We start from the raw sequence: 115343 nt of genomic DNA, 5'->3' as shown, positions 1-115343 counted from the left end.
CAACGACGATAGCTTTAAGACAAAATTTAGTAATGAATGACCAATTACATTCATTGAATCAGCAATACTTGATAGGAAACTTATGAAAAAAATAGCTTTTATTGGCGCAGGTAACATGAACGGTGCAATTATTTCGGGCTTAGTAAATGGTGGTTTTAACCCTGAACATATTATCGTATCGAATCCTTCAGCAGAAAAGCGCTTGGCTTTGCAAGCCGCACACGGTATTAAACAAACACAATGCAATATTGAAGCAGCAACTTTTGCAGACGTGATTGTTCTGGGCGTAAAGCCCTACCTTATAGAAGAAGTTTGCCAGCTTTTAAGTCAGCAAATTGAGATTGGCAAAAAGTGCTTTATTTCAGTTGCTGCCGGTTGCACTATGGCACAAATAGAACAAGCCTTGGCTAAGCCTTGCACCGTCATTAGAACCATGCCAAATACCCCTTCACAACTGGGGTTTGGCGTATCTGGAATATATGCAAATGAGCATATCACTGAAGAAGAAAAGGTATTTACGACATCATTAATGGAATCTGTCGGCATTGTTAAGTGGTTAACTTCAGAAGAACAAATTGACCATATCATTGCTGTTTCGGGCTCTGCCCCTGCCTACTTTTTCTTGTTTATGGAAGCAATGCAAAAGCAAGCTATGGCCTACGGTTTTAGTGAACAAGACAGCCGAGAGCTTGTGCAACAAACTGCGCTAGGCGCTGCTAAAATGGTTATTGAAAACGAACAGTCTATCGGCAAGCTTCGTGAAAACGTAACCTCAAAAGGCGGTACAACCCAAGTAGCGTTGAACGCTTTAGTTGAAGGTGGTTTGGAAAGTCTTGTTTCAAATGCCATGAATTGTGCCGTTGCGCGCGCTAAAGAAATGGCGAAAAGTAGTTAATCGTATTACGATCAACATATTTGCAGTGCTATACATTCAAAACAAGTAAAGCACTGATTAAATTAATTTTATTTTTTGGAGTTTTAGATGGAAGCAATTAATTATTTGCTTAAATTTGCCTTTGACACATTCATTATGATTTTAGTGTTGCGGGTTTGGCTACAACTTGTTCGTGCTGACTTTTACAACCCACTAAGCCAATTTATTGTAAAAGTAAGTAACCCTTTAGTTATTCCATTACGTCGTGTAATACCAAGTATTGGTGGTGTTGATTTAGCAACAGTAATTTTAGCTTATATTGTTGCGACCTTAACTTTTATTATTATTCCGTTACTTAACGGCGGCCCTATTGATATTGTTTCAGCATTATATTTAGGCTTAATTTACCTTATTAAGCAAACTGGCGTTTTACTGTTTATTATTATGCTTGTAATGGCATTAATGAGCTGGGTAGTGCAAGGCTACAATCCAACTCAAATGGTATTCAATCAGCTTACTGCGCCAATATTAACGCCAATTAGACGCATAATCCCGAGTATTGGCGGGCTTGATTTATCGGTACTTATCGCCTTTTTATTATTGAATGTAGTAAACATTTTATTGGCTGGTTGGGTGCCATATTGGGCCGTGTTATAAGCGTTAACTCATTTTGATTAACAGCATTATATATACTAAATAATAACCACTATAGAAAATATAAGGTTCACAATATGAATAACGTTTTCAATAAACTCAAATGGCTATGTGCACTAGCATTGATGCTTACCGCCACAGTTAATGCTGAAAATATGAAAAAATTGAATGATCTTAATGTGCATTATATTGCCATTGGCTCAACATTTTTAACGCCTGAAATTGCTAAAGCTTATGGTATTGAACGTAGTCGCTATAAAGGCTTGGTCAATATTGCGGTGCTTGACAATACCCAAGACGGCAACCCCGCAAAAACGGTAAACATAAATGGTAAAGCCCGAAACGATGTAGGACAAATTAAATCGTTAGACTTTATGGAAGTTAAAGAAGGCGACGCGGTTTATTATTTAGCACAAGTGGGTTACAGCAATGAAGAAACCATTTATTTTGATATTAATATCACCGATAAAGGTAAACAGCATAATTTAACCTTCTCACAAAAATTTTATGTTGATTAGCTTTGCTAATTAAAGGTTAAAAAGCATTAAAATTCCCAATGGCACTTTAGATAGTAAAGTGCCATTTTTTATGCTTATTCTCCCCTCAATATCATTCCTGATAAAAGCGTAAACTACACGCTTACCCTAAACTATTTTAAAATATTACCTGACTGATTTTAGTCTGAGTCTGCGATAGAGTTTACTACCCAAGGTATTAACCAATAAACCTAGCATAACAATAACAATGCCGAATATTTGCTGCGCTGACATTTGTTCATTCAGTAAAAGCGAGGCTGACATTATACCCACAATAGGCACACCTAAAGTTAACGGCGCCACTTGCCCTGCTGGGTAATTGGTTAATAAATAGCTCCATAAACTGTAACCTATCATCGACGCGGCAACAGCTAAGTAAAATAATACGAAAACACTTAAGCCATTTAAGTTTTGTAAACTATTGACTATGGCTACTTCGCCTTCTACCCAATAACTCGTAACAAAGAAAGGCACCATGGCTATCCAAGACGACCAAACAACTAAGCCAATATTTGCTCGATAACCTCGTTGATTTATTAGACGGTTAACCACATTACCTAAGCCCCAAGCTATGGCTGCGGCAATGGTTAAACTAAAACCAAGTAATGTCATACTATGGGCTTGGCCTGAGCTACCAATAATATACAAGCCACCACCAGCGATGAGCATGGCCAAGATTTGACTGTTTTTAATTTGTTCTTTTAGCATGAATAATGAAAATAATAAGGTAAACACCGCTTGCGACTGCAAAACTAATGAAGCCAACCCTGCCGGCATACCAAAAGCTAACGCTGAAAATAATAATGAAAACTGGCCAAAACACAAAGTTAGCGCATAAAGTGTCATCCATCGCCAGGGTATATTAGGCTTAGCAATAAACAAAGATCCCAGTAGTGCAACTAATAAGAATCGTAAGCCTCCCATTAATAGTGGCGGCATCGACTCTACACCCCAAGCGATAACGACAAAGTTAAAGCCCCAGATAAAAATAATAATTAAACCTATAAAGGTATCTTTTAACGACATACTGCCTCTGAGTTTTATTTAATTCGTGCTTAAGTGCTCCCTCTTTGTTGTAGATTAAGGTATTATGCGCGCCATTGTTATGATTAATTAATTCTAAGGTATTCGTGATGACCACCATTGTATTAGCGACCGGCAACCAAGGTAAAGTAAACGAGCTTGTCAGTTTGTTAGCGGCTCAAAATATTGAAATTAAACCCCAGAGCGAATTCAATGTTGGTGAAGTTGCTGAAACCGGCACCACCTTTGTAGAAAACGCGATAATTAAAGCACGCCATGCTGCAAAAGTTACCGGTTTACCTGCGATAGCCGATGACTCGGGTTTAGAAGTTGACGCTTTAAATGGTGCTCCTGGCGTTTATTCAGCCCGTTATGCCGGCGAAAACGCTAGTGATGATGATAATACCAACAAACTTTTAACTGCCTTAGAAAATGTAGCCGATGAACAACGCAGCGCTCGTTTTCATTGTGTGCTGGTTTACATGCGTCATGAAAATGATCCTACACCGCTTATTTGTCATGGTGTTTGGCAAGGCAGTATTGCCCGAGAAAAAATAGGCGAGCAAGGCTTTGGATACGACCCAGTGTTTTGGCAAGCTGATCATAAAATGACATCAGCGCAATTACCGCGAGATTTAAAAAACCAACTGAGTCACCGTGGCCAAGCCCTTAAAAAACTCGTCCCACAACTTTTAGAAGCCCTACGTTAAATGTTAATTGCACCACCACTTTCGTTATATATTCACATACCTTGGTGTGTTGAAAAGTGCCCTTATTGCGACTTTAATTCTCATGCTTTAAAGCACGCTATTCCTGAGCAAGACTATATTGCGCAGTTATTACTTGATCTTGACAGCGATATTGAACGCTTTAGCTTACATAACAGACCTTTGCATTCAATTTTTATTGGTGGTGGTACACCAAGCTTATTTTCAGCGCCGGCAATTGAACAGCTATTAACCGCAGTATTACAACGCTTTGAACATAAAGCCGATATTGAGATAACTTTAGAAGCTAACCCTGGCACTGTTGAAGCTGAAAAATTTATTGGCTTTTTTAATGGCGGTGTTTCAAGATTATCTATTGGCGTACAAAGCTTTGCCTCAGATAAATTAATAAAGCTTGGTAGAATACATGATAGCGAGCAAGCCAAAGTTGCAGCTAACCTAGCTAACGAGTGTGGCGTAAAAAGCTTCAATCTTGATTTAATGCATGGCTTACCCGACCAAACCGTAGCTCATGCCCTTGATGATTTAAAAACGGCGATTCGCTTAAATCCTAGCCATATCTCATGGTATCAGTTAACGATAGAGCCTAATACTGCATTCCACTCACGACCGCCTAAATTACCCCAAGATGAAGTGCTGTGGAGTATTCAAGACCAAGGCATTGCTTTGTTAAATGCTGCGGGTTATCAACAATATGAAATTTCTGCTTATAGTAAGCCTGAATTTCAATGCCAGCATAACCTTAACTATTGGCAGTTTGGCGACTACTTGGGTATTGGTTGTGGTGCGCACGGTAAAATTACCGATGTAACCAAAAAAACCATTTACCGCACGGTAAAAATAAAGCACCCCAAAGGCTATTTAGATACCAGTAGAAAAGCACTTGATCAGCTTAATACTGTTTCAGCACAAGAATTACCTTTTGAATACATGATGAACCGATTACGCTTATTTTCAGGTTTCTCATTGGATGAGTACCAAGCCTATACAGGGTTAAATATTGAGACAATTTTACCTACACTTTTAGAAGCTAAAGCTAAAAACTTAATGGAATTTGACGGTAAGCTGTGGTCGGTTAGCAAACTTGGCCACCGTTACCTTAACGACTTATTAGAAATGTTTTTATAACCTGCGATGACAAAAAATTTAACCATTAATCTCAACCCAAAAGATATAAGTCACGATAGTGACCTGTCTGACTCAAATCTTACTGAGTCAAAACTTACTGACTCAAAACTTACCGAGCAGTGCCTTTCTAAAAGTAGTATTGCTCAGGATAGTTTTTCTGCAGCAGACATTAAGTTTATGCGCCGCGCCATTGAGCTAGCTAACATTGCTGACAGCCATAATGAAATACCCGTTGGCGCTGTTATTGTTTGTAATGGTGAAATTGTCGGGGAAGGTTTTAACCAATCGATTATGAATAACGACCCTTCTGCCCATGCGGAAATGGTCGCCATTCGTGATGCCGGTAAAAAGTTACAAAATTATCGTCTGCTCGATTGCACGCTATACGTAACTTTAGAGCCCTGCCCTATGTGTGCAGGCTTATTAGTGCATAGCCGGATAAATCGCTTAGTATTTGCCAGTAAAGATTTAAAAACAGGTGCGGCAGGTAGTGCGTTTTCATTATTGAATCATGAAAAACATAATCATCAAGTGGTGGTGAACTCTGGCCTTTTAGCAAAAGAGTGTAGCAACATGCTTTCTGCTTTTTTTAAACGCAGAAGAGCAGAAAAAAAAGCAGAAAAGCTAGCGCGGAAAAAGTAACAATATAATTGAATATACCCGCTTCATTATTAATATATTAAATTAACAAAAAACTACAGACTTGCTAGCCAAGACTTTGCTGATTCAATATCATAAAATTCACGACGATTTTTACTTTCAAACATTGCAGGCTGTTCATTTTTTGCCATTTCTGCATAAATAGCGTGATGATAAACAGCAGCCCAAGCTATACAATTTTGTTTATTCACCCATGAAAGATACTCATTAGATATTTTATGCGCCGCAGGTGTGCTACCTTCATAGTCTATGCCATTGAACAATACAGCAAAGGCTTTGCCTTTCAAGCTGTCGACCTTGGCTTTTATTTGCAAACAAACTGACTTTGTTGCAAGTTCATTAAATGAGCCAATTAACGTAATGCTTAATAAATTATCTTTAAGGATAACTGAATAAACTCCATGTTCAACCATTTTTAAAAACACCTTACAAAATAAGGACTTAATTAAGTTTTGCCAAATATTTTTTAGATATAAAAGTCGTACTAATAAGTATTTATGACCTATTAATATATTTATAAATAATTTATTTTTCGACGCTTGCTCGAGAATATCAAGTTTTGATACTGATTTTTGTATTATAACTATTTAAGTAATTACTAAGCTGTTGTAAAAATGTAACTCAAGATTGGGGAACTAGAAAAACAAAAAGTGTAAAAAGTGTAAAAAGTGTAAAAAGTGTAAAAAGTGTAAAAAGTGTAAAAAGTGTAAAAAGTGTAAAAAGTAATGAGCTTAAACTTCAGTAGCTATTTCAACTATCTTGTAAAGTTTTTATAGTATCGACAGCGCTAGCACTATGAAAATGATCGGATGCAAATTGGGTATGACGTCGATTTGCTAACCTTATTTTGTGACGTTTTAAGGTTCTTTTTCTTTGATTACTAATAAAGCATCTCTTAAATTTCATATTAACCTCTTGCCTTGCATATAAACACCAAAACAGTAAAACCTCACTACATTAATTTTTTACGCTATTAATTAGCCGGAATGTAGCAAGTTCAGTTTTATTTTAATTAGTATCTCTTATGTTTATGACACTTTAATGAAATAAACTCAAACGCTATCATATCCCCTTTTAGTTTGCTTGTTCGTTCAAGGTAGCTAACTCTGTTTTCTGGGCAATTTGTTTCGCTTGATCATCCATCCAAGTTAAGGTGTCGTAATAACGGCGAATATTTTCAACATAATTAACCGGTTCATCACCTCGAGCGTAACCATAGCGCGTTTTTTTATAATATTTTTTCTGTTTAAGTAGTGGCAAACGCTCTTTTACTTCCACCCAACGGTCGGGATCGCCACCTTGTTGTTTAGTAATATTTCGCGCATCATTTAAATGCCCTAGCCCTATATTGTAGGAAGCTAAAGCAAACCATAATCTATCTGGAGAAGGCACTCTATCTGGCATTCGAGCTATCATTTGTTTGAAATATTTAGCGCCACCTCGGATACTTTGTTCAGCATCAAGTCGACTTTTAATACCCATTTGCTTTGCCGTTGGTAGCGTTAGCATCATCATGCCACGAACACCAGTGTAAGAACGAGCGTGAGGTTCCCAATGTGATTCTTGATAACTTATTGCCGCGAGTAAACGCCAATCAACGTCTTGACCATATTTTTCAAACAAAGGTTGATACTTAGGTAGCTTCTGCTCTATTGCTTTAATAAACATACGGGTATCAACATAATTAAATTCTTCTATGTGCCCGTAATGTTTATCATTTAATGCTAATAACACACCGTTATGATGCACTTGACCAAAGAACTCAATTAAGCTGGCAAAAATAGTGTCGTCATTATTTTTATTAATCATCCAGGCTAAAGATTCTTCTTTTAATATCGTAAAACCGATACTAATTTCAGGATAATATCTACGGCTAATTGCCAAGGTGTTGGTATCTGCGATGGTGTAGTCAATCTCATCTGAAAGTACACGCAGCAGAAGCTCTTCGCTATCAAGCTCACTGGTAGTCGACCAAACAAGCTCAGGATTAGAGATCTTTAATTGCGCTAAGCTCTCTACATGGCTAGATTGTTCAAGTACCTGTAACTTCCCCGTTAAATCGGCAAGCTTACGCGGTCTGATATTACCCTGTTTAAAAACTAGCTTTTGGCTTACGCTGTCATAACTTGGCGAAAAGTGATAGTTTTTCAAGCGACTTTCAGTAACCGCGAGTCCGGCAGCAAGAATATCGACGCTGCCATTATCGAGTTGTTGAAACAATTCATTTAAGTTGTAGCTCGGCATCATTTTTAATTCGACACCTAAAAACTGTGCATATTTTTGTGCTAGTTCATATTCAAAGCCAGCAGGCCCTTCAGCATCAAGATAATAGCTCGTATTGCCATAAAGCGTACCAACCGTTATGTAACCTCTATCAATAATTCTCTGTAAGTTTGCAGACGTCTCTTGGTTTTCACATGCGCTTAGCAAAACAATAAAGGGTAATAAAAACAAGGCTAATTGCTTTTTTACACTCACTTTATTGGCGAATAATTTTATTTGTTTTTTTATCATAATTGCTATTGTCACGTGAATTGAGATATTTAAAAAGCTATTTTTAATTTGGCGTGTATTCTGACCTCAAAAACTTGGCTTGAAAAGAGACAAATCGTTTCTATAATGAGCCTATTTAAACTATAATACGCGCGTTTTTTATCCTTAATTAATCTAACCCGGTGAAATAGACTATGTCGATGTTGATGAAAACCTTTCGTGGTGCACCAGCACTATCTGAATTTAGAGTAAACAAACTACTGAATCAGTGCTCAGAGCTGCAACTGCCCATTACGGATATCTATGCTGAGTTTACTCACTTCGCTCATATTTCCGAAGCTTTAAGTGATGATGAGTCTACTGTTTTAGCGCAATTACTTAAGTATGGACCAACCATTGAAGAACACGAACCTGTTGGCCAATTCCTCCTTGTAACACCTCGACCTGGCACTATTTCACCTTGGTCATCAAAGTCTACCGATATTGCAAACAACTGTGGTTTATCTAAAGTTATTCGTCTTGAACGCGGTTTATCTTATTATATTAGCACTGAAAACGCTGCGACTTTAACATCTGCCCAACAAACATCATTAAATAACTTGATTCATGACCGCATGATGGAAACTGTATTTACTGATACCACTGAAGCCACGGCATTATTTGCTAGTGCTGAACCCGGTGAACTAACCAGTATCGACATTGAAAATGGTGGAAAAAATGCGTTAGTTGCTGCCAATATTGATTTAGGCCTTGCCCTAGCTGACGACGAAGTTAATTACTTATTTGAAAACTTCACCAAGTTAGGCCGAAATCCTCACGACATTGAACTTTACATGTTTGCTCAAGCCAACTCTGAGCATTGTCGTCATAAAATATTTAACGCTGACTGGACTATCGATGGCGTTAAACAACCAAAATCATTATTTAAAATGATCCGTAACACGCATGAAGTGAACCCTGATTTTGTCTTAAGTGCCTACAAAGATAATGCTGCGGTTATGGTGGGTAATAAAGGCGGTCGTTTCTTCCCAAATTCAGAAACGAATGTTTACGGTTATCACCATGAAGACATTCAAATATTAATGAAGGTTGAAACCCATAACCACCCTACGGCTATTTCTCCTTATCCTGGTGCTGCAACAGGCTCTGGTGGTGAAATTCGTGATGAAGGCGCTACCGGCATTGGTTCAAAACCTAAAGCAGGCTTAGTCGGTTTTTCGGTTTCTAACTTACGTATTCCGGGTTTCGAACAACCATGGGAAACTGATTTTGGTAAACCCAACCGTATAGTTTCTGCTTTAGATATTATGACTGAAGGCCCATTGGGCGGTGCAGCATTTAACAATGAGTTTGGTCGCCCAGCTATTTTAGGCTATTTCCGTACTTACGAAGAACAAGTTAACTCGTTTAACGGCAGCGAAGTACGCGGATACCACAAACCTATTATGTTGGCTGGTGGTTTAGGTAACATTCGTGACGAACATGTGCAAAAGCGTGAGATTGTTGTTGGTGCTAATTTAATTGCCTTAGGTGGTCCAGCAATGAACATCGGCCTTGGTGGCGGCGCAGCTTCTTCAATGGCTTCAGGACAATCTGCTGAAAACTTAGATTTTGCTTCTGTACAACGTGAAAATCCAGAAATGGAACGTCGATGCCAAGAAGTTATCGACAAATGTTGGCAGCTAGGCGAAGAAAACCCTATCGCCTTTATTCATGATGTTGGCGCAGGTGGTTTATCAAACGCCTTCCCTGAGCTTGTTTCTGATGGCGGCCGTGGTGGTGTTTTTGAACTACGTAAAGTACCCAATGACGAGCGCAGCATGGCACCACATGAAATTTGGTGTAACGAATCACAAGAGCGTTATGTTATCGCGGTATCAGACAAGAACTTAGCCCGATTTGAACAAATATGCCAACGCGAACGTGCACCGTTTGCTGTCGTTGGTCGTGCCACAGAAGAAGAACATTTAACGGTTACTGATGAACACTTTGCCGGTAACGATAAACTCGCTACCCCCATTGATTTACCGCTTGATGTTTTATTAGGTAAAACCCCTAAAATATTTAAAGATGTTGAGTCAAAAATTGCCACTGGTGATAACTTTAGCGTTGCAGATATTACTCTAGCTGATGCCGCTGAACGTATATTATCTTTACCCACTGTGGCAGAGAAAACCTTCTTAATTACCATAGGTGATCGCTCAGTAACCGGTATGGTTAATCGCGACCAAATGGTTGGTCCTTGGCAAGTGCCAGTAGCTGATTGTGGCGTTACCGCTTCTGCGCTTGACTCTTATCATGGCGAAGCTATGTCGTTAGGCGAGCGTACACCAGTTGCTTTATTAAACTTTGGCGCATCAGCTCGTTTAGCCGTAGCAGAGTCGTTAACGAATATTGCCGGTACTGATATTGCGGGTGCTGACGGTGATAGATTAAACCGTATTAAACTTTCAGCTAACTGGATGTCGCCAGCAGGTCACCCAGGTGAAGATGCAGGCTTATATGAAGCCGTTAAAGCCATTGGTGAAGAGCTGTGTCCTGCGCTGGGGCTAACTATTCCTGTGGGTAAAGACTCAATGTCGATGAAAACCCAATGGGATGAAAATGGTGCGCAGAAATCTGTAACATCACCCATGTCGCTTATAATTACTGCCTTTGGTGCTGTTGAAGATATACGTAAAACCGTTACTCCTGAGCTAAGAATAGATCAAGGTGATACACGTTTAGTTGCTATTGACTTATCAAAAGGTAAAAACCGTTTAGGTGGTTCATGTTTAGCACAAGTTTATAAACAACTTGGTAAAGAAACCCCTGACGTTGATTGTCCTGAAACCTTGAAAAACTTCTTCAATGCTATGCAAACCTTAGTGCGTGATGAAAAGCTTATTGCCTATCATGACATTTCAGACGGCGGTTTATTTACCACGGTTGTAGAAATGGCGTTTGCTGGCCACACCGGTGTTGATATTGATTTAAGCAAACTTACTTCAGCGTCTGGTAACGATGTAGATGTTCTATTTAGTGAAGAGCTTGGTGCTGTAATACAAATTCGTGAAAGCGATGTTGATGCTATTCACGCAGTTTTTGCTAAGTTTGGTATTGAAGAATGTTGTACTGACATTGGCCGTATCAATAATGAAGACACTATCCGCTTTAGCCGCGATGGCGAAGTGGTATTAGAAAATTCACGTACTTACTACCGCACTACTTGGGCTAAAACTACCCATAAAATGCAATCGTTACGTGATAACCCTGAATGTGCACAGCAAGAACACGATGTTAAGTTTGATACTGAAGATCCTGGTCTAAACGCAGACTTAAGCTTTGATATTAACGAAGACATCGTAGCTGACTTAATGGCTAAAGATGCGCAAAATTCAACTAATCCACGCATTGCTATTTTACGCGAACAAGGTGTTAACTCGCATGTTGAAATGGCAGCAGCTTTTGATCGTGCTGGTTTTGTTGCTATCGATGTACATATGTCAGACATTTTATCGGGTCGTACAGACTTAGCCGACTTTAATGGCTTAGTGGCTTGTGGCGGTTTCTCATACGGTGATGTTTTAGGTGCTGGTGAAGGTTGGGCAAAATCAATATTGTTCAACAAAAATGCTAAAGCTATGTTCAAAACATTCTTTGAACGTGAAGATACTTTCTCACTAGGTGTTTGTAATGGCTGTCAAATGCTGTCAAACCTAAAAGAAATTATTCCGGGTTCAGAAGCTTGGCCACGCTTTGTTCAAAACAAATCAGAACGATTTGAAGCACGCTTTAGCTTGGTGGAAATACAAGAAACACCGTCTATCTTCTTTGAAGGTATGGCTGGTTCTCGTATGCCAATTGCAGTGTCTCACGGTGAAGGTCGTGCAGAGTTTAGCTCTGATGATGCTATTGATAACGCAAATGAGTCTGGTACTGTTGCCATACGTTATGTTGATAACTATGGACATATTACTGAAACCTACCCAGCGAACCCGAACGGTTCACCTGATGGTATTACCGCGCTTACTACTACAGATGGTCGTGTCACTATTATGATGCCACACCCTGAACGTGTATTTCGCACCGTTGCTAACTCATGGCACCCTGACGAATGGCAAGAAGATTCACCTTGGGTTCGTATGTTCCGCAACGCCCGTAAATTTATTGGCTAAGCAATGGTTGCTTGCCTTTAAATGTTAATGATGAAAAAAGCGCCTTTTGGCGCTTTTTTCTTATGTTACTTCTACTTATGCTACTTCTACTTATGCTACACACCTTTATTTTAATCATTGATATCTCACGCTTGCTATCACGACGACTACAAGCATAAAAACAAGCTAGACATTAAGACTTTTTAGTATGCTAATTTTGGATATAAAAGCGCCCAAGCATTATCAATTTATATATTATAATGTGCAGCTACCTTACTAACAGTGATCAGCATGCATATTGTGAAAGCTTCTATACAATCCGAAAGTTTATTAATATTGTTTATTTTGTGGCTAAGAATTGTATTAAGTTATTGCGTAGTTGGTGCTGTGCTAGTGACATTGAGTGCGGCTTATTTTCAAGAGATACATATTGCTCTTGTTATTTCAATTATGTTTTCCTCATTTATTATAGGAGTTTTTTCTGCTGAAAAAGCTCGTCGTAGAACAGGTTTAAAGCAATACAAAATACAGCTAAATCAACAAGCGCATTTACATTACTAATACCTCGAATAAAATCGGATTAACGGCTTTCTTACTTCTCCTACATCGAACAACAACACCATTAAATTATGGGCGCTCTATCACAATTCTAAAGTTTATAATGGCCTAAGTCTTCACCCTTAATTCCTCCGATAGGCTTGCTTTTTTAATCACTTTATCGATATTCTATAGAAAAATAAGAATAGGAATATCCATGCAAGATCATGACTCATCGCCGCTAAGCGATTATATCGAATACCCAAGCGAAGAAATGTTACAGCGCTCAGCTGACTTTTACGAAAATATTAAACGCCGCCATAGTATCCGTAGCTTTAGTGACCGCCCTGTCGCTAAAGAAATTATAGAAAACTGTATTAAAGCAGCAGGTACTGCGCCGAACGGGGCCAATCATCAACCTTGGCATTTTGTTGCTATTAGTGATCAAAATGTTAAACAACAGATACGCCAGCAAGCAGAAATTCATGAAAGTAACTTTTATCAAGGGCGAGCTAGTGATGAGTGGCTTGATGCATTGAAACCACTAGGTACAGATGCTAATAAACCATATTTAGAGCATGCACCTTGGCTGATTGCTATTTTTAGTGAGAAAAAAGGCGGTATTGCCATTGAAGATAAAAATACCAATTATTATGTTCATGAGTCGGTTGGAATTGCTACAGGTTTTTTAATTAATGCTTTGCATTCTAGTGGGCTAGTTACGTTAACGCATACGCCGAAACCGATGTCATTTTTAAGCAAAATTTGTAATCGCGATGACAACAGTCGCCCTTATATGCTTATAATTGCTGGCTACCCAAGTGAAGATGCCACAGTGCCACACCATGCAACAACCAAGAAAGCTTTGGCTGATATTGCCACTTTTCTTTAATTAGTTATAATAATTAATATGTAAAGCGCCAGCCATTATTTAGCGCTTTACATTACAAAGTCTAATGCGATATCAGTACAGCCTTTCGCACAAAATAGCCCTGTTGTTTTCTTGTCTTCTGGCAAGCTGACGCGAATAGGCGTACCACATTGCGTACATGCTATTTCTCGCCCTGCTAGCACTTTTTTAATTAAAGCTTTTTGATCGTTAAATGATTTAGCACTTAGACTTTTTAATCGCTTAAATTGCTGTTCATCCATTATATAGCCTTATTTACTCGAATCGACACAGTACCAGCCGTCGTACTTACCTGAAAATGGTGTCGCGCTAGTCATAAGTAGCTCTTGATAAGCGGCAATATTTTCATAACTGGCTGACATATAAGGGTAAGCCGTTATTTCCCAAGGAAACTTGTCATCGCCTTGGTAAGGACAAAAAGATAACTTCTGATTATTTTCTAATAGTAGTTGACCAAATTTTAACGCTTGTTCTTCACTCGGAAAAATTATAGAAAATTCAAACTCTCTTTCTACGTTTAAATCATCACCACCGGTTAACATATCCCATAAGGCATTACCGACATTATCAAGAGGAAATAACGTTTCATTACGTTGCATAGTTTGTTCTCGCCTTAATCTTTTGTTGTTTCATTTTATGTATTCTAGGTCGGTATTTTATCTTTCTCTGTCGTTAAAAACCAATTCCATTTGCGCTAAATTAAATTAATATCGATTTTTAAGTGAATATATTCAGCAGATGATGCTTTTTGTCATGCCCATTCAGTCTATAAACTTGCTAAACTAGCGTGTCATTATTTATCGAGTAGCTTAGATTTGAAAAAGTTTGAATGTCATATCAATATTGATAGCGAAATTAATATCATTGAAGCACTACAAATTCAATGTGATTTAACAGTGAGTGAAATTAAAAAGTCGATCGATAAAGGTGCTTTATGGCATAGCCGTGGTAAAAGTACTCAGCGCTGTCGTCGCGTGAAAAAAAAGCTGCAACTCAATGATAAATTGCACTTTTATTATGATGAAAATGTTTTATCAAAACGACCAACACCGGCAACTCTCATTGCTGATTTAACTCACTACAGTGTTTGGTATAAGCCTTATGGTATGTTATCTCAAGGCTCTAAATGGAGTGACCATTGCACCATAACTCGCTGGGCACAAAAGAACTTACAACCCGAGCGTGCGGTATTTTCTGTTCATCGCTTAGATCGCGCTGCCACGGGGTTAATTTTAGTCGCACACACGAAAAAAGCCGCTCAAGCATTAAGTTTGCTGTTTGAACAACATCAAATTGAAAAAACATATCATATTATTGTGCGTGGCGATCACCAACAACGCCCACAACCTGAAACAGTCGATACGCAGGTTGACGGTAAATCAGCTCGAAGTCATTTTCTTTGTCTTGAATATAATCAGCAAAGAGATTGGTCATTACTGAAAGTAAATATTGAGTCGGGTCGCAAACATCAAATTCGTATCCATGCTGCAAGTATTGGCCAAGGTGTTGTTGGTGACAGATTACATGGTAAAGCTTCAGAGCTAAATGCCCTTGATGACAGAAACCAAGACATTGATCTCCAACTGTGCGCCGTAGAGTTAACATTTATCTGTCCAATACAACAAGTTAAGCTAAATTTTTCAGTACCTGAAGCGTTACGACCGCAATTAGAGCGATAATTTAGTACTTGGCAAGAATGTTTTAGAAACAAAAACGCCGCTCTGATTAAGGTAGCGGCGCTAAAAAATTTTATTGTTTTTTAATTATTAACAGCAATACGTAAAATCGTTATCTGCCATTAGCATCAGTTTATCACCAACTAATTCATCACTTGCTATTTCTGTCAGTAGCGCTAAACCTTGTTCACGTTGAATCTTAGTTAGTGCTTTATATGGCATTCTAAAAATTGGCGCTACCGCGCCAGTCATCATTAATGCGGTGTTAATTGCAATAGGATTAGGTTCACTAAACAGCCATTGCATTAGTGGTTCCATGCGTTGCTGCAAACTATCATTAGGTGTATCCATTAACTGTCTCATTAAACTCGGTACGATATTCGATGTAACAGAAATAACACCATGCGAGCCATGCTTATGACGCCCTGCTGCACTTTCATCATCGTTACCTGACCAACAAGCTATGCCTCGCTCTTCATAATAAGCAATGCGTTCATTACCGGTACACTCTTTAACGCCAATAAAGTTTTTGTGCTTTGATAACGGTTCAATTATATCAGGCGTTAAATCTTGTCCTGTACGGCCAGGCACGTTATAAATAAATGCAGGCCCAATATCGAGTAACTTGCCAAAATGTGCAGCTACGCCCGCACTTGAACTACGGCCATAATAAGGATTAATTTGTAATGTTGCATCCATACCTGCAGCGAAACCATATTGGGTGGCTTTAATTGCTTCGCGTGTATTATTGCTACCGGTATTGCCAATAATAAGTAAATCTTTACCATGCTTGTGAACACTATGCGCAATAAGAATTAAATGTTCTTCCCAAGTTAATAAGTGCCCTTCACCTGTTGTTCCGCCAACTATAATGCCATCAACACCTGCTTTAACCTGTTCAGCGACTAATTGGTCATAGGTATTAAAATCTATATCGCCTTTAGCATTAAATGGCGTTTTAATTGCCGTCATTAAACTGGCTGCTTTAAATTGCTTCATCGGAACTCTCAAAATGATTAATGGAAACTGAAATGTAAGAAGGCGCTTATGTCACTCGTACTTTAACTGAGCGCAATATTATCAATAACTCGGCGCAGGATAAACACTTCATTACTTATGATATGTTGATATTCGAAAATTTGACTGTTTAAATTTAAAACTCGATATGCATGATAATTATCATCATGCTCTAAATCTGCAGCATAATGTGCTTCATTAATAAATTCACTTTTACTTATGGTGAAGTGAATATCTCCAACCAACCCCCAGTCACCTGACTCGACCGACTGCTCTGAAACGTTGCCATGGTCATCATGTTGAATAAACGTAAATTCATAACGACCATCCGATGAAATTTCGGCAAATTCTGTAAATAAATGGCCGTCATCATCTCGATCACTGCGATACCATTTACCAATCAGAAGTGCTCGATTATACAACTGTGAATTATTGCTCATTTTATCAACGTCTTATTAATTTAACTAAGGAAGAAAACTTTAATTGGCTAGAGCTTCAATTATACCGTATTTACGCTTTAGTTCAGCTATTTGTTTACTATGGGTATTTAAAAACTCATTAAATTCTTGCAGGATTTCAGGGTGTAGGATAGTAGAAAAGTGAAAAGCATATCGTTCATGTTTAGCCTGCAAGTTCAAAACAATTTCATCTTTCTCCCTTCCCATCCCCTTAAGCACATGATCTATTACATTTTTCTCAATATTTATGGCATCTAAGTTACCATGTAAAAGATGCTTAACTAAGCTAAAAGTAGACTTCGATTCCACGATTTCAATCGAGTTATTTCGCACACGCTCAACCCAAAGCGTAGGATAAAAGCCATACATTGTACCTAAACGCTTTATCGCTTGTTCTGGTAAATTTCTATTTTTTTTCAGTACATAGCTACCCGAGGTTAAATGTAAAATAGGCTTGCTATAGCTTATATTTAACTTTTTACTTTCTGCTGATCGCCAACGCACATTGTCTGGAAACTTAAAATCTATACTTTCTTCAGCAAACCACTTGTCGAACCGTTTCACGGGTAATGAAACGAATTGAAACTTGTAACCATGCTGCTGAAAAAAAGTACTGAGTAACTCTTTCGAAAAACTTTTTTGATTAGATTGCTTTGCAGAAAAATCATAAAATGGGTAATAACTAACATCTTCAACACCTATTATGTATTCTTTTGCGTGTAACTTATCACTCACGCAAACAGAAAGCATAACCAAGTAAATTGATAGCGTAAATATCGACCACCCGTTAAAAGATTTTGTCACTTGTATACCTAACTTGTGAGTTTTAATGAATCTAATAATCATAATGCATATTGTTGTCGGTGTAAAAAACAGACAAGTTAATAAATAAAAATTACTGCGCAATTCAGCTATTTTTTCGTTAACATAAAGCATGAGTATAATTGAATTTTGGAGCAGTATGGCTAAGCAAGTGAATTTATTGTTAACGGGTGACGAATTAATGAATGGTGATGTTATCGACACTAACTCACTCATGTTTGCTGAACAGCTTAACGATATTGGCTTAACAATTAGAAAAAAAGTGACTATTGCTGATGACTTAGCGCTTTTACAAGCAGAAATCACTAAACTAAGTCAATCTGGCGACATTCTTATTATTAACGGCGGCCTTGGCCCAACGGTAGACGACCTCACTTCACAAGCTTTAGCACTAGCATGTAACGTTGAGCTTGAATTAAATTCAAAGGCACACCTCCATTTAAAAAACTGGGCACAGCGAAGACAAACCACGCTGAACAAGCCAAACTTAAAACAAGCTTATCTACCTTTGGGATGCGATATTATTGCCAATGAAACAGGTAGTGCTGTAGGGTTTAGCATGGTTTTAAATCAATGCCTTATTTTATGTACTCCTGGCGTACCAAGCGAATTAACTCATATGTTAAAAGATGAGATAATCCCTACTTTAAAAACATTATTTCCTGATTCGACTACGTTTAATATGTCTCGTATGCAGACTTTTGGATTAGGTGAATCTACGTTACAAGCTCTTATAAATGACAAAATGCCCAATTGGCCAAAAGAAATAGCTATTGGCTTTAGAGCAGCAATGCCACTTTTAGAAGTTAAATTAAGTGTTCAAGGTACACAAGAGCAAACAATTCTAGCTGAGTGGCAAAGTAAACTGAGCTTGTTGATGGGTGATCATGTTTTAGGTTTAGGAAAAAATAACAACACCACTATCGCAGAATATGTCGTACCTCTGCTAGCTCAAACAAAACAAAAAATCACGGTGGCTGAGTCTTGCACAGGTGGGTTAATTGCCAGTCAAATTACCGCAATACCAGGTTCCTCTGCCGTGTTTGAAGCGGGTTTTATTACTTACTCAAATAGCATGAAAACAAAGCTGCTTAATGTGCCTAACCAAACGTTAGTAAATTATGGCGCAGTAAGTAAACAAACGGTGTTAGCTATGGCTGAAGGCGCATTAGAACAATCAAGTGCTGATTTCGTTATTGCTGTTTCTGGTATAGCAGGGCCTGATGGCGGAACAGCAGAAAAGCCCGTAGGTTCAGTTTGGATAGCTTGGGGTGGGAAGCACACTTTACAGGCAAAGTATTACTGCATTCCTGTAGCTAGAAAGTACTTTCAACAACTGGTTGCTGCTAGAAGCTTAGATTTAATTCGAAGACTTTTAATCAACAGTGAAGAAAGCCCAAACTATAACCGAGTAAATTAAACAAATACCTGAAACGGATAAAGATAAAGTTTTTATATTGCTTAGTAATTCAATTGTTTATATATTTAGTAATAAGGATACATGGGTAGTTCAAGTTTATTATTAACAATAAATGGTCATCGTCAATTAGATAAATTTAAAGTGTGCTTAAGCCGTTAAAGAGTGCGTAGAAACCGATTTAACATAAAGGAGAATACTTTGAACGAAAAGAACTTTATCACTAGTGGTAGAAATACCATTATTCACAAAAATAGAAAGTTTGATTTACTTGTTGTTAATGGAAATCACCCTGTGGTGATAGTAGGTCATGCGAGTATCGAACTATATAATGGCGTAATGCCCGTTAAGCGCTCTGAAGCAAAAAAAGCTTACCAAGAGCTAGTAGATGTTAGTATGGCTGAAGTCTTCGGCGAAGAAAAAACGTTAATATTTGTTCAAGCCTTAGATAACAAAGAATATAAACTAGATTATTCAAAAGTAGGCACAATAAATTTTATAAAAGTTCATCAGCAAAATTACATATAGAAACGATGACACTATGCAGTAATGGAGTTTTAGGCGTGTGACAAAGGCGAGATTAGTAAGTAACAATAAAGATAATATAGACCTAGTGCTGTCTCCAATCAAAACAGAATCAGTACTAACGGTGGCTGATATTCAAGAATTAATTGAAAATTCCTCCTACCGTAATTTATATGTTGTTAATGGTAATGTTAAGAATGCCATTGCTGAACTTAAAAGTGTTTTAAAGCCCTTAAAAGAAGGTCATACAGGCCGAGAAATAAAGTATCAAATACTTGAGCGACGCGACGCAACGTTTGCAATTGAAGTTGCCGGCGATTTAATGTCAGCCACTGCAGAAATTACCACGGCGTTCGGTGGTAAACACTTTAGTGCAAAAGAGATTTTAAACTTAGCTCAGGCGAGTAATGTCTGTAAAGGTTTTAGTAAAGAACAGCTAGTTAAACTTGCTGAGCGAGCAACTAAAGAGCAGTCAGGCTCTGTTGTTAAAGGTGAAATAGCACATGGTAAACTTCCTATTGATGGCAAAAACGCCTATATAAAACACTTAGTTGAAAGCGCACAAGATCGAATATTACAACCAAAAGAACGTGATGACGGCAGCGTAGATATGCGTGACTTAGGTGATATAATTTGTGTAAAAGTTGGAGACCCTCTCGCGAAAAAAATTCCATACACTGAAGGCATTTTAGGATATACCGTTACCGGTGAAATACTACATCCCTCACCAGGTGCTGACATTGAAATGTGTGTTGGGGAAGGTACGGTTTTAAGCGAGAAAAATAGCAGCATATTAATTTCCACCCTAATTGGGCTTCCTCGTATTATTGAAAATGGTATGGAAGTTGACAGTGTTTATCGCCTTAAAAGTGTCGATATTAGTACCGGCCATGTGAAGTTTGAAGGCAGTGTTATAATCGACGGTAATGTCGGTGAAGGCATGAAGGTGACAGCAACCGGGGATATATCAATCGGCGGTTTTGTTGAATCTGCTACGCTAGATGCTGGAAGAGATATTACGATTGGCAATGGTATTATTGGTAAAAAACAAGATATTGAAGTGCTCGATGTGTCAAAAGCAAGAATGAGCGTTAATATCAAAGCAGGTGGTAAAGTTTACGCAAAATACAGCCAATACGCTGATATCGCTTGTGACTCATTAAGAGTTGAAAAACAAGTAATGCACAATATCATCAGAGTTGATAAAAGTTTATGGGTTGGAAACAAAGATCGAGCCAACGGTAAGCTTATTGCTGGTTATACTAGTGCAGGAGAGTTTGTAAGTGCCGGTATTATTGGTGCCACAGCAGGTAGTTTCACCATTATTACTTTCTCAGATAAAATGAATGATTATTTGCAAAGAATCAAACAAATTGATCACGCCATTAAAACTGAAACTGACCAATCTAACGAGTTAAGAGTTGCCGCCACTAAATTAAAAAGCTTACCAAAAGAGAAAGCGAAGCCAGAGTTGTTAACAAAAGTAGCAGCTAACTATAAGTACCATATAGAGAAGATAACAGAGCTAGTTTTTGAAAAAGAATCACTTGATGAGATATTACAAGAGTACATGAATAACGTATTTGTTGAAGCTAACGAAAGAGTTTATCATGGTGTTCAAGTAACGATTGGAGAGTTTCAAGAAAAAAGCCTTCGTGAATATGGTCCAAGTCGTTTTAAATACAAAGAAAGAAAAGTTCATATCAGTCCATTAGTTTCAATATAAACCTTACCTAAAACCCCGACAAAAATGGAGTGTTGTAATGGCATTTATTGCTCGCAGCCTTTTAATAGTTTGCTTATGTATTAGCACAGCAAGCGCACAACAATGTGATATTAATTTTAACTATGGTGTAATAATTGACCCAGCACATCTGCGCATAGTTAACCAAGGACAAACTTATGTGCAAATAAACGGCCCGCACCAATTATTTGTTAAAGGTCGTGAAATTCAGCTCACCAGTGAGCAAAAAGTGCAATTAAGTGAATATACACAAGGAATAAGATCACAAGTCCCTGCAATTGTATCAATAGCGATTGAAGGCGTTGAATTAGGATTAAAAGCGGTTAACAAAGTCATTAGCAGCCTAACCGGCGAAAACAGCGCTTCGCATCAACAGTTCCAAGAAAAATTTGATGAAATGAAATGGCGACTGCGCTCTCGCTTTAACCACAGTGACGAAAGCTACTATATTGCACCACAAGATTTCGATGATTTTGATGAGATTTTTGCCGGTGAATTCGAAAGTGAAATAGAAGCCATTGTGACTGATTCTGTTGGCACAATTTTAATCGCCGTTGGTGAAGCCATGACCCATAAAGAAGAACAAAGTACAGAACAACGCGTTGAAACCTTTGACCAGCGTATAGAAACCATGGGAAATGACATAAAGTTAGATATTAGCAAACAAGCTAACGCTTTAGAAAATAAGGCCGAAATAATTTGTTCAACGTTAATGAAGTTAGATGAGATAGAAAATAAACTTCAATTAGAAATACCTGCTTTGGCTGAGTTCAACTTAATTGAAACCAACTAGTTGTAGTTCAAGTCGAGACTTATTCAAATTATACTCGCTCGGGTTATCTATTGATTATCGAAACGCTACTTCAAGCTGAGTGTTTTATTTCTCAAGCAACAAAATAAAAAACCTGCAAATGCAGGTTTTTTTTATCAGTTGAACAATCAGCAGTTAAGCAATTATTCTCAAGCAAGCTAAATTACATGTTAGGGTAATTCGGCCCACCAGTACCTTCTGGTGTTACCCAAGTAATATTCTGACTCGGGTCTTTAATATCACAGGTTTTACAGTGCACACAGTTTTGTGAATTAATCACAAATTTATCACCTTCTGGTGTGCTTTCAACCTCATAAACCCCTGCCGGACAATAACGTTGTGCTGGTTCATTAAATTTCACTAAGTTCACATCAATCGGAATACTACTATCAGCTAACTTTAAATGACAAGGCTGCTCTTCTTCATGATTAGTATTTGATAAAAATACCGAGGTTAATTTATCAAAACTTAATTTATTATCAGGCTTAGGATAGTTAATTACTGGTGCATCAGCTGCTAGCTTCAGTTGCTCGTGATCTAAGCTGTCATCTTTAAAGTTAAAGGGTAATTTACCACCAAAGAAATTTTGATCTACCGTATTATAAGCGCCGCCCCAAAAGGTACCAAACTTATGCATAGCAGGGCCAAAGTTGCGAGTATTGTAAAGTTCTTCGTATAACCAAGAATTTTGATACTTATCTGTAAAACCAGTAAGGTCTTTACCACCTTCATCGCCCGATGCTAACGCTTCAAAAATAGTCTCTGCCGCTAACATACCTGATTTCATCGCGGTATGATTACCCTTAATTTTGGCGAAGTTAATTGTACCTGCATCACACCCCACTAAAACGCCACCTGGCATTGTCATCTTAGGTAATGAGTTAAAACCACCTTTGGCCATTGCCCTAGCACCATAAGATACGCGCTTACCACCTTCAAGGTATTGAGCAACTTTTGGATGATGCTTGTAACGCTGAAACTCATCGAACGGACTTAAATGCGGGTTGCTATAGTTAAGGTCAACAATTAAGCCAACAAATACTTGGTTGTTCTCTGCGTGATATAAATATCCGCCACCATTAGTGTCTTTATCAAGCGGCCAACCAGCAGAATGCACGACTAAACCTTCTTGATGTTTTTCAGGGTCAATATCCCAAATTTCTTTAAAGCCTAAACCATAATGTTGTGGTGATTTATTAGCGTCTAAAGCAAACTTAGCAATTAATTCTTTACCTAAATGCCCACGACAACCTTCGGCAAAAACAGTATATTTTGCTTTTAGTTCCATACCTGGCATAAACGAATCTTTAGGCTTACCATCTTTATCTAGCCCCATATCCCCCGTGATAACACCACCAACACTGCCGTCTTCATTATAAATTACGTCTTGCGCTGGAAAGCCTGGGAATATTTCAACACCTAGCTGTTCTGCTTGCTCTGCTAACCATCGACAAACATTACCCATACTAACAATGTAATTACCTTCGTTGTGCATAGTTTTAGGCACACTAAAGTTAGGTAATTTAACCGAGCTATCTTCGCCATTGAATAAATAAATATCATCGCCCGTAACGGCAGTATTTAAAGGGGCACCTTTTTCTTTCCAATCGGGAAACAGCTCAGTTAAAGCGCGCGGTTCAAAAACAGCACCTGAAAGAATATGAGCACCAACTTCTGAGCCCTTCTCAACTACGCACACCATAAGCTCTTGTTCTTTTTCTTGTGCTAACTTCATTAGTTGACAAGCAGTTGAAAGGCCTGCAGGACCGGCACCAACAATTACAACGTCAAATTCCATTGATTCGCGTTCCATAATTTCTCCCCTCATTCAATTTTGTTTGAAATATTCAAACACATGTTTGATTTTCAAACACCTGTTTGATAATATCAAACATTATAGATATTTTCGTGTTAAATACTATCCTGTATTACATTATTTACTGATAATATTTATTTAAAGTGCAATTTGAGTAACGATATCAACAGAAGACGTTGACGTAAACGTTATCTACAAGTAGTCTTTCAACCCATAATTACAGCGTTAAGTTGAATTAACTTTAGTTTAACCAACATTACATGCAACATGCATAATCAGAGGCAACGATGAAAGTATTAGTACCCATCAAACGCGTTATTGACTATAACGTAAAAGTACGTGTGAAAGCAGACAATTCCAATGTCGATCTTGCTAATGTAAAAATGGCAATCAACCCTTTCTGTGAAATTGCAGTTGAAGAAGCCGTTCGATTAAAAGAAGCGGGCACAGTAACTGAAGTTATTGCAGTATCAATTGGCAACAAATCATGCCAAGAACAGTTAAGAACTGCTCTTGCATTAGGTGCTGACCGTGCTATTCAAATTGATACAGAAGAAAACTTAGACTCAATTAACGTTGCTAAACTTTTACAAAAAGTAGTTGAAGAAGAGCAACCGCAATTGGTTATTCTTGGTAAACAAGCAATTGATAGCGACAACAATCAAACGGGTCAAATGTTAGCGGCGCTAACAGGTATGCCACAAGGTACCTTTGCTTCAGCTGTTAAAATAGATGGCGACAAAGTAAATGTAACGCGTGAAGTTGATAGTGGTTTACAAACTATCGCCTTAACACTGCCTGCTATCGTAACAACAGACCTGCGCTTAAACGAGCCTCGTTATGCTTCATTACCTAATATTATGAAAGCAAAGCGTAAACCATTAAATGTAAAATCAGCCGCTGATTTCGGTATTGATTTAACTGCACGTACTAATTTAATTAAGGTAACACCTCCTGCAGAGCGCAAAGCAGGTATTGTTGTTGAAAGCATTGATGAGTTAGTAGAAAAATTAAAGAATGAAGCGAAGGTGATCTCATGAGCATTTTAGTATACGCAGAACACGATAATAGCGAATTAAAAGCCGATACACTAAAAACAGTTGCTGCTGCCCAAGCTATTGGTGGTGACATTCATATGTTAGTTGCAGGTAGTAACTGTCAAGCAGTTGCAGAAGCTGCAAGTAAAGTAAATGGTGTATCTAAAGTATTAGTTGCTGACAATGCTGCATACGAACACCAACTAGCTGAAAATGTTTCTCTTTTAGTGACTGAGCTTGCCGCTGATTACGACCACGTAATTGCAACAGCACTTACTACGGGCAAAAACTTTATGCCACGTGTTGCAGCATTATTAGATGTTACGCAAATTTCAGACATTATAGCCGTAGAAAGTAGCGACACTTTTGTTCGTCCAATTTATGCGGGTAATGCAATTGCCACTGTACAAAGCTTAGATAGCAAGAAAGTCATTACAGTACGTTCAACAGGTTTCGACGCTGTTGCTACAGACGGTAGTGCTGAAATTGTAGCACTAGATAAAGCTACCGATGCGGGTAATTCAAGCCACGTAAACGATGAACTTTCTGTTTCAGAAAGACCTGACTTAGGCGCAGCAAGCATCGTTATTTCTGGTGGTCGTGGTATGCAAAATGGCGAAAACTTCAAGTTACTTGAAGGTATAGCTGACAAGTTAGGCGCTGCTATTGGTGCTTCTCGTGCCGCAGTTGATGCGGGTTTTGTTCCAAACGATATGCAAGTTGGCCAAACAGGTAAAATTGTTGCCCCTGACTTATACATAGCTGTGGGTATTTCTGGTGCTATTCAACATTTAGCAGGTATGAAAGACTCTAAAGTTATTGTGGCTATTAACAAAGATCCTGAAGCACCAATCTTCCAAGTAGCAGATTACGGCTTAGTAGCTGACTTATTTGACGCATTGCCTGAGTTAGAAGGCAAACTTTAAGTTAATTAGTCATACTAAACATAGCTAGCTCAACTAGCAGCTGTTTTACACAATTATGTAATTGAAACAAAACAGGTATATAATAAAGCCACTCTAGTAGTGGTTTTATTTTATCTAAAATATAGAAATAACTATGACAAAAACATTTAATAGCCTTAGCGACTTAGCCAGTGCATTTGGTAAAAGTAGCAAAGATACAACTCAGCAAGAAACACCTCACGATGAAAATCTAGTCTATTCAACCGCAGAAGGAAGAATAAGCCAGAGTAAAAATGTGGCCGTAACCCCTTCTGATGGTTTTGCCAAAGTACGCAGAGAAACGAAAGGCAGAAAAGGTAAAGGTGTTGTTACCATCAGCGGTTTAGGACTTGATAATAAGGCCCTAAAGTCACTTGCTACAAAGCTTAAAAAAACTTGCGGCACCGGTGGTAGCGTTGTTGGTGAAGTTATAGAAGTTCAAGGCGATAAACGCGAAGAGATAAAAGCAGTGCTAGAAAAAAATGGTTTTAAAGTAAAGTTTATTGGCGGCTAAAACGCAATTTAGAATACAATTATAAGTGATATTATGAATCCAAACGAATTATCTTTACTGGTTGTTGAACCTTCCGATTTACAGCGAAAAATCATCATTAAAGAGCTTAAACAGCAAGGTATTACACAAGTTGCTGAAGCTAAAAATATTACAGAGGCATTTGATAGCGCTAAACTACATCCTCGCGATTTAATTACAAGTGCTATGTATTTTGATGATGGTGATGCAATTGAACTGCTACACAAGGTTCGTAACACCCCCGCAATAGCCGATACACCTTTTATGCTAGTCACTAGTGAGCATCGTCGTGAACACTTAGAAGAGTTTAAACAATCTGGGGTTATTGCCTTATTACCCAAGCCATTTACTTCTAATCACCTCGCAACAGCGCTTAGTACAACGATTGATTTATTATCAACCGATGAATTAGAGCTAGAATATTTTGATGTTCACCAAATACGTGTTTTACTCGTTGACGACAGCCGTTTAGCTAGAAACCATATTAAACGTGTATTGAATAATTTAGGGCTGTTAAAAATAACCGAAGCGATTGATGGTAGCGAGGCAATAAATCTATTAAAAGAAAACATGTATGATCTGGTGGTTACCGACTACAACATGCCTGAAGTCAATGGAAAGGAATTAACTCGATATATTCGCAGTGAAAGTGGCCAATCGCACATTCCAATTTTAATGGTGACTAGTGAAAGTAATGATACTCACCTTGCCAATATTCTCACTGAAGGTGTTACTGCTATGTGCGACAAACCTTTCGAACCTGAAAACGTGAAGAAAATCCTTTATAAGATATTAGAAGACTAACAATACAACTCTTTTATACGCTGCTAATATCTTATAAAAATGTTTATTATCGCCAGTAAATAGCCACTGAAAACGCTGTACCAGTGGTTCTATCTTTATAAAAAGCAAATTTAATCACGCTCAATAACCCATATCTAAAACCAATTACTGGTTATCTGCTCAACCCTCAACTACACTTTTAGTAAGTGTAATTGAGGGTTAATATTATAAATTAATAATCTATTACACTTATAATTAACTGGGGCAGAAGTTATAAGTTATGGTTATATTACCCAACAATGTTATTACCCCCTCGACCATAAAGTTGCGTAACAACGTGCTTAAAGGGTTAACGATTGCCATTACTTTTTCATCGTTGGTCGTTAGTATTATCAACTTCGTACATGGCAATATATTTATATGTTTACTTGATTTTCTGTTATTCCTATTTTGTGTCTATACATTGCTTGAACATAAAAAAGGTAACGTAAAAAACTGGCAAAAAATCACGATTACTTCGCTTTATATATTTGCCATTTCTGTTGTAAGCGTTGCGGGTGGTTTACTGTCAGGCATACCCTTTTGGTTATTAACTTTTCCAGTTTTATTGTATTTACTATTTGGGCGTAAACACGGTGCAATTGGTAGCGGGCTATTGCTGCTTATCGAAACCGTCATTCTTTATATCAATACTTCGATTAGTGAACAATATTCTGTTTTTGCTATTTTAGTTAACTTAGTGCTTGCCTACATTGTGATTTGGACTGTCTCACACGTATATGAAGTAAACCGAGAAAAAAGCGAACAAGCCCTAATAAAACTGGCCATGCGTGATCCGTTAACTAAAACTTATAACCGTCTTGCTTTAACCGATTACTTTGCGTCTTTATATGCTAAGCAACCATTAACACTGGCTTTGCTTGATGTTGATAACTTTAAAAAAATTAATGACCTCTTTGGCCACGATACTGGCGATATTGTATTAATACAAATAGCTAAAGCCTTGAAACGTGTGACGGGTGAAAATAACATTTTCAGAATTGGCGGTGAAGAGTTTGTCGTATTATTTGTGGGCGAGCAACAGCATAACGCATGTACAGTAATTGAATTGTTACGCGATGCCGTTGAGACAGAGTCATTCACCGGATTGCAGAAAAATATTCGTGTAACCATCAGTATTGGCGTCGCTGAATCAAACACAATACCTAATCTAACTAAGCTACTTAAAGAGGCTGACAGGCGTTTATATCAAGCAAAATCGGCGGGTAAGAATTGTATAATGACTAACGACAACTAAATATTATCATGGTGACTTCTTTCTTAACTTCATCGCTATTTTGTTATGTGACACTTCTAGCCTTTCGGCCAATTTCCTTGTCGATGGGTAAACAGGCCAAAACTGAGCCAATAATTCATCTTCAAAAATAGCTTGAGCTGTTTGCCAATTTTTCACCGACAACCAGTTTCTTTGTGTCTCCTGAGAATGACGACTGACTTCTTCATGATTATCACCGAAGTCCGCTAAAACTTTTGTAACGTCTATTAGCGATATATTGTGGCCATTATTTAGCGCAACGAGTCTAAACAGAACGTTTTGAAGCTGTCGTATATTTCCAGGCCACGAATATTCAATCAGTCGTAAAAGTGCACTTTCATCTAACACAGGTTCGGGTTGATTCACTTGCTTTGCCGCATTTGCCAAAAAATGAAAACAAAGTAATGAAATATCTTGTCTTCGCTCGCGCAATGCTGGCAGTGCCAAACTCAAGACATTTAATCGATAATATAAATCTTCACGAAAAATTCGATTTTTGATCATTTGATCAAACGGTTGATGGCTTGCTGAAATAATTCGTACATTAGCAGTAAATTCTTTTGTGCCACCTAAACGCCGATAACTATAGTCTTGCAAAAAGCGTAATAATTTTGCCTGTAAATAGCCCGACATTTCAGCTATTTCATCTAAAAATACCGTACCGCCATGCGCTAACTCGAACAAACCAGGCTTGCCACTACGTTGTGCGCCAGTAAAAGCGCCTGCAGCATAACCAAAAAGCTCACTTTCTAAAAGTTGTTCTGGTAATGAAGCACAATTTATCGCCAGAAAAGCTTTGTCTCGTCTACCGCTAGCTTCATGTATGGCGCGTGCAAATAACTCTTTTCCTGTGCCAGTTTCACCCGTTAATAAAATAGGTAGATCTAAACGTGAAAATTTATTGAGTTTATCTTTTAAAATTAAAATTTCTTCACTGTCACCAATAATATTATCAGTATGATGCCCTTCTCCTTGTTGAAGCAACGACAATTGTCGGCCAATAGAAGCAATTGCTTTTAAATGAACAACAACTCCGTTGAATACCCCCTCAACTATCACTGGGATTGTCTCTGCGATGTATTGCTTGCCACTAAAATATACATCCAGAGAATTAGGCTTGCTGGTTAGAATTGATGATTTTTCGACCCCAAATAATGTTGTAATACTTTTTCCTATCACATTAAGTGGTTTATCATTTTTGTCTGCATCTTCAGAATAAATAGCTAAATTACATGAAATTACTACACCATTAGCGCTGATATCAAAAATAGGATCGGGTATTTTGCTCAACATTGCATTTAAATGATGCTCTCTAGACTCTATAGGCAGAAAATCAATTCGCTTGCAGCTCAACACTCCGTCTACAGTAGATAATGCTTTAAACACATTGAGCATGTGTTGTTCATTAATATCTATGTGTAAAAATATTGTTCGAGGAATTACCTCCATAGCGATGACATTGAATTGCCTTTTTGCTACTACACTCAATATTTCTTGGCTGATACCAAGCCTGTCGGTTGAATCTATCTTTATACGCACATAACCACCAATGTAATAAAAAAAATACACATGTAACAAATTTAGTACAACACCTCTCACCTCTAAAATCAAGAGAGACAGCTTTAGATATATAAACAATTGAATTTCAGGTTGATAAACAAACACCCACTGTAATATAAAAATTACAGTCATTTATTCTAAAAACAATAAACTGTTGATATTATTAAATAAAAATTATTGGCTGAAAATTTGCTTATCGTGTTTATCTAAATAATTTCGCATTCGATTAAAAGAGAAAATTATGAGCAACAGTAAAAATATCGAAACTCAGGCTATCCACGCAGGTCGCATTAACGATGAGCAGTTTGGTTCATTGGCTACTCCCCTTTATCAAACCTCTACTTTCATTTTCGATAATGCACAACAAGGTGCAAATAGGTTTGCTGGAGAAGAAGACGGCTTTATATACTCTCGACTTGGTAACCCTACGACAAGGCAACTTGAGCAAAGGGTAGCTGCTATGGAGAATATGGAAGACGCTGCTGCAACAGCCACAGGAATGGGCGCAGTTTCAGGTGCACTTTTAGCCAACTTATCAGCTGGTGATCATTTAATCTCTTCGAAAGCTGTTTATGGCTGTTCGTTTGCATTAATGAGCCACCAACTAACACGTTGGGGCATCGAAGTTAGTTTTGTTGATATGGCAAACCCTGATGAAATTGAAGCAGCAATAAAACCCAATACTAAGGTCATGTTTTTAGAAACACCTGTTAACCCTAACCTTGCAGTTTACGACTTGGCCGTTATCGCGAAAATAGCTCAACAACATAATATTATTAGTATTGTTGATAATACATTTTTAACGCCTGTGCTACAGCAACCTCAACAGTACGGTATAGATATAGTTGTTCACAGTGCCACAAAGTACTTGAATGGTCATGGTGACGTTGTTGCCGGCATTATCTGTGGTAGCAATGAAATGATCATGAACATTAAAATGACGGTGTTAAAAGACATTGGCGCAACAATGAGCCCACATGATGCTTGGTTAATTATGCGTGGCCTTAAAACACTCCCTATTCGTATGGAACGTCACTGTAATAATGCCCAAAAGATTGCAGAGTATTTAGAAAACCACGAGAAAGTCTTAAAAGTTTATTATCCGGGTTTAAAGAGTCACCCTGGCTATAAATTTTTAGGCTCGCAAATGAAAGCGGCTGGTGGGGTTATTGCCTTTGAAATCAACAGTGATTTAACCGGTGGTAGTGAGTTCATTAACCGCATGCAACTATTCTCTATTGCGGTAAGTTTAGGTGATGCCGAATCATTAATTCAGCACCCTGCTTCCATGACACACTCCCCTTATACTCCAGAAGAAAGAGCTAATGCTGGCATTAGTGATAGCTTGATCAGAATTTCGGTAGGACTTGAAAATGCAGAAGATATAATTGCTGACTTAAGCCAATCACTAGCACTGATAAAGTAACATTATTTAGCCTTGTTTGACTGATTCAAACAAGGCTATTAATTACTGACAAAAAAGTACAGTCAGTTTTTATGTATCGGTAGCTAATATTGCCGACAGTTTAGGTAATATTCGCTGCTTAATTTCAGCTAAAGCTTTATCAGTATAAGGAGTTAGCGCTTGCTGACCCCAAACTGGCTTAGGCCAACAGGCATCAGTTGTAAAACGTACTATATGATGTAAATGCAACTGGGGTACAACATTGCCTAGCGCTGCAACATTCATTTTCTCGCCATTAAATTCTTGCATAAGCACTTCACTAAGCATGCTTGATTCATTTAATAACTGTTGTTGCTGTTGCCAATCTAGCTGATAAATATCTTGAACATCATCCACTTTTGGCACCAAAATAAACCAAGGAAAAGCACTGTCGTTACAAAGTAATAAACGCGACAGTGGAAAATCAGTAATCACGAAACAGTCATTCGCTAATTGTGGGTGTAATTGGAATTGCTCACTCATATTGCTACCTTAGTTATCAAGTTTGGTGTTAAGTGCTGAATCTTAAGTTTTATTATTAATGCTAATAAAAAATTAACGCTTATTGCGACGCCCTCTACCACGTGCTATTTTTTTAGCTTCTCTAGCCGCAACCTTATCTTCTTCAACTTTGTCAAAATGAATAACCTCAGCAATTATCATCTCAGGGGTTTCAAATGAAATCGCGCCTAAGGTTTTGTCGCGTATTTCATTAATCAGTATTTCAGAAGCTTTATGAAAATCAATATAACCGCCACTTTTAACACAACCACGTCGTTTTCCTATGGCTTCAATCAACTCTACTTCCTGCTCAGGAAGTTCGTCAATCTTATAGCGCTCTCTTAATCGTTCAGGGTAAGCAGTAAGTAAGTACTCTGCGGCAAAACAGGCAATTTCTTCGTGATCAAATGCGGTGTCTTTAACTGCACTGGTAATTGCTAAACGGTAACCACTATTTTCGTTTACTATTTTAGGCCACAACATACCCGGTGTGTCATAAAGATATAAACCGTCTTCTAACCTAATTCTTTGCTGACCTTTAGTCACGGCAGGTTCATTACCCACTTTTGCTTTTGCTTTACCCACTAGCGTATTCAATAAGGTAGATTTACCTACATTAGGGATCCCCATAATAACGGCATTTATTTGCTTACCCGCTTCATCTTTACTTGCAGCTAACTTGCGAATGAGTGCCGGCAGTGTTTTAGCTACACCGGGAGATTCAGTAGTTAAGGCAATAGCTTTTACGTTGTGTTGAGACTCAAGGTAATTGAGCCACAGCGCTGTAACTTTAGGATCAGCTAAATCTGATTTATTTAAGATTTTAATTAATGGCTTGTCACCACGAATTTCGGTGATCATAGGGTTTTCGCTACTAAAAGGTAGGCGCGCATCACAAACTTCAATCACCACATCAATTTGCGGTAAAATTTCTTTTATCTCTCTTTGGGCTTTATGCATGTGCCCTGGGAACCAGTTAATCGCCATAATAAATATTTCGTAGATCTTTTAGAAAATAAAACTGATTTTATCACTGATATTCATTAAAAGCTGTTGAAAGTCACGATTGTTTTTAACCTATTCGGCTTTGAGCTAGATTTTAATTAACTTAGAGGTAAACAAAACGAGTTAACTACTGGTTTAATAGGCAGTCTCTTGTACTATTCTTGCTGTCTGTGGTTCGCCTCTAGCGCGTAATGCTATTCGTTCCCTCTACTTAACCTGAACTCTGGATAAGCAGCACTTGCTCAATGCTCCCTTTTAAGCCATTTTCTGCGTTAAAACGTCGATAAATAGCGCGCTATTCATCAACGTTTTGCCTTGAAAATGGCATAAAATGAAGCATTGATGATATCTATTCGTGATGTTCACCTGGCTATAGCATTTACTTTATTACCTAAGCTTTTGGTTCACTTGAGTTTCAAGCACTCATTATCCAGAGTTCAGGTTACTTAGTAAATCAAATGATAAGAGCTACGCTTTGTTGCTGGCATTGTGCAACTTAAACCTTCTTATACCAATTAATAAGATTATTTTCGCGATTTTGCAAATGCTATAACTACCAATACCGCAGACATAAAAAAAGCGCTCAATGAGCGCTTCTTGTTAAAGGTAAACTAAGTATTTTTTGATACGGCTTAGTTTATACTACGCCGTTTTTTTTGGTTTAGGCTTTGCTTTGGGCTTTGCTTTCGCCTTTACAACCTTTTTCTTAGCCAGCTCTTCAATCCATTTGCCATCAATATACTTAGCATTCCAACCTGTCGCTTTACCTTCAACTTCGGTCATAACATATTGCGACTTAGTTTTACGGCTATAACGAACAACGGCTAAGTTGCCTTCAGGGTCTTGTGCTGGTGCATCGGCAAGATAATAAAACTTCTCTGATATTCTATCTCTAAAACGCGCTAACTCAACCACTTTAGGAGCACGTGTTTCACGTGAACGAGGGAAAGTATTAGCCGCAAGGAAAATACCCGCAGCACCATCGCGCAGCACAAAGTGTGCATCAGACTTTTCACATTCTAGCTCTGGTAATTGCACCGGATCTTCTTTCGGTGGCGCAGCTTCACCATTAGCGAGTAACTTACGTGTGTTTTTACATTCACTGTTTGTACAATCAAAGTATTTACCGAATCGGCCTGATTTAAGTTCCATTTCAGATTCACAACGATCACATTCTAAAATAGGTCCGTCGTAACCTTTCAGCTTAAATTCACCCTTTTCTACTTCAATACCATCACAAACTGGGTTGTTACCACAAACATGTAATTTACGTGTTTCGTCGATTAAGTAGCTATCCATTGCTGTGCCACATTTTTTACAACGATGCATCGCACGCAATGCTTCTGTTTCTTGGTCTTCAGCTAAAACACTTACCGCTTCTTCACCAGGTGTTAAGTTCATGGTTGTGGTGCAACGTTCTTTCGGTGGTAAGGCATAACCAGAACAACCTAAAAACACACCCGTTTGAGCAGTACGAATACCCATTTTACGGCCACATGTTGGGCAATCGATATCGGTTAAAACCGGTTCGTTATTGCGCATGCCACCTTCTTCAGTCGGCATGTCGGCTTGACCGAGTTGTTTGGTGAAATTTTTATAGAAGCCGTTAAGTACATCTTTCCAGTCTGTTTTACCGTCAGCTACTTCATCAAGCTCTTGCTCCATGTTGGCAGTAAAGTCGTAGCTCATCAGGTTTTTAAAGCTTTCTGATAAACTATCGGTAACAATTTCACCCATTTTTTCAGCGTAAAAACGTTTTGACTCTAAACGTACGTAGCCACGATCTTGAATGGTTGAAATAATAGATGCATAAGTAGAAGGACGACCAATTGAACGCTTCTCTAACTCTTTAACCAATGAAGCTTCACCAAAACGTGCTGGTGGCTTAGTAAAGTGTTGAGTAGGATTAAGTTGTTCAAGTGTTAACGTTTCACCTACTGATAAATCTGGTAAATGTTTATCATCACCTTTTGATAATTGTGGATGAACACGAGTCCAACCATCAAATTGCATAACACGGCCTTTCGCTTTTAAATCAAAACCAGAAGCACCAACCGTAATAGTACTTACCGTGTAGCGAGCAGCGGTCATTTGACACGCTACAAACTGGCGCCAAATAAGGTCATATAATTTTTTCGCATCAGCTTCAATACCTTCCATAAAGGCAGATTCAACTTTAACATTAGATGGACGAATCGCTTCATGCGCCTCTTGAGCATTACCTTTACTGTTATATACTTTTGCCTTTTCTGGCAAGTAGTTATCGCCAAAGTTATCGCTAATATAACCACGACACATTTCAACCGCATCTTTACTCAAATTGGTTGAATCGGTACGCATATAAGTTATGTGGCCCGCTTCATACAAACGTTGAGCAAGTCCCATGGTGCGTTTAACACCAAAACCTAATTTAGTACTTGCCGCTTGTTGTAAAGTTGAAGTAATAAATGGAGCCGACGGTGTACTTTTTGAAGGTTTATCGTCGCGTTTATTAACCGTAAAGGCAGCTGCCTTTAATATTGCTAAGGCTTTATTTGTGTCGGCTTCGTTCGTTGGTTTAAATGCTTTACCATTTTCATGGGTTACATCTAACGGAAAATCTAAACCTGCAGTTGTTTTGGTATCCGCTGTAACTTCCCAAAACTCTTTAGGATCAAAAGCTTTAATTTCACGTTCTTTTTCAACAACAAGCTTTACCGCAACAGACTGAACTCGGCCAGCAGATAAGCCACGAGCTACTTTTTTCCAAAGCAATGGACTTACCATAAAGCCCACAACACGGTCGAGAAAACGTCTTGCTTGTTGAGCATTAACGCCTGGCATACTTAATTCGCCAGGGGTAGAAAACGCTTGTTGGATGGCATTTTCAGTTATTTCATTAAACACAACACGTTTATATTTATCGTCGTCGCCGCCAATAATTTCTTTTAAATGCCAGGCAATCGCTTCTCCCTCGCGATCCAAATCGGTTGCGAGATAAACCGTGTCTGCAGCACTAGCAAGTTTAATTAATTCTGCAACGACTTTTTCTTTACCTGCGAGTATTTGATAATTTGCTTCCCAATCATTCTCAGGATCAATACCCATTCGATTAACCAGTGCTTGTTTATCACGTTTAGCTTTATATTTTGCTTTCGCGGCAGGTGCCATTTTTCGCACTTCAGCAGGAGATTTAGCCGCAACTTTTTTACCGGTACTGCTATGCGGTAGATCACGTACGTGCCCTACACTCGATTTAACAATAAAATCTTTACCAAGGTATTTGTTAATTGTTTTCGCTTTGGCTGGCGATTCCACAATTACCAGAGATTTTGCCATAATATTTTATATTCCTACTAAGCTGACTGTGTCAGTTGCGTCAAAGTTATTTGCACCGAGTGACTTAATATTGCGCGAGCAAAATATTAAGACAATTTGCAATCATGAATAAAACTAAGACGAAAAATTAAATTTGAGACTGAAATTACTATTAGATATATCTGTAAATTAGTAAACTGACAAGCAAAAAATTTTTATATATATGCCTTTTTACAACTTTTAGCTATAATGATGCGAATTTTTCGGCGCCATCATAATAGACTTTTTAGCAAAATTTAAGGGCTGAAGGAAAATAACTTCAGTTTTTCACCTGTTATAACAATTTTTTACAATCACCCAGGTAGATTGCGTTCATTTAAGTGAATTTCAATACCTATTAACTAGGAAGAGAATATACATGACGACTTCATGGTCAACCTTTAAAAATAAAATCAGCCAGTGTTTATGCCCACCAGGTAACGGAGTTTTTACCGTTAACACAGCAAAAGAACGCAAGGAGCGTTTACATAACGCCTTATTTGGCCAATCAGACAATATTGAAGCGCTATGGCAGCAAAGTGTAGAAAAGCTGCCAGAATCGACTAATGCGGTGATTCTAGGCATTGCTTCAGATTGTGGTGGAGGTATTTTGCGTGGCGCTAACTGGGGCCCTTTATTTGTTCGCTCAACACTATTAGAACAATACCCGAATTTAAATGCCTTTGATTTAGGTGATGTGCGTGTTATTCCACATTTACTTCATGATAAATACCTAAATGAAGCAACGATAGCGAACTGTCGAAAAGCGCTTTATCAAGATGAAAACAGCGCATTTCCAGTAAGCCCATTAACGATAACTGAAGATGTATTACATGACTTTTACGCTGAGTTCCCGAAAAAAGGAATTTTTGGTATTGGTGGTGATCATTCAGTAAGTTACCCGTTAACTAAAGCGTATTTACAGGCGAAAAAGAAACAAGGTATTCGTGCGGCGATTATACACTTTGACGCTCATACTGATTTGTTAGTGGAACGTTTAGGTATCGACTTATGTTTTGGTTCGTGGTGTACCCACATTTTAGATGACTTAACCGATCACCGTGACTTAATTCAAGTGGGTATTCGCTCAAGTGGCAAACCTAAAACACATTGGGAAAGCACTTTCGGCGTGAAACAGCATTGGGCTCATGAAGTCAAAGAGCAAGGTGTTGAGGCTATCATTGCAAAAATCATCAAACAATTAAAAGATGATAAAGTAGACGAAGTTTATGTCAGCTTTGATATTGACGCACTAGATGAAACCTATGCTTCAGCAACAGGCACACCAGAGCCTGATGGTTTATCGCCAAACGAGTCAATGCAAATATTACGTGCCGTAGCAGCACAATGCCCTATTACGGGTGCTGATATGATGGAAATAGCGCCATTTACTGATAGCACTGGCTTAGGTGAAGAAAGCAGAGATAGAACGCTTGCAGCAGGCGCTGAGATTTCAGCCTTCCTAATTGAAGAAATGAATAAATAGGCAAAATAGTTTATAAAACTGCATAAGAAAAAGCCGCTAATTTAGCGGCTTTTTTGTTTTCAGGCAGTTCAATTCGTTATTGAATCACAATACTAACTGGGCTCAATGTTGTTGTTAACCCTAACGGACTCTCAACTGATATTTCCAATATACCACTCTTAGGTTCAGCTTCGCCTTTTATAGCCACACCAAAACTACTACCACCATTGCTTCCATCACTTGGCCAAGTAAAACTACTTGTTCCAACTACAGAGCCAACACTTGCAGTGAAAGATACAATAGTACCGGCAGGCATAGGTTGGTTATGAAAATCAGCAATAATCATACTAACAGTACCTGTGCTTTCACCAGCGATATATAAGGTTGTATCCGTAGAGTCAAAGTCCGCCGACGTATCTGATATCGCGTCATTTGTAGCCGTTAATGTTATATAAGGTGAGTTACCCGACATAATAATAAAGGTTGAACCACGAACATTTGTTGATACTTTTTGGCTTTTCTTGGTAGGGTCTGTTTCATCATCAGGATCAGCACAATATTGATTCGCTGTTTCAGTACCTGGGTTTGTTACATCGTTAAAGCCACATAGAATACCGTTATAAGCTGCATCCTCAGTATCAAAAACGCCATTATTATTAAAGTCAGTAAACTCTTCTAGTTCACCGCCTAATTCACCACTAGTTTCAGCCGGGTTAAATACACCATCTTCATTATGATCTACAAAAGCTTCTTTTAGATCATAAGGTAAGTCACTTACGTTTAAACCTTGAAATAATGTGTATTCACTTTCATCAAATCGACCATTACCATTTTTATCAGGAAATGATTCTTCGCCAATCGCTGTCGCTAATATAGAGGCACGACCACCATACTCTTGACCTAAGTAGTTTTTGTTATTTGCTAACGGCAAGCGCGCACAAAATATGCTGGTATCAGCATCATCAGCTAAGGTACAAAAACTCTGCGTTAATACTTTACCTGCAGGTCTCGGGCTTTGACTGCGCCACATAACACTACAAATGCCGTTGTCGGTTGTACATGATGCTTCAATTGAACCGCCTTCTGTAGTAAAGCTAACTGCTGTTCCATCTGGTACTGGGTTATTAAAGGCATCAGCCATACGAACCGTAACAGGCACTTCAATACCATCTGTGTTCCATGCTTCTGGGTTTGCTTCGCCACGTGCAATGCTGAAACTGTCTTGATCAGGTAAACCAGTTGAAACTACAAGTAAACTCGACTGAGTAAAAACAACCTCTCCACTTAAGGTTTCTGTTGAAGCAGTTACGCGCACACTTGTTGGCACTGAGCCTGAATTAACAACTGTTTGAACTGTTCCTTGCGCGTTAGTAGTAGCTTGCACTTGACTTAACGTAATGCCACCAACATCTGTATTTAGCGCAAAATTTACAATACGGTTATTATAAGCATTACCGTCCGTATCTTTAACTTTAAAAATAACCGTTGAGCTCTCAGAGCCGCTCACGATACCTGCACCAACAATGCCAATATTATCAGGCGTAGCTGAGACAAATTCAATACTACCAATATCTGCTGCTAATACATTAATTGTCGCATTGGCTGATAAATTGATACCGCCTGCATTGGCAGTAACATTAATTGGATCGTCACCTGTACAACCTGTAGCTAAATAAGTACTGGTTGCAACACCGTTTGCCGTGGTAATAGGGCTACTTAATGTCGCAAGCGATTGCGTAGCACATGCAGAAGAAAAATTAACTTCTACCGGTTCAGTAAACAAGTTACCTTGGTCATCAATAATAGATACTGATATTACACTTGTACCACCAGCAGAGACTTGCGCTAAGCTAACCTCAGCAACACCTTCTACAAATGGTGTTCCACTACCCATGGTGACAGATGAAGAACCAACCACAAATAAAACTTGACCTGTTTCACCACTCACTATCGAAGCGACAATGGTGCCAGCGCCTAAATTGTCTCCAGCAAAAACGTCTACAGTTGCTTCCCCGTCACTATTGGTAAGCGCAGAAGCAATTGGGATTTCACCCACTGTGGTAGTAAAACTTACGATAACTGGCGCACTAATACCATTGATTGTGGCGATAGCTTTAGCGGGTTTTGAAGAAGTTACTGTATTAGTTGCATTACCATCAGCATCAACTAAAGCCACAGTAATATTAATATCGCCTACAACATTTATATCATCACCTTGGGTAGTAAAGCCCAAAGGTGTTGTAGAGCTTTCGCCCGACGATATCGAGGCCGATATTTCACTCGCACCTCTGACACTACCAGCAGTTAACGTAATTGTAGCAATGCCACTATCGTTAGTTAACGCGGTACCTGATGTAGGCGAAAATGAACCTAATCCAGTTTCAAAAGTTACCGAACGTCCAACGACAGGCGTTGTTCCTTGCATAACTGTTGCAGTAACAGTAGCTGGTTCAGCGCCGGTAACTGTTGTATCTGAAATAGCTAAGGAAATTGTTATAGCGTCTGGTGTACTACCATCGCTGCCATCGGTAGTTTCATCGAATCCACCACTACTGCCGCCACAACCCACTAAGGTTGCAAACAGTAAAATTAAACTAAAGCGTTGAAGTAGCGCCATAAAAAGCATCTCCTGGTAATTTTTTTATCAACTTATTCCATCTTAACCGAATTTTTATAAAAAGGTCACTGAATAACTAAAAAAACATAATATATTCATTGGTAATGATTTTTTAGCAAGTAAAACAGTTGTATTTCACCCATAAAATTAAAGTTCAAGATACTTACTTTAACGCTATTTTATTTTAATTAATTCGCGGTATATCTTTATCAAAATAAGGTGAGCATAGACTGATAAGATGATTAAGGCAGTTTTCATTTTTAGCTCAATTAAAATAAAGCGATTTAAGCATCAATAAAATTTAAGAAATAACCTAACTTAGTTAATATTTAGTCAATTAAATAGTTAAGTAAGCCTAAATACGAATTATCGGTTAAATTCAACTACTGAGAGGCTTTTATCATTTGATTTATGTCCTTAGCAACAACATAATAAGGAATCGTTCAATAAAATTAAAATAATATGACTGAAAAAAAGCAAGCAAGTTTAACCACTAGAATTGTTACCGGTATGGTTGCAGGTATTCTCCTTGGTTCGTTTTTCCAATGGTTAATGCCTGATGGTTCAGATCTAGTTATCCCTTTATATCTCTTTGATTTTTCAATACGTGGCTTTTTTGTAGATGGTGTTTTTGAGGTCATCGGTCAAATATTTATTGCCAGCTTACAAATGTTGGTGGTGCCATTAGTTTTTGTTTCTTTAATTTGTGGCACCTGCTCCCTTAAAGATACCACTAAGCTTGGTAGAATTGGTGGTAAAGCCATTGGCATGTATTTGTTAACCACTGCCATCGCTATTAGCTTCGCCATGAGTTTAGCGCTACTGGTTAGCCCTGGAGAAGGTGTAAATATGGTTGCCGGTTCAACGTTTACTAGCCGAGAAGCTCCTTCGCTAGCACAAGTATTAATTCAAATGTTCCCAAGTAATCCATTCGCTGCTTTTGCACAAGGCAATATGTTACAGGTGATTATTTTTGCTTTATTGTTTGGTATTGCTATTGCCTTATCAGGTAAAGCCGGAGATCGCATTGCTGCTTTATTTGAAGACATGAGCGTTGTTGTTATGCGCCTAGTTACGATATTAATGAACATTGCACCTTATGGCGTGTTTTGTTTATTGGCTGGTTTGTTTACCGATGTATCTTTGAGCACTTTTGGCAACTTAATCGAGTACTTTTTAGTCGTAGTTTTTGCATTGTTATTGCACGCATTTATTACTTACCCTGTTTTACTTAAATTACTAACCGGTTTAAATCCATTAATTTTCTTGAAGAAAATGCGTGATACCGCCATCTTTGCTTTTTCTACTTCAAGCAGTAATGCCACTTTACCTATCACACTAGAAACAACCACCAAGAAAATGGGGGTTAAAAACTCAATAGCATCATTTACAGTTCCTTTAGGCGCTACTATTAACATGGATGGCACCGCAATTATGCAAGGTGTGGCTACAGTATTTATAGCCCAGGTATTTAGTCAAGATTTAACCCTGACTGATTACTTAATGGTGATACTAACCGCAACGCTCGCTTCAATTGGTACCGCTGGTGTACCTGGTGTTGGGTTAATTATGTTGGCCATGGTACTTGAGCAAGTAGGACTACCTGTTGAGGGTATTGCTCTAATTATAGGTGTAGATCGCTTACTCGATATGACACGAACAGCAGTTAATGTTACAGGTGATAGTATGGTAACTGTGGTTGTTGGTAAGTCTGAAGACCAATTTGACGAAGCGGTATTTAACGACCCTGATGCAGGTAAAAATATTGAAGAAATAGATTTTCATGATTTAGATAAAGCAAGTAATGATAAATAATATCGAGTTAAATTCAGCTTGGACATTATGTAGGACAGCACCAAGTTGAAAAACACCCACGAAAAAGGCGCTAATTAGCGCCTTTTTATTATTCCAGATAACTTACCTTACTTTAAAAAACAAATAACTTGTAGTGTATTTACCCGGTAATAAGCGGTTCAAAACCCTTCACTAAATCGTCAATAGCTTTCATTTGAGCTAGGTAAGGTTCAAGCTTATCTAATGGTAATGCACACGGGCCATCACATTTCGCGGTTAATGGGTCTGGGTGTGATTCAATAAATAAACCGGCAATGCCAATTGCCATACCACTACGTGCTAATTGTGCAGCTTGAGCACGTCGCCCATCGGCTGAATCTTCTCTGCCACCTGGTTGTTGTAAAGCATGTGTGGCATCGAAAATAACCGGTGCATAGTTCTTCATTTCATCCATGGCTAACATATCAACAACTAAGTTATTGTAACCAAAACAGCTACCGCGCTCACAAAGAATAATATCTTCATTGCCCGATTCAGCAAACTTTTTAATGATATGACGCATTTCGTGAGCGGCAAGAAACTGAGGTTTTTTGACATTAATAATCGCCCCCGTTTTTGCCATCGCCACGACTAAATCTGTTTGACGCGCTAAAAATGCAGGTAACTGAATAATGTCAGCCACTTCAGCAACAGGTGCAGCCTGATATGTTTCATGCACATCAGTAATAATAGGTACATTAAAGGTTGATTTTATTTCTTCGAAAATCTTTAAGCCTTCATCTAAACCTGGACCTCTGTATGAGTTAACCGATGAACGGTTAGCCTTATCAAACGAAGCCTTGAAAACGTAAGGTATATTAAGCTTTTGGGTTACTTCAACATAACGTTCGGCAATGGTCATCGCTAAATCACGTGACTCAAGCACATTCATGCCACCAAAAAGTACAAAAGGTTTATCGTTTGCGATTTCAATATCGCCAAGTGAAATTAATTGTTTTGTCATAATATTTCCAAAATATGTGATGCCAAGTTGATTAATTAGCGGTTCATTCTCAAAGAGAAAGAGTAGAACACTTAATTAATCAAATTGGTCTTAAAGTTAATCGCTATTAGCTACCAACAATTCTTAACAATTGGCCACATAACCATGCCATATATGTACCTAAAGCATAGCCCAGAACTGCGAGTAAAACGCCTACCGGTGCAAGTGAAGGATGAAAAGCCGATGCAATAACCGGTGCCGATGCTGCACCACCAATATTAGCCTTACTACCAACGGCTAAATAAAATACCGGTGCTTTAATAAACTTACCAACCGCAAACAATAAGATCACATGCACTGCCATCCAAATTAAGCCTATAACCATATATTTAGGCGCTTCAACAATTTGAGTGATGTCCATATGCAAGCCGATAGTGGCTACCAATACATAAAGAAAGCTGCTGCCAACTTTTGATGCCCCAACAGCTTCTAAATTTCTTACCTTAGTAAACGAAAGCGTTAAGCCAATAGTTGTTACTAAAACAATGATCCAAAATAATTTACTGTGTAAGCTAAATTTCTTTAGTTCTGGATAGTTATTTTGAAAAAATGGTACTAAATAATCAGCAGCAAAATGGGCTAAACCAGCGGCACCAAAACCAACAGCAAGAATAAGCATATAGTCTTTCAGCTCAGGTTGTTTGGAGTTTTCGCGCGTTTCTGCTTCAACCTTTTCGATCAATCGGTCAATACTAGAAGTGTCTGCGCCATTTTTAGCATCAATACGTTTATGGTTTGCCGCCATATAAAGTAAAGCTGCCATCCAAATGTTAGCAACCACAATATCAACAGTCACCATGATGGTAAATATATTACCGTCAGCGCCATAAATTTCTTTCATGGCAAGCATATTAGCGCCGCCGCCAATCCAACTACCTGCTAAAGCGGCCATTCCACGCCAAACAGCGTCAGGGCCCGTTACGCCAATTAACTCAGGCCATACAGCAGAAACTATCAATAAGGCTAATGGCCCACCAATAATAACGCCGACAGTACCCGTTAAAAACATAATAACGGCTTTGCTACCTAAACCTGCTATCGCTTTAATGTCGATACTAAGCGTTAACAACACTAAACATGCCGGCAACAGAAAATATTTCGCTACTTCGTCAACTTGGCTTACTTCAGCACTAACAATTCCAAACGTATTTAATAACGATGGTAATAAGTAACACATTAATAATGCGGGTACATATTTATAAAATGAACGACAAGCGGCATTGCTACTGTTTGATGTATAAAAAACCAAGCCTAGAATTAACGCCAAAATTCCGAGCACCGTGGCATCGTTAGTGATTAATGGCGTGTTTGCCAAAACTGTATCTTGCATTACTTATCCTTTTAATTTACTGAATTTACTTAGTTATTATTTTTATATTGTATTTCTAACCGGTAAATTTTTATTAGTGCAGTATCGTATCTGAAATTGAAATTTTATCTAGTTGTTGCTTTAACAATTGAGCAGCGGGATCTTTTGGACACTGCTCAACAAAGTATTGATAGTCATCATATGCAACTTTAAAACAGTCGAGCTGGTGCAATAAATAACCACGGTCACGACGTTCAAAAGGATCGTCTGGGTTCAGTGCTAACAACATATCAACACACTTTAGTGCGTTACTGTATGCTTGCTCACGAATAAACGCCGCTTTTAAACTTGTAATATGCTCAAGCACCAAACTTTCTTGCTTCATCACATCTAAAGTCACTTCAAAGGGGTCACCTGAAATTTCACTCATGCGAATATCAAGTTCATGCCAATTTAAAGATTCGCCAGTTACGGGGTCAAATATAATGGCGTAATTATCATCACATATTATTCTCAACATGGCTTTTTCTGGTACAAAAACGATATCGGCCTTACAGTCACAACTATTTGCTACATATGCAATGAGCACCGCTTTTAATACCGGTGAAATTAGCTTATGTGTTAATGCTGATGATGTTTGAAATGAAATTACCGGCCAGTTTTGTTGCTGGTTATCAATGAATAACTGATCAACAAACAAGGCATTAATCAGCACTTCAGCGCGCTCTACTGGCTCTTTAATTTCATCGGTTTCTGCTTGGCAATAAGCAACAAGTTCATCTAACTCAGATTGAACCGTGGTATTTTGACCAAAAATAAACGCTTCTACTAATAGAAAGGTTTGTAGTAATTCATTTTTTTCAGATTTAATTTCTGATAACAACAATTCGTTCATGCATACTCTATTAAATTTTATATTTATAAGCCCGCTAGAAACACAGTTTCCTTACTTATCGCAATGCGTACAATTAGCATCACCCAGCCTATCGCGCCTAAAAAGCCAATAATTTGCATGGTTCGATTACGCGCCAATTTCAAGGTGTAATAGCCTGTAAAAATATAAGCAAAAACGGCTAATAACTTTTCAGCTAACCACAATTGTTCGGCTGGGTTTATCGCTAACTTGATTGATAAGGCGATACCGAGACCAAGCAGTAATGTATCGATAATATGTGGGGCAATTTTCAGCCATTTCAATGACAATTTATTCGAATTGACTAAGGTTAAAGCAAAGCGAAAGGTAAACAGTAAAATACTGATCACAGCTACGGTCATGTGTAAGTGTTTAAGCATAATGAACTCCATTTGGTTTATTGTTATTCTTATTGATTTAGAATTTACACTGAGTAACAAGCAAGTGTAATGCGGTCGTTGTTACTATAATCTTTAATTGTTTCAATTTCGCTATAAGCAAAATCAGCCAGTATTTGCTTTACTGCAAGGCTTTGTTCAAAACCGTGCTCGATATACAAAAATCCACCAGCATTTAAAAATTTTCTCGCCTGGTTAGCTATTACCTTAATATCGGCTAAACCACTATCTGCTGCCACTAACGCAGTTTTAGGCTCATACCTTACATCACCTTCGCTTAAGTGATGATCATTGGCGTCAATATAAGGTGGATTGCTAACAATAATATCAAAAGATTTATCTGCAGAAACACAGCTAAACCAATCACTTTGATAAATATCTACATGAGATAAGTTTAAGTTTTTTGCATTGCGTTTAGCAAGTTCAACTGCATCGTGATTAAAGTCTATCGCCTCAATAATCCATTGCGGCTTCTCTGATGCCAATGCTAATGCAATTGCCCCTGTACCAGTGCCTAAATCCAAACACGTTAAGTTTTCGTTTACGTGTTGAGATAACACCTGCTCAACTAGTACTTCGGTATCGGGACGAGGAATTAACGTAGCAGGAGATACTTGAAATGGTAAAGACCAAAACTCGCGCAAGTTAACAATATAAGCAATAGGCTCACCTGCAACTCTGCGAAGCATTAACTCAATAAAGTGCTTTGCTTGCTCTTGAGATAATTGTTTTTCTGGCCAGGTTAATAAAAAACTACGCTCTTTATTAATAACGAAGCAGATTAAAATTTCAGTATCTAATTTTGCGCTATCAGATTGAGGCGACAAAAGTTCTTCACCGTAAGCAATTAAATTAGCTAGGGTCATCGACGATACAAGTTCAATCGATAACCCCTTTGTTGCTACAGACTTAATCACTAATTCTGCTCAGCAAGCTCTGCCAATAGATCAGCCTGACTTTCTTGCATGATAGGCTCAAGCACTAAATGCAAGTTGCCTTCCATGATCTCGTTTAAACGATAAAGCGTGAGGTTGATACGGTGGTCACTCATGCGCCCTTGCGGGAAGTTATACGTACGAATTCGTTCAGAGCGATCACCACTAGCGACTAGATTACGGCGAGATGACTCTTCAGCACTGCGACGTTTTTCATCTTCGGCTTGTTGCAAACGCGCTTGCAATACAGACATAGCTTGCGCGCGGTTTTTATGTTGCGAACGCTGGTCTTGACATTCAACAACCACACCACTTGGAATATGCGTAATACGTATAGCAGAGTCTGTTTTGTTAACATGCTGTCCACCCGCTCCTGAGGCGCGGAAGGTGTCTACTTTCAAGTCTGCTTTATTAATTTCAATTGCTTGTGATTCTGGAATTTCTGGCATCACAACGACAGTACATGCAGATGTATGCACTCGACCTTGAGATTCAGTTTCTGGCACACGCTGTACCCGGTGTCCACCTGACTCATATTTCATTTGTCCGTATACACCAACGCCATTGACCTTAGCAACAATCTCTTTAAAGCCGCCTTGTTCACTTTCGTTGGAATTCATTAATTCTATTTTCCAGCCTTGCTTTTCAGCGTAGCGACTGTACATACGAAATAAATCACCAGCAAAAATAGCCGCTTCATCACCACCCGCGCCTGCGCGAATTTCAACAAAGCAATTGTTATCGTCTTTAGGATCTCGAGGTAATAACAAGATTTGCAACTCACCGGTCATTTCTTCTACCGCTTTCTTCGCTGCTTTATACTCTTCTTGCGCCATTTCGCGCATATCAGGGTCTTCATCTTTCAGCATTTCTTCTGCGGTAGCAAAGTCATTTTCAGCATCTTGGTAGGCATGAAACGCCTTTGTAACCACTTCTAATTGTGAGAATTCTTTCGATAAGGCTTGGAACTTTTCTTGATTCGAAATAGTTTCAGGATCAGACAATAACGCTTGAACTTCTTCAAAGCGTTCGACAAGTATCTCAAGTTTTTGGTAAACAGATTTATTCATTAAATGATCTTATATAGTCAATAATTGATGAATTGTGCCAATTTGATTAATTTACTGGGCTACTTTTTTATAAGGTAAAATGGATAAATACAAGATATAAACATTAGTAAGTTATTATTATACTTATAAATTTTATAACGCTGTGGTTTTTCATCTTAACCGTTAACTATGAGCAGCTCATTAATCAACGTGGTATTACCTGCGCATTATATTCGACTAAGCCAGTAATTAGCAGTGATTTATACAAAATGGATAAATAAATACTTATTTATCTGTTAGAGAAAGTTTACTTTTTTGAGAGAAAACAGAAAAAAGCTAAACAATATGGCTATTCTTTATGATGGCGAATATCAAAAATATCACGTAAATAAACAAGTCGATCTAATTGACCACCTTGTGCAGCAGATTGAATAGCACTCGTAGGGGCATGCATAAATTTATTCGTTAGTTTAGTGGCAAGCTCAGCAATAACCGCTTCAGGATTTTTATCTGCGGATAATTGTTGCAGCGCTTTTTCTAATAATTGATCGCGACTTTCTAAGCACTGTTTACGATAAGAAATCACCGTATCTTGTGTATTTAAGCCCCGAAGCCACGACATAAAACTAGCCGATTGATCGGATACTATGCCTTCAGCCAATACGGCTTCTTTACGACGATTATCTAAATTTTTTGAAATTATATTTTGTAAATCATCAACAGTATAAAGAAACACATCTTCAAGATCAGAAACTTGCTCTTCAATATCGCGCGGTACCGCTAAATCTACCATAAACATAGGTCGATGCTTTCTTTTGGTTAACGCTTTTTCTACCATACCTTTACCGATAATAGGTAAGGTACTGGCTGTTGAGCTGATAACGATATCTGCGCTGGCCATCATTTCAGGGATCTGTGCAAGCGTTATAACATCAGCACCAAATTTATTTGCCATATTTTCTGCACGGCTAAGTGTCCGATTGGCAACAGTAATATGGCCAACGTTATTTTCATACAAATGTTTAGCAACTAATTCAATCGTTTCACCAGCGCCTACCAGCAATACTCTAGTTTTGTCTAAACTCGCAAAAATATGTTTGGCTAAGTTAACAGCGGCAAAAGCTACCGAAACGGCGCTAGCACCAATTTCAGTATCGGTTCTAACTTGTTTTGCAACACCAAAAGTACGCTGAAACAATCTATCCATAACCAAAGCCATTGAGCCAGCAGCTTTAGCTTGTTTATAGGCTTGCTTCATTTGTCCTAATATTTGCGGTTCACCTAATACTAAAGAATCTAAACCACAAGCAACACGCATCATATGATTAACTGCATGTTGATCTTTATGCCAATATAAACTGGGAGATATGGTTGATGCTGGTACATTATGATGTTGCTCTAACCAGCGTACTAAACGTTCTTGAGTTAAGGTTACATCACCGTCTTGAACAATATATAACTCAGTACGATTACAGGTTGATAAAATAGCAGCTTCTTTACAGTCTACTGAGTGGATCAGTTCCTGTAATGCCGAACTCAGGTTATCAGGGTTAAATGAAATTTTTTCCCTAACAGCAACCGGTGCGGTTTTATGATTGATACCTACTGCAACTATCGACATATAAATATATTGAGTCCAAAAATGGTTAATAACCGGAAAAAGCAAGACAAATGTTAAATAATATTGCAGTTAATTATACGCTTAAAACGCCTATATTGTGGTTAAATATGTGTTTATCAACGTGATTTAATATGTTTATCTGTGAGTTTTTGAAAAAAACCTATGATCTGCAATGAAAAATCGCGATAATTTTACGAAAGTTCAGCCTAAATTGAAAGCATGTAAGTTATATGTTTTCGTTATTTGTTATTGTTTCAAAGCTCAACAGGAAGGTAATGCCGTTCAATAAGCACAGGAAAATTATGCATTATAAACAACTCCTCATACTACTTTTTATCGGCATATTAAGCGCTTGTAGTAGTGTTAATGATATTCCCGTGAGCGATAAGCAACAAAATCAGGATATAGAAACTCGAAATAAACAAGTATCGGCGCTCAAGAGTTGGACCATTGCTGGGAAAATAGCCTTTATAAATGAGCAAAAGCGACAAAGTGCAACATTGCATTGGCAAAAAAATGCTGTTGAAAACTCAGAGTCGCTGAATTTATCAACATTGTTCGGCATTCAAGTTTTATCTCTAAAAAAGCAACATAACAACGTAACTTTAGAAGTTGACGGCCAAAGCTATGCGACACAAAATTTAGATGAGTTAATATACACATTAACCGGTTTAAACCTGCCAACTCGTGCAATGAGCTATTGGTTGAAAGGCTTAGCTTACTTACCTTCTGATAAAGTTGTTTATCACGATAAAACTCAACTACCTGAAAGTTTAACGAGCAGTTATAACAATAAAGTATGGCAAGTAAAATACAGTAAATATCATCACATTGAACAGTTTCAATTAGCAAAGCAATTAACAATAACCCAAGGCGATTTGCGGATTAAAATTGTTATACACTCATGGAAAACTTAGCGAGATAGTTTTGAATACAACGTCATTTACAACATTTCCTTCACCGGCAAAACTTAATTTATTTCTACATATTGTTGGCAGAATGGACAATGGTTATCATCAATTAGAAACCGTTTTTCAGTTTCTCGATTACCACGACACCTTAGCTTTTAAGATCACTGAAAATAACGCAATAACCCTGCTTAATCCTATCCCTGGCGTTGATAATAACGACAACTTAATCATTAAAGCTGCGAGATTATTACAAAGTTTTACCGGTTGCCATCAAGGTGTAGATATTCAATTAGAGAAAAGATTGCCTATGGGTGGCGGCTTAGGTGGTGGCTCATCTAATGCGGCAACGGTATTACTTGCTCTAAACACATTGTGGAAAACTAACTTAACAATTAAACAACTTGCTGAACTTGGCCTAACCCTTGGCGCCGATGTACCTATTTTTATTCACGGCTATGCTGCCTTCGCACAAGGTATTGGTGAGCAACTTACACCTGCCTCACCAAAAACTTATTGGTATTTAATATCAAAGCCTAATTGTAGTATTTCTACACAAAGTGTTTTTACCTCGAAAGATTTAACACGAGATACGCCCTCTATACGTTACAGCGATGATAACATCGAAAATTATCACAATGATTGCCAAACTTGGGTAATAAAACACTACCCCGAGGTTGCCAAACTACTGGCTTGGTTGATAGAATATGCGCCGTCCCAGATGACAGGAACTGGTGCGTGTATTTTCTCACGTTTTAGCTCTAAACAAGAAGCGTGCTATGTACAATCTTTACTACCTGCTGGTATAGAATCATTCGTAGCCGAAGGACTAAATGAATCGCCCTTACATGTTGCAATTGCAGCGGTAAACGACAATTAAGTTCGGATGAAATTAAAATAAATGCCATTAAAACTGGCAAAAATAAAATAATTTGCTGATATTTAACATACCGTTTTATTCAGTATCGTAATTTAAATGTCAAAAGTTTCTGAGGAACTGACAGTGCCTGACATGAAGATTTTTGCGGGTAACGCCACCCCTGAACTGGCCAAACAAATCGCTAATCGCTTATACATCACCTTAGGCGAAGCCAAGATTGGTAGTTTTAGTGATGGTGAAATAAGTGTTGAAATTACTGAAAACGTGCGTGGTGCCGATGTTTTCATTATTCAATCAACATGCGCTCCTACCAATGATAACTTAATGGAATTAATCGTGATGATTGATGCGCTTCGTCGTGCATCTGCTGGCCGTATTACTGCTGTTATGCCTTATTTTGGCTATGCACGTCAAGACCGTCGCGTTCGTAGTGCTCGAGTACCAATTACAGCGAAAGTAGTGGCCGACTTTTTATCAAGTGTAGGTGTCGACCGTGTATTAACGGTTGATTTACACGCAGAGCAAATTCAAGGCTTTTTTGATGTACCCGTTGATAACGTATTTGGTACACCAATCTTACTTGAAGATATGTTAGCGCGTAACATCGAAAACCCTGTGGTAGTTTCTCCTGATATTGGTGGTGTTGTGCGTGCTCGTGCTGTTGCTAAGTTATTAGAAGATGCTGATCTTGCCATCATAGATAAACGTCGTCCTAAAGCCAATGTTGCACAAGTCATGCATATTATTGGTGATGTAAAAGGACGAGATTGTTTCATCGTTGACGATATGATTGATACCGGTGGTACTCTTGCAAAAGCCGCTGAAGCATTGAAAGAACATGGTGCTAAACGTGTATTTGCTTATGCAACTCACCCGGTACTTTCAGGTAATGCTGCTGAAAACTTAAAAAATTCAGTAATTGATGAAGTTGTTGTAACAGATTCAATTCCATTATCAGCTGAAATCAAAGCACTTGGCAATGTACGCCAACTTACTTTAAGTGGTATGTTGTCTGAAGCTATCCGCCGAGTTTGTAATGAAGAGTCAATATCTGCAATGTTTGATGCTTAAGTTTTAAACTTAAAATCAAATATTGAGTAAAGCACCTTAGGGTGCTTTTTTTATGACCTCAAAATAAAACGTTATAAAATACCAATTGAAATAAATAATCGATCATTTTAAGGCGGTTTAAATCGTCAATAACTTATTACATTGGGTATAATAACTTATTCTAAGTTTCAACCTGTAAAAAATAACCATCTCTTTATATACTAATAAAGGCTACACAAAATACTTTTATTTAGTATTGCTTTAAAAAAGGTACATTATGTCGTTATTAAAACAATTGAATCTAATTATTTACATGGCTATTTTTGTGTTTTACTCAAGCTTCGCCATCAGTAAAGAGGTTTATATTAATAACCTTGAATGGCCGCCTTATTTTTTCTCCACCCCTATCCTACCTGAGCTAGGCTTTGGCAAAGAAATTATAAATATGTGCATGAAAAATACCGCTTACCAACCTAAATATAAAACATTGCCAGTAATGAGAACGCATCTTTATATGCAAACAGGTGATATAGATGTCAGTGTTTACTCTTATACAAACGAACGCAATGCTTTTGTTTACTATGGTAAAGAGCCCATATTTTCAACTACTTATGCCTTCGCATCTAAAAAAGATAACAACATCGTCATTAATAAACTTAGTGACATAGATAACTATACCGTTGGGCACCTTTCTGGTTTAACTTATACGCCTGAAATTTTAAACGCTATCAATAGTAAAAAAACCTTGCAGGAAGTGACTACCGGATATAGTTTTAAAGCTTTAATTCGTCAAATGCTAGCCTCTCCACAACGTTTTGAACTATTGCTTAACTCAAAAGAAACCATTCTTTGGTATGCAAACCAATTAGATGTAACAAATAAAATTACGGTTCATGATTTATTTATTGCAGAAAAAGACTATTACCTTACCGTGTCAAAGTTTTCTCAAAACATCCCCGATCCAGAGCAGCTATTAAACCAGTTAGATACCTGCATTAAAGATTTAAAAGTTAATGGTGAATACAAAGCACTTGCTCTGCAATATAACTTACAATTAAATGCCTACAATAATTAATTATTAATACCTGAACTTTAAACAACATAATATTGGATATAACTGCATTGGGGTGTTATCATGCTGCGCCTTTTTTAGCTAATTGCACTTGATTTCATATTCAGTGATTAAAAAGCAAGAAGGTAACAGGTTGCTTTTGGTCGCAAAAAGTAACAACTTTTAATTTTTATATAATGGATATTACCATGACAGATTTATTTACATTGGACGCTGAAGTACGTACAGATTTAGGGAAAGGTGCGAGCCGCCGCCTACGTCACGCGAACAAAGTTCCAGCAATTATTTACGGTGAAGGCAAAGAGCCTATTTCTTTAACATTGGAGCATAAAAATGTTTTCCGTGCACAACAAGAAGAAGCATTTTACTCTCACGTTTTAACAATCAATGTTGACGGCAAGCCTGTTGAGTGTCTTTTAAAAGATATGCAACGTCACCCGTACAAGCAAGTTGTAATGCACTTAGATTTTTTACGTATCAATGCTAAAAATGCTGTACAAGTTAACGCTCCAATTCACTTCTTAAATGAAGAAGAAGCAGAGAAACTTGGTGGTACTATGGCTCACCATATGAATGAAATCGCGATTACATGTTTACCTGCTGACATTCCTGAGTACATCGAAATTGATGTTGCTAACTTAGAAATTGGTCAAACTTTACATTTATCAGACATCACTTTACCAAAAGGTGTTACTTCTGATGAGCTAGCTAAAGGCGAAGATCATGACCAAGCAGTAGCTACATTAAATGCTGATAAAGTTGTAAGTGAAGATGACGAAGCTGCAGATGAAGCTCCTACAGAAGCTCCAGCTGAGTAATCGTTAACTTTACTCACCGAAATAAGCTTAAAGGGCATGTTTAATAACAGACCCTTTAAGCTTTTTAGTTTTCAAGCCGCTTGATTTATCAAGCTGAAATTTGAATAACCAGAGTAAACGATTAAATGACGATTCAGTTAGTAGTTGGATTAGGAAACCCAGGTTCCGAATACAGTAAAACCCGTCATAACGCTGGTGATTGGTTTGTTCAAGAGCTTGCTTCACGTTATAACATCTCGCTAAAGCCAGAAAAAAAATATTTTGGTCTCTACGGTAAAGGATTAATTGCTGGCCAATTAGTTCATCTTCTCATCCCTACCACCTTTATGAATCGTAGTGGAAAAGCCGTAGCTCCCTTAGCCAACTTTTTCCGTATTCCCGCAGAAAACATACTTGTTGCACATGATGAACTTGATATGCTGCCTGGCGTTTGTAAAATCAAACTAGGTGGAGGTCATGGCGGTCACAACGGCTTACGCGACATTATTTCATCGTTAGCAAATAATAAAGAATTTTACCGGTTACGCATTGGCATTGATCATCCTGGTCATCGCGACCGCGTCACTGGACATGTGCTTGGCAAAGCGCCAGCAATAGAACAAAACTTAATAGACCAAGCAATAGATGAAGCAGCGCGCTGTTTTGAAATTTGGCAAAAAGACGATGTGAAAAAAGCACAAAATCGTCTACATTCTTTTAAAGCGCAATAAACATTATTGCGTCAACATAATAGGTAAACATCATGGGTTTTAAATGTGGTATTGTTGGCTTGCCCAACGTAGGTAAATCAACACTTTTCAATGCGTTAACTAAAGCGGGTATTGAAGCTGCTAACTTCCCCTTTTGTACAATCGAGCCAAATACAGGTGTAGTACCTGTGCCGGATCCTCGTTTAGATGCCTTAGCGAACATTGTAAAACCTGAACGCGTTTTAGCAACGACTATGGAATTTGTTGATATTGCTGGCTTAGTTGCTGGAGCCTCGAAAGGTGAAGGTTTAGGTAATAAATTTTTAGCAAATATTCGCGAAACTGATGCTATAGGTCATGTAGTACGTTGTTTCGAAAATGATAATATTATTCATGTTGCTAATAAAATTGATCCTGCTGATGATATTGACGTAATCAATACAGAATTAGCCTTGGCAGATATGGACACTGCAGAGCGTGCAATTCAACGCCAAACCAAACGAGCAAAAGGCGGAGATAAAGATGCTAAGTTCGAACTTCCCGTATTAGAAAAAATCCTTAAACATGTTGAAGATGGTGAAATGGTGCGCTCTTTGGCGTTAACCAAAGAAGAAAAAGCGGCCGTTGCCTATTTAAACTTTTTAACTATCAAACCAACTATGTATATTGCCAATGTTAATGACGATGGCTTTGAAAATAATCCTTATTTAGATGTTGTTCATGCTATAGCGGAAAAAGAGAACGCTGTTGTTGTTGCTGTTTGTGCTGAAATAGAAGGCGAACTATCTGAAATGGACGATGAAGACCGCGAAGAATTTATGGCGGAAATGGGCTTAGAAGAGCCAGGCTTAAATCGTGTCATTAATTCAGGTTACGGTTTATTGCATTTACAAACCTACTTTACTGCGGGTGTAAAAGAAGTTCGTGCATGGACTGTTAAGCAAAATGCTACAGCACCGCAAGCAGCTGGAGTTATCCACACCGACTTTGAAAAAGGCTTTATTCGCGCAGAAGTTGTTGCTTACGATGACTTTATTGAGTTTAATGGTGAGTCAGGTGCAAAAGAAGCAGGAAAGTGGCGTTTAGAAGGTAAAGAGTACCGAGTGAAAGACGGTGACGTTGTGCACTTTAGATTTAATGTTTAATGTTTAATGTTTAATATTTACGCTTAAGACCTAACTATTAAATAATGAAAAAGAGAGCTGCGGCTCTCTTTTTTTTGGTAAGAACACTTTCCACTTATACCAAATGTAATAAGTTATTGACGATTTAAACCGCCTTAAAATGATCTATTATTTATTTCAATTGGTATTATATCAGCTATAACTTGGCTTTAATCCGTACTTCCCCTGTAAGCAGTGTTTAAGCGCTACTATGCACCTCATAAATACATTAAAATAGAAACAGAAATATTTGAAACTATCAAACATTTGCTGCACTAACTGGCAAAATTTCATTTTCCAGATAAACTTTCTAAAACAATAAAATAAAACCAACACCCTAGGAATTATATGAAAACCACACTAATAGCTTCTTTAGTACTTGCTACGGCATTATCTTACGCACCACAAAGCTTAGCTTTTGATGAAAACATGTCTTTACGAATTTGTGAGTATGTCTCAATTAATGACAAAAAGCGTTTACGAAAGTATTTAAAATCTCACAACATTACCGTTAGATCTATTTTTGATAGCATTCAGTGTAACGGAGAAAACTTACTTACATTCGCGGCAACGTCAAATGCCTTAGATGTTGGCGAGTATTTAATAGGGAAACTCCCCGTAAAAACCGTAAATGAAAACTTAGAGATAATAAAGAAAAGCTCAGCGCACTTAGCTAAAGTAGCAAGTGAGCGTATAAAGTAAAATAATTTAATGGCTATAAATAAACTTATTGGTATTCTTTAGCTAATAAGTTTATCTTTTATTGCCTTTTTTGCACATATATCCGACAAATTGCACATTGAATAGCCAAACAAACAAAAAGTCTTATTTAATTGATAAAAAACGGTTGACGTAACGCGATCAGATTTGCATAATACGCGCCACTTGCTGAGAGGCAAGATGGAATGGCTACATAGCTCAGCTGGTTAGAGCACATCACTCATAATGATGGGGTCCCAGGTTCAAATCCCGGTGTAGCCACCATTTCCACTCTTAGTAGTAATAGAATAAATGCGGGTTTGGCGGAATTGGTAGACGCGCTGGATTTAGGTTCCAGTATCGCAAGATGTGAGAGTTCAAGTCTCTTGACCCGTACCATTCTACTAATAATTATCATCATGATACTTATTAGAAAGTAAATAACATTGTTGGGGTATAGCCAAGCGGTAAGGCAGCGGGTTTTGATCCCGTCATTCTGAGGTTCAAATCCTCATACCCCAGCCACTTTCTTTTATTCTCTGTATTATTCGAAAGTCCATCAATGTTAAAAACTTAAATTAATAGAAGTATTCAGTTGGGGTATAGCCAAGCGGTAAGGCAGCGGGTTTTGATCCCGTCATTCTGAGGTTCAAATCCTCATACCCCAGCCACTTTTTATTATTTATGTTCTATAGTTAGTTATATAGTTTTGATTTGTCAAAACTACTACCTGAAAATGCGGAAGTGGCGGAATTGGTAGACGCGCTGGATTTAGGTTCCAGTATCGCAAGATGTGAGAGTTCAAGTCTCTCCTTCCGCACCATTCTAGATTTTTTATTACCTCTCTTTGTATACTTCTTTTGAAATTTTATCTAATTTAATTATTACTTTTTACATGCGCTTACTATTATAACCTGAACTCTGGATAAAGAGTGCTTGAAACTCAAGTGAACCAAAATCTTAGGTAATAAAGTAAATGCTATAGCCAGGTGAACATCACGAATAGATATCATCAATGCTTCATTTTAAGCCATTTCCAAGGCAAAACGTTTATGAATAGCGCGCTATTTATCGACGTTTTAACGCAGAAAATGGCTTAAAAGGGAGCATTGAGCAAGTGCTGCTTATCCAGAGTTCAGGTTATTATAGCAAGCACCTTAGTATTTATAGCCCACACGCATAAGCTAGCGCTTTATTTTTTACTTTTGGTAATTTATTTACCATCATCAATCCTGCATTTCTCGCCAACTTTGCCAATGGTGAAACATGTCCGAAAGATAAATATAACGCATCCATTGTTGTCATCATTAATAAGTTGTCTGTTCTTCGTTGCTGTTGATAACGAGACAATACCTTAGGCTCGTGCCAAGTCTCACCATTACCAATCGCTTTAGCTATCACATGCTGTAGTGCCTTAACATCTTTAAAGCCTAAGTTAACCCCTTGGCCTGCCATTGGATTAATGGTGTGTGCTGCATCACCTATCAACAATATTTGATTTTTATGATATTGATTCGCATGTCGCCTTGTTAACGGGAAAGCAGCTTGATTAATAACCTCCACTTTACCTAAACGCGCAGGAAAGTTTTTGGCGATCGCTTCAGTTAATTGATGAGGTGATAGCGCTGAAAGTCGTTTTATCTCATCTTTATCATGATACCAAACTAATGAAGCAAAATTTCCTGGCATAGGCAACATGGCAAGAGGCCCCGATGGGTAAAACTGCTGCCAAGTTATATCTTGCTGGGCTTTTTCTGTTTTAACATTTATTAACATTGCCGATTGAGCATAATCCCAGCCAGTAGTACCAATATGTGCAAGTTTACGCACTAAAGAGTTGGCACCGTCAGCACCAATCACAATTTTGGCATTTATAGATTGCTTTGATAGCGTTATAGCGACATTTGATGAGTTCTGCTCAATACTGATTAAGGTTTCTGGGCACAACAAAGTGATATTGCTATGCTGTTGTAATTTTTGCCAAAGAGAAAGTTGTATTAATCTATTTTCAATAATGTGCCCTAAATGTGTTTGCTTAATATCAGCAGCATCAAACTCTGTATAACTTTGCTCTGCCTCCCAAACACCGAGTCGCTTGTATGGACACATGCGCCACTGCTGAATCTGTTGCCACCCACCCAGTTGTTTAAGTAAATGCTCAGATGCCAGTGAAATTGCAGACACTCGAAGATCAAATGCTTGCACTGGAGTAAAGTCTTTTGGTGCGCTCTTTTCAACAACCGCAATTTTCAAGCCTAATTCAGCAAGTGACAGTGCACTTGCTGCGCCCACCATGCCTCCACCTACAACTACACAATCGAACTGATTCATAATGATTTTTATACTTTATCAAGGTTAAGTTATTCTACCCAACCTGATATGGTAATTCGATGTTTATGTGCAGGATTATTAAGTAATCTCACACTATGTGGCATTGGATGCGCTAACTTTAAAATAGTTAAGCTGTTAAACCTAGGTGTTAAAATACGCTTATAAAATTTAATTTTTTGGGGGTATAGCTCTAATTGTCCGCCATATTTTCTTTGCCACCCTGTCGACAATTGATAAATAAAAGCATATTTACCCGCGCCGCCATCACTATGGTAGCTAATAAACTGCCCTTTTTTGTATTCAGCAAAAAACGAGTCTTGCAACTCCCCTTTAATTAACCCCTTATATTTTAGTAAATGCAGTACTTTTTGCCCTACGGCATGGTGCAACTCAGCCTGACCATGTTGTTTAGCGTGCTTATTGCTAGAGCGATAAAAAGAAAATGAAAACTTCCCTCTTTTAAATGCTTTAGTTGCCTGCATATGCCTTTGTTTATCAATTACGGTAGTAGATATTTTATCTTTAACACTCATCAGTGGCCGATACGGCGTTGTAAGTAAATTCCACTTTTTTATATGATTCGCTTTAATTATTTTCTTTCTTAATTGCTCTGCCTGCTGTCTTGGTAAAAAATTATCAATTTGGCTAAAACCCTTTTTTTCCAATGCCTCAACCCACTGCATAACGTATCCTTAAAAATAATAAGTGATCCCTTTTATAAAAATCACCTTTCTAATATAGTATTAAAAAAACAGATGAGATAACAATCAAAAATTAACTCACTAAAGGAATACATAATGAGCGTTTCAAGAAAAGAAAATAGAATAGCGAAGGACATAAATCTCGTTTACGATTTAAGTGAAAAACCGAATCTAAGCCAATTAAAATCGCATAAAGACCGTGCCGTTATATCAAAATTAAATGCAGACTTAGTATTACCCAATAATAAAATTTTATCTGTGGATATAGATTTTGATACAACAAGTGGCTACCATGATAACGCCATCATGGTGATGGATGATTTTGGCGTTGAATTGATCGCCACCGCATTTGAAGTAAAGTATGGAAAAGAACATGCCGAAAAAGTGCGAACAGCATGGGCAATTAAACGCAGTGAAAATTCACCAAGAAAACCAACTTATCTCTTGGTACAAAAGCCTGAACTTGAAGACACAGTGCCTAATGTTTTTGCCGTCTGTGGTGATGAACGCCACCCTCCCAAAGAAGCCCCAGAAAGTATTACCTAATACATCTAAATGTTCTTCTTCAAAAAAGTGGTGCTTTTTAGCACCATTGTTAATGGTATTTACCAGTTTACTTAGCGCTATATCTCTCGCTAATAGCTTGAGTAAACAGTCATTACAAAGCATTGACATTATTCAAGATAAAAAAGGCTTTATTTGGCTGGCAACCACCAATGGCCTTATTCGTAATGATAGTAAAAATAACATTGTTTTTAACAGCAATAACAAAGATTGGCCACTGCCCTTTAATTGGATAAACGATATCGAATTAATTACTGACGATAAATTGCTGTTAGCAACAGAAACTCATCAGTTATGGTTATTTGACACTAACACGGGTAATGCAGACCCATTAAATGCGGATATCGATTCTAATAGCGTCTATCAGGCACTGGAGCATCAAGGTATGTATTACCTTAATGCCAACAATAAGCTTTATAAATTCAATCCGCTATTACAGGAAACACAATTAATAGCAGATAACACTCAAATTGATTTTCTCTTACATACTAAACAACATATCTACATAGCAAACTCTGAAGGGGTCTTTACCCTTGTCGATAATGGTCTAGTGTTGATAGAAGCAGGAAAAACAACAGCAATATCTGCTGCTGAAACAAGGTTAATAATAGCTAAGGATAATGAATTAATTACCTTCACAGATAACCAAAAAAGAACTAGCATTGAAGTTAAAAACGCAATTACATCAGTTACTCCATCAAATGATATGCTTAGTCTTTTTACTATTGATATTAAAGGAGTAATAAACCAATACCATTTATCTGACTTAATTGAAATACCACATAACTACCCTAAAATACCTGCAACGTTTGTGAAAAAATCGTTCCATGATAGCTCTGGCGTTTTATGGGTTTTATCGAACCTTGGCATAAATAAAGTTACACAATCTATCGCTAAGAATATCCCTAAAATATTTGATGTCAGGTTTAATGCCATTGCGTTAACTGTACATCAAAAGAACTTGATTTTAGGTAGTTATGGCGGTGGTTTAGGATCGTTAACTGAGCACAGTAAATTTTTACCAAAAGACATCAATAATCAATTTAGTGAACATGGCAAAATAATTACCGACCTTTATTCCTATGGCGATAATGTTTACATCGCAACATTTGACGGCCTATGGCAATTTGACAGCATTAAGCAAACTGTTGAACGGGTTAACTTTCCTAACAACAATCAGTTGTTGCTCTCAATGAAATATAAAGACGGTGCACTTTATTTAGCAACAAATGAAAATGGCGTTATCAAGTTTAATATTGCAACTCAGCAAATTGACTATCATATTTTAGGAGAAAGCTTAAGTTCGTCAGAGGTAATAGACTCCTTACCTTTATCAGATAATAAACTCTGGGTTGCCACCCCAACAGGTATTAATATTGTTGATACTAAAGATAAATCAGTAACCAAGATAAATAGTTTTGGCGAAAATAAGGTTATCGCCTTGCTTGAGTACCAAGAAAAAGTTTTTGTTTCAACTAAAGGAGATGGCTTTTTTATTTTCAACTTAGCGGGTGAATTACTTTCACATTTCGCAAAAAACATTACTTTCGGCTATATGAGCTTTATTAATGGTGAAATATGGATTTCAGGACGACCAGGTTTATATCGACTTAACCCAGATACATATCAACTAAACCTAGTGGCCAACACTGAACAATTTACTTTTGCCAAAAAACCCGTGCTTTTGAATAATAAAGTTTATGCAAGTCATTACGGTGGTGTCGTAGAGGTTCCTTTACTTATTGAAGATAAAGTACAAACCAAAACCTTTATTAGTAAAACGATTGTTTCTGGTAAAGCTATACTGCTTTGCGATGTCATTAATATTGATTCCGCAAACGACATTGTAACTTTAGAACTTGCAAGCTTAGACTTTAGACCTGGGCAAGATAAGCAATTTAAATATCAGATAAATGGTGGTTATTGGAATGATATTAACGGTTCACAGTTAACGTTAACGGGTTTGTCATCTGGCGAATATCATATCGAAATTATGAGCACCAATAGCTTAGGACAATGGAATGATTATAAAGCCTATGCAGATATCAAAGTATCTTATCCATGGTATTGGCACCCAAATAGTCAGATATTTTATGTTATGATCATTATCAGCATAATTATATTAACCTTTTGGTTGTTATATTTACGTTCACGCTCGATTAATAATATACATAAAGCATTAAACGATGAACTGAGTAACCAGAGCCAAGCAACGTCTATTGTTCGCCGTAAATTAATGACAATACAAACATTAATCACAGCGTCAACTGAGAAGCAAAATGAAACAGTGTGTCCTGAACAAGACAACCATCAGGCTCAGTCGCTAATAAGAGAATGCTTAGAAGAGCTGTTAACACAAAGCAGCCACGTAGCTCCAAGTAGCTTATCGGGTAGCTCACTTACAGTAGCATTACCTTATCTTGCTGATTACTTTCAAAAGCGGTATCACGTGTTGATATCATTACACCTTGATTTTGAAGACCAAGATGTACGCTATGATCTACAAAGTGCTATTTATCGTATTATTTATGAAGCAATATTAGCTGCAATAATCAATGATAATAGTGGGGTCTTTGAAGTGCGCGTTAATATAAGTAATGAAAAAATTTGGCTAAAAGTCACCAACAATGAACAAAGCTTTGCGCAATTTAACAGTAAAATAAATTTCGAAATGGCTATGTACTATATTCGCCAAGTTGCTAATAAATTTAATGCATCGTTTCATACCTATGACAACCAAGAAAACGGTAGTGAGATAATCCTTGCAATCCCCTTAAGAAAAATTAATTATCCAAGTAACCATTAGGCAATTTATCTGTTGAGTATTTCTAAGCTAGCATCGCAGGCAAAGAAAGAGTAAAATACGCCTCCTTAAATTCTCTAGCAAAAACTAGAATCAATTCATAGAAAGATTAGGCGCGAATAAATGAGTAAAAAGCTATACATCAAAACTTGGGGCTGTCAAATGAACGAGTATGACTCGCAGAAAATGGCAGAACTTTTAGACTCAACCCATGGCTTTGAACTAGCCGAAGAAGCAGAAGATGCTGATGTTATCTTACTAAACACCTGCTCTATTCGCGAAAAAGCACAAGAAAAAGTTTTTCATCAACTCGGTCGTTGGAAAAACCTAAAAGTGAGCAACCCTGATCTTGTTATTGGTGTAGGTGGTTGTGTTGCCTCACAAGAAGGTGATGCTATTCGTCAACGTGCACCTTACGTAGATATGGTCTTTGGTCCACAAACCCTGCATCGTTTGCCGGAAATGATCCAACAAGTTACAGGCGATAAAAGCCCTGTTGTTGACGTAAGCTTTCCAGAAATTGAAAAATTTGATCGCCTACCTGAGCCTAAAGCCGAAGGTGCTACCGCGTTTGTTTCTATCATGGAAGGTTGTAGTAAATACTGCACATTCTGTGTTGTACCATACACGCGTGGTGAAGAAGTTAGTCGTCCATTAGATGATGTTTTATATGAAATTGCTCAACTTGCTGAGCAAGGTGTGCGCGAAGTTAATTTATTAGGTCAAAACGTGAATGGCTATCGCGGAGATTCACATGACGGTACAATTTGCCGTTTTTCTGAGCTTTTACGCTTAATTGCCACTATTGATGGTATTGACCGTATTCGTTACACCACATCGCACCCGATTGAATTTACCGATGATATTATCGACGTATATGCAGATGTGCCTGAACTTGTAAGTCACTTACACTTGCCGGTTCAAAGTGGTTCAGACCGAATCCTTACGCAAATGAAGCGTGGCCATACCGCTATAGAGTACAAGTCTCAAATACGTAAATTGAAAAAAGTGCGCCCTGACATCTGTATGTCATCTGACTTTATTATTGGCTTTCCAGGCGAAACTGATGATGACTTTGAAGCGACAATGAACTTGATCAAAGCGGTAGATTTTGATTTAAGCTTTAGCTTTATTTACAGCGCACGCCCAGGAACACCTGCAGCAGACATGGTTGATGACATTAGCGACGAGCTTAAAAAACAACGATTACAAATACTGCAAGACCGTATAAGCCAACAAGCATTGCGTATTGCCCGTAATATGCTTAATACCGAGCAGCGCATCCTTGTTGAAGGACCGTCAAAGAAAAACCCAATGGAACTTCGTGGCCGCACTGAAAACAACCGTATTGTGAATTTTGTTGCACCACATACCGTTATTGGCCAATTCGTTGATGTAAAAATAACCGATGTCTACGCTAACTCACTGCGTGGCGATTTAGTACGTCAAGAGAGTGAGATGGGCCTACGTATCGCGCATTCGCCAGCAGACATTTTAGCCAATAGCCATCACCAAGCAGAGCAAAACAATAGCTCAGTGAATGAGCTTGGTGTAGCAACTTATACGCCTTAAATAATATCTTTATTAATAGTTAAACATGGCAAATAATTAATACTTGCCATGTTAATTAAATTTAAAAGTTCTCAGGAATAGCAATTGAGTAAAAATACCAGTATCAACTTTGAATTATCTCCCGCCGATAATAATCGATTGGCAAACTTATGCGGCCCAATGGATGACAACCTTAAAACCATCGAACGTCGAATGGGGGTTGAGATCAGCTACAGAAGCCATGAATTTAAAGTAACCGGTAAAAGCTTAAATACCGATGCCGTTAAAAAGCTGTTAATTAACCTTTATCTAGAAACAGAAATAGTAAAAGGTAAATCAACCACCATTACAGCCCAAATGTTGCACTTAGCCATTGTTGATGCCGGCGCTTTAGAAGCTGCCCCAAGCAAAATTGATGCTAAATACGATGAAATGGTAACAATAAAAACCAAGCGCGGTATTATTAAACCTCGAAATGAAAACCAACAAAGCTATGTTCAAAACGTTATAACTAACGATATTAGCTTTGGTGTTGGCGTTGCCGGTACCGGTAAAACCTATTTAGCGGTTGCTTGTGCAGTAGATGCATTAGAGCGACAAGAAATTAGACGTATATTGCTAACGCGACCTGCTGTAGAAGCTGGCGAAAAACTTGGTTTTTTACCTGGTGATTTATCACAAAAAGTCGACCCTTATTTACGTCCTTTATATGATGCTTTATTCGAAATGCTAGGTTTTGAAAAAGTAGAGAAACTCATAGAACGTAACGTTATCGAAGTAGCGCCATTAGCCTACATGCGTGGTAGAACGCTAAACGATGCTTTTATTATTCTTGATGAAAGCCAAAATACTACCGTTGAACAAATGAAAATGTTTTTAACGCGTATTGGCTTTAATTCGCGCGCCGTGATCACTGGCGATATCACACAAGTTGATTTACCGCGCGGACAAAAATCAGGCCTGCGCCATGCGATTGAAGTATTAGTCGACATTCCAGGGGTTAGTTTTAATTTTTTTCAATCTAAAGATGTTGTTCGCCACCCTGTTGTGGCCCACATAGTTGAAGCTTATGATGCCTGGGAACAAAAAGAAAATCGCTTAAAAGTTGAAAAGCAGCAGTACCGCGAACAACAAAAAGCAGAGCCTTTATCACGTGAAGGCATAAGTGAAAGCACAGATGCAAGCTCAGGTAAGAGTTCAGCTGAGAGTTCAGGCGAAAGTACAAGTGAAAAAAAGCATGGTAAATAACCCTGCCACTATCACTGTCGACTTACAGTTAGCTTGTGACTCTAAAGCCGTTCCAGAAATAGCTGACTTTCAACTCTGGGCTGAAGCAGCACTCGCCTCTTACCAAAGGCCTTTTGAGTTAACCATAAGGTTAGTTAATATTGATGAGAGCCACGAACTTAATCATCAATATAGAGGTAAAGATAAACCAACGAATGTGCTTTCATTTCCATTTGAAGTGCCAGAAGGTATTGAGCTCGATCTGCTCGGTGATCTTGTAATTTGTGTTGATGTAGTAGAGCAAGAAGCAATAGAACAGCAAAAAAGTTTACAAGCACATTGGGCACATATGACCATACATGGTTGCCTACATTTATTAGGCTTTGACCATATTGAAGATGACGAAGCAGATGAAATGGAAGCATTAGAAACAAAAATAATTACCGGTTTGGGCTTTGCTGCTCCTTACGAAATAAATTAATAAAATATACTTAACGAGTGCTTGAACGACTTAGCGATATTATTGCTAAAGCGTTAAAGCTACAATTTAATACTTGAATTTAACCACGTTCAGTTACAAACTGAAGTAACTGTTTTACATTGTGTAAATTCAACAAACTAGGATTTTAAAAGGCTCTATGAGCGACGATCACCCCCACTCTAGCAACGGTTCTTCGAATGTTTCTATCTTGGACAAAATTGTGCAAGTTTTTACCGGAGAATCGAAAAGCACAGACCAACTGACCGATGCATTAAACGATGCAGAAGATCGTGAACTAATTAATCCCGACATTAAGCAAATGATCGAAGGTGTACTTATCGTATCTGATATGCGAGTACGCGACATTATGATCCCACGCTCACAAATGATCACCCTAGATATTAATGATCCGCTAGAAAAATCGCTAGCCGTGATTGTTGAGTCTGGTCATTCAAGGTTTCCGGTAATTAATGAAGATATTGACGACGTTGAAGGCATTCTCTTAGCGAAAGATTTATTAGCTTATGGCTTTAATCAATCAGAAGATGAGTTCACCATATCGCAAGTTATTCGCCCTGCTATTATTGTGCCTGAAAGTAAAAAGGTTGACCCGCTGTTAAAAGAGTTTCGCCAACAACGCTACCATATGGCCATTGTTGTTGATGAATACGGCGGAGTTTCAGGTGTCGTTACTATTGAAGATATTCTCGAGCTAATTGTTGGTGAAATTGAAGATGAAACCGATGATGCCATGGAAGAAGATATTAAACACCTTGCTGGGCAAGTTTACCAAGTAAAAGCGCTAACCGACTTAACCGACTTTAATAATTACTTTAATTTTCAATTCAATGAAAGTGACGCTGACACTATCGGCGGTATTATAATTCAACACTTTGGACATATGCCGAAAAAAGGTGAAAAAATCACCATTAATAAAGTTATCTTTAAAGTTACTGCCGCTGATAATCGACGTATTCAAACAGTGCAGATTACTGTACCTAAAGATCACGCTGTTACAGGTAAAGTCATTGACTAACCTCTATGCTGACTAGATTCTTTAAATCAATGATTAGCAACATCACTGCTAAAGAAAATATACTCAGCTTCTTTTTGGGTTTAGCGCTAGTATTCTGCTACGCGCCTTTTTCTTACTACTGGCTTGTAGCAATAGTATTACCTGCATGGTTATACACAGTTCAAGGGAAATCAGCTAAAGCTGCGGCTAAACAGGGCTTTATTTTTGCTTTTGGTTGGTTTTCAGCGGGTATAAGTTGGGTGCATGTTAGTATTGATCAGTTTGGCGGTTTACCCCTACCTGTTTCAATATTACTCATGGTCTTACTATGCTTATATTTGGCTTTGTTTCTTGCCCTTGCTTGCTACTTAGCCGCACGTTTTTCTGCTCAAAACAAACTTAACCTCTGGCTTTTATTACCCTTTTGGTTATTAAGCGAATTTTTACGCGGTGTATTACTTACTGGCTTTCCTTGGCTCACTTTAGGTTACAGCCAGATTGACGGCCCGTTAGCCGTATTTGCGCCAGTAATCGGTGAGAAAGGCATCAGTGCGTTGGTCATTATCATTTGTATTGCCATTGTTGCTGTTATTAAACAATACAATCGCAAGCTAAACCTCGCCATACTTGGCTCAATTGCCGCATTCAGTTTATTGCTTCAAAATATCTTATGGGTTAGCCCAACAGGCCAAACCGCAAACACAGTAATGGTACAAGGTAATATCAAACAAGAGCTAAAATGGGCGCCAGAGTTAACTCAGCCTACTATGCTTAAGTATTTAGAGCTGACTCAACAACATTACCCTGCAGATATTGTTATTTGGCCCGAATCCGCCATTACAGCGGTAGAGCCAAGTAATCAAGCTCAAGACTTTTTAGCAGTAGCAGAAAGTTCAGCACTACTTAATAATAGCGCGATAATTTCTGGCATTATTGACTACAACATTAATAGCAAAAACTATTACAACAACTTAATTGTACTAGGTAAAAAGTTTGCCGAAGATAAACAAGGCAGTTATCAATATAATAATGAAAATCGTTATGCTAAACACCACTTATTGCCCATAGGTGAGTTCGTGCCTTTTGCCGATTTGTTAAGACCATTAGCGCCATTTTTCAATCTGCCAATGTCGTCGTTTAGTCGTGGTGATTATGTTCAAGAGAATTTAATCGCTAATGGCTTGCATTTACTGCCATTAATTTGTTTTGAGGTGGCCTTTGCCGAGCAATTAAGCGCTAACTTTACTGAGCAAACTGATTTACTGCTAACGGTAAGTAACGATGCTTGGTTTGGCGACTCACACGGTCCGCATCAACACTTAGATATTGTTAGAATGCGTGCCTTAGAATTTGGTCGACCATTTTTGCGCGCTACCAATAACGGTATTACCGCTGTTATTGATCACCAAGGCAATATCGTTAAACAAATACCACAATTTGAACAAGCGGTACTTAAAGCACAAGTGTCTTTAGTTACAGGCTTTACTCCATATGCCCGTTATACTCGCATAATTGACTTTGCCATTCCTCTGTCACTACTCTTGTTAATCGCATTCCGCCAATGGCGACATAAGTTAAGTGCTAAAATAAACTAAAAAATTAAGCCGTTATCTACGGCATATTAATTTCAAAACTGTAAAGTTTTTTAATTTATACCTTGGGTTTTTAGTTTTTGGCTTTTAATTTCAGCTTAATTGCTAACGCATAGCTTCTAAACATAATAAAACTTACTACAGTAACAATCGATAAAGCTTCTCCATAGCTTTTGAGCGTCTAGCAACCGTTAATTATTTAATTTTTAGAACACTGCCTCCTTCCTATAATAAAAATTATTTTCATTACTTTTAAACCTTTTCTCTACTACCTGCGACTTAGTAATTATCAGTGCACTTTAGCAAATGGCTTTGCTTTAGGTTTAAGCACTGATTTTATATTCGGGGGGAATAAATCATGTCGATTAAAGACACCAGTGCACAAGATATACAAATAATAAAAAACACACCGACCAAAAAACGTTGGCTAACTATAATATTAGCCACAATTATTATTGCGAGTATTATCTGGCAAGTAGCACCTTCAGCATCGCGTTGGAGCAAAGCAGAACAATCAATCGCGTTAGATCGCGTGCGAATTGCCACCATATCGCAAGGCGAATTTATTCGTGATATTTCGGTGTTAGGTCGCGTTGTAGCAGCGGTCAGTCCTACCGTTTATAGTCCCGCAGATGGCACGATTACTTTACTGATAGAAGCAGGTAACGAGGTTGAACAAGGGCAAATTATCGCTAAACTTGAAAGCCCTGAATTAAATAGTCGTTTATTTCAGCAACAAACAACCTTAGAGAGTTTGCAATCAAGCTTTGATCGTCAAAAAATTCAAGCAAAAAAGCAACGATTGATTGATCAAAAAGCGGTTGATTTAGCCAATGTAAAGCTCATTACAGCTAATAGAGAAAAGCGCAGAGCTGATTTAGGTTATAGCAAAAGTGCCATTAGCCAAATTGACTTTGAAAAAGCCCAAGATGAGTTAGAGCAAGCCAATTTACAACATAAACATGCAGTTCAAGATGCCGCTCTTAATATCGAAAGTTCAGACTTCGACAGTCACTCTTTACAGTTAGACATTAGGCGTCAAGACTTGTTAGTTCAAGAGTTACAGCGCCAAGTTAATGGTCTAAATATCGCTTCACCTGTTAACGGCATCGTCGGTAATTTAAGTGCTAACAACAAAACCTTTTTGAGTAAAAACCAAGCGATTTTAACCATAGTCGATTTATCTCAGTTTGAAGTTGAGATTGATATCCCTGAAAGCTACGCAGACGATCTCGCTATTGGTATGGAAGTAAATATTCAATTTGAACAACAGCCCTTTCGTGCTCGTCTAGTAACAATTTCCCCCGAAATACTGAATAACCAGGTTACTGGACGAGTACGCTTTACAAACGAAATACCCAAAAAGCTTCGACAAAACCAACGTTTAAATACCCAAATAATTTTAGAGTACAAAGAAAATGTTTTACAAGTACAACGAGGACAATTCTTAGAAAGCAGTGGTGGCCGATTCGCTTATAAAGTGAGTAATGGTTTAGCTGAAAAAACGCCAATAACCACAGGCGCACGCAGTTTAAGTCATGTAGAAGTTTTACAAGGCTTACAACTAGGTGACCAAATTATTATCTCTGGCACAGATACCTTCAATGCCGCCAATCAAGTTTTACTAAGTGAATAGCGTGGTAGCTAAAACGTTAATCATTTAGGGAAGCCTAAATCAATTATTTTGCTATTAACCGATAACACCTGTACTTAGGTTTTATTAATAAATGCAGACCAAACAAGCAGGTAACTGCTCATTATAGATAAGGGAATTCAACATGTTAGTTATGAAAAATATAAATAAAATATTCCAAACCGCTGATATTCAAACCCATGCATTACGCGACTTTTGTTTACAAGTTAACGAAGGAGATTTTGTCAGTGTTACTGGCCCTTCAGGCTCAGGTAAAACCACCTTTTTAAATATTGCGGGTTTGCTTGAAACCTACAGCAATGGTGAGTTTTTATTGGATGGCGAAGACGTTGGCACACTTAATGATAATGGTCGTTCAAGAATGCGAAATGAAAAAATAGGTTTTATTTTCCAAGGTTTTAACTTGATCCCAGATCTTAACCTTTATGACAATGTCGACGTACCGCTGCGTTATCGTGGATTTAATAGCGCCGAACGAAAACGTAGAATTGAAGAAAACCTTGAGCGCGTTGGACTAGCTTCTCGTATGAAACACTTACCCAGTCAATTATCTGGTGGACAACAACAACGTGTTGCGATTGCCCGAGCGTTAGCTACTAGCCCACGCTTTCTCTTAGCCGATGAACCTACCGGAAACCTTGATTCTGAAATGGCCAAAGGTGTGCTTACTTTACTCGAAGAAATTAACCAACAAGGCACAACAATTATCATGGTAACTCATGATGCAGAATTAGCGCTTCGGGCAAAGCGCACCATTCAAGTTAAAGATGGCAGAGTCAGCGAGTTAGATGTTGTCGCTAATATTCATCAAGCTAGCGCGTAAATAATTCAAGCGTTTTAAGCCCAAACAAGGACAACACTATGTTTAGTTATTATTTACGACTCGCTTGGATAAGTATTACTCGTCATTGGGGTCTTAGCCTATTAATGATTTGCGCGATTGGTTTAGGTATTGGCACCGCTATGACCACTGTGACTGTAAATTACTTAATGTCAGCAAACCCTATTCCCGAAAAAAGTCAGCAATTATATTATGTGCAACTTGATAGCTGGGATGTAAACGACCCATTTGACGACGGTTTAAATCCGCCTGATCAGCTAACTTATACCGACTCAAGTAATTTAATGCGTGCTAAAAAAGCCTTTCGACAAAATGTGCAAGCACAAGCATTTGGTGTGATTGAGCCAGCAGATCCTGAAATGTTGCCACTCATTGTTAATGGCAGAGCTAATTCCGCTGACTTTTTTACTATGTTTAATGTGCCATTTATTTATGGCGGTGGTTGGTCGAATCAAAGCGATGAGAGTAAAGAGTTTGTCGTGGTATTGAGTAAAGAAACCAACGACAAGCTGTTTGGCGGCAAAAACTCGGTTGGTCAGTCGATTAAGCTTGAAGGAAATATGTTTCGGATCGTTGGGGTGATTGATCATTGGCAACCCAAGCCAAGGTTTTATGATATTACCACTGGCGCGTTTAACGAATCTGAAGATATATTTGTGCCTTTTCACCTAATTGCAGATGAGAAAATATCCCGTTCTGGCAACACCAATTGTTGGAAACCTACTGGAGATGGCTTTAAAGCATTCCTCGCTTCTGAATGTATTTGGACACAGTTTTGGGTTGAGTTAAAAACTCAGCAAGACAAAGAGGATTATTTACAGTTTCTCAATGCTTATGTACAAGAGCAGCAACAGTTTGGCCGCTTTCAACGCCCGATTGACAACCGTTTAAGCAACGTTATGCAGTGGTTAGAATCTCAAGAAGTTGTTGCTGATGATGCTCAAATGATGATGGCAATGTCTTTTATGTTCTTATTGGTTTGTTTACTTAACACCGTAGGGTTATTACTGGCTAAATTCTTAGGAAAAGCGCCTGAAATTGGCTTACGACAAGCGTTAGGAGCCAGTAAAAAAACACTTTTTAGCCAATATATAATCGAGTCAGCTTGCATTGGTATATTGGGCGGCATACTAGGTTTAATACTCGCTTATCTAGGTTTGAAAGGCGTTGAAGGCTTATATGGCGATTACATGAAAGACTTAGCAACCTTAGACATTAACATGGCAATACTCGCGGTAACACTTGCCCTTTTATCCACCATACTCGCTGGCTTATATCCAACGTGGCGTGCTTGTAATATTCAACCCGCGCAACAACTTAAAAGCCAATAAGCTTTAAGGAAAAAGGAAATTATTATGTTAGAAACTGGACTAATACTAAGAGCTTTAGCGCGTAATAAAATAGGCGCGCTACTTATTGCTCTACAAATAGCCTTAACTATGGCTATTATGGTTAATGCTATTTTTATGATCCAAGACCGCCAGCAACAAATGCAACGTGAAAGTGGTATTGACGAAGCCAACACTTTCTATTTAACCAATACTATTTTCGGGCAAAACTATAATATTCAAGCCCACTTACAAACAGATTTACACATGATCCGTAACACACCTGGGGTTATAGATGCAGTTCAAATTAATGCCGTGCCTTTAAGTAGTAGCGGTTGGTCAATGGCATTGCAGCATGAATCAGGCGAAGATAAAGATGCTGTTGGCTCGGCCATTTATATGGTAGATGATCACGGCATTAACGCCTTAGGTCTAACGCTTATTGCAGGTAATAACTTTAAACAAGGCGATGTAGAAATACGTAAAGACGGACAGTCAACTTGGCCAGCTAAAACGATTATTACTCAAGCTTTTGCTGAAAATTTGTATCCTGATAACTGGCAATCAGCGATTGGCAAAACTGTGTATATATCTCAAACACAACCGATGCAAATTATCGGTATTGTAAAAACACTTCAAGCCCCTTGGAATGGCTGGGATGGTGTAGAGCGCAGTATGCTTGTGCCCTTTCAACGGGAGTCTAAAGGCAGTTATTACTTTATTCGCACCGAAGCAGGACGACGTGACGAGTTAATGCCGATTATAGAAAAAGCGCTAGCACAAAGTGATAAAGAACGCATAATTCGCCGAGTAACAACCACAGAAGATACCCGTAATCGCAGTTATCAACAACATAATGCTACCAATAAAATATTAACCACTGTCGTTGTAACTTTAACCTTAATTACAGGGTTTGGTATTGTTGGTTTAGCTATTTTTAGTATTAATCGACGCACTAAACAAATTGGCACACGACGTGCTCTAGGTGCGACAAAAGGTCAAATAATGCGTTACTTTATGATGGAAAATTTTATTATTTCTACCTTTGGTAATATTATTGGCTGTATAGGCGCTATTGGGCTAAATATGTGGTTGGTCAATACCTTTAATTTATCTCCTATTGGTATTGAATTGATAGCTTTTGGTGTAATTGCCTTATTTATTGTTGGGCAAATAGCCGTGCTTTATCCTGCGCGTAAGGCGGCATTGATAGCGCCAGCAACGGCAACTCGCACGATTTAAAGCATGAGTTAATCATATAAGTTAATACACTTTTTAATACGCTATAAGCACCAGAAAAAGAACATAAATAACGTGATAAAAATTGCTTCAAACGATACGTTTAAATAGCGGACCTTAGTGTCTGCTATTTTGTTTTATATACTTATAAATAGTGTGTCAAAAATAAATATAAATTAATTTATTCATGCTAGTATTTGGCAACTTAAGTATTCAAGGAAGTATGATGAAGCCTCTATCAAGTGCTGTAAAAACCGTGTTATTACTAGCAACAATGTCGCCAACATTAGTTGTTGCGCAAACGACATTAATCACTAATATTCAAGGATATACTCTTAACGGAAAAAGCCTTGAACGTTTTAGCGCGATTGCTTTTACTGATGATAAGATTGATAAAATATATTCTTCAGAAGAACAATTACCCAACGCAAAAAACATCACAGTGATAGACGGCAAAGGTAAAACCCTGATCCCAGGCTTAATTGATTCTCATGGCCATATATTAAGCTACGGCTTAAGTTTATTGCAAGCCGACCTAGTTAATACTACCTCAGCTCAAGATGCAGTTAATAAAACGCTTAACTATGCTAAAAATAATACTCAGTTAACCTGGATTCAAGGCCGAGGTTGGAACCAAACCCAATGGCCAAGTAACGCTTTTCCTACCGCAGCAAGTTTAGATAAATATTTTCCTGATCAACCTGTTTGGCTTGCACGTGTTGACGGCCATGCAGGTTGGGCTAACTCTAAAGCCATGGCATTGGCGGGAATCACTAAAGACACTCTATCACCTGATGGCGGTGAAATTATTAAAGATAAAAACGGTATGCCAACCGGTGTTTTTATCGATAACGCCATGGACTTGATCAATCAAAGCATCGCCCCTTTAACCGTTCAAGAACAAAAACAAGTATTAGTTAAAGCAATGGACTCTCTTGCCAGTTTTGGCCTAACCAGCGTGCATGACGCCGGCATTGATACCGATAACCTCAATGCATTTAAAGCCTTAAGCCAAGAAAATGCCATGAGCATTCGCGTTAATGCCATGTTGTATTTACCATCGCCTAATTGGCAACAAACATTAGATAACGGACAATATCGTAGTAAAGACGATATGTTCACTTTCAATAGTGTAAAAATTCAAGCCGATGGCGCATTAGGGAGTCGTGGCGCGGCTTTAATTGAAGATTACTCAGACCATGCGGGCCATAAAGGTTTATTACTTAATACCCCAAAAGCGTTTGAAAATTTAGTGGATACCTCCATGCGTTTAGGCTTTCAAGTGAATAGTCACGCCATTGGTGATAACGCCAATAAACTTGTGCTGGATACTTACGAAAAATATATTAAAGCCACTAAAACTAAAGATTTGCGCCACAGAGTTGAGCATGCTCAAGTGTTGCGTATTGAAGATATACCAAGGTTTTCCGAGTTAGATGTTATTGCGGCCATGCAAGCCACCCACGCTACTAGCGATAAAAACATGGCACAAGAAAGACTTGGGCCAACAAGAATATTAGGTGCATATGCTTGGAGAAAACTATTAAATGCCAACGCAATTATTGCCGCAGGCTCAGATTTTCCGGTTGAATCGCCTAACCCATTTTTTGGTCTACACGCCTCAATTACTCGTCAAGATCATACAAATAGTCCACAAGGTGGCTGGTTTGCGGATGAAAAAATGACGCCTTTGGAAGCTTTCAGGAGCTTTACGATAGATGCCGCTTATTCTGGTCATCAAGAAAATATTATTGGTAGTTTAGCGAAAGGAAAAAAAGCTGACTTTATTTTATTAGACCGCAACATTTTCACCATGCCAGAACAAGATATTTGGCAAGTAACCGTAGATAAAACATGGGTAGATGGCAAATTGGTTTATAAGAAAAAGTAATGCTAACGTTTCTAATAAACATTAATAAGCAATATTGGCGAGCACTTACGTTATTAGTGCTTGCACTTATAACGCTTGGCTCTCTGTTCCCTGTAGAACATTTACCCGCAGCACCTGGCAGTGACAAAACACATCACCTCATTGGTTACTGCGCTTTAATGTTGCCTGTTGCCATACGTCGACCAAAATATTGGTTAGCTTTTGCGTTATTTTTTATTGCTTGGAGTGGCTTAATTGAAGTAATTCAACCTTACGTTAATCGCTACGGTGAATGGTTAGATATGCTCGCTAATGCTTGTGGTGTTTTAATAGCGATTTTTATAAGCCAAATATTACGTTATTTAGCAGTCAGGTATAATACCAATTGAAATAAATAATTGATCATTTTAAGGCGATTTAAATCGTCAAAAACTTATTACATTTGGTATAAAATTTAAAATATATTGTATTTCAAACCTCAATGCCACTAAAGCTCATTCTAATTCAATGAGTTAGTGGTTGCGCATATTTTTATTAAATAGGTAGTCTTAACACCACTGTTAAGTTTTAGTGGCTAGGTTATTTGAAAATTAAAACGCTCAGTGTTTTGTATTAATCTTGATAAACAGTAACTCTATTTCGGCCATTATTTTTTGATTCATATAGCGCTTTATCAGTATTTTCAAGCCACTGCGATACAGACTCTAAAGCTGGTAGTACCTCAGCAATACCAATACTTATGGTGTACTTAATTTCAATATCATTATAAATAAAAACGGAAGATTCAACCGTTTTACGCAAACGTTCAGTAAATATCATCGCATCACTTGATGAAGTGCCCGATAAAAAAATAACAAACTCTTCACCACCGTAGCGCCCAGTAATATCGGTTTCACGTACTTGTTCACTAATAATTTGTGCTAAATGTTTAAGCACATAATCGCCAACAGTATGACCATATTTATCGTTCACCATTTTAAAATTATCTATGTCGAGCATTACTAACGTGCTTGTTTGTCTGTGTCGCACATAACGTTTAAACTCTGTTTCGATACATTTTTGCCAATAATTACGGTTAAATAAACAAGTTAAACCATCAACTTGACTCAATAAAGCAAGGTCAGCATTCACTTTTTCTAATTCTTTTTTATGGGTTGCATTATCCGTTACATCATAAACCAACAAGCATAAATGAGTAACTTCACCTGTTGACGAAATTAGTGGAATAAACGTTGTGTTTTGATACATGAACTCTGCAGTGCCAGTGATTGGTCGATAATTGTTAAATTTAAAAACGTATGGACGTTGTTCCCAAATAGTAAAAGCTTTATTTTTCAATAAAAATACTGATTCAGCTTTACGCCGAAACCAGTCTTCAGGAATCTCTTCAAAAAGATCAAAAACAGATTTACCTTTAACATTTCGTGGTAATAATCCGCTATGGTTTTCCATAAAACCATTCCAAATTTGAATGGTGTAATCGCGATCAATTACCACTAAGCCTACTTCAATGTTATGAAGCATCTCCATCATCCAATGTAACTCATTTAATTGTTCTACTTGGCCTGACATTTTTAATCCAATAAATAAGCAATTTTATTATTAAATGTTGCGACTGACGCTTCAGTAAAAAGCAGCAGTAAGTCACATTTAATGGCGTAATTTTCAATACCATAACTTATTTCAATGGCGAGCGTTTTCTTCCATTTTTCAGTGTTAGTATCGATGAGTTCTGAAATTTTTCTATGTTGGCCTAATACCACTGGGTGGCCTTGGCTAAATGACATATCTAATTGCGACGAAATCCCATTTAAACAGGCACCGATAAGAATATTAGCCATGTCCATAAGTAGTTCTAATTCAACTGTCTTATCAAAAGTGTTATTTGGTGAATCATTAAATGAATCTTCGTACTTCATTAATGAGGCAATATCTTTAAAGCTTGAGTCATTAAGAATAAGTAAAGCTTCACCTGAAATACCCGCGCCTATAAAGCCTTGGCAAATACCCGAAGTGGTATCTTTATCCTCAACATCGCTCAGTGCCATAATAAGCTCGCTAACTTCGATAAAGTTAACATTTGGAATAGGAAGTACCACAAAAACACCTAACAAACGTGCTAATAAATCTCCTGCTTGCCCCATAGCTACATTTGCTATCTCCTGATAACAATCAATTAACTTACTATTTATTAATGGTGCAGAAGACTCGCGATGTTGTGATGACTCGCTTGTTGAACTAACCGCTACTTTTGGATTTGTAACTTCAGCGATATTTATTTCTTTAGCACTTCGCTGCGTTGCGTTATTCAAGGATAGTTCATCTACTTCTTGAGCTACTTCTTGAGCTACTTCTTGAGTTAAAATGTCATTTTTACTACAAATGCCATAAGATTGAAGAACCGAAGCAAGTTTATCTTTATCGATAGGTTTTTTGATAAATGCTAATGCGCCTAAAGCGGTAACTCTTTTATAAGCTTCAGGTTGAATATCACCCGATATAACAATAGTTAAAGTCGGTAGGTCTTCTTTGACTATTGCTTCTAGTACTTGATAACCGTCCATTACTGGCATATTCAAATCAAGTAATAATATATCCCCTTTACCTTCTTTAATGGCCGATATAGCTTCAACACCATGAGTGGCAAAAGTTATGTCGACATCCCAGCCTATTGGCAGAGAACGTGCAACTTGCTTGCGCGCTACAGTAGAGTCGTCACAAATCAATAATGAAGTTGTCATAACGGAAAAACCCAAGATTGCTAAAGAAAAAAACAAAAAACTACGCGTAAGCCCTTTTGAGTAAAGAATTGAGGGAAAATTAGTCACTCAATAATCCATTTCAGCTCGCACCACTACTTTAAACCATAGTTGGATATTAAAAATAAAACACGATTAATTCGCATTTTTTCCATCACATAGGTAAGCTTGATTTCTATTTTACCCTAAGTTAATAATCGAATGATGAAAATTTTAACATTACCAACAATTGCCTTACTCAGCTCCGTATTTGCATTTTCAGCTGCTGCCGAAACATCTCATGTGGAATTAACTGAAACAACAAATTTAGTGATGGCAGGTAATAAGTACGTAACTTTGTTGGGCAACCAAATAAAAGTGGGTGATAAAGCTCCTGACTTTAAAGTCGTCACCGAGTCATTTTCGCCAGTAACATTAAGTGAATTCAAGGGCAAGTCAGTATTGATCTCTGTGGTGCCTAGTTTAGATACTGGTGTCTGTTCAATACAAACCAAACGTTTTAATGACGAAGTAGAAAACTTACCAAAAGATGTTGTAATGCTAACCATAAGCAATGATCTACCTTTTGCACAAAAGCGTTTTTGCAAAACAGAGAAGGTAGATCATATCAGGGTTTTGTCTGACTCAGTTTGGCGTGATTTTGGTCATAACTATGGCTTACTGATTAAAGATATGGGGCTGCTAACCCGTGCCATTATTATTATTGATACCGAAGGTAAATTAGCCTACAAAGAATTAGTCGCGAATATTTCTCAACACCCAGATTATGAAACTGCACTCACTAAATTAAAATCCATAAGCCAAGCTGTTAAGCCAGCTGAACTTACAACAAACGCAAATTCAGAGTAGCAATTTTTTAAGAATAAAATAGTAAGGGTCGTCATAATTTGCCATTCCCTTACTATGACTTCTCTTAACCGCTATTATAACGTCTTAATATTATTTAAAAATAATAGTAAAAAAACAATCCAACTTATCTATTAAGTATCAATAACTTAATGCAAGCCCGTTTATTTTAAAATAATTTTATTTAAAAAATAATCAAACTTACTCTTGAAATAATATTCATTAATCCCATCTTTAATAATGTAGTCGCCGATAGGGTCTACATTAACCGCCTGTTCAATATTGAAAGGCACAATTAAACTCTGAAAGATTAAATTTCAGGTGTATTAATCCGCAGCATTAGCTGGTTTTAGCATCCGAAAAAAATTGACAGAGACAACATATTGCTAAACTTAGATAGGATATGAATTATGCGTACAACTACAGATTTCAGCCCACTTTACCGCTCATTTATCGGATTCGATCACTTAGCTGGTTTAATCGACAAAGCATCAAGAGCAGACAAACAATCTTCTTACCCTCCGTATAACGTTGAGTTACTTGCAGAAGATCAATACCGCATTACTATGGCGATAGCCGGCTTTGCAGAGCAAGAGCTTGATATTGAATCCAAACAAAACACGCTAGTGGTTACCGGAACAAAAACGGGAAACACCAGTAATGCTGAACGCAAGTTTCTTCATCAAGGTATTGCCGATAGAAGCTTTGAACGTAAGTTTCAATTAGGTGACCACGTTAAAGTTATCGGTGCATTTATCGAGCATGGCTTATTACATATAGATTTAGAAAGAGAAATACCAGAAGCGTTAAAGCCAAGAAAAATTGCGATTAACGGTAAAAGTTTATTACAACAAGGCCAGGTAATAGATAAAAGTTAATTTTTGATTTACAAGATTTCTCCCTATTTTGCCCAGTTTTTGACTGGGCTTTTTTATGTAAAAACAACAGTAACAACTTGATGTTACTGTTATTACTGTTGTTACCAAGCTTTATCAGTGACTACTTTGCCATAACATCAAGCAATGCGTGTACTGTTGCCTCAACGCCCGACTTAATTGCAGGCTCTGGGGTTATTTTAAATTGTGGACTGTGATGACTTGGCACAGGCGCGCCACCGTTAGCCGCACGTTCAAAATCTGCTTTTGGCGTACCACCGACTTTAAAGTACACACTCGGGATATAAGGCTCTGTGGTAAAGAAACCAAAATCTTCTGCTCCCATACCCGTTTCAGCAGGTTCGAGCAATGCATCAGCGCCCATTTTCTCAGTCAGTACTCCCTTTAAGCGCTTAGCTAGCTTTTGATCATTAAAGGTTGGCGGAAAAGCGAATTCACTCACCACCACTTCTGGCAACTTATCTTCAGGCATACCTGCAGTTCGTGCTGTGCCGATAGCGATTCGTTTAATTGCACTAAGCAGTTGTTCACGCACTTCAGGCGTTAAGCTACGCACAGTTAACTGTAACTTAGCTTCATCAGAAATAATATTATGCTTAGTGCCGGCATGAAACGCCCCAACCGTTATTACACCAGCGTATCGAGGTGCTAATTCACGGCTAATAATGGTTTGCAGGTTGTTAACAATTTGCGCCCCAATAACGATAGGGTCTTTACCTTGATGCGGTGAAGCACCATGAGCACCAATACCGTGCACAGTAATATCAACCGTATCTGCGCCCGCGTAAGGTGAGCCTTCATCAACAATAACTTTACCCGCCTCTGAGTTGGCACTTACATGAAATGCAAAAGCGTAATCAGGCTGGCCAAAACGTTGCCATAAATTGTCTGCCATCATTGCAGAAGCTCCTGGACCTTTTTCTTCCGCTGGTTGTCCTATTAACATTAACGTGCCTGACCATTTATCTTTATTTTCAGCCATGTAGCGCGCCGTTCCTACTAAACTCGTAATATGAACATCATGACCACAGGCATGCATAACGCCAACTAATTCATTGTTCCAATCTTTCATCTTCACGGTTGAAGCATTAGCTAAACCTGATTGCTCTACAACAGGCAAGCCGTCCATATCAGCCCTTACCATCACCATTGGACCGGCGCCATTTTTCAACATGGCGACAATCCCTGTGCCACCAACCCCTTGTGTTACTTCGTATCCTACTGCACTTAACTCTTGAGCCAAACGTTTTGCTGTTTTAGTTTCCATTAATGACAGCTCAGGATTACGGTGGAAATGATCCCATAATGGGGCTAAATGCTGTTGGTAATCTTTGGCAATAGCGTCTGTCGTATTTTGCTCAAATGCCAGCACATTACCGGTCGTAAAAGCCGAGACACTAAGCGCTGATGAAATCAAAAAGGATAGTAATTTACGGTTCATGTTTAGCTCCAAATAAAGTCAAAGGGTAATCAAAGTAGCGATATATTCTAAAAAAATAGCAGTATACATTTGATTGTAAATGAAATTTAAACGTTGATCCCTTGGGGATCATCACGAAAAAAATAGATTAACTTACTCTACCTAGGCTAATAGCTAATGTCTTCTAATTTCGTTAAACAACAAATACGGCAAGCTAACTGACCTGTTTTCATACTTTCTCAGATTAAGGTTAAATCAAAAAACGCCTATAACTAGCCCAAATAGCACACGAACAAATCCTCGCCACATTGGTTAGCTATAAGCCTATTAGAACGGTAATTCTGCATTTAATGAATATCTTTTAATAACCTTGCTCACTTCTTGATTTATGAACCTCGGGTATATGATTTTTTTAACTACAAATATCGCTTAATTAACTTACGTATCTAGCGTAAATAGTAACTCGGCTAAATCAGGCACCCATTGAAAGGTTTTTAAATGCACACGAGCGCCGAGAACCACCACTTGCTCATCTTGTAATAAGTTACGTTGTCGATCAAAATGATCACTCCCTGGTGCAAAAGAAATTTTACCTTGTGAATTAATCACTCTATACCAAGGCACCTCACGCCCACGCCAACCGTTCTTGGGAACTGCGCCCAGTGCTTTACCAACCAAACGTGCACGTCCAGGCAAACCAGCTAAATCAGCAATTTGTCCATAACTAGCCACTTTTCCAAGGGGAATTGCCTGAACGGTTTGCCATATTTTTATATGATTAGCATTAAAAAGCTTTGTTGCGTTAGCTGCACTCTTAGTCAATATTACCAAGGTAAAACACTGCCATTTGAGTGTTTAAACACCCCGCTTTGATCTTGAGTAAGTTGATTAATTAACCCCACCAATTTTTTAGCAGAATCACTTGCACTTATGTCGCCACCATAATTCACCATTTCGGTTTGTACATAACCGGGGTGATAAATGCCAACAGCAATTTTTTTACTTGCAAGATCATGACTCAACGACATAGCGGCTGCATTTAATGCTGCCTTCGACATTCTATAGCCGTAACGCCCACCTGAGGTATTATCACTAATAGAGCCCATTCTAGAAGTAATAAGTGCAACCTTTGCCCCTTCATTTAAATTTGCTTGTAAGGTAGCAACAACCCTTAACGGTGCTAAGGCATTAATTTCAAACTGTTCGCGAATAGTATCTACGTTTAGCTGAGATAAGCTTTCATCTCTTAAAATACCGGCATTGCACACAAGTACGTCAATATCAACATTACTTAATGCTGCAACCATATTTTCAACCCCAATATCGCTGGCTACGTCAATGCCTTCAATAACATTTACATTAAGCTCTTCTAAGTCGGTTGACGAGTTACGACATAAGGCAAAAACCTTATCTCCTTGTGCTTTAAAGTGCATACACATAGCGAGGCCTATTCCTCGATTAGCGCCGGTGATCACAACATTATTGCTCATTTTATACTTCCTTAAGATTATGGATTTACCTACTATTAAAACTAAAAAACCACTTCGAATGAAGTGGTTTTTATTATTTTACTAAGCTTATTTAGTGATGAGCTTATTCGCCACACTTGCCTTCTTTTGCGCCTTTAGCTTTACCTTCACCGCATTTACCTTCGCCGCACTTACCTTTGGCTTTAGCTTTCATTTTACTTTCGCCACATTTGCCTTCGCCACATTTACCTTTGGCTTTAGCTTTCATTTTACTTTCGCCACATTTACCTTCACCGCACTTACCTTTGGCTGCGTCTTTCATTTTGCTTTCGCCACATTTGCCTTCGCCACACTTACCTTTGGCTGCGCCTTTCATTTTGCTTTCGCCACATTTGCCTTCGCCGCACTTACCTTTGGCTGCGTCTTTCATTTTGCTTTCGCCACATTTGCCTTCACCACATTTACCTTTTTCGTGGTCATCGGCAGAAACAATAGTCATTACATCTTGCACTGCAAATGGGTTTGTTTCAGCTTTAGCTGGCATCGTTGCTGCTACAGTTAACGCAAATATACCTAATAAAGCTGCTATTGATGATTTTTTAATTAATTTCATACTGTATTCCTTTTATATTATTTTATTGGTTTAACACTACATAAATAAGTATAGCTAATTACACAGACCATACACGACGAAAATAAATTTCAATTTTTTAACACTTTACTCTGTTTTTTTTATATTTATACGGAGTTTCTTTACATAAAGTTACATGTTCAATTTTATTCAGGTTAACTTTATCTTCATAGAACCACAAGTAATAAAAGGTGCTGACCTTACACTACATAAGCGCTAAAAATATGCTAAGGAAATATTTACTCGTATTTCCTTAGCATATTCCATCAAATTTTATCTATTGAAAATTACCCAATTATTTGCTGAAAGAACAATAACTTGTTAACCTATTTTTAACATAGGAATGATCAGTACAACATAATAAATAAAAACAGGGATTTTAAAATGAAAGCTATCTTTTTACCCATAGTGTTATGCCTAACAATGGCTGCTGCACACGCACAAGGTTGGGAACACTTATTTCAACGAGCAAAGTATCAAGATGTAAAAATATCGCCTGATGGCAAACACTTAGCTGTTGCCATGGACTCTGATGGCAAACGGGCGCTCATATTTATTTCACGCAGTACAATGAAAATGGTGGGTGCTTCTAAATTACCTGGTAAAAATGAAGTAGGCACTTATCATTGGGCAAATAACGAACGCGTAGTATTTAAAATATTTCAACGTGAGCCTTGGCAGGAAGAGCTTAGTTACTATGGCGAATTATTTGCTGTAAATATTGATGGCAGCAGCGCCGAGTTAATTTATGGGTATCGTAATGTTGATAATACCCTTGGCACTCGCACTAAAAAGAAGAAGCAAATAAAGGGCTGGGCAAATATCGTTGATATGCTGCCAGATGATGAAAAGAACATTCTAATTAGCTCTACTCCGTGGGGAAGTAATTTTGCCGGTTTATATAAACTCAACATTTATAATGGTCGTTCGAAAAAACAAGTTATAGGAACTCCTGTTGCCAATGCAAAATTCGTCACGAATGCACAAGGCGATGCAAAGCTAGTTACAGGGATTAACAAACAAAATGAAATTGAAGTTCATATTCGTAAAGGTGATGAGTGGCATGAATTAGCCTCTGAAAAATTTGGTAATAATTTTTATCCATTAACATTTGATGAGTCTGGTGAAAACTTATTTGTTGTAGATAATTTTCAGCAAGATAAGTCAGGACTTTTTAAGTTAAATTTAAGCGATGGTAATATGAGCGCTATTTTTACCCCCGGTGGCGTTGATGTCAGTCAGGTAAAAGTAACCTCTGATGAAAAAAATGTTTACGCCGTTGCTTCAGAAGATGGATTTCCAACTTATCACCTAATCAATAATGAATTAAAAGAAGCACAAGTATTCAAGCAGCTAGTCGCTTCATTTCCAGATCAAAGAATTGATATTACTAGTCGTACGGAAAAAGGTGATGTTTATATTGTGCGTGTATCTTCAGATATTGAAGCAGGTCAGTTTTATATCTTTGATTTAGCCAATAATAAACTTTCTGGCTTGTTTAAGTTTTATCCAAATGTATCGCCGCAGCAACTCGCTTACACTGACCCGATTGAATTTATGTCATCTGACGGTTTTAAAATAAGAGGTTACTTTACTCAAGCAAAAACAAAATCAGCTGACACAATAGCGCCTCTAGTAGTTTTAGTTCACGGTGGGCCGCATTCTAAAGATGATTGGGAGTATTCCGATGAAGTGCAATATTTAGCCTTAAATGGTTATTCGGTTTTACAAGTTAATTTTCGTGGCTCTACAGGCTATGGCGCAAAATTTTATCATGCTGGCTTTAAACACTGGGGAGATACTATTCAGCAAGACATCTTTGAGGCTTATCAATGGGCCATTAGTGCTGGACTCGCGAACAAAGATAAGGCTTGTATCATGGGTGGGAGCTTTGGCGCATATTCAGCATTACAAAGTGCCATTAAATATCCTAATACTTATCGCTGTGCCATTGGTTATGCCGGTGTATATGACTTACCCTTAATGTTTGATGAAGGTAATATTAAAAAACTTTATCGAGGTAAGGCTTATTTAGAAGATACTTTAGGTACCGACCCTGCAATCCACAGAGAAATGTCTCCTGTGTATAACGTTAGTCGTATCGAAATCCCTATATTTATAGCTCATGGCGAACAAGATGAACAAGTACCCTTTGAACATTCAGTAAGATTAAAATCTGCTTTAGATGATGCAAATAAACCTTACACTTGGCACAAGTTTCGTCGTGAAAGTCATGGCTTTTTTGACCCTGAAAACCATGCAGAATACATGAAAAACGTCGTTAACTTTTTAAATAAAAATATTTAACACAAATACCTATCTACAAATACCTATCTACAGCTAAAAATAAGAAGATAAAATAAGTACTCTTCTTATTTTTAGTTGTTATCATACCCGCTACAGCTTTTATAAATAATTGATTTCGAGTAGCTGATAACTTGTTGCTAATGACTAATAGTCGACCCTTGACTCCAACATTATTTTCACCTTATCTCACTCTTGAATGACCACATGAAGATATTCAGCAAATTAGCATTAAATGTTAATCGCTACTATCACCGTTTTCCTAGTCACTATTTATAAAAACATTACGATTAACTTTTAAAGTTATTGCACATAATTTCCAATCAACTATCAGAAACACGACAACCGTTAACTTATGCCTAGCTCAGATCATTCTCACGTAAAAAAAATTATCCTCGCACCTATGGAAGGCGTAGCCGACGAGTTAATGCGACATTTATTAACATCTTTAAATAATTATGACTTTTGTATTACCGAGTTTGTTCGTGTGGTCGATTCATTAGTACCTAAGCATGTTTTTAGAAAAATTTGTCCCGAATTAGACTACGGCTGCAAAACAAAAAGTGGCACACCTTTAAGAATGCAATTACTCGGGCAAGAACCAGATTGGATGGCTGAAAATGCCGTTAGAGCACTTTCATTGGGCTCGCATGGTATCGATGTAAACTTTGGTTGCCCCGCTAAAGCAGTTAATAAAAGTAAAGGTGGCGCAGTATTATTGAATGAGCCTGAAAAAATTCATCAAATAATGACGAAGATAAGAGACGCAATTGGCAATAGCCCTACGTTATCAGCGAAAATAAGACTTGGTTTTACTGATGCTTCTAAATTAGATGAAATTGTTAGTGCAGTGCAATCAGCAAATGTTGACCAATTAACCATTCATGCCCGCACTAAACAAGATGGTTACCGCCCTCCTGCTTATTGGCACTTTATTGCAGATATTAGAAAAAAATACGATATAGAAATATTTGCTAATGGCGAAGTTTGGAATAAAACAGATGCCGATAATTGCATCAGACAAAGCCAAACCCCAAACCTAATGTTAGGCAGAGGCGCATTAGCGTTACCAAACTTAGCTAATGTTATTAAATTTAATGAAGATCCTATGGCATGGTCTGAACTAAGTAACTTATTAAAACGCTATAGTGAATTAGAGCTGCAAGGTGATAAAAGTTTCTATTTTTCAAGCCGTTTAAAGCAGTGGTTGCGGTATTTAAAACTATGTTATCCGCAAGCAAATAATTTATTTAATGCGATAAAACTGTTAAAAAATAAAGAAGATATTCTCGAACAGATAGATCGTGTGTCGTCGATATAAACCTTATTAACTTCATTAATCCCCTTATGAGAAAATGCTATAAATTTAAGAAAATAATTATTAGTGTAGCGAAGATTTTTATTATCTAACAAGGTAGTATTAATAGCCTAAAAGACAATTTATTCTCCCTATATAAGAAGCAACGCAGTGAAAAACGGTTCAGAGTTAAGAGCACGATATAACGACATTAATCGAGGTGTGTACTTTATTGGTACTACACCACCCAAAAATGATACCCCGATAGATCAAGTTTCTACCATAGCGGATAAATTACTCGAACGTGTTAACGATATCGACTTTGACGGTTTAATTGTTTACGACATTCAAAATGAAGATTCTCGTACTTCAAAGCCACGCCCTTTTCCATTCAAGTCAACACATGATCCAAGACTTTACTCTTCTCTACTGCAACAGAAGTCAAACCGACCGGTGATCACTTATAAAAGTGTTGTGCAATCGAACGGAGATGATTTTAATCAATGGGCAAATGAGGCCTGGCAAGAGTATGGTATTCGCGACATTGTGCTGGTTGGTAGCCCTTCGCGACAAAATAATATTAGCTTACCTTTAACTAAAGCGTATGAAACTTTAGTGGCGAATGAAAATGATTTTTTTATTGGCGGTATAACCATTGCCGAGCGTCATGCCAATAAAGGTAATGAACACGCTAAGCTAATTGAAAAACACCAGCAAGGCTGTAATTTTTTTATCTCGCAAGCCATTTATAATCCGCAAGCAACCATTGATATGCTAACGCGCTACGCTATTGAGTGTCAGCAACAAGGTTTAAAACCTCAACGAATAATTTTAACATTTTCACCTTGTGGCAGTAAGAAAACCTTAGAGTTTATTGAATGGTTAGGTGTTAGCGTACCTGAAGCAACAAGTTTACGTATTTTAAATGCAGAGCGCCCATTGTATGAATCTATAAGAATTTGCAGTAATACTTTAGTGCAAATATTAGACGCAGTATTACCCTACAAATTACCTTTAGGGCTAAATATTGAAAGTTTAACCAATCGAAAAGAAGAAATTGATGGTTCAATCTTACTTTATAAACTATTGCGTTCAACTATGGATAATTATTTAGCTAAACAGGAGCTCAATGGTCTCTTTAATGATTAATATTTCATTACTTATTAGCTATTGGCAATCTATAACATCATAGCTAATACCAATTGACTTAATGAATCGATCAATTTTAAACGAGGATAAATTTTCAGTAGCAAGGCGCTTGATTGATTCTTAGAGCAATAGCAGGCTATTGGGATTGAAAGCAACGTAGATACTGGATATTTAAACCGCTTTAGAATGATCGATTGTTTATATCAATTTGTATAATAAGTTAATTACCGCTTTTTTATGTATAGATACGCTATGCTTAAATTATGTGTTTTAATATTTTGAAAGGAGTTTATTTATGTCTGGCACAGCAATGGTTGTTGCAATTGTTTTTATATCTGTTGGTTTTGGCGTCATGTTCGACATGTACAAAAAACATTTAGAGTTTAAAGAAAAAACATTAAATAATAACAGCCAAACTAAAGAACAAGCTATCGCTATGATGAAACAAGTTCAAACACTTGAAGAGCGTATGCAAGTACTTGAAAAAATTGTTACTGATGAAGGCTATGACGTAAAAAAAGAGATTAATAAACTATAAAAGAGCAGCGGTAAGCTGTCAGTTTTAAGCTTTCAGACAAAACAAAAACAATAGCAAGCTCTCAACTAAATTCTATCTTTAAACTGATAGCTTAAAGCTTCAAACTTAAGGTAAAAGCACAAGCATTAATATGAAATTAATAATGAAAACTGAGTTTGATAACCTTAGAAAAAATCCACTTCATGGCTATGAAAGTGACAAAAATGGTGAAAAGCAAACAGTAAAAATATATCGCGATTCGCAGCTTATCGCTAAAAAAATAACCTTAAAAAAATCAATTCGCTATTTTGCTATCACCGGCTATACAGAATTTATAATCGAACTTCCTGAGTAACAACCACACACCTTAGCACTTGATCAAGATCCATATTTATCGAAAAATATCTTGTGCTAAGGGTTATGCGAATAAACTATTCTGCAAATGGATCCGTTAATGAAGCTAAGGTTTTTCCATGTGGAATAGGCTCTTTAGTAATAGGGTCAACTTGTACAAAAACAATATCATCAGCTAAACAAATCGTTTTTTTAGTGACTTTGTTGCGCATCATGCATGTAATGGTAATTGAAGTTTTACCTACTGATTTAGTTGATAAACCGAATTCAACTACATCACCTTGTTGAGCAGGAGATTCAAAATTAATCGCCCCAATATGCTTAGTAACTAGGCAATTGGTTTCAAGTTGACAAATAGCATAGATCGCCGCTTCTTCGTCTATCCACTCTAATGCTCTGCCACCAAATAATGAGTTGGCATAATTTAAATCATTTGGCAAAATTAGTCGACGCGATAAAAAGCGCATAAAGATCCTTATATAAAGAGATTAACCGACACACCAAAGTATCGGCAGATTAATGAAATACTTGTTTATTGTGACTTTGAAGCAATAATGTCTTGAACTAATTCTAAGCCAGACTTATTACATTCAGGTAAGTCGATATCTGTTGTAGCTAGGGCATGTGCTCTGTCACCCCATTTTACAACATGTGCGCTCCAAGTTAGACCGCCACCAAAGGCAGGAAGAAGCACATAAGATTGCTTCGCAATAAAGCCTTCTTCAATTGCTTCTACAAAGGCAACCAAAGTTGTAGCGGCAGACATGTTGCCGTATTTATGAATATTAACAAACACCTTATCTTTATCCACTTTTAAGCGTTTTACTAAGGTGTCTATTATACGTAAGTTTGCTTGATGAGGTACAACACTCGAAATTTGCTCTGCGTTTAACTGTGCTTGTGATATAGCCTTCTCACAAGCTTGTGCCATACCTGCAACTGCTTTCTTAAATATTTCTTGCCCTAAGAATGCCCAGTTAGATTGCCCAAGTACTCGGCCTTTGTTGGCATACTTCATACCCCAACCTTCTACCGATAAAATATCACGAGACTCACCGTAACACCCTAAAGCTTGGGTAATAACACCGGTTTCTTCAGTAGTTTCTTCTAAGTACAGTGCCGCAGCACCGTCACCAAATAATACCGCAACGTCACGATTATTCCAGTCCATAATCGGTGAAATAGTTTCAGCGCCGATAATCAGTGCAGATTTTACCACGCCACTTTTGATCATCGATGTGGCGACACTTAAACTATACATACCGCCTGTACATGCTGTACTTACATCCATACACGCGGCATTTTCAGCGCCTAATAAACGCTGTACATTAGAGGCTGCATTAGGACAAAGCTGGTCAAAGGTTGTACTACCAAATACGATTAAATCTACATCTTCAGCTGTTTTACCCGCAGCTGCTAATGCACGAGCACAGGCAACATACGCTAATTCGCTTACAGTAACATGAGAAATTCTTCGCTCTTTCATGCCAGTTCTAGAGGTGATCCACTCATCATCTGTTTCCAGAAAAGTGGCTAAATCATCGTTGCTAAGAATAGCGGGTGGTAAGCACTTGCCCCAACCAGTAATTGCTGCGTATGTCATAGTTAACCTTATTTATTTTTGCTTTTACGTAAACAAGTAAAAACAATCTATTTTTATAGCCGTATGATACTACAAAAATATTCTTTTTTAGAGCAGTTTTACTGACTATACCTTCTATATTTAGTGCAGATACTGCATTTGCTAAACCTCAGAAGATATTAACTCAAAGGTGTTGCGCCAATTTTTATAATCAATAGGGATAGGAATGTGGCGGTTACCTTTAATTAACACTAAGGAAGGGAAGCCATTAATAGGCAGCTGTCGCATTTTGGCAATCTCTATTTTTAACAAGTCATCAATACCTTGACTGTTTATTTGCTGTAAAAACTCATCGCCATCTAAGCCAATACTAATAGCGAGTTCGTGCAATGTGTCGATATCAGAAGGATTTTTTGCTTGTAAATAATAAGCTTGTTGAATGGCCGAGAGCATTTCTTGCTCTTTACCACTAGCTCTTGCAATTAATGCGGCACGACATGCTGGATAAGTAGAACGTCTTGGCTGGCATTTTGTCCAAAAATCAAAATTAAATTGGCTACCGAGTTGCTGAGCAATATTTTGCCAAGTTTGTTGTAAAAATTGTTGCATTGCTGCCGGCATAGGTTCATTACTATCAGGCGCTAATCCGCCTAGTCCATACATAATCTCAATATGCAATGGTAGCGAATCTTTTAACTTAATCCAGATTGGTGCATATCCCCAACACCAACTACACATGGGATCATAAATATAAACTAGAGTTGAATTCATTTTTACTTCTTCCACTTTCTAAAAATGTCAGTTATCACAAAGATATTTTATTTTTCACTCTACACATACCGCATAAAAAACAGCCTATGCATTAAGTACTTATTTAGGTTATGCTATAAATATGCATATAATATTAACTTATTTTAAAGGGAACTACATGTTAAAAAGCATAGGGAAAATAATAGCTTTAGCCTCACTGACTTTAGCGTTTAACACGTCCGCATTACAAATAACTGAATGTAAGACTGATGAGTGCGTTACTTATTTCAAGTCTTTTAAAAAAGCGTCAAATCGCGGTCATAGAAATGCTACATACACGTTAGCAAAGTTTTATCACTTTGGCTTTGGTACGGAGGTAGACAAAGCAAGGGCATTAAAATTTTATAAAAGAGCAGGCATTAAAGGGGTACGAGAGGCTGAATATAAAGCTGGCATGCTATTATTAACAGAAGAAGAGCTTTATGACTTAGATGACGGTATTAAGTGGTTAAAACGAGCAGCGAGGAAAGGACAACCCAATGCAGCTTTTTTATTAGGCAGAACCTACCTTGCTAAACAACGTTATCAAGAAGCAGATACTTGGCTAACTTTAGTTTATAAAGCTCACCCTACAAAAATTGTTCGCTGGATTAGCGAGGCACAGCAAGACCAAGCATTTGATAAAAATAACTTACCCAGTTTACATGTAGCAATTGAAGAGACGCCGCTTGAAACTTTTAACATACTCAAATCAGCTGCATCTCACAACATTGAAGTTGTCACTGTAAACGGCCTGCATAGAAATACATCTTTAGATGCAATGCTCGCTAGCTATAGAAAGCGTATTACCTCTACCGGCACAAGATTGCCAAATATTACCTGTGATCAAAATGTTGCATGTAATAAAAAATCACTCAACGAAATGAAAGACAGTATATGGGTAAGTCAAAGATAAGAATTAGCGCTGCAAGCTAATCAATAATACTGCTCAAATAAAAAAAGCTTAAGTTACAAACTTAAGCTTTTATGAATAAATTGCGCTAGTACAGCTAATGCAGCGTTATTTTAGAACGGCATTTTCATCCCTGAAGAATCAGGCATACTCATAAGTTATCATCTTCAATAACGTCTTTATTATTATATAGTTATAAAAACAAAGGTTCTCATAATTACTCATAAGTTATCAAAAAATAGTCCCTCTGTAGTCCTTAATACTATTTAAGGTTGGGCTATTACGGTAAATAGTACTACAGAAATTGACCTTAGATTCGAATGTTATTTTTAAAAATTTGATTCCACACTATTCCCACATAATACGGCTTGTATAATGATACAGTCAACCTAATATATTTTGATCAATACTTAATAATCGAGTCCAACTTTCTAGCAAAATCAGGTTCCGAGATACTTTTTATTGATTTAAGCTTTGCTAAAATCCCTGTATATTTCGTTAAATCGTGCTTTTTAAGCCAACGTCTAATTTTAGATAGTTCTTCAACACTATTATTTATATCACATGTATCAACAAACTCCTGTTTAATTGCATACACAAGTTTTGATTTAGGAACCAAAATCACATCAAATTTATCAATTAAATCTAGTGCTAAAAATTTTCTAGGGAGGTTATCTTTTAATAACTCAATTAAATAATTATCAAACGTTTCTAATATATCTGAAACATCAAACTGAGCGATAATCTCATTGTCTAATGTATTGATAAACTCGCCTGCTGAAAAATTCAAAGATTCGGAAATATCTTTAACTGCTTCGACTGATATTTTATTCCAATCTATTTTATCCGAAGTTTTCGAATAAATTGTTTTTACAAGTTCATAGTTATTTTCATCTACAATTAGTGATTTTATAAACTCTTGTGTATTAGTACTATTATTTATTAATGAAGAGACTATATCTTCCCATTTATTAAGTGAATGGACCTTCAAAGTGCATTCAAGCTTCTGATTCATATCAAAATACTCAAAATTACTTTCTAAATACCTCGAATATTTAGGCTCTTCGTCCATAGCCCATAGTAAAAAATTATTGAACGTTTTTTGTTCTGTTGCATCTTTAAAAGGAGAGTATAGGGATAAAAAGCTTATGACGTACTCAGTTGTTTTTCCTGAAAAGTAACTTTCTTTATTATCATAATTGGATATAAGGAAAGGTATAATACTATTTTCAAACAGTGGTAACTCCTGATTAACTTGAGCTATTTTATTTATCCAGTCCCAAACGTCAAGGGTGTGAGATTCATTGCTAGGATAACTAGTAACCATGCTATAACACTGTCTCAAAATTGACTCTAAATAATCCTTCGATATTTTGTTAATAACTAAATTTAAGACGCTTAAGTAATCTCTGAAATGACTAAACGGGACATTAGCCGCTAAAGGGTACTGAGTATCATTTATCCAGCCAGCCAAGATATCACCAAACTTAGGATCATAATTAAGAGTTTCTATAAAGCTGAAAAGAGCTTTTGAAACATCTGTATTAGCTTTATTTTGACTTAAGTGACGTTGTAATTTAGGAAATAAAAAGTCCTTCATCACAGCCTGTTTTTCATCTTTAATTCGAGATACTCGCCCGTTTCTACTCAAGAATTCTGCGGTAACTTTACAACGAGAAAATTCTGGCGATTCATACTTATTATCTAAGTTCGTTTCTAATAAACCTTGAATAGAATCAATTAGAGTATGAGTAAAAGTATATTTTGAAACTTCTTCATGTTTATCTATTAGTCTATATATGAATGTTAAGAAATCACTTTCTACATCAGAAGTTATCAGTTCTTTATACAATTTAGTTAATTCATGAAATGATTCTGTATTTTTAGATTCAAATTTAGTAAATCCATAGCCATCAAGTTTTGCAAATAAGGCTATAGCGTCATTAATTAATTCGCTATTTTTACTATAATTATCTTCTGTTAAATAATTAGCAATAATATTACTTTTGATAGATTGGTGTATCTTATTTAGTTCAACTTTTTCGTATAGGTATTCTTCATATAACCCAGCTAGTTGGATAAACCAATTATCAAGTTCATTTATTTTATGACCCGATATTAAGTTAATAATGTCTAGAGTATTAGCCTTTTCAATTTTAATAAAAATTGAAATTAGTCTATTAATATCTTCTTTTATAAAACTAAAGTCTTCACTTTCATTATAAAAGTCATCTAAGTCCGTAATGAACCTGTTTAATGTTTCTGTAGAAAACAACTCTATTATTGTTTTTTCATCCATCCCCCTAATTACTTCAAGTAACTGACGTCTTTGTTCAAATTCATTTGTGTCAGATGCAGGTACACTTGATATATCTATTAGAAGGCTTTTTATATCTGAATCAACATATTTGTTGTCTTTATTTATTGCTCCAATCAACATCAAAACAATTTCAAAGACTTTTTCCTCTGTGCAATACTCGGTTACCGAAGCTCGGTCTTTATGTAGGATACTAAAATATGTTTTCTTAGCATTTCTTGATTGAATGGAGCTTCCTAAAGAAAATATAGTTTCAATATTGTTAGCGGGAAAAGCATACAAAATACTATTTGTCACTCGATCAAAATGCTCTAGTGCAAAATCAGCAATATTTTTTCTTTTACTAGGATCAACATTTAAAATAATATCAATTAAACTTGGGACATAAGACTGAAAGTCTGAGCTATAATTTATGTTAGCTAAGACTTTACTTATAACAATTGAAATTTCTTTAGGATCATTCTCAAGTAATTCAGTTACCATTTGAATATTTCTAGATTTTAAACTTCTAACTACATCCCCATATATAGCACTTCCTAATTCTCCCGAGTAAGAAACTTCATCCAAATGAATAAATGCCTTAGTGAGTTGCGAATCATAAGCCTCTGTTCTACTAACAAATTCTTCAACATCAAGACTAATAACACCTGTTTTTATTAAATCTCTAAAATACCTTTGTGCATACTTAGGAATTTCTTCACTTAACTTAATCTCTGAGTTAGTCTCGTCAACACCTCTCAAGTAATAATGCTCAGGTCTACTTCTAAAGTTATCTATGATCCAACTAGGCAACTCAGGATATTTTAAAAGGTGCTGTTCCAATCCGTAAAAAGTAGAAAGCATATATACGCGAGCATACGGTAAGATGTTGTTTGAGATCGTCCCTTTTTTTAATCTTGAGCTGTTTTTTTCTAACTTTAAGGCATGCTCTATTTGTAAAGTGAATCTGTTGTATATATTTATCGCTTCTCTTGGAGTTTTTATAGCGTTAGCAAGTAAAACATCAATTAATTGCTCAAAATCACCATTTTGCTTAAGAAGTAATTTTAATGGATTATTAGGACTTTCTGAAGTTATTTTATTAACTAAGAACTGGCGTAAGTCTTGCTGACCTTGTGGTGGAAGACTAATTGTATGAGAAAAAATTTTACTACAAAAATCTTTAGCCTTCCAACGTATATATTGCTCGTCTATATCATTAGATTTATCTATTGCTGAATCATAAAATGCTCGCTCTATATTATTTAGATCGCAAGGTATTATAAAAATAGCTTTTCCAAGATCAATAAATGTTCTCAATTCATTTAAAGTCTCAATTATTTCATCATTATGTTTCCTATCAACATCTTCAATAACTATCAACAACTTATCGTTGCCGTTATTTCGATTGTGCGAACTAAGTATGTTTCTGAAGACACATTGTAATTGTTCAGTATTGGTTATAGAAGGTAGAGATATTGAGTGCTCAGCAGGTTGCACATGGAATTTAAACAATGTTGGTAAGTTCTTAAATATATTTTTGGATAATATTGAAAATATACCTGTTGACGTTATAAATATTAAAAACATCTTTAAAGCAAACAAAGTACTTTCTATAGCATCCATCTCAATAGCAAAATCAATTAAACCTGCGATAATAGCAGCTAAGGCACTTCCCAAAAAAACAGTTTTAAACAGACCTTTTGTGAGCAATAAAGTATATTTTGGCAATTCTTTTACAAATTCAGAAACACCTTTATTTAATTCAACTTGGTCTGTTCTTTTCTTCGAAAAACTGGCATAAACAAGCTCACTAAACTCAGAGTCTAAGTCCAAAATCTCATCATTTTCAGTAATACTTTCTAGAAAATCACTTTGTCTGAAATCATTTTTGTTTTTATTCTTTAATGCATAAAAAATATTACGGAATAAGGCATAGTAAGTATTCTCTTCTTTATGCCGCCAAATATTAAAATGAACTACTTTTTTATTAGTAGCCAACTTCCATTTATCAAATAAGAGATTTATTATCGTTGATTTACCGCTACCATATTCACCATTAAGACAAATACAACTAGGTACATTATCTTCTTTAAATAAATAATTGATTTTTTCATCTAATAGTTCAGCTATTGAATCGTGTGATAGCTTATCGTCACCTGCGTTTGTTATTGGTACTGTCTTAATCTGCCAGTGAGCTTTTGATTGGTCTTTCATATATACATGTTCCCTCATCTACATTATCTGCTTAATAATGTGTCCATAACTAATATAAAATATTTTATCGTATAATATTGCCACAAATGTATACATTAATCATTGATTCAAATGATATGTTTTTATTAAATAAAAAAATATCATTCTCTATTGATCGTTTTAAAAAATGTGGTAAAACTATATTAGGTAACATTTATTTTGATCAATGTTGGTTTTAATCTGATACCTAATAATTGAATTTGATACTAAAAAATAATAAAGCCTAACTTCCCTTGGATTAAAGATGTTGTGGAGGAAGTTAGCCAATGGCCTACAAGGTTAAATCGTAAGGTCAAGCCCGCTAAAGGATAGTAATGTGGGTTATATACAAAATTTGTGGAGTACGGGCAAACCAACCAGCAACCACGCGATAAAAAACAGGCAGGGCAAAAGTATATAACTTATAAAACTATGAGAACTGGGTACGAAGGGCATCATGTGTATATGGGTGTTGAAAAGTTCTCTGCGAAATTGTTAGACACAAAACAAGAGTAGCCACGGCAAGCATATAGTTCTGCCAGTTAGCCAGTTATACCTATTAATATGGTAGGAGCTTGGTTTGCTGGCAATTATTAAAAAAGACTAACACAACAAAAAGAAAAGGGTGTAAATTCCAACCACCCCATTTTTATTTTTATTTTTATTTTTATTTTTATTTTTTAAATTTAGATTTTTTATCCTTATTTACCAAACTTCTAAAATTTTCATTATTATGATAGTGATAATCAAATGACGTAAAACTTTCAATTTTTCCATCAGTATACGTTTCTTTTAGTTCTTCAATTTCATTTACTGCATCTTTAAAAGTAGATCCTAGAAACATGTACATGAGTACAAAAAACATTTGATTTTCATAATCACCAAATTGTTGCTTTCTTCGTATTGGTGATTTCTTTTTTTGAAACTTCGTAAAGTATAAATCTATTGCTTCAAATACAGATAGTGGTGGTACATGACTTACTATAAATTTAAACAGCCCAGAACATGAATTAATGAGCCTACCTACCTGTATTCTCTGTTCACATGATAGTAAGTCATTTGAAATCTGTTCAACATGATCAAGTTGCTTTTCTGTCGCTGGGTTGAAATTTGGGTTTATATTGTGGTTTTGCATTGTTGACACTCCTTGTCTTTGGTTTTGGTTTTGGTTTTGAAATTATTTTCTCTGTTAACGATGAAACCTCTTCAAAAGCTTGTTCATCAATATTTTTGAGTTCTTGAAGATAATATCTAAACTTCTTTATTCCTTGTTTGTAGTCGTTTTTATTAAGTGTGAATACCGATTTAACAAGCTTTTTAAAAGTATTCGAAATGTTCGATGTTATATCAGACGCTGCATTATGTTTTTGTTTAATAAAGTCATCTTTTTCTAGATGTTCTTTACCTGTTTTCTTTTTATTTTTTCCTCTTATAAAGTTCAGGGTTCTAAAGGAAATCCCAGCTAAATCTTGAATCACTGACCAATCTTTACGCTTCATAGTTCTTAGTGGTGACGTTTTTGTTTCAAAGTCATAATTGTAGAAAAATAGGTGTGCATGATGATTAATCTTCAATTTTCCATTTTCATCTGTATGACCTTCATCTCTATGCTGAACATAAGAAATGAACTTTAATTTATATTTTTTTTCTACTTTTTTGGCAAAAACAATTATTTGTTTATTGAATTGTTCTCTTAATTCTTCTTCTGATAATTTTTGCTCTAGTTCAACAAATCTATCATTTGAAAAAGCTAAGACTCCTTCAATCAAAGTATTGGCATCTACTCTAGCTTTTTTAATGTCTTGTCGTTGCTGATGAATATCTAAATAGGATTGGGATAAATTCTTCGAGCCAAAATTTAACTTAGATAATTCTGGTGATATGACATTTTTATTCTTTTGGAATAATCTTTCTGAATGCCCTAACAGAGCTAGGGCTTTCGAGTGCTTCCAATACTTTGCGTTAAATGACACGTAATTTTTGTTCTTCACCATTACTATAATCTCGTTGTTATAGTATTAGTTTTTACATAGGAATTAAGAGTTTTCAAGAGCAATAGAGAGAGGGGAAAAATAATACATAAGATAATGCATTATTTCTGTGATGCTTTAGCCCATTAGAGCATCACTTCGTGAAGCATGGGTCAAGGTTGGAGAAAGGCACCTTGAAAATATAGAAAATACTGAAATCCAAACAATGAAATTAGCTACTGCTACACTCCATTGTTTGAATATTTCCAGAGTGATCAACAGCAATACTTGCTTTGGTAGTGTTAATCAGTAATTTATCACCTTTGATTAACCAAGAGCTTCTTGCTGCTCCTGGTAAAGATAACCATTTTTTAGTTGTCCACTTACCATCATGTGACTTTGATATTAAGAAGATAGCGCCAGAGTCAAAACTCATGTGAGCAAGTCCAGTAACAGCAATGTAGCCAAAACTCATTTCGAATATATCTTCTACATTGGCGTTTAATAATACTTCAATTTCCTTTTTATCATTCATAAAAGTTAATTCACCACCGAACTCTCCCCTATTGGCACCTAGAAGCCAACCATTATCAACTTTGAGTGCTGAGTGAGGAAAAATACGATGTTCATCAGGGAAATAGCCATCATGGAGAATGGATGATAAATATGAGAATTCTTTAAATGAATTTGGAGCTTTATGATCACGGTACTTTTTAATATCAGACGATTCATTTATAACCCTGAATGAATTTTTATCACATACAGCTAACGATGGTACCCAAAAGTTACCATAAAGAGATTCTAAACCTTCCCGATGATCTTTATCTGGTAACTGAGCTGCATACTTATCTAGGTAGAAAGTAGATTGATATTTGTCATTCATTTCAAATCTATTAATAACTGCTGCGGCAGAATCCCTAATAACTTTATACCAATGTTTTTCTGACAAGTTTTTCAATTTGTTAAACTCAGAAGTGGCATTTAATTGTGAAAGTGCATTAATAGCCACATAAACAACTTGCCAATCAACCTTTTCATCAAGCATATTAGATAAAAATTGCACAGAACTTTTATCACCTACAAAACCAATAGTTCTTATTGCACGTAATTTATAATCACTCTCTTGTTTTACCGCAATCTCATATAACGCAGGTAATGCAAACGAGCCACCTTTCCCCATTTTGGTTAAGTTTATATAAGCTTCACTGACATAGTTGTCCCAACGAGTGTCTTGCTTTATTAATTCTATAATTAACTCTTTAGAGTTTATCGAACCATTATCAATTAAGATCTGATTAACTGTTTTTGAAAATGATGGTTCAATTTCTTTAAGGGCAACCAGTTCATCTAACTTTTCACTAGTAAGGTTGTCTTTGCCAACTAATACTTCAAGAACACCATGCCTTGCTTCGGTTTGAATGGAGTTATTTTTAGCAATTTCTACTATTAATTGAATATCTTTCTGACTAAAATTTTTTATATTTCCAAATACGTTCCTAAGATCCGATAAAAAGAAACGGTCACAGCCACTTTTACAATGATACAAATTAATAAGATCACCTGTAACTTTTTCACCTAGCAGCTTAAATGCAAATCCCATTTGTCCACCAGACTCAGGTTTTCTGATAAAATCTCTGACTAAATAATTTTTAGCTTTATCTGTACCTATTCTTGCAATGACACTTGGTAACCAGCCACGATCTTTTTGCAAGCCATCATTTAACGCATCTAAATGTCTGGCATTAATAGGGGTAATTTTAAGTAATGTATAACTTGCTAAGTTTCTATACCCTTCATTTTCACTTAATAATAGCGGAAGAAGCTCTACAACAGCATCGTCACCAAACTTTGCTAATCTAGCCGCAAATTCACCCTCTACTTTTGTCGTACCTAAACCATCACCAGCAACTTGAGTAAATTCAGTCATACAATTATCTAAAGTTTCACATGCCCATGCTGAATTTGTTAATACTAAAATAGAGATAGTTATAAAAATTTTTAATAATTTCATTAATTTTTTAATCCGAATATTCTATATAACCCAATCCGTCTAATTTCTGACGAATGACTTTATCTTTCTTATTTTTACCTGTGTAAAAAGCAAAAATATTAAGTGAAGATGGTAACTGTTGGTCTATAAACGAACTATCATCTAATGATGTTCCATAAATCCTTAAATGCTCTAAATTAGATAATTTTGTAAGTCCATCAATGAGCACCAATTTTTTGCAATTTAATATTTTTATTTCATTTAAATATTTAAGTTCAGGCATTAAATTAATATGTTTCAACTTGATTTGATCTTCAATATGTAAAGATCTAAGCTTGGGAAATCGGGCTAAATCACCAAGTTCAGCAAGTCCTCTAACCCTAATTATTTCAATGTTTTCTATTGCTGGATTATCTATTTCTTCTATTGATTCCCTTCCACCTAAAATGATTCGTAAATGTTTTAAGTTTTTAAGGTCATTAACAAAGTCTAACGATTGTTTCTTCGATATTTTGCTCAATGTTAATGATTCAAGATTAATTAGTTCACCGATCACTTCAATATTTTTAGTATGACCGACAATACAAAGCTCTCGTAAACTTTGAAACTCATTCAGCGATGAAAGATCTAAATTATTTTTATCATTATCACTGATGGTAAGTGTTAAATAGTTCTGTTTATTTAAACGAGATAGGAAATCAGTTTTATCAAAATTATAGATTCCTAGCCTTAAATGAATTAAGTGATCTAAATATAAAATTTCATCTTCATTAACTATTTCAGTTAAACAATCGACAGACAAGTTTTTAACGTTTGGTAAGAGCTTTAGACAAGAAGCATCAAAAACATCCCCATAATAGCCATAAAACCGAACTTCCAGTTGCTCGCCAAAATGTAAGCATGCCTTGTCCAAAGTTTTAAGCAACGTTTCATCATAAGAAGGTTCAACAAACTGAATTATCGGATTCTTTCCTTCATTGATTAAATTTTGAAGGTGATCAAAATCTAATAAAGTTGGATTATTTATTCTTTCAGGGATTCCATTCACTATAAGTACAGCCTTTCTTCTATTTATTTTCTAATGACTTTGATTTCTATTCTGTCAACTATCTTCACATAAATATAGGCATAAAAACAATAACTTACCTTACAAAAAAAATACCATTAATTTGTAATTTTGTCAAGCTAAGTTACTGTTTTTAAACAAGTTTATTTAAATAATGATTGAAACATTTATGAAGATCGTTTATTATATGATCATTCGTTGGCAGCAATGCTTGAATAATATCCCTATTTATAGGGAGTAAGTTAGGCAAAAAACGTGAAATTGTTCACAGAAGAAAATTTGATAGAAGGTAAAAATATGATCTAATTTTGGTCAGGCCTCCTATCACCTTAAAAATATTATTAGGAGATTTACCATGAATTTAGATTTACAAAAATACAACACCGTTGAGCAAGAAATTATCAACCTTTATTCATTATTTGACGAAAGCCCGACTGATGAGTTTATTAACTTATTAAGAGTAAACTTAATCGGCCTACATATGGCAAACGATGGTGCTATTCAGGCTGTTTTACAATTCCCTTCCGACATAGTTCTCATTATTGAATGCAGTGTTTTTGGAAATATCAAATTAACAAGCTTTCATGATTCCTTGAAATGTACGTTTGATGGTAATAAAGAAAATTTATTAATCTCTCTTCATTTCTTTCAACTTTATATGAATTCCAAATAAGGAAGAAAAATGAACTTATTCAATGAATTGAAAAATATTATAGCTCAAGGTGGTTATGCAAAATCTACAGGAACTTTAGCGCATGCAGCAGCCGCAGCTTGTAGTCAAAAGTATGGGGTTAGTTTACTGCGTATCAGTGCAGGTCTTGATTATAGTAATAAACAAATAGTACTGAGATTACTAAATATAACTAAAGAACCAGATTTCTCTAATGCAGCACAAGATGAAATGCTGATATGGCTAGATGACAATGGATGGTTAGTAAAAACACCAACAGTAATTGATTAAAAATAATTTTAAATAATCGGAGGTATTAGAAATGTAAATAAATATAAAAACACTCACACACATATTTATTACACACAAAAAAGAACTTTAAAAATGAAAGTTTTGAAACAACAAAAAAATCGTTATATCGGAGGGCAAACGACCAGTTCATTGCTCTAAGCCCTCCTTTATTAAAATTTTAATATTAGAGGATTAGAAAATGAAAAAATTTAAAGAAAAAAACTATAAAACTAGCTACTTATTAGCTATTTCAATGTATCCAAAAAACAACAAACCTGGACAAAATCAAACACTTAAAGAAAAGTCATGTATACTTAATGTCATTAAGGCACTCAGTACTACAGGTCTGTTTTTCATTTCGGAGGTGATTTCATGCGCGAAGAGCTAAATTCACTATTTACACTTATTGATAGAGCTACATTATTGGAAGATGTACTAAATAAGCTCGAAAATAAGGTTGCATCTATCCAATATTCTTTAGATCTAAAAAATAAAATCTGCAACTGGGTTGTATTGAAAAAAGCAGCTAAAGATATAGGCATCTCACCTTCAGCATTAAGACAAAGGATCAAGCGGCATCAATATCCTGAGAATATTGTATGGCGACAAAAAGAAATAACAGGAAGAATCTCTATCAACATGGCAACTATCGGGGAGTATTTATAATGGCAGTATTAACAACAAACGGTGAAGAAATACTTTCAAACACTAAAAATGTTTCTGATCGAAATGGTAAATTAAATATCCAAATAAAGTTACCTGATAAGCCATACACTATACGGAGATCAACAGGTCTTGATACCACTATAGCTAACATTCCAATTGCTAGTAGTAAGCTAATTAAAATCAAAACTGATATTGAGCTTGGTATTTATGATAGAGATCCTGACCACTTTTGGCTTAAGCATTTTCCGTTATCAAAACAGGCACAAACAGCTCAAAAAATTACTTTATTGTCTGACTTATTTGCAAAATATGAAGAAGATAGAGAGCATGAATTAGGTTACTCAATATTAAGTAAACTTAAAACATGTAAAAATTGGGTAAAAGAATACGGACTTTATAATAAACCGATTATAGATATTACGACCGCAGATCTTAATGCCATGAGAAAAAACTCATTAAGAAAAAGAAAAAGTGTAACGGTTAAAGAATATAGTCAACTTTTGCGACAAGTTATAAGTATTGCTATTACTGACGAAATAATTACTAAAGATCCTTTTGATCGTGTAAGGAAGTTACCAAAAGATGAATTTGATGTTGAAGATGAATTCATTACCCCATTTTCTAAAAGTGAACTAAAAAAACTTTTAAATGTTATACATATTCCACAAACTAAACGACTTGTTGAATTTTTAGCTTGGACAGGATTAAGGCATGGGGAAGTTAAAGCCTTAGCTTGGGAAGATATTGACTTTCACAACAACTGTTTGAAGGTACGTTATAGTATCGATCGAAAAGGTACTTTAAAACCGCCAAAAACGCCCTCAAGTGTTAGAACAGTTTCTTTACTACCTGATATGGTAAAACTATTGAAAGAACAAATGAAGTATTCTTACGATGAAAAAATAATTGTTGAAACAGCTCACTTCAAAAACTTTCGAACAAAACAAGTTTCTAGAAGAAGGGTATTCCTAAGCAGAGGTAAACTGCCTTTTATGCGTCCTGAAATTACAACAAAACAAAATCAATGGAATGATTGGATAAAAGAAGCAGGTATAACTTACAGACCTCCGTATCAACTAAGACATACATTTGCTAGTCAAATGTTAATTCTTAAAGCAGAGTTAACGTGGTTAGCTAAACAAATGGGGCATAAAAATTGGGGGCATATTCAAACCGTTTATGGGAAATGGATTGAAGATGAATCTCCTAATTATATTAAAGAACTAGCCCAAAAATTAGGTCAAGAGTATGAGGGAAAATAGTTCCTCTGTAGTCCCAACTAAAAAAGCCGACATAAAAGTCGGCTTTTTCAAAGAGTTAAGAACTAAAACGGCATTTTCATCCCTGGAGGCATTTGCATACCGCCAGTTAGCGAACCCATTTTTTCTTTGTTTTGCTCTTCAACACGACGCACAGCGTCATTCATTGCCGCGGCAACAAGGTCTTCAAGCATTTCTTTATCGTCTTCCATTAAGCTATCGTCAATAGCAACACGACGAACATTATGGTTGCCTGTCATAGTTACTTTAACCATGCCGGCACCCGCTTCGCCGGTAACTTCCATATTGGCTAACTCTTCTTGAGCTTTAGCCATTTTAGCTTGCATTTGTTGGGCTTGTTTCATTAGATTGCCCATGCCACCTTTCATCATAATTTTCACTCCAAAGTTATATGCCGCCAAAGATAGTGCTTAACGGCTAAAATTTCAAGTAGCGATTAACGCGCTACAACAGTTTCTTCATCAAGTTCAGCTTGAAATTCTTGCTTTAATGCGATAACAATTTCATCTTCGGCTAATACTTGTTTTGCATATTCATAGCGCTTTGCATTGATATCTGATTGAATTTGATAAGGATCAGCAACGGTTTTCTCTACAATATTTAATTCAACAGTAACTTTACGTTGCAAGTATTCAGATATATGCACTTCTAATTGTTTATGGGCCGCATCACTATTTAAATGCCTGATCGATTTATCTAATTGCAGTATCAATAGATCATCAGTAGAACTTTCATCAATTGTTGCATGAATAGCTAATTGCCTTAAACGAGCAATTAACGACATACTGTCGATCATGTGTGCCCACTTATCAACTTGATTAGCTAATTTAATCGTTGCTGGATTAATAATATCTTCAGTATAAGGCTGTTCAGGTAAAGTTGCTAAATCAGGAACATTCGGCGTGCTTTCCACTTTACTTTGAGTGGGTACGTCAGGTATTTCCCCAGATGTATTAACGGCATCAGCTGTTAGACGCATGCCTGCGCCATTAGGCTTTTTTCCGCCCTCCTCCATCGATTTTTTTCGACTTCTGAGCATGTTTCGTGTGTGAATAGCTGCCGTTACGTTAGATGCAAAACCTTGTTTTTCATTACTTAACTCTTGCTGGCTAATACTATCAGTCTCTTGTGTATCAGCAGGCAAGTTTTCTAGAGTACCATAAGATGAATCAACATGGCTGGTAAGCTCTTCATCAGAGTTATTGTCAATTAGAGTGCTGGCTTGTTGTTCTATTGCTGACATCTCTTGGTTTAATGCTTCATTTTTCTGACTAATCAATTCATCATTATTCTCGATGTTTATCTCTTGATCTTGTTCTTCCTGAACATAATCTGTTTGACTAGCTACTGAAATAACGTCAAGAGTAGAAGTGTTGCTACTGTTATGTTCTTCTACCAAAGGAGAAAGCTTTTCTGCCTCTGCCTCTGCCTCTGCCTCTGCCTCTGCCGCAGGCATGTTATCTTCTTGCTTTTTTAATAGCGAAGTTTCTTCAACTGAAGCATGCTCAAGTGTGTTAGTTATCTCAGCAGCCGAGGATGAAACAGCTGAAGCTGATGCAGTTGAAGGTTGTTCAAAAGTCAATTCATCAAGTTGCTTATCTGCAGCCTGCTGAATTTTAGCAGCCTCTACTTTACTTTTTTCAGCAGTGGGTAACTCTTGGTTATTAATCACTGGTTTAAAGGCAAGTAGACGCAATAGCATCATATCAAACGCTGCTTGCTCATCATCAGCATAGGGTAAGTCTTTTCGAGCGGTTAGTACTATTTGATAATAAAGCTGTACATCTTCAGGAGACATTAATTGGCAAAATCGCATCAACATCTGCTGATGTTCTGCAGGTAAGCTAAAATTAGATTCTACCACTTGTGTCATTGCAACTTGATGTAACAACTGAATTAATTCAGCCGATAAACGACTATAACTGGGGGCATATGATGCGATTGATAGCGATAATTTCATTAGCGCTTCTGCATCTTGTTTCAGCAACGCGATAAGAATTTTAAATACCCAATCACGATCAACACCACCCAACATTTGTTGTACGTCGTGCCGAGTAATATTACCGTTACCTTGGGCAATACATTGGTCTGTTAAGCTCAAACAATCTCGCATACTGCCACGTGCAGCTTTAGCAAGCAGAGCAATAGCTTCAAGATCGAAGGTTACACTTTCTTTAGTTAATATTTCCGTTGTTTTATCGCTGATTTGTTTAATTGACAGTGCTTTTAAATGGAACTGTAAACAACGTGAAAGCACAGTAACAGGTAACTTTTGAGGATCAGTAGTCGCTAAAATAAATTTAACATGTTCAGGCGGTTCTTCTAATGTCTTTAATAAGGCATTAAAACTGCTCTTAGAAAGCATGTGAACTTCATCAATTAAGTAGACTTTATAGCGCCCTCTTGTAGGGGCATATTGTACGTTGTCTAGAATTTCACGGGTGTCATCTACTTTTGTACGTGAAGCCGCATCAATCTCGAGTAAATCAACAAATTTACCCTGATCAATATCAACACAAGCATCACAAACACCACAAGGTGTTGCAGTAATACCTGTATCGCAATTTAAGCTTTTAGCAAAAATTCTGGCGATAGTTGTTTTACCAACACCACGGGTACCAGTAAATAAGTACGCGTGATGAAGCCTTTGCTGAGTCAATGCGTTAACAAGAACAGTTACGATATGTTCTTGTCCCATAAGCTCACTAAAGGATTTTGGACGCCATTTTCTTGCTAAAACCTGATAGCTCATTTTTCGGCCTTAATCACCAGCATATTGTAATAAAGAGAACACAGATAAATCCATGCCTTTAAGTTTTTCTTCACCGCCTAAGTCGGGCAACGAGATAACAAAAGCAGCATCGGTTACTTTAGCACCCAGTCGTCGAATTAATTTTGTTGTCGCTTCGATTGTGCCACCTGTTGCAAGTAAATCATCAATAATTAAAACATTGTCATTTGAACTTAAAGCATCTTGGTGAATTTCTAAAGTGTCTTGGCCATATTCCAACTCGTAATCTTGCTTAAATGTTGCTCTTGGCAGTTTACCTGGCTTACGTACAGGAATAAATCCAACGCCCATTGCAACAGCTAAAGGAGCACCAAAGAGGAAGCCGCGAGCTTCAGTTCCAACAATTTTAGTAAATCCGCCACCTTTAAACTTTTCAGCTAAAATATTAATAGTTAATTGAAGCGCTTCAGCATCATCTAAAATCCCAGTAACATCTCTAAAGAGAATACCGGGCTTAGGATAATCAGGAATGGTATGAATTGCAGATTTAAGTATATTGATTTGTGATTCAGTCATGTTCTATAAGTCAAAAGATATTTTAGCTACAGAATAAAGCAATTCTATGAAAAATTATAGTGACTGACTGCGAGAATTTGGTATTAGTAGTTCATTTACTAAATTGATAAAACTTTGCTCTTCTATAGGTTTATCAATAATTGCATCAAACATTTTAATATCACAAAGATAAGGCACAGCGCTTTTGCCTTGTGTAGTCATGAATATCACAGGAATACCTGCTAATATTTCATGCTGCCTTATATATTTGGTTAATTGGATACCATTCATAATTGGCATTAAATGGTCAATTATAACCAAATCAAAATTATTATTTACTAATGCTTCTGAAGCATCTAAACCATGACAAGCCGTATTTACAAAATACCCGTGCGCCGATAACAGCACAGTAAGGTTATTTAATATGATCGAATTGTCGTCTACAACGAGTATATTCATCCTAAATATTAACGCCTTTGACTAATTTGATAATAACGTGAACCAACCAGCTAACATGGGTAAAAGCGGCGCTGCAAACATAACCAAAACAGCTGTAAATATATGGAGAATTGAGGTGCTATCTTTGAAGTTTTCTTTTGACATAAAAATACCATTAGGTTGATTAATCGGCGCGCATTGTAAATCAAAGTGCCTATAAAAGGTAGTCTTATTTAGTCTCGTATTTTTATATTAATAAATTTGAACGGGATATTTATAACCAAGTATTAGCGATAAAATCGTTAATACTTATAGTGATGAGTTCATTACTCATTATAAATAATTACGGTAATATTTTTTAAAAGTAACCCTAGCAAAAGCAAACAATCGTTTAAACAACATGTAAATATAAAGCTAGCTAATAGAAATTGCCAGGCTAAATACTGCCTGCATTTGCCTAAAATAAACTTCCAATTTCAGAGCTTAAATGGTCTCTTATTTATATATTTCTTTTAAGGGATGAAGCAAGTGAGAATGACTAATTGATAGTTGGTTATTAATAGTCGATATTTATCATAACGTCTATTTTGCATAAGCAATTATTTTCGGATGGTTAATAAAATAATCAGTTTGCTATTATACATAGCCTTTTTTTTAAACAAAAAAAACCAGCCTATTTGGCTGGTTTTTTATTGGAACTAAGTAGCAAACTTAGATTGCAACATTTTTACGTTGCGCAGTGTCTTTAATAAAACCTACCCAACCCTTAGCAGACTTACGAGTCTTAGGATCTTTCATGGCTAAATTAATTGCTTTATAAGCTTGTTTATATTCTTCTAAATAAAAGTGAGATTCTGCAATACTCATATACAGTCTACCTTTATTTGAAACACCAAGTTCTAAAGCTTTGTTTAACGCTACAATAGCGGCTTTAAACTGCTCATCTTGCTTTAATAACATACCTTGCTTGCTGTAATGCTTAGAAAGGTTAGTCATTTTAGCTAGTTCGCCGTAATAGCTCGCTGCTTTATCAATATGTTGAGCTGCATGCCAAGCATTCGCTAATGACGATAAGTTCTTATCATCACGAGTTACTAGGCCTGAATCAATATGCTTCTCTAACAGTAAAGCTGCTTTGTATGGTACTGAATTTTGCGAATATAAACTTGCAAGTGTTTTGATTTCAGATTCTTTTTCAAGAAAACCTTGTTTATAAGCAAGATCTAATGTTTCCAGACCTTTCTGATAATCTTCAACTAGCAAATAAAACATGCCAAGTTGAGTCCACCAAGTTTTATCTTCTGGGAAGATTTGAACTACAGTTTCAAGCGTTTTAACAGCTTCCTTAAATTTCTTAGTTTCATAATAAGATGTAACTTTCAAAATGTAAGGGTTTTTGTTTTGCTTGTCACCATAAGCTGCAATGGCATTATCCGCTGGCACAATCATTTTATCTAATTGCTTCAGTGCATAATATGCATTCGCTATTTTAGTCCAAGTATCACCATCCGATTTACCCGTAAAATCCATCCAAGCCTTATAATTGACAAGCGCCTCTTCATAAGATTTGGTTTGCATTTGCAAATCAGCTAATAACTTGATTGATTCACCGTGATCTCCTTCGTTAAGGATATCAGGCTCTACTGCAAGCTTAAGATATTCAATCGCTTTTGCTTCTTCATTACCCATACTTGCGTACATAACGGCAATAAAACGAGCAACATAAGCTTTGTCATATTCTTTGCTAGCATCAATGTCTAAAAGAATAACTAAAGCGCCTGGAATATCATCCGCAGAGTAAGATTCAAATGCTTTAGCAACTTTTTTACCAACACTAGGACCAACTAACTGTGTTTTACGCTTTGGCTTTTCTGCATCTTCAGCACCTGCTGCTGATACTGTTGCAGCAATAGGTAATTGAATTAGAACAACTGAAATAATTAACAGTAAAGATGAAAAAATCTTATTCATTATTAATTTCCTCCGTCCATTTTAAAGTCAAGTCGTACAGTTAAACCAGGTTGTCTCATCGCTTTGCCATCAACAACTTTTGGTTTGTACTTCCACTTTCGCAAAGCACGTTTAGCTTCTTTGTCGAAAATACGCTTAGGCTCAGCTTCAATAACATCAACGTCTTCAACACCACCAATTTCGTTGATAGTAAATGAAAGCGTAACCCAACCTTCTTTACCATCACGAGCAGCTTGTATTGGGTACTTAGGCTCAATACGAACTATTGGTGTTGCATCGCCATCGCGTCCAAAACCAGCGCCAGGAGCAGACATACCAGCATTTGCACCAGCTAATTGAACACCAGGCATATTAAACGTTAATCCACTTGTATCGTTATTAGTCTCAGGCTCAGGAGCTTGAGGCTTAGGTGGCGTTTTAGGCGGCGGCGGTGGCGGCGGCGGAACACGTTGACGGCGTTCTGCAGCTGACTTAGGTGGCGTCGTATTAACTTCTACTATGATATTCTCTAAGGCTTCTTCCTTGGTTCTATCACCGCTAGAAACAAGAAAGGCCATAAAAGAAAACAAAGCAAATGTTACTGCCGCGCCTAGTAGTATAGATACTAAAAAGCGAACCATAAACTACCCCTTAGCTGCAGCGATAGAAATTCTGTCTATGCCCGCTTCTTTAATTGCATCCATTACTTTAACAACAACACCATGTTTAGCGTCTTTGTCAGCTTGAATGATTACAACATCAGTTGGTTGCTCAGCCAATAATTTTTCAATATTGGCCGCTACGCGCTCAACATCTACACGACGTTTGTCTAACCAAATTTCGCCATTATCTTTAACTGCTACAAAGATGTTAGCTGACTTTTGTTTAGATTGATTTGCCGCTTTTGGTTTATTAACTTCGATACCAGCTTCTTTTACAAAAGAAGTAGTAACGATAAAGAAGATTAACATGATGAATACGATGTCAAGCATCGGTGTCATATCAATTACTGCTTCTTCGTCTTCACGAATACGTTTACGTGCCATTCGAATATCTCTCTAGTGATGAGGTAAACTGTCAACCAGTTTAGCCTTTGCTAGTTTAACTTTAGCGTCTAACCTTGAACTGAAAAACACACCTGATAATGCAGCAACCATACCCGCCATTGTCGGAATTGTTGCCATTGATATACCAGACGCCATCAGACGCGGATTACCAGTACCTTGTTGTGCCATTACTTCAAACACACCGATCATGCCGGTTACCGTACCTAGTAAACCAATTAGTGGACACATTGCCACCAAGGTTCTAATTGTGAGCATGCGTTGCTCTAGTAGTTCTGTCGCTTCGGAGATCCAAGTATCTCTAATTCGATGTGCATACCAAGAAGTAGTATCTTCTCTCGCATCCCAACGTCCGACGATATCGTCTTTCATTTTTGGATAAACTTTTGATAAGAACCAATAACGTTCTATCATCATTATCCACATCAATAAGAGTGCGAAGGCAACAACGTATAATACGTTACCGCCAGTCGCAATAAAACTCCTGACAGATTCCCAAAGCTCTATCAGGAATAACATTATTTAGACTCCTTCTCGGCAATCGCTGCGATTAAGCCAGCGCTTTGCTCGTCTAATTTTTGTAGTACAGATTTACTCTTACCAGCAACAATGCTGTGGATTAAGATTAGTGGTAATGCACAAATCAAACCTAATGCTGTTGTTACAAGTGCAAGAGAGATGTTACCCGCCATAATTTTCGGGTCACCTGTACCAAATAATGTAATCGTTTGGAAGGTCATAATCATACCGATTACCGTACCTAATAGACCCATTAATGGTGCAATTGCAGCGAACATTTTGATTAAGTTAATACCACGGTCAACTTTAGGCGTTTCGCGAAGTATGGCTTCATCAAGTTTAAGTTCAAGTGTTTCTGCATCAACTGATTTGTTTTCAAAGTAAACTTTTAATAAACGACCCAGTGGGTTGTTATCGTTTGGTTGGTCAAGGTTTTTCTCTTGCGCTTTAATTTTAGAGCTCATAGAACCAAGAACAATCATACGTTCTAATGCGATAAGAACACCGAAGAACAACAATACTGTGATTGCATAACCTACTTCTTTACCTTCGTGGTAGAATTCCATAAGTGTTTTCTTACGTGTTTCTAGCGTTAAGATAGCACCACGTGAAGGATCCACGTATAAAGGAGAGTAACCTGAAGTTTCGCCGAAGAAAGAAGCAGCAGCACCGGCAATGTAACCCGCAGGTTGCTTAGCTAGTGGTTGTACTTGACCAACTTCATCGTTGTAGTTTAAGTAACCGTCTTCAGACACTAAGTTGAACGTACCAACACGTGTTACTGACTGAGTAGACTTTGAACCATCTAAGTTAGTTACTTCAGTAGTAAACTTAGAGATTTCACCTGATTGAGTCATTTCAGTTTGAAGTGCAAACCAAAGTTCTTCAAGTTGTTCAAGTTCAGGGATTGCTTTAGAGTTAGCGATTTTATCTAAAGTTGCACCACGACCTGGGTATTCAGCTGAAACAAGTGAAGTTACGATTGAACCGTAAGCATTAGCTGCAGCTGCACGACTTACACCGAACATTTCACCTAATGTACCTTGAGCATTGTCAAGCTCTACAGCTTTCTGTGCTAAAGTAATTTCGTTATCAGCATATTCTTTAGTTAAACGCTTATTACGAGCTTGTTGGTCTGCTAGATCTTTTTTAGCTTTATTCAATAAAGCTTGCTTGTCAGCACGTGCAGAAGTAAATTCCGCTTCACGCTTTTTATCAATTTTAGCTTCAGAAATACGGTCATTTTTAACTTGCTTTAACAAGTCATCTAACTGATTTGCTGATGCTGAAGCTGCTACAGTCATTGAAGCAGCAAATAATACGAAATTAATAACTTTTTTCATTATTTTGCTCCTGCTGCAAATACTGGTAGTTTAGCTAAATCAAGTGGTAATTGCTTACGAGCCATACGTACGGCATCGGTTACAGGTTTCAAGTACTCGTCACCTAAAGCTTCCCATGAACGCTCTTCATTGTTCCAAACCCAAGCATTTTTCATGTCAAGAGATTGAGCAACAAATGAAATACGACCCATGTGAACAAAATCTGCAGTAATCATACGATCACCTAAGTCAAGCTCACCTTGATACACACCGAAAATAGTGCCGTAACTGGCTTCAATCTCGTAAGCTTCAAGTACTAAACGAAATTGTTCAGATACTGAAACGTCTGAGTCACCCATTACATCACGTAAACCAGCTATACGCTCTTTACGTGCATCAATGTTCATAGGAACATCAAGGTCAACAAACTTTTCTAATGTGTCAATCATTTTGTACATCAATGGCACTACGCCTTGCTTAGTTTTATCAATACCAGCAATTTGATTTTGTAAAGATTGAATATTGGCTTTTTGATCGTCAACCATAAGTTGAACGTGATCGTTATAACCTTTTAACACATCAGCTTCGTCAACTGTATTACGGTACTCAGCTAATAGCTCTTGAGTTTGACCATAGATATTGTCGATTTTGCTTTGTGATTTACTTGAAGCTTTAAAAATTTGAGCTTCTGCTTTTTGTAGATCTGTTAACGCGTCTGCAGCAGCGAAGTTGCTTGCTGAAAATGCTAATGCGCCGATTATCGTCGATGCGATAAGGCTTTTCTTGCTTAATTTGGACATAGTTCCCAACCAATTGCTATTGAATTTTGATAACAAACTTTATTGTTAACGCAAATTTAATAATCTGCCATTTTAAGTTTTAATTTGTTTAGAATAAAACCATGCAATATTCCCAGACGACAGCCTAACTGTCAACTAAGTACATTCAAAAGTCTGCTTATTTTATTTTTTAATGGATAAAATAAGCCTTTCGTAACGAGAATAGAACAATATATTCATTTAATAAAGAACAAGATTGATTTTATCAATGTTACAGAAGTCCTCTTAATTGTAAAAATATGTGCTACCTATGTTTTACTAACTCTTTCGTAGTAAGTCAAACGATATTAGTGAATTGGTACTTATTACCGCTATTTTCACTCTTAATTGAACAATAATTAAACTCAACTAATATCTGGGCTGTATAAATAAATTACGTTTAAATGAGGTTTCTATCCTAATAACCCTGCAATTTATCGGCCGTTTCAGGGAGGATTTAACTTTTATTAGCCGTTATTTTAAGCTCTAAACCACCCAGTAACAGAGTACCTATT

General features: G+C 37.0%; 103 protein-coding genes and 5 tRNA genes (1 of these 108 cut by a window edge). 60 read left to right on the top strand and 48 right to left on the bottom strand.

Going from position 1 to position 115343, the window contains the following annotated elements:
• Nucleotides 1–82: 82 nt before the first annotated feature.
• From proC to B6A32_RS06930, 3 genes are all read left to right on the top strand, one after another.
• Nucleotides 83–895 carry a pyrroline-5-carboxylate reductase gene (proC, locus tag B6A32_RS06940; RefSeq protein WP_085302295.1) on the top strand — a complete coding sequence of 271 codons (813 nt, stop codon included), beginning with the start codon at nucleotides 83–85 and terminating at the stop codon, nucleotides 893–895.
• An 87-nt stretch (nucleotides 896–982) separates the two neighbouring features.
• Nucleotides 983–1531, top strand: a complete 549-nt coding sequence (locus tag B6A32_RS06935) for a YggT family protein (protein WP_085302293.1) — start codon at nucleotides 983–985, stop codon at nucleotides 1529–1531.
• A gap of 74 nt (nucleotides 1532–1605) precedes the next feature.
• A complete protein-coding gene (locus B6A32_RS06930; protein WP_085302279.1) occupies nucleotides 1606–2046 on the top strand; it encodes a DUF4426 domain-containing protein in 441 nt (146 codons plus the stop codon).
• Nucleotides 2047–2190: 144 nt separating this feature from the next.
• On the opposite strand, the gene B6A32_RS06925 is transcribed toward B6A32_RS06930, so the two are convergent.
• Entirely contained in the window at nucleotides 2191–3090 is a 900-nt protein-coding gene (locus B6A32_RS06925) for an EamA family transporter (protein WP_085302277.1), read from the bottom strand.
• A 104-nt stretch (nucleotides 3091–3194) separates the two neighbouring features.
• On the opposite strand from B6A32_RS06925, the gene B6A32_RS06920 reads away from it, so the two are divergent.
• The 3 genes from B6A32_RS06920 to tadA all read left to right on the top strand — a co-directional run bounded on the left by B6A32_RS06920 (nucleotide 3195) and on the right by tadA (nucleotide 5585).
• Complete coding sequence (locus B6A32_RS06920; RefSeq protein ID WP_198946872.1) at nucleotides 3195–3797, top strand: XTP/dITP diphosphatase; 603 nt, start codon at nucleotides 3195–3197, stop codon at nucleotides 3795–3797.
• Nucleotides 3798–4943: a radical SAM family heme chaperone HemW gene (hemW, locus tag B6A32_RS06915; RefSeq protein ID WP_085302273.1), complete on the top strand. Its 1146-nt coding sequence runs from the start codon at nucleotides 3798–3800 to the stop codon at nucleotides 4941–4943.
• A gap of 177 nt (nucleotides 4944–5120) precedes the next feature.
• Nucleotides 5121–5585: a tRNA adenosine(34) deaminase TadA gene (tadA, locus tag B6A32_RS06910; RefSeq protein WP_233131347.1), complete on the top strand. Its 465-nt coding sequence runs from the start codon at nucleotides 5121–5123 to the stop codon at nucleotides 5583–5585.
• Nucleotides 5586–5638: 53 nt separating this feature from the next.
• Here the strand turns inward: tadA and B6A32_RS06905 are convergent, their stop codons facing one another.
• Together B6A32_RS06905 and mltF are read right to left on the bottom strand one after the other, a co-directional pair.
• Complete coding sequence (locus B6A32_RS06905) at nucleotides 5639–6016, bottom strand: hypothetical protein (RefSeq protein ID WP_085302269.1); 378 nt, start codon at nucleotides 6014–6016, stop codon at nucleotides 5639–5641.
• A gap of 661 nt (nucleotides 6017–6677) precedes the next feature.
• On the bottom strand, nucleotides 6678–8117 hold the full coding sequence (gene mltF, locus B6A32_RS06900) for a membrane-bound lytic murein transglycosylase MltF (RefSeq protein WP_085302267.1): 1440 nt from the start codon (nucleotides 8115–8117) through the stop codon (nucleotides 6678–6680).
• A gap of 185 nt (nucleotides 8118–8302) precedes the next feature.
• Here mltF and purL point away from each other — a divergent pair, with 185 nt between their 5' ends.
• The 3 genes from purL to B6A32_RS06885 all read left to right on the top strand — a co-directional run bounded on the left by purL (nucleotide 8303) and on the right by B6A32_RS06885 (nucleotide 13661).
• Nucleotides 8303–12253 (top strand): phosphoribosylformylglycinamidine synthase, encoded by a 3951-nt coding sequence (gene purL / locus B6A32_RS06895; RefSeq protein ID WP_085302391.1) that lies wholly within the window; start codon nucleotides 8303–8305, stop codon nucleotides 12251–12253.
• Between the two features lie 270 nt (nucleotides 12254–12523).
• Nucleotides 12524–12793: a hypothetical protein gene (locus B6A32_RS06890; RefSeq protein ID WP_085302265.1), complete on the top strand. Its 270-nt coding sequence runs from the start codon at nucleotides 12524–12526 to the stop codon at nucleotides 12791–12793.
• A gap of 193 nt (nucleotides 12794–12986) precedes the next feature.
• Nucleotides 12987–13661, top strand: coding sequence for a nitroreductase family protein (locus tag B6A32_RS06885; protein WP_085302263.1), 675 nt, complete (start codon nucleotides 12987–12989; stop codon nucleotides 13659–13661).
• Between the two features lie 47 nt (nucleotides 13662–13708).
• Here B6A32_RS06885 and B6A32_RS06880 read toward each other — a convergent pair whose 3' ends face one another.
• Nucleotides 13709–13921 (bottom strand): hypothetical protein, encoded by a 213-nt coding sequence (locus B6A32_RS06880; RefSeq protein WP_085302260.1) that lies wholly within the window; start codon nucleotides 13919–13921, stop codon nucleotides 13709–13711.
• Nucleotides 13922–13930: 9 nt separating this feature from the next.
• Nucleotides 13931–14278, bottom strand: a complete 348-nt coding sequence (locus B6A32_RS06875; RefSeq protein WP_085302258.1) for a ribonuclease E inhibitor RraB — start codon at nucleotides 14276–14278, stop codon at nucleotides 13931–13933.
• Between the two features lie 216 nt (nucleotides 14279–14494).
• Between B6A32_RS06875 and B6A32_RS06870 the strand changes: the two genes are divergently transcribed.
• Nucleotides 14495–15358, top strand: coding sequence for an RluA family pseudouridine synthase (locus B6A32_RS06870; RefSeq protein ID WP_085302256.1), 864 nt, complete (start codon nucleotides 14495–14497; stop codon nucleotides 15356–15358).
• 87 nt (nucleotides 15359–15445) lie between these two features.
• Here the strand turns inward: B6A32_RS06870 and dapA are convergent, their stop codons facing one another.
• The 3 genes from dapA to B6A32_RS06855 all read right to left on the bottom strand — a co-directional run bounded on the left by dapA (nucleotide 15446) and on the right by B6A32_RS06855 (nucleotide 17634).
• Nucleotides 15446–16354 carry a 4-hydroxy-tetrahydrodipicolinate synthase gene (dapA, locus tag B6A32_RS06865; protein WP_408607660.1) on the bottom strand — a complete coding sequence of 303 codons (909 nt, stop codon included), beginning with the start codon at nucleotides 16352–16354 and terminating at the stop codon, nucleotides 15446–15448.
• A gap of 62 nt (nucleotides 16355–16416) precedes the next feature.
• Nucleotides 16417–16812, bottom strand: coding sequence for a hypothetical protein (locus B6A32_RS06860; RefSeq protein WP_085302252.1), 396 nt, complete (start codon nucleotides 16810–16812; stop codon nucleotides 16417–16419).
• Nucleotides 16813–16851: 39 nt separating this feature from the next.
• The gene (locus tag B6A32_RS06855; protein WP_143327879.1) at nucleotides 16852–17634 is read right to left on the bottom strand and encodes a type 2 periplasmic-binding domain-containing protein; all 783 of its coding nucleotides are present in this window, start codon (nucleotides 17632–17634) and stop codon (nucleotides 16852–16854) included.
• A 157-nt stretch (nucleotides 17635–17791) separates the two neighbouring features.
• On the opposite strand from B6A32_RS06855, the gene B6A32_RS06850 reads away from it, so the two are divergent.
• The 4 genes from B6A32_RS06850 to B6A32_RS06835 all read left to right on the top strand — a co-directional run bounded on the left by B6A32_RS06850 (nucleotide 17792) and on the right by B6A32_RS06835 (nucleotide 22131).
• The gene (locus tag B6A32_RS06850) at nucleotides 17792–19072 is read left to right on the top strand and encodes a CinA family nicotinamide mononucleotide deamidase-related protein (RefSeq protein WP_085302389.1); all 1281 of its coding nucleotides are present in this window, start codon (nucleotides 17792–17794) and stop codon (nucleotides 19070–19072) included.
• 198 nt (nucleotides 19073–19270) lie between these two features.
• Nucleotides 19271–19597: a hypothetical protein gene (locus B6A32_RS06845; protein WP_085302248.1), complete on the top strand. Its 327-nt coding sequence runs from the start codon at nucleotides 19271–19273 to the stop codon at nucleotides 19595–19597.
• Nucleotides 19598–19634: 37 nt separating this feature from the next.
• Nucleotides 19635–21320, top strand: coding sequence for a DUF342 domain-containing protein (locus B6A32_RS06840; RefSeq protein WP_085302245.1), 1686 nt, complete (start codon nucleotides 19635–19637; stop codon nucleotides 21318–21320).
• Nucleotides 21321–21357: 37 nt separating this feature from the next.
• Nucleotides 21358–22131 (top strand): DUF2884 family protein, encoded by a 774-nt coding sequence (locus tag B6A32_RS06835; RefSeq protein WP_085302243.1) that lies wholly within the window; start codon nucleotides 21358–21360, stop codon nucleotides 22129–22131.
• 181 nt (nucleotides 22132–22312) lie between these two features.
• Here B6A32_RS06835 and B6A32_RS06830 read toward each other — a convergent pair whose 3' ends face one another.
• On the bottom strand, nucleotides 22313–23962 hold the full coding sequence (locus B6A32_RS06830; RefSeq protein ID WP_085302241.1) for an electron transfer flavoprotein-ubiquinone oxidoreductase: 1650 nt from the start codon (nucleotides 23960–23962) through the stop codon (nucleotides 22313–22315).
• A 290-nt stretch (nucleotides 23963–24252) separates the two neighbouring features.
• On the opposite strand from B6A32_RS06830, the gene B6A32_RS06825 reads away from it, so the two are divergent.
• The 5 genes from B6A32_RS06825 (at nucleotide 24253) to B6A32_RS06805 (ending at nucleotide 28558) form a co-directional block, all read left to right on the top strand.
• Nucleotides 24253–25005, top strand: a complete 753-nt coding sequence (locus tag B6A32_RS06825) for an electron transfer flavoprotein subunit beta/FixA family protein (RefSeq protein ID WP_085302239.1) — start codon at nucleotides 24253–24255, stop codon at nucleotides 25003–25005.
• Nucleotides 25002–25928 (top strand): electron transfer flavoprotein subunit alpha/FixB family protein, encoded by a 927-nt coding sequence (locus tag B6A32_RS06820; RefSeq protein WP_085302237.1) that lies wholly within the window; start codon nucleotides 25002–25004, stop codon nucleotides 25926–25928. The genes B6A32_RS06825 and B6A32_RS06820 overlap by 4 nt, the downstream gene beginning before the upstream one ends.
• A gap of 256 nt (nucleotides 25929–26184) precedes the next feature.
• Nucleotides 26185–26460: a translation initiation factor gene (locus B6A32_RS06815; protein ID WP_233131346.1), complete on the top strand. Its 276-nt coding sequence runs from the start codon at nucleotides 26185–26187 to the stop codon at nucleotides 26458–26460.
• Nucleotides 26461–26493: 33 nt separating this feature from the next.
• Nucleotides 26494–27282 (top strand): response regulator, encoded by a 789-nt coding sequence (locus tag B6A32_RS06810; protein WP_085302233.1) that lies wholly within the window; start codon nucleotides 26494–26496, stop codon nucleotides 27280–27282.
• Nucleotides 27283–27541: 259 nt separating this feature from the next.
• A complete protein-coding gene (locus B6A32_RS06805) occupies nucleotides 27542–28558 on the top strand; it encodes a GGDEF domain-containing protein (RefSeq protein ID WP_085302231.1) in 1017 nt (338 codons plus the stop codon).
• Between the two features lie 6 nt (nucleotides 28559–28564).
• Here B6A32_RS06805 and B6A32_RS06800 read toward each other — a convergent pair whose 3' ends face one another.
• Nucleotides 28565–30115: a sigma 54-interacting transcriptional regulator gene (locus B6A32_RS06800; RefSeq protein ID WP_085302387.1), complete on the bottom strand. Its 1551-nt coding sequence runs from the start codon at nucleotides 30113–30115 to the stop codon at nucleotides 28565–28567.
• 262 nt (nucleotides 30116–30377) lie between these two features.
• Between B6A32_RS06800 and megL the strand changes: the two genes are divergently transcribed.
• Entirely contained in the window at nucleotides 30378–31562 is a 1185-nt protein-coding gene (gene megL / locus B6A32_RS06795; RefSeq protein ID WP_198946871.1) for a methionine gamma-lyase, read from the top strand.
• 69 nt (nucleotides 31563–31631) lie between these two features.
• Here megL and B6A32_RS06790 read toward each other — a convergent pair whose 3' ends face one another.
• From B6A32_RS06790 to topA, 3 genes are all read right to left on the bottom strand, one after another.
• A complete protein-coding gene (locus tag B6A32_RS06790; RefSeq protein ID WP_085302226.1) occupies nucleotides 31632–32063 on the bottom strand; it encodes an HIT domain-containing protein in 432 nt (143 codons plus the stop codon).
• 72 nt (nucleotides 32064–32135) lie between these two features.
• Nucleotides 32136–33068, bottom strand: coding sequence for a ribosome biogenesis GTPase YlqF (gene ylqF, locus B6A32_RS06785; RefSeq protein WP_085302224.1), 933 nt, complete (start codon nucleotides 33066–33068; stop codon nucleotides 32136–32138).
• A 660-nt stretch (nucleotides 33069–33728) separates the two neighbouring features.
• Entirely contained in the window at nucleotides 33729–36404 is a 2676-nt protein-coding gene (topA, locus tag B6A32_RS06780; RefSeq protein ID WP_085302222.1) for a type I DNA topoisomerase, read from the bottom strand.
• 397 nt (nucleotides 36405–36801) lie between these two features.
• Between topA and B6A32_RS06775 the strand changes: the two genes are divergently transcribed.
• Nucleotides 36802–37908, top strand: a complete 1107-nt coding sequence (locus B6A32_RS06775; RefSeq protein WP_085302220.1) for an arginase family protein — start codon at nucleotides 36802–36804, stop codon at nucleotides 37906–37908.
• A gap of 76 nt (nucleotides 37909–37984) precedes the next feature.
• On the opposite strand, the gene B6A32_RS06770 is transcribed toward B6A32_RS06775, so the two are convergent.
• Nucleotides 37985–40504 (bottom strand): Ig-like domain-containing protein, encoded by a 2520-nt coding sequence (locus B6A32_RS06770; RefSeq protein WP_085302218.1) that lies wholly within the window; start codon nucleotides 40502–40504, stop codon nucleotides 37985–37987.
• 462 nt (nucleotides 40505–40966) lie between these two features.
• Here B6A32_RS06770 and B6A32_RS06765 point away from each other — a divergent pair, with 462 nt between their 5' ends.
• A complete protein-coding gene (locus B6A32_RS06765) occupies nucleotides 40967–42319 on the top strand; it encodes a dicarboxylate/amino acid:cation symporter (RefSeq protein WP_085302216.1) in 1353 nt (450 codons plus the stop codon).
• 139 nt (nucleotides 42320–42458) lie between these two features.
• Here the strand turns inward: B6A32_RS06765 and kdsA are convergent, their stop codons facing one another.
• The 7 genes from kdsA to hemA all read right to left on the bottom strand — a co-directional run bounded on the left by kdsA (nucleotide 42459) and on the right by hemA (nucleotide 49565).
• Nucleotides 42459–43301 (bottom strand): 3-deoxy-8-phosphooctulonate synthase, encoded by an 843-nt coding sequence (kdsA, locus tag B6A32_RS06760; RefSeq protein WP_085302214.1) that lies wholly within the window; start codon nucleotides 43299–43301, stop codon nucleotides 42459–42461.
• 106 nt (nucleotides 43302–43407) lie between these two features.
• Entirely contained in the window at nucleotides 43408–44670 is a 1263-nt protein-coding gene (locus B6A32_RS06755) for a DUF819 family protein (protein WP_085302212.1), read from the bottom strand.
• 73 nt (nucleotides 44671–44743) lie between these two features.
• A complete protein-coding gene (locus B6A32_RS06750) occupies nucleotides 44744–45544 on the bottom strand; it encodes a SirB1 family protein (RefSeq protein WP_085302210.1) in 801 nt (266 codons plus the stop codon).
• Nucleotides 45545–45567: 23 nt separating this feature from the next.
• A complete protein-coding gene (locus B6A32_RS06745; RefSeq protein WP_085302208.1) occupies nucleotides 45568–45942 on the bottom strand; it encodes a SirB2 family protein in 375 nt (124 codons plus the stop codon).
• A gap of 44 nt (nucleotides 45943–45986) precedes the next feature.
• Complete coding sequence (prmC, locus tag B6A32_RS06740) at nucleotides 45987–46826, bottom strand: peptide chain release factor N(5)-glutamine methyltransferase (RefSeq protein WP_085302385.1); 840 nt, start codon at nucleotides 46824–46826, stop codon at nucleotides 45987–45989.
• Nucleotides 46827–46876: 50 nt separating this feature from the next.
• Nucleotides 46877–47965: a peptide chain release factor 1 gene (gene prfA / locus B6A32_RS06735; protein WP_085302206.1), complete on the bottom strand. Its 1089-nt coding sequence runs from the start codon at nucleotides 47963–47965 to the stop codon at nucleotides 46877–46879.
• Nucleotides 47966–48293: 328 nt separating this feature from the next.
• Nucleotides 48294–49565, bottom strand: a complete 1272-nt coding sequence (hemA, locus tag B6A32_RS06730; RefSeq protein ID WP_085302204.1) for a glutamyl-tRNA reductase — start codon at nucleotides 49563–49565, stop codon at nucleotides 48294–48296.
• A gap of 302 nt (nucleotides 49566–49867) precedes the next feature.
• Between hemA and lolB the strand changes: the two genes are divergently transcribed.
• The 13 genes from lolB to B6A32_RS06665 all read left to right on the top strand — a co-directional run bounded on the left by lolB (nucleotide 49868) and on the right by B6A32_RS06665 (nucleotide 57667).
• Entirely contained in the window at nucleotides 49868–50482 is a 615-nt protein-coding gene (gene lolB / locus B6A32_RS06725; protein WP_158088461.1) for a lipoprotein insertase outer membrane protein LolB, read from the top strand.
• Between the two features lie 10 nt (nucleotides 50483–50492).
• Nucleotides 50493–51353, top strand: coding sequence for a 4-(cytidine 5'-diphospho)-2-C-methyl-D-erythritol kinase (ispE, locus tag B6A32_RS06720; protein ID WP_085302200.1), 861 nt, complete (start codon nucleotides 50493–50495; stop codon nucleotides 51351–51353).
• Between the two features lie 123 nt (nucleotides 51354–51476).
• Nucleotides 51477–52424 carry a ribose-phosphate pyrophosphokinase gene (locus B6A32_RS06715; RefSeq protein WP_085302198.1) on the top strand — a complete coding sequence of 316 codons (948 nt, stop codon included), beginning with the start codon at nucleotides 51477–51479 and terminating at the stop codon, nucleotides 52422–52424.
• A gap of 256 nt (nucleotides 52425–52680) precedes the next feature.
• Entirely contained in the window at nucleotides 52681–53478 is a 798-nt protein-coding gene (locus tag B6A32_RS06710; protein WP_085302196.1) for a substrate-binding periplasmic protein, read from the top strand.
• Nucleotides 53479–53663: 185 nt separating this feature from the next.
• Entirely contained in the window at nucleotides 53664–54293 is a 630-nt protein-coding gene (locus B6A32_RS06705) for a 50S ribosomal protein L25/general stress protein Ctc (RefSeq protein WP_085302194.1), read from the top strand.
• A gap of 125 nt (nucleotides 54294–54418) precedes the next feature.
• Nucleotides 54419–55003, top strand: coding sequence for an aminoacyl-tRNA hydrolase (gene pth, locus B6A32_RS06700; RefSeq protein WP_085302192.1), 585 nt, complete (start codon nucleotides 54419–54421; stop codon nucleotides 55001–55003).
• 32 nt (nucleotides 55004–55035) lie between these two features.
• Nucleotides 55036–56127 (top strand): redox-regulated ATPase YchF, encoded by a 1092-nt coding sequence (ychF, locus tag B6A32_RS06695; protein WP_085302190.1) that lies wholly within the window; start codon nucleotides 55036–55038, stop codon nucleotides 56125–56127.
• A 366-nt stretch (nucleotides 56128–56493) separates the two neighbouring features.
• Entirely contained in the window at nucleotides 56494–56847 is a 354-nt protein-coding gene (locus B6A32_RS06690) for a DUF3718 domain-containing protein (RefSeq protein ID WP_085302188.1), read from the top strand.
• Between the two features lie 205 nt (nucleotides 56848–57052).
• Nucleotides 57053–57129: transfer RNA gene (locus B6A32_RS06685), tRNA-Met, on the top strand.
• A gap of 29 nt (nucleotides 57130–57158) precedes the next feature.
• Nucleotides 57159–57243 (top strand) — tRNA-Leu (locus tag B6A32_RS06680).
• A 51-nt stretch (nucleotides 57244–57294) separates the two neighbouring features.
• Nucleotides 57295–57369, top strand: a tRNA-Gln gene (locus B6A32_RS06675).
• A gap of 71 nt (nucleotides 57370–57440) precedes the next feature.
• A tRNA-Gln gene (locus tag B6A32_RS06670) sits at nucleotides 57441–57515 on the top strand.
• A gap of 67 nt (nucleotides 57516–57582) precedes the next feature.
• Nucleotides 57583–57667 (top strand) — tRNA-Leu (locus B6A32_RS06665).
• A 341-nt stretch (nucleotides 57668–58008) separates the two neighbouring features.
• On the opposite strand, the gene B6A32_RS06660 is transcribed toward B6A32_RS06665, so the two are convergent.
• Nucleotides 58009–59175 carry an FAD-dependent oxidoreductase gene (locus tag B6A32_RS06660; RefSeq protein ID WP_085302186.1) on the bottom strand — a complete coding sequence of 389 codons (1167 nt, stop codon included), beginning with the start codon at nucleotides 59173–59175 and terminating at the stop codon, nucleotides 58009–58011.
• 29 nt (nucleotides 59176–59204) lie between these two features.
• The gene (locus B6A32_RS06655; RefSeq protein ID WP_085302184.1) at nucleotides 59205–59858 is read right to left on the bottom strand and encodes a 2OG-Fe(II) oxygenase; all 654 of its coding nucleotides are present in this window, start codon (nucleotides 59856–59858) and stop codon (nucleotides 59205–59207) included.
• Nucleotides 59859–59972: 114 nt separating this feature from the next.
• Here B6A32_RS06655 and B6A32_RS06650 point away from each other — a divergent pair, with 114 nt between their 5' ends.
• From B6A32_RS06650 to B6A32_RS06590, 13 genes are all read left to right on the top strand, one after another.
• Nucleotides 59973–60422, top strand: a complete 450-nt coding sequence (locus B6A32_RS06650) for a hypothetical protein (RefSeq protein ID WP_233131338.1) — start codon at nucleotides 59973–59975, stop codon at nucleotides 60420–60422.
• Complete coding sequence (locus B6A32_RS06645) at nucleotides 60358–63246, top strand: ligand-binding sensor domain-containing protein (RefSeq protein ID WP_158088460.1); 2889 nt, start codon at nucleotides 60358–60360, stop codon at nucleotides 63244–63246. The genes B6A32_RS06650 and B6A32_RS06645 overlap by 65 nt, the downstream gene beginning before the upstream one ends.
• Nucleotides 63247–63366: 120 nt before the next feature.
• Nucleotides 63367–64815: a tRNA (N6-isopentenyl adenosine(37)-C2)-methylthiotransferase MiaB gene (miaB, locus tag B6A32_RS06640; protein WP_085302178.1), complete on the top strand. Its 1449-nt coding sequence runs from the start codon at nucleotides 63367–63369 to the stop codon at nucleotides 64813–64815.
• 84 nt (nucleotides 64816–64899) lie between these two features.
• Nucleotides 64900–66042 (top strand): PhoH family protein, encoded by a 1143-nt coding sequence (locus B6A32_RS06635; protein ID WP_085302176.1) that lies wholly within the window; start codon nucleotides 64900–64902, stop codon nucleotides 66040–66042.
• Nucleotides 66032–66502, top strand: coding sequence for an rRNA maturation RNase YbeY (ybeY, locus tag B6A32_RS06630; RefSeq protein ID WP_085302383.1), 471 nt, complete (start codon nucleotides 66032–66034; stop codon nucleotides 66500–66502). The genes B6A32_RS06635 and ybeY overlap by 11 nt, the downstream gene beginning before the upstream one ends.
• 157 nt (nucleotides 66503–66659) lie before the next feature.
• Nucleotides 66660–67538 (top strand): HlyC/CorC family transporter, encoded by an 879-nt coding sequence (locus tag B6A32_RS06625; RefSeq protein WP_085302174.1) that lies wholly within the window; start codon nucleotides 66660–66662, stop codon nucleotides 67536–67538.
• 29 nt (nucleotides 67539–67567) lie between these two features.
• Nucleotides 67568–69112 (top strand): apolipoprotein N-acyltransferase, encoded by a 1545-nt coding sequence (gene lnt / locus B6A32_RS06620; protein WP_233131337.1) that lies wholly within the window; start codon nucleotides 67568–67570, stop codon nucleotides 69110–69112.
• Between the two features lie 355 nt (nucleotides 69113–69467).
• The gene (locus B6A32_RS06615; protein WP_085302170.1) at nucleotides 69468–70745 is read left to right on the top strand and encodes an efflux RND transporter periplasmic adaptor subunit; all 1278 of its coding nucleotides are present in this window, start codon (nucleotides 69468–69470) and stop codon (nucleotides 70743–70745) included.
• A 142-nt stretch (nucleotides 70746–70887) separates the two neighbouring features.
• Complete coding sequence (locus B6A32_RS06610) at nucleotides 70888–71586, top strand: ABC transporter ATP-binding protein (RefSeq protein WP_085302168.1); 699 nt, start codon at nucleotides 70888–70890, stop codon at nucleotides 71584–71586.
• 38 nt (nucleotides 71587–71624) lie between these two features.
• A complete protein-coding gene (locus tag B6A32_RS06605) occupies nucleotides 71625–72935 on the top strand; it encodes an ABC transporter permease (protein WP_085302166.1) in 1311 nt (436 codons plus the stop codon).
• 24 nt (nucleotides 72936–72959) lie between these two features.
• The gene (locus tag B6A32_RS06600; protein WP_085302164.1) at nucleotides 72960–74174 is read left to right on the top strand and encodes an ABC transporter permease; all 1215 of its coding nucleotides are present in this window, start codon (nucleotides 72960–72962) and stop codon (nucleotides 74172–74174) included.
• A 220-nt stretch (nucleotides 74175–74394) separates the two neighbouring features.
• Nucleotides 74395–76062, top strand: a complete 1668-nt coding sequence (locus B6A32_RS06595) for an amidohydrolase (protein WP_085302382.1) — start codon at nucleotides 74395–74397, stop codon at nucleotides 76060–76062.
• The gene (locus B6A32_RS06590) at nucleotides 76062–76430 is read left to right on the top strand and encodes a VanZ family protein (protein ID WP_085302162.1); all 369 of its coding nucleotides are present in this window, start codon (nucleotides 76062–76064) and stop codon (nucleotides 76428–76430) included. The genes B6A32_RS06595 and B6A32_RS06590 overlap by 1 nt, the downstream gene beginning before the upstream one ends.
• A 223-nt stretch (nucleotides 76431–76653) precedes the next feature.
• Here B6A32_RS06590 and B6A32_RS06585 read toward each other — a convergent pair whose 3' ends face one another.
• Both B6A32_RS06585 and B6A32_RS06580 read right to left on the bottom strand, forming a co-directional pair.
• The gene (locus B6A32_RS06585) at nucleotides 76654–77613 is read right to left on the bottom strand and encodes a GGDEF domain-containing protein (RefSeq protein ID WP_085302160.1); all 960 of its coding nucleotides are present in this window, start codon (nucleotides 77611–77613) and stop codon (nucleotides 76654–76656) included.
• Nucleotides 77614–77615: 2 nt separating this feature from the next.
• Nucleotides 77616–78782 carry a response regulator gene (locus tag B6A32_RS06580; protein ID WP_085302158.1) on the bottom strand — a complete coding sequence of 389 codons (1167 nt, stop codon included), beginning with the start codon at nucleotides 78780–78782 and terminating at the stop codon, nucleotides 77616–77618.
• 219 nt (nucleotides 78783–79001) lie between these two features.
• Between B6A32_RS06580 and tpx the strand changes: the two genes are divergently transcribed.
• Both tpx and B6A32_RS06570 read left to right on the top strand, forming a co-directional pair.
• Nucleotides 79002–79649, top strand: coding sequence for a thiol peroxidase (gene tpx, locus B6A32_RS06575; RefSeq protein WP_085302156.1), 648 nt, complete (start codon nucleotides 79002–79004; stop codon nucleotides 79647–79649).
• A 407-nt stretch (nucleotides 79650–80056) separates the two neighbouring features.
• Nucleotides 80057–80524, top strand: coding sequence for an Hsp20 family protein (locus tag B6A32_RS06570; RefSeq protein WP_085302154.1), 468 nt, complete (start codon nucleotides 80057–80059; stop codon nucleotides 80522–80524).
• A 121-nt stretch (nucleotides 80525–80645) separates the two neighbouring features.
• Here B6A32_RS06570 and B6A32_RS06565 read toward each other — a convergent pair whose 3' ends face one another.
• From B6A32_RS06565 to B6A32_RS06550, 4 genes are all read right to left on the bottom strand, one after another.
• On the bottom strand, nucleotides 80646–81983 hold the full coding sequence (locus B6A32_RS06565; RefSeq protein WP_085302152.1) for an amidohydrolase: 1338 nt from the start codon (nucleotides 81981–81983) through the stop codon (nucleotides 80646–80648).
• A 417-nt stretch (nucleotides 81984–82400) separates the two neighbouring features.
• Nucleotides 82401–82784: an MGMT family protein gene (locus B6A32_RS06560; protein WP_085302150.1), complete on the bottom strand. Its 384-nt coding sequence runs from the start codon at nucleotides 82782–82784 to the stop codon at nucleotides 82401–82403.
• Nucleotides 82785–82786: 2 nt separating this feature from the next.
• Complete coding sequence (locus B6A32_RS06555; RefSeq protein ID WP_085302148.1) at nucleotides 82787–83452, bottom strand: SDR family oxidoreductase; 666 nt, start codon at nucleotides 83450–83452, stop codon at nucleotides 82787–82789.
• Between the two features lie 103 nt (nucleotides 83453–83555).
• Complete coding sequence (locus B6A32_RS06550; protein ID WP_085302146.1) at nucleotides 83556–84044, bottom strand: HvfA family oxazolone/thioamide-modified RiPP metallophore; 489 nt, start codon at nucleotides 84042–84044, stop codon at nucleotides 83556–83558.
• Between the two features lie 402 nt (nucleotides 84045–84446).
• Here B6A32_RS06550 and B6A32_RS06545 point away from each other — a divergent pair, with 402 nt between their 5' ends.
• The 5 genes from B6A32_RS06545 (at nucleotide 84447) to B6A32_RS06525 (ending at nucleotide 89684) form a co-directional block, all read left to right on the top strand.
• Nucleotides 84447–86369 carry an alpha/beta hydrolase family protein gene (locus B6A32_RS06545; RefSeq protein WP_085302144.1) on the top strand — a complete coding sequence of 641 codons (1923 nt, stop codon included), beginning with the start codon at nucleotides 84447–84449 and terminating at the stop codon, nucleotides 86367–86369.
• 352 nt (nucleotides 86370–86721) lie between these two features.
• Nucleotides 86722–87687 (top strand): tRNA-dihydrouridine synthase, encoded by a 966-nt coding sequence (locus tag B6A32_RS06540; RefSeq protein ID WP_085302142.1) that lies wholly within the window; start codon nucleotides 86722–86724, stop codon nucleotides 87685–87687.
• Between the two features lie 147 nt (nucleotides 87688–87834).
• Nucleotides 87835–88812, top strand: a complete 978-nt coding sequence (locus B6A32_RS06535) for a methylenetetrahydrofolate reductase (protein WP_085302140.1) — start codon at nucleotides 87835–87837, stop codon at nucleotides 88810–88812.
• Nucleotides 88813–89107: 295 nt separating this feature from the next.
• Nucleotides 89108–89350, top strand: coding sequence for a hypothetical protein (locus B6A32_RS06530; RefSeq protein WP_085302138.1), 243 nt, complete (start codon nucleotides 89108–89110; stop codon nucleotides 89348–89350).
• A 130-nt stretch (nucleotides 89351–89480) separates the two neighbouring features.
• A complete protein-coding gene (locus B6A32_RS06525) occupies nucleotides 89481–89684 on the top strand; it encodes a hypothetical protein (protein ID WP_085302136.1) in 204 nt (67 codons plus the stop codon).
• 76 nt (nucleotides 89685–89760) lie between these two features.
• Here the strand turns inward: B6A32_RS06525 and B6A32_RS06520 are convergent, their stop codons facing one another.
• The 3 genes from B6A32_RS06520 to B6A32_RS06510 all read right to left on the bottom strand — a co-directional run bounded on the left by B6A32_RS06520 (nucleotide 89761) and on the right by B6A32_RS06510 (nucleotide 92036).
• Nucleotides 89761–90150 carry an acyl-CoA thioesterase gene (locus tag B6A32_RS06520; RefSeq protein ID WP_085302134.1) on the bottom strand — a complete coding sequence of 130 codons (390 nt, stop codon included), beginning with the start codon at nucleotides 90148–90150 and terminating at the stop codon, nucleotides 89761–89763.
• 65 nt (nucleotides 90151–90215) lie between these two features.
• Nucleotides 90216–91286, bottom strand: a complete 1071-nt coding sequence (locus B6A32_RS06515) for a ketoacyl-ACP synthase III (protein WP_085302132.1) — start codon at nucleotides 91284–91286, stop codon at nucleotides 90216–90218.
• Between the two features lie 141 nt (nucleotides 91287–91427).
• Nucleotides 91428–92036, bottom strand: coding sequence for a DsbA family protein (locus B6A32_RS06510; RefSeq protein WP_085302130.1), 609 nt, complete (start codon nucleotides 92034–92036; stop codon nucleotides 91428–91430).
• A 157-nt stretch (nucleotides 92037–92193) separates the two neighbouring features.
• On the opposite strand from B6A32_RS06510, the gene B6A32_RS06505 reads away from it, so the two are divergent.
• Complete coding sequence (locus B6A32_RS06505) at nucleotides 92194–92970, top strand: tetratricopeptide repeat protein (RefSeq protein ID WP_085302128.1); 777 nt, start codon at nucleotides 92194–92196, stop codon at nucleotides 92968–92970.
• Nucleotides 92971–93370: 400 nt separating this feature from the next.
• On the opposite strand, the gene B6A32_RS06500 is transcribed toward B6A32_RS06505, so the two are convergent.
• The 5 genes from B6A32_RS06500 to B6A32_RS06480 form a co-directional block, all read right to left on the bottom strand.
• Nucleotides 93371–97480: a P-loop NTPase fold protein gene (locus tag B6A32_RS06500; protein WP_158088459.1), complete on the bottom strand. Its 4110-nt coding sequence runs from the start codon at nucleotides 97478–97480 to the stop codon at nucleotides 93371–93373.
• A 691-nt stretch (nucleotides 97481–98171) separates the two neighbouring features.
• The gene (locus tag B6A32_RS06495; protein WP_085302124.1) at nucleotides 98172–98633 is read right to left on the bottom strand and encodes a hypothetical protein; all 462 of its coding nucleotides are present in this window, start codon (nucleotides 98631–98633) and stop codon (nucleotides 98172–98174) included.
• The gene (locus B6A32_RS06490; protein WP_143327877.1) at nucleotides 98578–99471 is read right to left on the bottom strand and encodes a hypothetical protein; all 894 of its coding nucleotides are present in this window, start codon (nucleotides 99469–99471) and stop codon (nucleotides 98578–98580) included. Before B6A32_RS06490 ends, B6A32_RS06495 begins: the two co-directional genes overlap by 56 nt.
• Nucleotides 99472–99700: 229 nt before the next feature.
• Complete coding sequence (locus B6A32_RS06485; protein WP_085302120.1) at nucleotides 99701–101479, bottom strand: HEAT repeat domain-containing protein; 1779 nt, start codon at nucleotides 101477–101479, stop codon at nucleotides 99701–99703.
• A 7-nt stretch (nucleotides 101480–101486) separates the two neighbouring features.
• On the bottom strand, nucleotides 101487–102506 hold the full coding sequence (locus B6A32_RS06480; protein WP_085302119.1) for a hypothetical protein: 1020 nt from the start codon (nucleotides 102504–102506) through the stop codon (nucleotides 101487–101489).
• 373 nt (nucleotides 102507–102879) lie between these two features.
• Here B6A32_RS06480 and B6A32_RS06475 point away from each other — a divergent pair, with 373 nt between their 5' ends.
• The 4 genes from B6A32_RS06475 (at nucleotide 102880) to B6A32_RS06460 (ending at nucleotide 105413) form a co-directional block, all read left to right on the top strand.
• Nucleotides 102880–103197, top strand: a complete 318-nt coding sequence (locus tag B6A32_RS06475) for a hypothetical protein (protein ID WP_085302118.1) — start codon at nucleotides 102880–102882, stop codon at nucleotides 103195–103197.
• 9 nt (nucleotides 103198–103206) lie between these two features.
• A complete protein-coding gene (locus B6A32_RS06470; RefSeq protein WP_085302117.1) occupies nucleotides 103207–103485 on the top strand; it encodes a hypothetical protein in 279 nt (92 codons plus the stop codon).
• Between the two features lie 372 nt (nucleotides 103486–103857).
• Nucleotides 103858–104151, top strand: a complete 294-nt coding sequence (locus tag B6A32_RS19205; RefSeq protein ID WP_143327876.1) for a hypothetical protein — start codon at nucleotides 103858–103860, stop codon at nucleotides 104149–104151.
• On the top strand, nucleotides 104151–105413 hold the full coding sequence (locus tag B6A32_RS06460; RefSeq protein ID WP_158088458.1) for a tyrosine-type recombinase/integrase: 1263 nt from the start codon (nucleotides 104151–104153) through the stop codon (nucleotides 105411–105413). Before B6A32_RS19205 ends, B6A32_RS06460 begins: the two co-directional genes overlap by 1 nt.
• 62 nt (nucleotides 105414–105475) lie before the next feature.
• Here B6A32_RS06460 and B6A32_RS06455 read toward each other — a convergent pair whose 3' ends face one another.
• The 11 genes from B6A32_RS06455 to B6A32_RS06405 form a co-directional block, all read right to left on the bottom strand.
• On the bottom strand, nucleotides 105476–105805 hold the full coding sequence (locus B6A32_RS06455; RefSeq protein ID WP_101685925.1) for a YbaB/EbfC family nucleoid-associated protein: 330 nt from the start codon (nucleotides 105803–105805) through the stop codon (nucleotides 105476–105478).
• 62 nt (nucleotides 105806–105867) lie between these two features.
• Nucleotides 105868–108183: a DNA polymerase III subunit gamma/tau gene (dnaX, locus tag B6A32_RS06450; RefSeq protein ID WP_085302113.1), complete on the bottom strand. Its 2316-nt coding sequence runs from the start codon at nucleotides 108181–108183 to the stop codon at nucleotides 105868–105870.
• Between the two features lie 9 nt (nucleotides 108184–108192).
• A complete protein-coding gene (gene apt / locus B6A32_RS06445) occupies nucleotides 108193–108738 on the bottom strand; it encodes an adenine phosphoribosyltransferase (RefSeq protein ID WP_085302112.1) in 546 nt (181 codons plus the stop codon).
• 54 nt (nucleotides 108739–108792) lie between these two features.
• Nucleotides 108793–109176 carry a response regulator gene (locus B6A32_RS06440; RefSeq protein WP_085302111.1) on the bottom strand — a complete coding sequence of 128 codons (384 nt, stop codon included), beginning with the start codon at nucleotides 109174–109176 and terminating at the stop codon, nucleotides 108793–108795.
• 690 nt (nucleotides 109177–109866) lie between these two features.
• Nucleotides 109867–111126, bottom strand: a complete 1260-nt coding sequence (locus tag B6A32_RS06435; RefSeq protein WP_085302110.1) for a tetratricopeptide repeat protein — start codon at nucleotides 111124–111126, stop codon at nucleotides 109867–109869.
• 2 nt (nucleotides 111127–111128) lie between these two features.
• Nucleotides 111129–111746: an energy transducer TonB gene (locus B6A32_RS06430; RefSeq protein WP_085302108.1), complete on the bottom strand. Its 618-nt coding sequence runs from the start codon at nucleotides 111744–111746 to the stop codon at nucleotides 111129–111131.
• Nucleotides 111747–111749: 3 nt separating this feature from the next.
• Nucleotides 111750–112151, bottom strand: a complete 402-nt coding sequence (locus tag B6A32_RS06425) for an ExbD/TolR family protein (protein WP_085302106.1) — start codon at nucleotides 112149–112151, stop codon at nucleotides 111750–111752.
• A 12-nt stretch (nucleotides 112152–112163) separates the two neighbouring features.
• Nucleotides 112164–112688: a MotA/TolQ/ExbB proton channel family protein gene (locus tag B6A32_RS06420; RefSeq protein WP_077285344.1), complete on the bottom strand. Its 525-nt coding sequence runs from the start codon at nucleotides 112686–112688 to the stop codon at nucleotides 112164–112166.
• Entirely contained in the window at nucleotides 112688–114031 is a 1344-nt protein-coding gene (locus B6A32_RS06415; protein ID WP_085302104.1) for a MotA/TolQ/ExbB proton channel family protein, read from the bottom strand. The genes B6A32_RS06420 and B6A32_RS06415 overlap by 1 nt, the downstream gene beginning before the upstream one ends.
• The gene (locus B6A32_RS06410) at nucleotides 114031–114810 is read right to left on the bottom strand and encodes a DUF3450 domain-containing protein (RefSeq protein WP_085302103.1); all 780 of its coding nucleotides are present in this window, start codon (nucleotides 114808–114810) and stop codon (nucleotides 114031–114033) included. The genes B6A32_RS06415 and B6A32_RS06410 overlap by 1 nt, the downstream gene beginning before the upstream one ends.
• Before the next feature lie 497 nt (nucleotides 114811–115307).
• A protein-coding gene (locus B6A32_RS06405; RefSeq protein ID WP_085302102.1) for a 2OG-Fe(II) oxygenase family protein crosses the window boundary here: on the bottom strand, nucleotides 115308–115343 show its end. 657 nt of this gene lie beyond the right edge of the window; 36 of the gene's 693 nt are visible here — the last part of the coding sequence; its start codon lies off the right edge, out of view; it ends in the stop codon at nucleotides 115308–115310.

Source organism: Colwellia polaris, from assembly GCF_002104515.1.
GTDB classification, from domain to species: domain Bacteria; phylum Pseudomonadota; class Gammaproteobacteria; order Enterobacterales; family Alteromonadaceae; genus Cognaticolwellia; species Cognaticolwellia polaris.
The sequence above is the reverse complement of the archived record's forward strand: the minus strand, read 5'-3'. Positions and strand labels throughout refer to the sequence as shown.

Bases quoted from the DNA above. Each gene is read 5' to 3' on its own strand.
- proC (WP_085302295.1), top strand. From the start codon at position 83: ATGAAAAAAATAGCTTTTATTGGCGCAGGTAACATGAACGGTGCAATT.
- B6A32_RS06935 (WP_085302293.1), top strand. From the start codon at position 983: ATGGAAGCAATTAATTATTTGCTTAAATTTGCCTTTGACACATTCATT.
- B6A32_RS06930 (WP_085302279.1), top strand. From the start codon at position 1,606: ATGAATAACGTTTTCAATAAACTCAAATGGCTATGTGCACTAGCATTG.
- B6A32_RS06925 (WP_085302277.1), bottom strand. From the start codon at position 3,090: ATGTCGTTAAAAGATACCTTTATAGGTTTAATTATTATTTTTATCTGG.
- hemW (WP_085302273.1), top strand. From the start codon at position 3,798: ATGTTAATTGCACCACCACTTTCGTTATATATTCACATACCTTGGTGT.
- tadA (WP_233131347.1), top strand. From the start codon at position 5,121: ATGCGCCGCGCCATTGAGCTAGCTAACATTGCTGACAGCCATAATGAA.
- B6A32_RS06905 (WP_085302269.1), bottom strand. From the start codon at position 6,016: ATGGTTGAACATGGAGTTTATTCAGTTATCCTTAAAGATAATTTATTA.
- mltF (WP_085302267.1), bottom strand. From the start codon at position 8,117: ATGATAAAAAAACAAATAAAATTATTCGCCAATAAAGTGAGTGTAAAA.
- purL (WP_085302391.1), top strand. From the start codon at position 8,303: ATGAAAACCTTTCGTGGTGCACCAGCACTATCTGAATTTAGAGTAAAC.
- B6A32_RS06890 (WP_085302265.1), top strand. From the start codon at position 12,524: ATGCATATTGTGAAAGCTTCTATACAATCCGAAAGTTTATTAATATTG.
- B6A32_RS06885 (WP_085302263.1), top strand. From the start codon at position 12,987: ATGCAAGATCATGACTCATCGCCGCTAAGCGATTATATCGAATACCCA.
- B6A32_RS06880 (WP_085302260.1), bottom strand. From the start codon at position 13,921: ATGGATGAACAGCAATTTAAGCGATTAAAAAGTCTAAGTGCTAAATCA.
- B6A32_RS06875 (WP_085302258.1), bottom strand. From the start codon at position 14,278: ATGCAACGTAATGAAACGTTATTTCCTCTTGATAATGTCGGTAATGCC.
- dapA (WP_408607660.1), bottom strand. From the start codon at position 16,354: ATGAAGCAATTTAAAGCAGCCAGTTTAATGACGGCAATTAAAACGCCA.
- B6A32_RS06860 (WP_085302252.1), bottom strand. From the start codon at position 16,812: ATGAGCAATAATTCACAGTTGTATAATCGAGCACTTCTGATTGGTAAA.
- B6A32_RS06850 (WP_085302389.1), top strand. From the start codon at position 17,792: ATGGCTAAGCAAGTGAATTTATTGTTAACGGGTGACGAATTAATGAAT.
- B6A32_RS06835 (WP_085302243.1), top strand. From the start codon at position 21,358: ATGGCATTTATTGCTCGCAGCCTTTTAATAGTTTGCTTATGTATTAGC.
- B6A32_RS06830 (WP_085302241.1), bottom strand. From the start codon at position 23,962: ATGGAACGCGAATCAATGGAATTTGACGTTGTAATTGTTGGTGCCGGT.
- B6A32_RS06825 (WP_085302239.1), top strand. From the start codon at position 24,253: ATGAAAGTATTAGTACCCATCAAACGCGTTATTGACTATAACGTAAAA.
- B6A32_RS06820 (WP_085302237.1), top strand. From the start codon at position 25,002: ATGAGCATTTTAGTATACGCAGAACACGATAATAGCGAATTAAAAGCC.
- B6A32_RS06810 (WP_085302233.1), top strand. From the start codon at position 26,494: ATGAATCCAAACGAATTATCTTTACTGGTTGTTGAACCTTCCGATTTA.
- B6A32_RS06805 (WP_085302231.1), top strand. From the start codon at position 27,542: ATGGTTATATTACCCAACAATGTTATTACCCCCTCGACCATAAAGTTG.
- megL (WP_198946871.1), top strand. From the start codon at position 30,378: ATGAGCAACAGTAAAAATATCGAAACTCAGGCTATCCACGCAGGTCGC.
- B6A32_RS06790 (WP_085302226.1), bottom strand. From the start codon at position 32,063: ATGAGTGAGCAATTCCAATTACACCCACAATTAGCGAATGACTGTTTC.
- ylqF (WP_085302224.1), bottom strand. From the start codon at position 33,068: ATGGCGATTAACTGGTTCCCAGGGCACATGCATAAAGCCCAAAGAGAG.
- topA (WP_085302222.1), bottom strand. From the start codon at position 36,404: ATGGCAAAATCTCTGGTAATTGTGGAATCGCCAGCCAAAGCGAAAACA.
- B6A32_RS06775 (WP_085302220.1), top strand. From the start codon at position 36,802: ATGACGACTTCATGGTCAACCTTTAAAAATAAAATCAGCCAGTGTTTA.
- B6A32_RS06770 (WP_085302218.1), bottom strand. From the start codon at position 40,504: ATGGCGCTACTTCAACGCTTTAGTTTAATTTTACTGTTTGCAACCTTA.
- B6A32_RS06765 (WP_085302216.1), top strand. From the start codon at position 40,967: ATGACTGAAAAAAAGCAAGCAAGTTTAACCACTAGAATTGTTACCGGT.
- kdsA (WP_085302214.1), bottom strand. From the start codon at position 43,301: ATGACAAAACAATTAATTTCACTTGGCGATATTGAAATCGCAAACGAT.
- B6A32_RS06755 (WP_085302212.1), bottom strand. From the start codon at position 44,670: ATGCAAGATACAGTTTTGGCAAACACGCCATTAATCACTAACGATGCC.
- B6A32_RS06750 (WP_085302210.1), bottom strand. From the start codon at position 45,544: ATGAACGAATTGTTGTTATCAGAAATTAAATCTGAAAAAAATGAATTA.
- B6A32_RS06745 (WP_085302208.1), bottom strand. From the start codon at position 45,942: ATGCTTAAACACTTACACATGACCGTAGCTGTGATCAGTATTTTACTG.
- prmC (WP_085302385.1), bottom strand. From the start codon at position 46,826: ATGACCCTAGCTAATTTAATTGCTTACGGTGAAGAACTTTTGTCGCCT.
- prfA (WP_085302206.1), bottom strand. From the start codon at position 47,965: ATGAATAAATCTGTTTACCAAAAACTTGAGATACTTGTCGAACGCTTT.
- hemA (WP_085302204.1), bottom strand. From the start codon at position 49,565: ATGTCGATAGTTGCAGTAGGTATCAATCATAAAACCGCACCGGTTGCT.
- lolB (WP_158088461.1), top strand. From the start codon at position 49,868: ATGCATTATAAACAACTCCTCATACTACTTTTTATCGGCATATTAAGC.
- B6A32_RS06710 (WP_085302196.1), top strand. From the start codon at position 52,681: ATGTCGTTATTAAAACAATTGAATCTAATTATTTACATGGCTATTTTT.
- B6A32_RS06705 (WP_085302194.1), top strand. From the start codon at position 53,664: ATGACAGATTTATTTACATTGGACGCTGAAGTACGTACAGATTTAGGG.
- pth (WP_085302192.1), top strand. From the start codon at position 54,419: ATGACGATTCAGTTAGTAGTTGGATTAGGAAACCCAGGTTCCGAATAC.
- ychF (WP_085302190.1), top strand. From the start codon at position 55,036: ATGGGTTTTAAATGTGGTATTGTTGGCTTGCCCAACGTAGGTAAATCA.
- B6A32_RS06690 (WP_085302188.1), top strand. From the start codon at position 56,494: ATGAAAACCACACTAATAGCTTCTTTAGTACTTGCTACGGCATTATCT.
- B6A32_RS06660 (WP_085302186.1), bottom strand. From the start codon at position 59,175: ATGAATCAGTTCGATTGTGTAGTTGTAGGTGGAGGCATGGTGGGCGCA.
- B6A32_RS06655 (WP_085302184.1), bottom strand. From the start codon at position 59,858: ATGCAGTGGGTTGAGGCATTGGAAAAAAAGGGTTTTAGCCAAATTGAT.
- B6A32_RS06650 (WP_233131338.1), top strand. From the start codon at position 59,973: ATGAGCGTTTCAAGAAAAGAAAATAGAATAGCGAAGGACATAAATCTC.
- B6A32_RS06645 (WP_158088460.1), top strand. From the start codon at position 60,358: ATGTTTTTGCCGTCTGTGGTGATGAACGCCACCCTCCCAAAGAAGCCC.
- miaB (WP_085302178.1), top strand. From the start codon at position 63,367: ATGAGTAAAAAGCTATACATCAAAACTTGGGGCTGTCAAATGAACGAG.
- ybeY (WP_085302383.1), top strand. From the start codon at position 66,032: ATGGTAAATAACCCTGCCACTATCACTGTCGACTTACAGTTAGCTTGT.
- B6A32_RS06625 (WP_085302174.1), top strand. From the start codon at position 66,660: ATGAGCGACGATCACCCCCACTCTAGCAACGGTTCTTCGAATGTTTCT.
- lnt (WP_233131337.1), top strand. From the start codon at position 67,568: ATGATTAGCAACATCACTGCTAAAGAAAATATACTCAGCTTCTTTTTG.
- B6A32_RS06615 (WP_085302170.1), top strand. From the start codon at position 69,468: ATGTCGATTAAAGACACCAGTGCACAAGATATACAAATAATAAAAAAC.
- B6A32_RS06610 (WP_085302168.1), top strand. From the start codon at position 70,888: ATGTTAGTTATGAAAAATATAAATAAAATATTCCAAACCGCTGATATT.
- B6A32_RS06605 (WP_085302166.1), top strand. From the start codon at position 71,625: ATGTTTAGTTATTATTTACGACTCGCTTGGATAAGTATTACTCGTCAT.
- B6A32_RS06600 (WP_085302164.1), top strand. From the start codon at position 72,960: ATGTTAGAAACTGGACTAATACTAAGAGCTTTAGCGCGTAATAAAATA.
- B6A32_RS06595 (WP_085302382.1), top strand. From the start codon at position 74,395: ATGATGAAGCCTCTATCAAGTGCTGTAAAAACCGTGTTATTACTAGCA.
- B6A32_RS06590 (WP_085302162.1), top strand. From the start codon at position 76,062: ATGCTAACGTTTCTAATAAACATTAATAAGCAATATTGGCGAGCACTT.
- B6A32_RS06585 (WP_085302160.1), bottom strand. From the start codon at position 77,613: ATGTCAGGCCAAGTAGAACAATTAAATGAGTTACATTGGATGATGGAG.
- B6A32_RS06580 (WP_085302158.1), bottom strand. From the start codon at position 78,782: ATGACAACTTCATTATTGATTTGTGACGACTCTACTGTAGCGCGCAAG.
- tpx (WP_085302156.1), top strand. From the start codon at position 79,002: ATGATGAAAATTTTAACATTACCAACAATTGCCTTACTCAGCTCCGTA.
- B6A32_RS06570 (WP_085302154.1), top strand. From the start codon at position 80,057: ATGCGTACAACTACAGATTTCAGCCCACTTTACCGCTCATTTATCGGA.
- B6A32_RS06565 (WP_085302152.1), bottom strand. From the start codon at position 81,983: ATGAACCGTAAATTACTATCCTTTTTGATTTCATCAGCGCTTAGTGTC.
- B6A32_RS06555 (WP_085302148.1), bottom strand. From the start codon at position 83,452: ATGAGCAATAATGTTGTGATCACCGGCGCTAATCGAGGAATAGGCCTC.
- B6A32_RS06550 (WP_085302146.1), bottom strand. From the start codon at position 84,044: ATGAAATTAATTAAAAAATCATCAATAGCAGCTTTATTAGGTATATTT.
- B6A32_RS06545 (WP_085302144.1), top strand. From the start codon at position 84,447: ATGAAAGCTATCTTTTTACCCATAGTGTTATGCCTAACAATGGCTGCT.
- B6A32_RS06540 (WP_085302142.1), top strand. From the start codon at position 86,722: ATGCCTAGCTCAGATCATTCTCACGTAAAAAAAATTATCCTCGCACCT.
- B6A32_RS06530 (WP_085302138.1), top strand. From the start codon at position 89,108: ATGTCTGGCACAGCAATGGTTGTTGCAATTGTTTTTATATCTGTTGGT.
- B6A32_RS06525 (WP_085302136.1), top strand. From the start codon at position 89,481: ATGAAATTAATAATGAAAACTGAGTTTGATAACCTTAGAAAAAATCCA.
- B6A32_RS06520 (WP_085302134.1), bottom strand. From the start codon at position 90,150: ATGCGCTTTTTATCGCGTCGACTAATTTTGCCAAATGATTTAAATTAT.
- B6A32_RS06515 (WP_085302132.1), bottom strand. From the start codon at position 91,286: ATGACATACGCAGCAATTACTGGTTGGGGCAAGTGCTTACCACCCGCT.
- B6A32_RS06510 (WP_085302130.1), bottom strand. From the start codon at position 92,036: ATGAATTCAACTCTAGTTTATATTTATGATCCCATGTGTAGTTGGTGT.
- B6A32_RS06505 (WP_085302128.1), top strand. From the start codon at position 92,194: ATGTTAAAAAGCATAGGGAAAATAATAGCTTTAGCCTCACTGACTTTA.
- B6A32_RS06500 (WP_158088459.1), bottom strand. From the start codon at position 97,480: ATGAAAGACCAATCAAAAGCTCACTGGCAGATTAAGACAGTACCAATA.
- B6A32_RS06495 (WP_085302124.1), bottom strand. From the start codon at position 98,633: ATGCAAAACCACAATATAAACCCAAATTTCAACCCAGCGACAGAAAAG.
- B6A32_RS06485 (WP_085302120.1), bottom strand. From the start codon at position 101,479: ATGAAATTATTAAAAATTTTTATAACTATCTCTATTTTAGTATTAACA.
- B6A32_RS06475 (WP_085302118.1), top strand. From the start codon at position 102,880: ATGAATTTAGATTTACAAAAATACAACACCGTTGAGCAAGAAATTATC.
- B6A32_RS06470 (WP_085302117.1), top strand. From the start codon at position 103,207: ATGAACTTATTCAATGAATTGAAAAATATTATAGCTCAAGGTGGTTAT.
- B6A32_RS19205 (WP_143327876.1), top strand. From the start codon at position 103,858: ATGCGCGAAGAGCTAAATTCACTATTTACACTTATTGATAGAGCTACA.
- B6A32_RS06460 (WP_158088458.1), top strand. From the start codon at position 104,151: ATGGCAGTATTAACAACAAACGGTGAAGAAATACTTTCAAACACTAAA.
- dnaX (WP_085302113.1), bottom strand. From the start codon at position 108,183: ATGAGCTATCAGGTTTTAGCAAGAAAATGGCGTCCAAAATCCTTTAGT.
- apt (WP_085302112.1), bottom strand. From the start codon at position 108,738: ATGACTGAATCACAAATCAATATACTTAAATCTGCAATTCATACCATT.
- B6A32_RS06440 (WP_085302111.1), bottom strand. From the start codon at position 109,176: ATGAATATACTCGTTGTAGACGACAATTCGATCATATTAAATAACCTT.
- B6A32_RS06435 (WP_085302110.1), bottom strand. From the start codon at position 111,126: ATGAATAAGATTTTTTCATCTTTACTGTTAATTATTTCAGTTGTTCTA.
- B6A32_RS06430 (WP_085302108.1), bottom strand. From the start codon at position 111,746: ATGGTTCGCTTTTTAGTATCTATACTACTAGGCGCGGCAGTAACATTT.
- B6A32_RS06425 (WP_085302106.1), bottom strand. From the start codon at position 112,151: ATGGCACGTAAACGTATTCGTGAAGACGAAGAAGCAGTAATTGATATG.
- B6A32_RS06420 (WP_077285344.1), bottom strand. From the start codon at position 112,688: ATGTTATTCCTGATAGAGCTTTGGGAATCTGTCAGGAGTTTTATTGCG.
- B6A32_RS06415 (WP_085302104.1), bottom strand. From the start codon at position 114,031: ATGAAAAAAGTTATTAATTTCGTATTATTTGCTGCTTCAATGACTGTA.
- B6A32_RS06410 (WP_085302103.1), bottom strand. From the start codon at position 114,810: ATGTCCAAATTAAGCAAGAAAAGCCTTATCGCATCGACGATAATCGGC.